General features: G+C 68.4%; 89 protein-coding genes, 1 tRNA gene and 8 pseudogenes (1 of these 98 only partly in view). 49 read left to right on the top strand and 49 right to left on the bottom strand.

Going from position 1 to position 115,343, the window contains the following annotated elements:
• Nucleotides 1–298 precede the first annotated feature (298 nt).
• From BS83_RS01530 to BS83_RS01520, 3 genes and pseudogenes are all read left to right on the top strand, one after another.
• Nucleotides 299–1,720: a COG1470 family protein gene (locus BS83_RS01530; RefSeq protein WP_037599842.1), complete on the top strand. Its 1,422-nt coding sequence runs from the start codon at nucleotides 299–301 to the stop codon at nucleotides 1,718–1,720.
• Nucleotides 1,721–2,014: 294 nt separating this feature from the next.
• Nucleotides 2,015–3,550 carry an Ig-like domain repeat protein gene (locus tag BS83_RS01525; RefSeq protein WP_157596726.1) on the top strand — a complete coding sequence of 512 codons (1,536 nt, stop codon included), beginning with the start codon at nucleotides 2,015–2,017 and terminating at the stop codon, nucleotides 3,548–3,550.
• 690 nt (nucleotides 3,551–4,240) lie between these two features.
• Nucleotides 4,241–4,717 (top strand): annotated as a pseudogene (locus BS83_RS01520) (transposase); the annotation flags it as partial.
• A 29-nt stretch (nucleotides 4,718–4,746) separates the two neighbouring features.
• Here the strand turns inward: BS83_RS01520 and BS83_RS01515 are convergent.
• Nucleotides 4,747–6,600 carry a recombinase family protein gene (locus BS83_RS01515; RefSeq protein WP_051942363.1) on the bottom strand — a complete coding sequence of 618 codons (1,854 nt, stop codon included), beginning with the start codon at nucleotides 6,598–6,600 and terminating at the stop codon, nucleotides 4,747–4,749.
• Between the two features lie 576 nt (nucleotides 6,601–7,176).
• On the opposite strand from BS83_RS01515, the gene BS83_RS01510 reads away from it, so the two are divergent.
• Nucleotides 7,177–8,640, top strand: a complete 1,464-nt coding sequence (locus BS83_RS01510) for an IS110 family RNA-guided transposase (protein ID WP_198035089.1) — start codon at nucleotides 7,177–7,179, stop codon at nucleotides 8,638–8,640.
• A gap of 533 nt (nucleotides 8,641–9,173) precedes the next feature.
• On the opposite strand, the gene BS83_RS44845 is transcribed toward BS83_RS01510, so the two are convergent.
• From BS83_RS44845 to BS83_RS01495, 4 genes are all read right to left on the bottom strand, one after another.
• Nucleotides 9,174–10,163: a hypothetical protein gene (locus tag BS83_RS44845; protein ID WP_157596724.1), complete on the bottom strand. Its 990-nt coding sequence runs from the start codon at nucleotides 10,161–10,163 to the stop codon at nucleotides 9,174–9,176.
• A 592-nt stretch (nucleotides 10,164–10,755) separates the two neighbouring features.
• On the bottom strand, nucleotides 10,756–11,001 hold the full coding sequence (locus tag BS83_RS01505) for a hypothetical protein (protein ID WP_037599841.1): 246 nt from the start codon (nucleotides 10,999–11,001) through the stop codon (nucleotides 10,756–10,758).
• Nucleotides 11,002–11,253: 252 nt separating this feature from the next.
• A complete protein-coding gene (locus BS83_RS01500; RefSeq protein WP_037599839.1) occupies nucleotides 11,254–12,663 on the bottom strand; it encodes a sensor histidine kinase in 1,410 nt (469 codons plus the stop codon).
• Entirely contained in the window at nucleotides 12,660–13,382 is a 723-nt protein-coding gene (locus BS83_RS01495) for a response regulator transcription factor (RefSeq protein ID WP_037599837.1), read from the bottom strand. The genes BS83_RS01500 and BS83_RS01495 overlap by 4 nt, the downstream gene beginning before the upstream one ends.
• 836 nt (nucleotides 13,383–14,218) lie before the next feature.
• Between BS83_RS01495 and BS83_RS44840 the strand changes: the two genes are divergently transcribed.
• Complete coding sequence (locus tag BS83_RS44840) at nucleotides 14,219–14,932, top strand: thioredoxin family protein (RefSeq protein WP_157596721.1); 714 nt, start codon at nucleotides 14,219–14,221, stop codon at nucleotides 14,930–14,932.
• Here BS83_RS44840 and BS83_RS41190 read toward each other — a convergent pair.
• Together BS83_RS41190 and BS83_RS01475 are read right to left on the bottom strand one after the other, a co-directional pair.
• On the bottom strand, nucleotides 14,886–15,770 hold the full coding sequence (locus BS83_RS41190) for an ATP-binding protein (protein ID WP_051942357.1): 885 nt from the start codon (nucleotides 15,768–15,770) through the stop codon (nucleotides 14,886–14,888). The two genes, BS83_RS44840 and BS83_RS41190, sit on opposite strands and share 47 nt — an antisense overlap.
• Before the next feature lie 168 nt (nucleotides 15,771–15,938).
• Nucleotides 15,939–16,400 carry a hypothetical protein gene (locus BS83_RS01475; protein WP_157596719.1) on the bottom strand — a complete coding sequence of 154 codons (462 nt, stop codon included), beginning with the start codon at nucleotides 16,398–16,400 and terminating at the stop codon, nucleotides 15,939–15,941.
• A gap of 237 nt (nucleotides 16,401–16,637) precedes the next feature.
• Between BS83_RS01475 and BS83_RS01470 the strand changes: the two genes are divergently transcribed.
• Both BS83_RS01470 and BS83_RS01465 read left to right on the top strand, forming a co-directional pair.
• The gene (locus BS83_RS01470; protein ID WP_063774064.1) at nucleotides 16,638–17,048 is read left to right on the top strand and encodes an SsgA family sporulation/cell division regulator; all 411 of its coding nucleotides are present in this window, start codon (nucleotides 16,638–16,640) and stop codon (nucleotides 17,046–17,048) included.
• A gap of 62 nt (nucleotides 17,049–17,110) precedes the next feature.
• A complete protein-coding gene (locus BS83_RS01465; RefSeq protein WP_037599832.1) occupies nucleotides 17,111–17,383 on the top strand; it encodes a hypothetical protein in 273 nt (90 codons plus the stop codon).
• Here the strand turns inward: BS83_RS01465 and BS83_RS01460 are convergent.
• The 16 genes and pseudogenes from BS83_RS01460 to BS83_RS01385 form a co-directional block, all read right to left on the bottom strand.
• Complete coding sequence (locus BS83_RS01460) at nucleotides 17,369–17,815, bottom strand: MarR family winged helix-turn-helix transcriptional regulator (protein WP_037599830.1); 447 nt, start codon at nucleotides 17,813–17,815, stop codon at nucleotides 17,369–17,371. The genes BS83_RS01465 and BS83_RS01460 overlap by 15 nt on opposite strands.
• A 74-nt stretch (nucleotides 17,816–17,889) precedes the next feature.
• Nucleotides 17,890–18,635, bottom strand: a pseudogene (locus BS83_RS01455) (transposase family protein).
• Nucleotides 18,636–18,759: 124 nt separating this feature from the next.
• Nucleotides 18,760–20,067, bottom strand: coding sequence for an NADase-type glycan-binding domain-containing protein (locus tag BS83_RS46160; RefSeq protein WP_198035088.1), 1,308 nt, complete (start codon nucleotides 20,065–20,067; stop codon nucleotides 18,760–18,762).
• Nucleotides 20,068–20,780: 713 nt separating this feature from the next.
• On the bottom strand, nucleotides 20,781–21,320 hold the full coding sequence (locus tag BS83_RS01440; protein ID WP_037599827.1) for a phage tail protein: 540 nt from the start codon (nucleotides 21,318–21,320) through the stop codon (nucleotides 20,781–20,783).
• Entirely contained in the window at nucleotides 21,317–23,275 is a 1,959-nt protein-coding gene (locus tag BS83_RS01435) for a putative baseplate assembly protein (RefSeq protein WP_037599825.1), read from the bottom strand. Before BS83_RS01435 ends, BS83_RS01440 begins: the two co-directional genes overlap by 4 nt.
• 2 nt (nucleotides 23,276–23,277) lie before the next feature.
• Nucleotides 23,278–23,694, bottom strand: a complete 417-nt coding sequence (locus BS83_RS01430) for a GPW/gp25 family protein (RefSeq protein WP_037599823.1) — start codon at nucleotides 23,692–23,694, stop codon at nucleotides 23,278–23,280.
• Nucleotides 23,695–23,727: 33 nt separating this feature from the next.
• Entirely contained in the window at nucleotides 23,728–25,746 is a 2,019-nt protein-coding gene (locus BS83_RS01425; RefSeq protein WP_037599821.1) for a phage baseplate assembly protein V, read from the bottom strand.
• Nucleotides 25,746–26,444 carry a LysM peptidoglycan-binding domain-containing protein gene (locus BS83_RS41180; RefSeq protein ID WP_051942347.1) on the bottom strand — a complete coding sequence of 233 codons (699 nt, stop codon included), beginning with the start codon at nucleotides 26,442–26,444 and terminating at the stop codon, nucleotides 25,746–25,748. The genes BS83_RS01425 and BS83_RS41180 overlap by 1 nt, the downstream gene beginning before the upstream one ends.
• Before the next feature lie 9 nt (nucleotides 26,445–26,453).
• Nucleotides 26,454–27,044 carry a phage tail protein gene (locus BS83_RS01415; protein WP_037599818.1) on the bottom strand — a complete coding sequence of 197 codons (591 nt, stop codon included), beginning with the start codon at nucleotides 27,042–27,044 and terminating at the stop codon, nucleotides 26,454–26,456.
• Between the two features lie 16 nt (nucleotides 27,045–27,060).
• A complete protein-coding gene (locus tag BS83_RS41175) occupies nucleotides 27,061–27,561 on the bottom strand; it encodes a phage tail protein (protein ID WP_051942345.1) in 501 nt (166 codons plus the stop codon).
• A 54-nt stretch (nucleotides 27,562–27,615) separates the two neighbouring features.
• On the bottom strand, nucleotides 27,616–28,236 hold the full coding sequence (locus BS83_RS01405) for a PASTA domain-containing protein (RefSeq protein ID WP_157596717.1): 621 nt from the start codon (nucleotides 28,234–28,236) through the stop codon (nucleotides 27,616–27,618).
• Nucleotides 28,237–28,295: 59 nt separating this feature from the next.
• Nucleotides 28,296–30,647 carry an eCIS core domain-containing protein gene (locus BS83_RS01400; protein WP_157596716.1) on the bottom strand — a complete coding sequence of 784 codons (2,352 nt, stop codon included), beginning with the start codon at nucleotides 30,645–30,647 and terminating at the stop codon, nucleotides 28,296–28,298.
• 599 nt (nucleotides 30,648–31,246) lie between these two features.
• Nucleotides 31,247–31,396 carry a DUF6760 family protein gene (locus BS83_RS46155; RefSeq protein WP_198035128.1) on the bottom strand — a complete coding sequence of 50 codons (150 nt, stop codon included), beginning with the start codon at nucleotides 31,394–31,396 and terminating at the stop codon, nucleotides 31,247–31,249.
• Nucleotides 31,396–31,785, bottom strand: a complete 390-nt coding sequence (locus tag BS83_RS01395; protein ID WP_037600332.1) for a hypothetical protein — start codon at nucleotides 31,783–31,785, stop codon at nucleotides 31,396–31,398. Before BS83_RS01395 ends, BS83_RS46155 begins: the two co-directional genes overlap by 1 nt.
• A gap of 2 nt (nucleotides 31,786–31,787) precedes the next feature.
• Nucleotides 31,788–32,186 carry a phage tail protein gene (locus tag BS83_RS01390; protein ID WP_051942343.1) on the bottom strand — a complete coding sequence of 133 codons (399 nt, stop codon included), beginning with the start codon at nucleotides 32,184–32,186 and terminating at the stop codon, nucleotides 31,788–31,790.
• 115 nt (nucleotides 32,187–32,301) lie between these two features.
• Nucleotides 32,302–33,837, bottom strand: coding sequence for a phage tail sheath family protein (locus BS83_RS01385; RefSeq protein ID WP_037599810.1), 1,536 nt, complete (start codon nucleotides 33,835–33,837; stop codon nucleotides 32,302–32,304).
• A gap of 188 nt (nucleotides 33,838–34,025) precedes the next feature.
• Here BS83_RS01385 and BS83_RS41170 point away from each other — a divergent pair, with 188 nt between their 5' ends.
• Both BS83_RS41170 and BS83_RS01375 read left to right on the top strand, forming a co-directional pair.
• Entirely contained in the window at nucleotides 34,026–34,745 is a 720-nt protein-coding gene (locus BS83_RS41170) for a Pvc16 family protein (RefSeq protein ID WP_198035087.1), read from the top strand.
• 83 nt (nucleotides 34,746–34,828) lie between these two features.
• Nucleotides 34,829–35,197 carry a DoxX family protein gene (locus tag BS83_RS01375; RefSeq protein ID WP_037599809.1) on the top strand — a complete coding sequence of 123 codons (369 nt, stop codon included), beginning with the start codon at nucleotides 34,829–34,831 and terminating at the stop codon, nucleotides 35,195–35,197.
• Between the two features lie 36 nt (nucleotides 35,198–35,233).
• Here BS83_RS01375 and BS83_RS01370 read toward each other — a convergent pair whose 3' ends face one another.
• Nucleotides 35,234–36,388 carry a DUF5925 domain-containing protein gene (locus BS83_RS01370; protein WP_198035086.1) on the bottom strand — a complete coding sequence of 385 codons (1,155 nt, stop codon included), beginning with the start codon at nucleotides 36,386–36,388 and terminating at the stop codon, nucleotides 35,234–35,236.
• A 481-nt stretch (nucleotides 36,389–36,869) separates the two neighbouring features.
• Between BS83_RS01370 and BS83_RS01365 the strand changes: the two genes are divergently transcribed.
• The 4 genes and pseudogenes from BS83_RS01365 to BS83_RS48690 all read left to right on the top strand — a co-directional run bounded on the left by BS83_RS01365 (nucleotide 36,870) and on the right by BS83_RS48690 (nucleotide 40,801).
• On the top strand, nucleotides 36,870–37,745 hold the full coding sequence (locus BS83_RS01365) for a hypothetical protein (protein ID WP_037599807.1): 876 nt from the start codon (nucleotides 36,870–36,872) through the stop codon (nucleotides 37,743–37,745).
• A 194-nt stretch (nucleotides 37,746–37,939) separates the two neighbouring features.
• Entirely contained in the window at nucleotides 37,940–38,623 is a 684-nt protein-coding gene (locus tag BS83_RS44830; protein ID WP_157596714.1) for a hypothetical protein, read from the top strand.
• Nucleotides 38,624–39,008: 385 nt separating this feature from the next.
• A pseudogene (locus BS83_RS48695) lies at nucleotides 39,009–39,365 on the top strand (hypothetical protein); the annotation flags it as partial.
• A gap of 1,043 nt (nucleotides 39,366–40,408) precedes the next feature.
• A complete protein-coding gene (locus BS83_RS48690; protein ID WP_408640954.1) occupies nucleotides 40,409–40,801 on the top strand; it encodes a transposase in 393 nt (130 codons plus the stop codon).
• 595 nt (nucleotides 40,802–41,396) lie between these two features.
• Here the strand turns inward: BS83_RS48690 and BS83_RS47035 are convergent.
• A pseudogene (locus BS83_RS47035) lies at nucleotides 41,397–41,597 on the bottom strand (cold-shock protein); the annotation flags it as partial.
• A gap of 290 nt (nucleotides 41,598–41,887) precedes the next feature.
• Here BS83_RS47035 and BS83_RS01355 point away from each other — a divergent pair.
• The 3 genes from BS83_RS01355 (at nucleotide 41,888) to BS83_RS01345 (ending at nucleotide 46,751) form a co-directional block, all read left to right on the top strand.
• A complete protein-coding gene (locus tag BS83_RS01355) occupies nucleotides 41,888–42,253 on the top strand; it encodes a hypothetical protein (RefSeq protein ID WP_037599805.1) in 366 nt (121 codons plus the stop codon).
• A gap of 550 nt (nucleotides 42,254–42,803) precedes the next feature.
• Nucleotides 42,804–45,587 carry a helix-turn-helix transcriptional regulator gene (locus tag BS83_RS01350; RefSeq protein WP_157596710.1) on the top strand — a complete coding sequence of 928 codons (2,784 nt, stop codon included), beginning with the start codon at nucleotides 42,804–42,806 and terminating at the stop codon, nucleotides 45,585–45,587.
• A gap of 333 nt (nucleotides 45,588–45,920) precedes the next feature.
• Nucleotides 45,921–46,751: an alpha/beta fold hydrolase gene (locus tag BS83_RS01345; RefSeq protein WP_037599801.1), complete on the top strand. Its 831-nt coding sequence runs from the start codon at nucleotides 45,921–45,923 to the stop codon at nucleotides 46,749–46,751.
• Nucleotides 46,752–46,930: 179 nt separating this feature from the next.
• Here BS83_RS01345 and BS83_RS44820 read toward each other — a convergent pair whose 3' ends face one another.
• Complete coding sequence (locus BS83_RS44820) at nucleotides 46,931–47,107, bottom strand: hypothetical protein (protein ID WP_157596707.1); 177 nt, start codon at nucleotides 47,105–47,107, stop codon at nucleotides 46,931–46,933.
• Nucleotides 47,108–47,246: 139 nt separating this feature from the next.
• Here BS83_RS44820 and BS83_RS01340 point away from each other — a divergent pair, with 139 nt between their 5' ends.
• The 4 genes from BS83_RS01340 (at nucleotide 47,247) to BS83_RS01325 (ending at nucleotide 51,535) form a co-directional block, all read left to right on the top strand.
• A complete protein-coding gene (locus BS83_RS01340; RefSeq protein ID WP_051942335.1) occupies nucleotides 47,247–48,383 on the top strand; it encodes an IS66 family transposase in 1,137 nt (378 codons plus the stop codon).
• Between the two features lie 184 nt (nucleotides 48,384–48,567).
• Complete coding sequence (gene istA / locus BS83_RS01335; protein WP_037599799.1) at nucleotides 48,568–50,226, top strand: IS21 family transposase; 1,659 nt, start codon at nucleotides 48,568–48,570, stop codon at nucleotides 50,224–50,226.
• A 92-nt stretch (nucleotides 50,227–50,318) separates the two neighbouring features.
• Nucleotides 50,319–51,065 carry an IS21-like element helper ATPase IstB gene (gene istB / locus BS83_RS01330; RefSeq protein ID WP_051942525.1) on the top strand — a complete coding sequence of 249 codons (747 nt, stop codon included), beginning with the start codon at nucleotides 50,319–50,321 and terminating at the stop codon, nucleotides 51,063–51,065.
• Nucleotides 51,062–51,535, top strand: coding sequence for a hypothetical protein (locus tag BS83_RS01325; protein ID WP_037599796.1), 474 nt, complete (start codon nucleotides 51,062–51,064; stop codon nucleotides 51,533–51,535). Before istB ends, BS83_RS01325 begins: the two co-directional genes overlap by 4 nt.
• Before the next feature lie 487 nt (nucleotides 51,536–52,022).
• On the opposite strand, the gene BS83_RS01320 is transcribed toward BS83_RS01325, so the two are convergent.
• On the bottom strand, nucleotides 52,023–52,277 hold the full coding sequence (locus BS83_RS01320) for a GntR family transcriptional regulator (RefSeq protein ID WP_037599794.1): 255 nt from the start codon (nucleotides 52,275–52,277) through the stop codon (nucleotides 52,023–52,025).
• 155 nt (nucleotides 52,278–52,432) lie between these two features.
• Here BS83_RS01320 and BS83_RS01315 point away from each other — a divergent pair, with 155 nt between their 5' ends.
• Nucleotides 52,433–52,627 carry a hypothetical protein gene (locus BS83_RS01315; RefSeq protein ID WP_157596705.1) on the top strand — a complete coding sequence of 65 codons (195 nt, stop codon included), beginning with the start codon at nucleotides 52,433–52,435 and terminating at the stop codon, nucleotides 52,625–52,627.
• A 326-nt stretch (nucleotides 52,628–52,953) separates the two neighbouring features.
• Here the strand turns inward: BS83_RS01315 and BS83_RS47030 are convergent.
• Nucleotides 52,954–53,274: pseudogene (locus BS83_RS47030) on the bottom strand (transposase); the annotation flags it as partial.
• Between BS83_RS47030 and BS83_RS01305 the strand changes: the two are divergent.
• A pseudogene (locus BS83_RS01305) lies at nucleotides 53,251–54,368 on the top strand (IS110 family RNA-guided transposase). The pseudogenes BS83_RS47030 and BS83_RS01305 sit on opposite strands and share 24 nt — an antisense overlap.
• A gap of 6 nt (nucleotides 54,369–54,374) precedes the next feature.
• Here BS83_RS01305 and BS83_RS43170 read toward each other — a convergent pair.
• Nucleotides 54,375–54,721: pseudogene (locus BS83_RS43170) on the bottom strand (transposase); the annotation flags it as partial.
• Nucleotides 54,722–55,114: 393 nt separating this feature from the next.
• Here BS83_RS43170 and BS83_RS44810 point away from each other — a divergent pair.
• Nucleotides 55,115–57,535: a hypothetical protein gene (locus BS83_RS44810; RefSeq protein WP_157596703.1), complete on the top strand. Its 2,421-nt coding sequence runs from the start codon at nucleotides 55,115–55,117 to the stop codon at nucleotides 57,533–57,535.
• A gap of 17 nt (nucleotides 57,536–57,552) precedes the next feature.
• Here BS83_RS44810 and BS83_RS01295 read toward each other — a convergent pair whose 3' ends face one another.
• Nucleotides 57,553–60,435, bottom strand: coding sequence for an ATP-binding protein (locus BS83_RS01295; RefSeq protein WP_037599790.1), 2,883 nt, complete (start codon nucleotides 60,433–60,435; stop codon nucleotides 57,553–57,555).
• A 65-nt stretch (nucleotides 60,436–60,500) separates the two neighbouring features.
• On the opposite strand from BS83_RS01295, the gene BS83_RS01290 reads away from it, so the two are divergent.
• From BS83_RS01290 to BS83_RS01280, 3 genes are read left to right on the top strand one after another with little or no spacing between them, the layout of a single operon-like run.
• The gene (locus BS83_RS01290) at nucleotides 60,501–63,377 is read left to right on the top strand and encodes a helix-turn-helix transcriptional regulator (protein ID WP_037599789.1); all 2,877 of its coding nucleotides are present in this window, start codon (nucleotides 60,501–60,503) and stop codon (nucleotides 63,375–63,377) included.
• 16 nt (nucleotides 63,378–63,393) lie between these two features.
• Entirely contained in the window at nucleotides 63,394–67,263 is a 3,870-nt protein-coding gene (locus tag BS83_RS41160) for a hybrid sensor histidine kinase/response regulator (RefSeq protein ID WP_084713006.1), read from the top strand.
• The gene (locus BS83_RS01280; protein ID WP_051942328.1) at nucleotides 67,250–67,810 is read left to right on the top strand and encodes a response regulator; all 561 of its coding nucleotides are present in this window, start codon (nucleotides 67,250–67,252) and stop codon (nucleotides 67,808–67,810) included. The genes BS83_RS41160 and BS83_RS01280 overlap by 14 nt, the downstream gene beginning before the upstream one ends.
• Before the next feature lie 41 nt (nucleotides 67,811–67,851).
• On the opposite strand, the gene BS83_RS01275 is transcribed toward BS83_RS01280, so the two are convergent.
• The 3 genes from BS83_RS01275 to BS83_RS48685 form a co-directional block, all read right to left on the bottom strand.
• Nucleotides 67,852–69,120: a sugar ABC transporter permease gene (locus tag BS83_RS01275; RefSeq protein WP_037599788.1), complete on the bottom strand. Its 1,269-nt coding sequence runs from the start codon at nucleotides 69,118–69,120 to the stop codon at nucleotides 67,852–67,854.
• Nucleotides 69,117–69,905 (bottom strand): ATP-binding cassette domain-containing protein, encoded by a 789-nt coding sequence (locus BS83_RS01270; RefSeq protein ID WP_198035084.1) that lies wholly within the window; start codon nucleotides 69,903–69,905, stop codon nucleotides 69,117–69,119. The genes BS83_RS01275 and BS83_RS01270 overlap by 4 nt, the downstream gene beginning before the upstream one ends.
• A gap of 225 nt (nucleotides 69,906–70,130) precedes the next feature.
• Complete coding sequence (locus tag BS83_RS48685) at nucleotides 70,131–70,481, bottom strand: helix-turn-helix domain-containing protein (RefSeq protein ID WP_037599786.1); 351 nt, start codon at nucleotides 70,479–70,481, stop codon at nucleotides 70,131–70,133.
• A 416-nt stretch (nucleotides 70,482–70,897) separates the two neighbouring features.
• Between BS83_RS48685 and BS83_RS01260 the strand changes: the two genes are divergently transcribed.
• Nucleotides 70,898–71,188 (top strand): hypothetical protein, encoded by a 291-nt coding sequence (locus tag BS83_RS01260; protein ID WP_037599784.1) that lies wholly within the window; start codon nucleotides 70,898–70,900, stop codon nucleotides 71,186–71,188.
• A gap of 55 nt (nucleotides 71,189–71,243) precedes the next feature.
• On the opposite strand, the gene BS83_RS01255 is transcribed toward BS83_RS01260, so the two are convergent.
• Nucleotides 71,244–71,317, bottom strand: a tRNA-Ile gene (locus BS83_RS01255).
• Between the two features lie 107 nt (nucleotides 71,318–71,424).
• Nucleotides 71,425–72,642: a YVTN family beta-propeller repeat protein gene (locus tag BS83_RS01250; RefSeq protein ID WP_408640947.1), complete on the bottom strand. Its 1,218-nt coding sequence runs from the start codon at nucleotides 72,640–72,642 to the stop codon at nucleotides 71,425–71,427.
• Between the two features lie 290 nt (nucleotides 72,643–72,932).
• On the opposite strand from BS83_RS01250, the gene BS83_RS01245 reads away from it, so the two are divergent.
• Nucleotides 72,933–73,616, top strand: coding sequence for a hypothetical protein (locus tag BS83_RS01245; protein WP_157596701.1), 684 nt, complete (start codon nucleotides 72,933–72,935; stop codon nucleotides 73,614–73,616).
• Between the two features lie 6 nt (nucleotides 73,617–73,622).
• Here the strand turns inward: BS83_RS01245 and BS83_RS01240 are convergent.
• Together BS83_RS01240 and BS83_RS41155 are read right to left on the bottom strand one after the other, a co-directional pair.
• Nucleotides 73,623–74,373 (bottom strand): annotated as a pseudogene (locus tag BS83_RS01240) (transposase family protein).
• A gap of 159 nt (nucleotides 74,374–74,532) precedes the next feature.
• The gene (locus BS83_RS41155; protein WP_051942326.1) at nucleotides 74,533–74,871 is read right to left on the bottom strand and encodes a hypothetical protein; all 339 of its coding nucleotides are present in this window, start codon (nucleotides 74,869–74,871) and stop codon (nucleotides 74,533–74,535) included.
• Nucleotides 74,872–75,237: 366 nt separating this feature from the next.
• On the opposite strand from BS83_RS41155, the gene BS83_RS01230 reads away from it, so the two are divergent.
• Complete coding sequence (locus tag BS83_RS01230) at nucleotides 75,238–77,847, top strand: ATP-binding protein (RefSeq protein ID WP_037599779.1); 2,610 nt, start codon at nucleotides 75,238–75,240, stop codon at nucleotides 77,845–77,847.
• Nucleotides 77,848–78,005: 158 nt separating this feature from the next.
• Here the strand turns inward: BS83_RS01230 and BS83_RS01225 are convergent, their stop codons facing one another.
• The gene (locus BS83_RS01225; protein WP_037599777.1) at nucleotides 78,006–78,482 is read right to left on the bottom strand and encodes a transglycosylase SLT domain-containing protein; all 477 of its coding nucleotides are present in this window, start codon (nucleotides 78,480–78,482) and stop codon (nucleotides 78,006–78,008) included.
• Nucleotides 78,483–78,996: 514 nt separating this feature from the next.
• Here BS83_RS01225 and prcB point away from each other — a divergent pair.
• On the top strand, nucleotides 78,997–79,842 hold the full coding sequence (prcB, locus tag BS83_RS01220; protein WP_037599775.1) for a proteasome subunit beta: 846 nt from the start codon (nucleotides 78,997–78,999) through the stop codon (nucleotides 79,840–79,842).
• Nucleotides 79,843–79,889: 47 nt separating this feature from the next.
• On the top strand, nucleotides 79,890–80,663 hold the full coding sequence (gene prcA / locus BS83_RS01215; protein WP_037599773.1) for a proteasome subunit alpha: 774 nt from the start codon (nucleotides 79,890–79,892) through the stop codon (nucleotides 80,661–80,663).
• A gap of 155 nt (nucleotides 80,664–80,818) precedes the next feature.
• Here prcA and pafA read toward each other — a convergent pair whose 3' ends face one another.
• From pafA to BS83_RS01190, 5 genes are all read right to left on the bottom strand, one after another.
• Nucleotides 80,819–82,180: a Pup--protein ligase gene (gene pafA, locus BS83_RS01210; protein WP_037599771.1), complete on the bottom strand. Its 1,362-nt coding sequence runs from the start codon at nucleotides 82,178–82,180 to the stop codon at nucleotides 80,819–80,821.
• Between the two features lie 183 nt (nucleotides 82,181–82,363).
• A complete protein-coding gene (locus BS83_RS01205) occupies nucleotides 82,364–82,807 on the bottom strand; it encodes an STAS domain-containing protein (RefSeq protein WP_198035083.1) in 444 nt (147 codons plus the stop codon).
• 94 nt (nucleotides 82,808–82,901) lie between these two features.
• On the bottom strand, nucleotides 82,902–83,357 hold the full coding sequence (locus BS83_RS01200) for a hypothetical protein (protein ID WP_037599770.1): 456 nt from the start codon (nucleotides 83,355–83,357) through the stop codon (nucleotides 82,902–82,904).
• 216 nt (nucleotides 83,358–83,573) lie between these two features.
• Nucleotides 83,574–84,680, bottom strand: coding sequence for a low temperature requirement protein A (locus BS83_RS01195; RefSeq protein WP_037599768.1), 1,107 nt, complete (start codon nucleotides 84,678–84,680; stop codon nucleotides 83,574–83,576).
• 135 nt (nucleotides 84,681–84,815) lie between these two features.
• Complete coding sequence (locus BS83_RS01190; RefSeq protein ID WP_037599766.1) at nucleotides 84,816–87,011, bottom strand: MMPL family transporter; 2,196 nt, start codon at nucleotides 87,009–87,011, stop codon at nucleotides 84,816–84,818.
• Between the two features lie 944 nt (nucleotides 87,012–87,955).
• Between BS83_RS01190 and BS83_RS01185 the strand changes: the two genes are divergently transcribed.
• Nucleotides 87,956–88,630 (top strand): nitroreductase, encoded by a 675-nt coding sequence (locus tag BS83_RS01185; protein WP_232247984.1) that lies wholly within the window; start codon nucleotides 87,956–87,958, stop codon nucleotides 88,628–88,630.
• Nucleotides 88,631–88,652: 22 nt separating this feature from the next.
• A complete protein-coding gene (locus BS83_RS01180; protein WP_037599763.1) occupies nucleotides 88,653–89,606 on the top strand; it encodes a GlxA family transcriptional regulator in 954 nt (317 codons plus the stop codon).
• Nucleotides 89,607–89,666: 60 nt separating this feature from the next.
• On the opposite strand, the gene BS83_RS01175 is transcribed toward BS83_RS01180, so the two are convergent.
• A complete protein-coding gene (locus BS83_RS01175) occupies nucleotides 89,667–90,143 on the bottom strand; it encodes a Dps family protein (protein ID WP_037599761.1) in 477 nt (158 codons plus the stop codon).
• A gap of 248 nt (nucleotides 90,144–90,391) precedes the next feature.
• The gene (locus BS83_RS48500) at nucleotides 90,392–91,570 is read right to left on the bottom strand and encodes an NUDIX hydrolase (RefSeq protein WP_332262298.1); all 1,179 of its coding nucleotides are present in this window, start codon (nucleotides 91,568–91,570) and stop codon (nucleotides 90,392–90,394) included.
• Between the two features lie 224 nt (nucleotides 91,571–91,794).
• On the opposite strand from BS83_RS48500, the gene BS83_RS01165 reads away from it, so the two are divergent.
• Entirely contained in the window at nucleotides 91,795–92,286 is a 492-nt protein-coding gene (locus tag BS83_RS01165; RefSeq protein WP_037599759.1) for a hypothetical protein, read from the top strand.
• A 26-nt stretch (nucleotides 92,287–92,312) separates the two neighbouring features.
• On the opposite strand, the gene BS83_RS01160 is transcribed toward BS83_RS01165, so the two are convergent.
• Together BS83_RS01160 and BS83_RS01155 are read right to left on the bottom strand one after the other, a co-directional pair.
• Complete coding sequence (locus BS83_RS01160) at nucleotides 92,313–92,762, bottom strand: hypothetical protein (RefSeq protein WP_037599757.1); 450 nt, start codon at nucleotides 92,760–92,762, stop codon at nucleotides 92,313–92,315.
• 97 nt (nucleotides 92,763–92,859) lie between these two features.
• Nucleotides 92,860–93,495 (bottom strand): TetR/AcrR family transcriptional regulator, encoded by a 636-nt coding sequence (locus BS83_RS01155; protein ID WP_051942322.1) that lies wholly within the window; start codon nucleotides 93,493–93,495, stop codon nucleotides 92,860–92,862.
• Between the two features lie 250 nt (nucleotides 93,496–93,745).
• Here BS83_RS01155 and BS83_RS01150 point away from each other — a divergent pair, with 250 nt between their 5' ends.
• The 13 genes from BS83_RS01150 (at nucleotide 93,746) to BS83_RS01095 (ending at nucleotide 109,582) form a co-directional block, all read left to right on the top strand.
• Nucleotides 93,746–95,062: a YhgE/Pip domain-containing protein gene (locus BS83_RS01150; RefSeq protein ID WP_037599756.1), complete on the top strand. Its 1,317-nt coding sequence runs from the start codon at nucleotides 93,746–93,748 to the stop codon at nucleotides 95,060–95,062.
• Nucleotides 95,063–95,112: 50 nt separating this feature from the next.
• On the top strand, nucleotides 95,113–96,039 hold the full coding sequence (locus BS83_RS01145; RefSeq protein WP_037599753.1) for an NADP-dependent oxidoreductase: 927 nt from the start codon (nucleotides 95,113–95,115) through the stop codon (nucleotides 96,037–96,039).
• Nucleotides 96,040–96,085: 46 nt separating this feature from the next.
• Nucleotides 96,086–98,173 (top strand): transketolase, encoded by a 2,088-nt coding sequence (gene tkt, locus BS83_RS01140; protein ID WP_037599749.1) that lies wholly within the window; start codon nucleotides 96,086–96,088, stop codon nucleotides 98,171–98,173.
• Nucleotides 98,173–99,291: a transaldolase gene (gene tal, locus BS83_RS01135; RefSeq protein ID WP_037599746.1), complete on the top strand. Its 1,119-nt coding sequence runs from the start codon at nucleotides 98,173–98,175 to the stop codon at nucleotides 99,289–99,291. Before tkt ends, tal begins: the two co-directional genes overlap by 1 nt.
• A complete protein-coding gene (gene zwf / locus BS83_RS01130) occupies nucleotides 99,288–100,838 on the top strand; it encodes a glucose-6-phosphate dehydrogenase (RefSeq protein WP_037599744.1) in 1,551 nt (516 codons plus the stop codon). Before tal ends, zwf begins: the two co-directional genes overlap by 4 nt.
• Nucleotides 100,835–101,860 (top strand): glucose-6-phosphate dehydrogenase assembly protein OpcA, encoded by a 1,026-nt coding sequence (gene opcA / locus BS83_RS01125; RefSeq protein ID WP_037599741.1) that lies wholly within the window; start codon nucleotides 100,835–100,837, stop codon nucleotides 101,858–101,860. Before zwf ends, opcA begins: the two co-directional genes overlap by 4 nt.
• Nucleotides 101,861–101,952: 92 nt before the next feature.
• Nucleotides 101,953–102,840: a phosphogluconate dehydrogenase (NAD(+)-dependent, decarboxylating) gene (gene gnd / locus BS83_RS01120; protein ID WP_037599738.1), complete on the top strand. Its 888-nt coding sequence runs from the start codon at nucleotides 101,953–101,955 to the stop codon at nucleotides 102,838–102,840.
• Between the two features lie 35 nt (nucleotides 102,841–102,875).
• Nucleotides 102,876–103,502 (top strand): histidine phosphatase family protein, encoded by a 627-nt coding sequence (locus tag BS83_RS01115; RefSeq protein ID WP_037599735.1) that lies wholly within the window; start codon nucleotides 102,876–102,878, stop codon nucleotides 103,500–103,502.
• Between the two features lie 396 nt (nucleotides 103,503–103,898).
• A complete protein-coding gene (locus BS83_RS44800) occupies nucleotides 103,899–104,147 on the top strand; it encodes a transposase family protein (protein WP_198035082.1) in 249 nt (82 codons plus the stop codon).
• A 639-nt stretch (nucleotides 104,148–104,786) separates the two neighbouring features.
• Complete coding sequence (locus BS83_RS48170) at nucleotides 104,787–104,915, top strand: hypothetical protein (RefSeq protein WP_269664824.1); 129 nt, start codon at nucleotides 104,787–104,789, stop codon at nucleotides 104,913–104,915.
• 335 nt (nucleotides 104,916–105,250) lie between these two features.
• Nucleotides 105,251–106,516: an ABC transporter substrate-binding protein gene (locus BS83_RS01105; RefSeq protein WP_037599732.1), complete on the top strand. Its 1,266-nt coding sequence runs from the start codon at nucleotides 105,251–105,253 to the stop codon at nucleotides 106,514–106,516.
• A 201-nt stretch (nucleotides 106,517–106,717) separates the two neighbouring features.
• On the top strand, nucleotides 106,718–108,310 hold the full coding sequence (locus BS83_RS01100) for an ABC transporter substrate-binding protein (protein WP_084713003.1): 1,593 nt from the start codon (nucleotides 106,718–106,720) through the stop codon (nucleotides 108,308–108,310).
• Nucleotides 108,311–108,700: 390 nt separating this feature from the next.
• Nucleotides 108,701–109,582: a hypothetical protein gene (locus BS83_RS01095; protein ID WP_037599729.1), complete on the top strand. Its 882-nt coding sequence runs from the start codon at nucleotides 108,701–108,703 to the stop codon at nucleotides 109,580–109,582.
• On the opposite strand, the gene BS83_RS01090 is transcribed toward BS83_RS01095, so the two are convergent.
• Nucleotides 109,560–110,740 (bottom strand): IS3 family transposase gene (locus BS83_RS01090; protein WP_157596645.1). Its coding sequence is split into 2 segments (ribosomal slippage): nucleotides 109,560–110,470 and nucleotides 110,470–110,740, totalling 1,182 coding nucleotides; the frame shifts between segments, so codons are not numbered across the junction. The genes BS83_RS01095 and BS83_RS01090 overlap by 23 nt on opposite strands.
• 113 nt (nucleotides 110,741–110,853) lie before the next feature.
• On the opposite strand from BS83_RS01090, the gene BS83_RS01080 reads away from it, so the two are divergent.
• On the top strand, nucleotides 110,854–113,772 hold the full coding sequence (locus BS83_RS01080; RefSeq protein WP_157596695.1) for a response regulator: 2,919 nt from the start codon (nucleotides 110,854–110,856) through the stop codon (nucleotides 113,770–113,772).
• Nucleotides 113,773–114,003: 231 nt separating this feature from the next.
• Here the strand turns inward: BS83_RS01080 and BS83_RS46150 are convergent, their stop codons facing one another.
• Nucleotides 114,004–114,276 carry a hypothetical protein gene (locus BS83_RS46150; protein WP_037599727.1) on the bottom strand — a complete coding sequence of 91 codons (273 nt, stop codon included), beginning with the start codon at nucleotides 114,274–114,276 and terminating at the stop codon, nucleotides 114,004–114,006.
• An 860-nt stretch (nucleotides 114,277–115,136) separates the two neighbouring features.
• Here BS83_RS46150 and BS83_RS47020 point away from each other — a divergent pair.
• A protein-coding gene (locus BS83_RS47020) for a transposase (RefSeq protein ID WP_232248003.1) crosses the window boundary here: on the top strand, nucleotides 115,137–115,343 show its 5' portion. It continues 579 nt past the right edge of the window; 207 of the gene's 786 nt are visible here — the first part of the coding sequence; its start codon is at nucleotides 115,137–115,139; the stop codon falls past the right edge of the window.

Below are 115,343 nucleotides of genomic sequence, written 5' to 3'. Positions count from 1 at the left end.
GTCGCGTCGAAGCGGCTGCCCTGCCCTGGCATGCCCGTCGGTGTGCGCCAGCAATGGGAGGGGTCGGCGCCATCGTGGCGGAAGCCGTATGCGACAGCCGGCCCGTCGTAGCCGCAGGCCCGCCACCTCCAAGGCCACCAAACCTGGTGCGGGGCTGCGGACCGGCAGGGGCTGCGACACCCCCTTGCGTGCCGAGTTCCTCACCGCCGCCGTTGGAACGTTGGGGCAGGCATCGCTGCCCTCAGAGGTTCCTCTCGCCCTCGTCCGGCACGGGGGCGGGAGGGCCAGCATTCGGCGCATGGGTGTTCTTCTGGTTCTGAATGAAGTCGAGCTCACCGCCGACCCCGGCGGTGAGGTGACGCTCGAGCTGCAGTTGCGCAACACCGGGGCCGTGGTCGACCAGTTCACGCTCGAACTGGTCGGCGACGCCACCGAATGGGCCGAGATCACGCCCAAGATCGTGAACCTCTTCCCGGACAGCGAGAGCACGGCGCAGCTCGTGTTCAAGCCGCCGAAGAGTTCCGACGTGCTCGCGGGCGAGGTCCCTTTCGCGGTGCGGGCCCTGTCCCGCGAGGATCCGGAGGGATCAGTCGTCGAGGAAGGAACCGTGACGGTCCAGCCGTTCACGGAGATCACCGCCGAGATCGTTCCGCACGGCTCGCGCGGCGCCTTCCGGGGACGCCACAAGCTCGCTGTCGACAACCGGAGCAACATCCCCGTCCCTGTCGATGTCCGGCTGCTGGATGCCAAGAACGAGCTGGATCTCAAGATCCGCCCCGCCTCCCAGGTGCTGGTGCCCGGCACGGCAACGCTCTTCCCGCTAAAGGCGATCCCCAAGAAGCGCTTCCTGCGTGGCACTCAGAAGACCCTGCCCTTCCAGGCCCTGGTCACCGGAGAAGGCTTCGAGCCCGTCACGGCGGACGCCGCGATGGTCCAGGAGCAGATCCTTCCCAAGTGGCTGCCCAAGACACTCGCAGCCCTGTTCGCCCTTGCGGTCACCTTGGGCATCCTGTGGGTGACGGTGCTGAAGCCCGTCCTGAAGACGGAGGCACAGAACGCGGCCCAGCAGCAAACCAGCAATCTCACCGCCGGTGTCAGCGCCGCCCAGAGCCAGGCCGCGGCCGCCAACTCACAGGCGGCCAAGGCCAACACCAGCGTGAACGACACCAACAAGCAGCTGGAGGCCAAGGGCCTCATCACTCCCCCTCCCGGAGCCCCCAAGCCGACCTCCGGCTCCGTCCCCACCCCGACGCCCACGAACGCGGGAACGGGTCCACAGCCGGGCGCGAATCCGCAGCCGAGCACGAATCCGCAAACGGGGCCAACACCGGCTCCGGGGGGCGGCCCAACGTCCAACCCCTCGCCGGCAACGAACCAGGCCAGCGTCGCGCTCCAGGGTGACGCGCCCCCGAACTCCTCCGGGCAGTACACGTACTTCACGACGGACCCCCAGAGCGCCCCCTGGGTGATCAGCGACGTGCTGATCAGCAACGCCGCCGGGGACCAGGGCTTCGTGCAGTTGCAGATCAACCACGGAGGCCAGGTCACCAATTTCACCCCGGTCCTGACCCTCAATCTCGCCGATTTCGTCACTCAGGACGAGCACTTCGTGCAGCCGATCGCCGTCCACCCCGGCGACACCGTCAGCTTCGGCGTCGACTGCACCAACACCGCGAAGTCCTGCCGGCCTCTGGCCTACCTCTCCACCGGCGTGCAATAGCCGCAGCCGCGCGGGGAGGGTTCCCGCTCGGCTTCCCCGGGCGACACGTCCCGCTTGCACCCAGGACTGCCTGAAGCGGCACCGATCCGGGGGCGGCATCCACCAGACTCGGAGCGACTCCCCTGCCAGATGCGGAACCTAGCGCTCCACTCTTGGAGGACCCGACCGATGCGCTTCAACCAGCAGCCGCTCCAACGCCAATCCCCGCCCCCCCGCGCCAAGCACAGGAGCGGGGTCCGGCGAGGGCGCACATCCAAGTCCTCCTGGCGCAAGGCCAGCGCCATTACTCTGGCCATGGGTGTCACCGGCGTGATCATGTGGCCACTGCTCTCGCTGTCCTCCGCAGCAGAACCCCCCAAGCCGACGGCATTGGGCGCTGACGGAGGCACGGTCCCCTCCTATCTGCCGCTTCCTCCCGGAAGCACCCCGCAGTCGTCGGCGGTCCAGCCGAACGGGTCCTCGACCGCCTATCCCTTCATCGGCGTCTCCGGGCCGTCCTTTCCCACCGGCGCGCTCGGCACGGCCGGCATACCGGGCGTCTCGACCCCGTCATCCACGTCGGCATCCGCGTCAGCGTCAGGCTCTCCCCAGCCAACGGGCGTCGTCGGTATCCCCTCGATCGTGCTGCAGGCCTACGAGCGCGCCGCGACCACGATCGCGGGCGCCGATCCGGCCTGCCACCTGACCTGGCAGGATCTGGCGGGTATCGGCAAGATCGAGTCCGACCACGCCGGCAACGGACAGGTGACCGCTGACGGCACCGCCAGCCCGCCGATCCTCGGCCCGGTCTTGGACGGCTCCAACGGCAACGCGGCGATCCCCGACACCGACCAGGGCCGCTGGGACGGCGACACCACATGGGACCGCGCCGTGGGTCCCATGCAGTTCATCCCCTCCACCTGGGTCACCTGGGCAGCCACCGACCGGCCAGGAGTCACCGCACCGGACCCGGAGAACGTCTTCGACGCCTCGCTGGCGTCCGGCCACTACCTCTGCTCCTCAGGCGGCGATCTGGGCACGCAACAGGGCCTGGACGCAGCCATCATGAGCTACAACCACTCCAGCGCCTACGTCTCGGCGGTCGAGGCTTGGATTACCAGCTACGGCTCCGCGGGATCCGCCCCCTCCTCGTCCAACTCGCCTGCCCCCGTGGCTTCCGCCCCCTCAGCGGGGCAGCAGCCCGTCGCACCCACGGCCAGCGCACCCGCAGCCACAAGTCCGGGCAGCCCGAACAGCACGCCGCAGCCGAAGAACCCCCCACCGACCTCGCACGCGCCGTCCCCCAGCGGATCCACCCCGGCATCCACCCCGGCGTCGGCCCCGAAGTCGACGCCCCCGGCTCCGCCGAGTACGACGGCCGGAAGCACCACCACGCCGCCGCCGTCGACGACGACCGCCCCGGTCACCACCGCGCCCGCCTCATCGACGCCCGCGTCACCGAGCCCCGCGAGCACGACCGTCACCCTCACTGTCTCCCCCACCGGCTCCGCCACCGCCGGCGCACCGGTCACGCTCACCGCGAACGTCACCCCAGCGGCTGGCGGGTCCGTCACCTTCACCGACACCACGACCGGCACCACCCTCGGGACCGCGACCGTAACGAGCGGCGCCGCCTCACTCACCGTCACCACCCTGGCCCAGGGCGCCCACAGCCTGACGGCCTCCTTCACGCCGACCGGCACCACCGCCTACACGGCCTCCCTCTCCGCGCCGGTACCCCTCACCATCACCGCCGACCCGTCCGCCAGCCCAGCCGGCAGCGGCACCGGCACAGCTCCGTCCGCCACGACGGCGACCACCACGCCAAGCACCGCACCCAGCACCCCGTAGACCGGAGCCGGACCGGCCCGTCCCCTGCGCCACCGGAGTAAGCTGCCGAGGGCCGGGGCCCACGTCGCCCCGGCTCTTCCTCTTTGGGCACTTCGGCCAGCCGGACCAGGCCATGGGGCCTGCTCGGCACGCGGGCCGGCGCAGAACAGAGCGAACAGGGTGCCGACGACGTCGTGCGCCCAGCCGGAGACGGGCCGACCGGTCAGAAGAGCCAGACGGCGCCGCTGACACCGGTCGCGACGTCGAACCGCATCGCGCTCATCGCTCCGGCGCCGGGGTTCGCGGGGGTCCGGCCCGAAGGACGCTGCCGAGGGTGCGCGTCATTGTGATCTCGATGACGACCCGGTCCGGATTGGGGCGTGGGGTGCGATACCGCAGGACGTAACGTGCTTCGGCGTCGGTGATCGACTCCGTGTCACAGCGCAGAGTCGCTACGCCCTCCAGTGTCATCCAGCGCCCGCCGTCCACCTCGCAGAGGGAGACTCGTGCGCCCTCTCCACCGGCGGCGGCGATTACTCCAGTGGCGGTTCGCTATCTTCGCTGGTCAGGCGGCTGTTGGTGAGTCTAGTGGGCTGGTGGTTGCTCGGCTGGGCATTCGCGTGGGCCACCAGCCAAACGAGCGGTTTGCCTCGTGCACCGTGGCGGTCGTGGGCAGGCTGCCCGAGCGATGGTTGATGTGTCGGTGCTGCCCCCGAAGAACGCGTCTTCGCCACCAAGAGCGAGCTGGCCCGACCGATGATCCTGCGAGCTGTGGCCTCCCAGCTGCCCGTCGCCTGGGTGACCGCGGACAGCGCCTACGGGCAGGAGTGGCGGTTCCGGCGCTTCCTGGAGGAGACCGGGCGCGGCTACGTCCTGGCGGTGCCCAAGTCCCAGCACGTCCACCTGGCCGGACGCATCGACTACCTCTTCACTCAGGCACCTGACCAGGCCTGGGAGACGTTCTCGTGCGGTGGCGGAGCGAAGGGACCGCGCGAGTACGACTGGGCAGCCCTCCAACTCGCGGCCATCCCGGACTTCGACGGAGAGCAACCCACCCACCCGCGCTGGGCGCTGGCCCGGCGAAGCCTGTCACGGCCGGAGGAGATCGCCTACGACCTGGCCTACGCGCCCACCGGCTCCACCGTCGCCAAGCTCGTCCAGGTAGCCGGACGCCGGTGGGCTATCGAGGTGAGTCAACCTCAATGCACACATGAGCGTCAGTCAGTGGTCGGCGTGTCGTCGGCCGGTGGGTTCTGCGAGTAACGGCGGGTGTGCCAGCCGGGCGGCCTGGCCCGGCGTTCGCGCAGTGCGGCCAGTTCGCCGGGGCCGGCGTGGAGGATCCATCGGCGGGGCGGCCTGGACTCGCGGCGACCGCGGACCCAGCCTCTGGCGGCCCAGCTTCGCAAGGTGATCGCGGGCATGTCGAGCTCGGCGGCGAGGTCGTCCAGCCACCACTCGTCCTGCCCCGGGGCTTCCCCGGGCGGGGAGACGGGGCGGCGGCGCCGCTTGGCTGGGAAGCCGAGCTGGTCCAGGAGCCGGTCGACGGCACGAGTGCTGATCTTGTCGTGTCCCTTGGCGGCGCGGAAGCCCTCGGAGGCCAGGCGCTTGGTGATGGCTCCGGCGCGGTGTCCCTGCTGGGCCAGCTCCCGGGTGCGGTGCAGGAGTTGAGGGTAGTAGCTGAGCTGTTCCAGGCGGGCGACCGCACGGGTGGCGGTGCCGGTGGTGGTCTGTCCTCCGGCCCAGGTGATGGTGCAGGTCACCTGCTCGCTGTCGCCGATGATGGCGAGGTGGACCTTCTCCACGACGGCGCGGATGATCTCCTTGCGGTCGGCGATGGTGGTGGTGTCGCCGTGCCACAGTGCCGGGAGGTCGGCGGCGCGGGCGGTGATCTGCGCGCGCTCGGCGGGGGTGAGCGTGGGCGGCCGGGTGGCGGTGAAGCGGGCGTAGTCCTCGCTCAGCTGCTGCTGGGCGGCGAGGGCTTGCTCCCAGTCGTGTTCGAGTTGGCGCACGACCAGGCGGTTCTCGGGTTCGGCCAGGCGGTAGCGGCGGGCGGCGCGGTCGACGTCGATGTCTGCCCGCTCCAGGCGCTGGCGCCAGATGCGGTCCACGCGGTCGCGGTCGGCTTCGATCTGCTCGGCGGCGTGCAGGGAGACCTCGGTGGCGGTGGGCTCGAGCGCGGCCAGGACCTGTTCGGTGACGTGGGCGTCGATGCCGGTGCCGGCCATGGCCTGGCACAGTCGTCCGCCGTAGTCGGTCAGTTCGCGGGCGCAGGCGTAGTCGGCTTGACGCTGTCCTTCGCGGACGTGGTAGCGCACGTTCATGCGTCTGCTGCAGCGGCCGCAGTAGACCAGCCCGGACAGCAGTGCGGTGCCTTGGCGGGCGGTGCCGGTGGTGTTGGCCCTGCTCGCGTTGGCGGCCAGGCGTGCCAGGTTGTCCCGCCAGGTCTGCTCGCTGATGTAGGCGGGGAGTGCGCCGGGGATCATGACGATCCACTGGTCGGGGTCCACGACGACTTTGCCGGTGCCCGGGTGGCCCGGGACTTTGCGGCGCGGGTCGACCCGGCGTCGTCCGTAGGCGTAGATCCCCGCGTAGATCGGGCTGTGGAGCATCCACTGCAAGGTGGTCCGGTTGGGGCGCCAGTGGACCACTTCGCCCCTGTCCGGACCGGACCGGGACCGCATCGGCAGGTCGATTCCGCCCGCCACGAGGTAGCGCAGGACGCCGTTGAGGGTGCCCAGCTCGGCGAAGGTGTCGAAGATCAGCCGCACGGTGGAGCGGATCTGCTCGTCGGGGTCCAGCGCCGGCTCGCCGGAGGGGCGCCGGACGTGTCCCATGGGTAGCGCGAAGCCGATCTCGCCGCGGCGGGCCTTGCTGACCTTCCCGGCCTGCATGCGCTGCTTGATCAGGTGGAGTTCGGCCTCGCTCATCGTGCCCTTGAGTCCCAGCAGCATCCGGTCGTTGACGTCGCCGGGGTCGTAGACGCCGTCGGTGTCCGCCAGCAGGGCACCCGAGAGCGCACACAGCTCCAGCAGTTGGTAGAAGTTGCTCGGCTGGGCATTCGCGTGGGCCATCAGCCAAACGAGCGTTGGTGGCGCGTTCCTTCCGGGCGGTCGGGCAGTGGGCCGCCGCAGCCCCGCAGCACGCCCTGTCCCGGCTCGGCGCGGGCCGTCGGCGTTCTCGGCGTGTGCCTCGCGTCCAGTACCTCGACGATCCGCCGGGTCATCGGCACCGTCTGCCCAGGTGGCCCGGCAGACCTCACCCGGCGGCGACCCGCTCGCGGCGGACACCCTCGCGGTCGACGGCAACAGCAGCCGCGGCTCGCGGCACGGTGATCCGCCCGCCGCCCACCTGCTCGCCGCGATGACCGGCGCCGGGCGAACCGTGACGCGGTTACGGGTGCCGGACAAGACGAATGAGTCCTTGCATCCGGCTTCCGGACGTTGGCGTCGCCGTGAAAATGGAGTGGGGTGGCCGCTTGCCCGACGCTGCTGATCTTTGGGCTGGTGGCCCGTAATGAGTCTGGTGCCGGGAGTCGCTTCCGAGGGGCTGGGCACTGGTGCTTCGAGCACGCGGGTTAGATTCTCGTCTTCCCTCCATGGCTCCCCGGGCGGTCATCACCGCGTCAGCGGCGATGAGGGGAACAGGTGATGGCTGCAGAGGAGTTGGAGCTCGAATCCGAGCTGGTGGAACGGGTCGCGGCAATCGACATAGCCAAGGCGAGCGGCATGGTCTGCACGCGGGTGCCCCACGCGACGCGTCCTGAGCGCCGGGTGCAGGAGGCCTGGAACGTCGCCTCGACGACCGAGGCGATCATGGAGCTGGGCCAGGCACTTGTCGCGCTGGGCGTCACCCGGGTCGTCATGGAGGCGACCGGCGTGTATTGGCGGCCGTTCTTCTTCCTCCTGGAGTCCTGCGGGCTGGAGTGCCGGCTTGTCAACGCCCGCGACGTGAAGAACGTCCCGGGACGCCCGAAGACGGACAAGCTCGACGCGATCTGGCTGGCGAAGCTCGCCGAGTGGGGCATGCTCCGTGCATCCTTCGTCCCCGAGCGACCCATCCGCCGACTGCGGGACCTCACCCGGCTGCGTGCCGCACTCTCCCAGGAACGCACCCGACACAAGCACCGGGTGGAGAAGCTGCTCGAGGACGCGCACATCAAGCTCTCCTCGGTCGCCACCAACCTGTTCGGACTCTCGGCACGGAACATGCTGGACGCCATGGTCGCCGGCGAGCGGTCCCCTGAGCGCCTGGCCGACCTGGCCCAGGGCAAGCTCAAAGCCAAGCACGCTGCGCTGGTCGCAGCGTTCAACGGCCGGTTCGACGAACACCACGCCTATGTATTGGGCACCCTGCTTGGGGCGATCGACCACGTGCAGAGCCAGATCGACGACCTGACACGGCACATCGAGACGTCTCTAACACAGCTGTCAGGGCCACAGGCGGACCTCGACGCCAAGAGGCCAGCTTCGGTCGGTGGCGCTCTCACTCCGGCGGAGCGGCTGGACGAGATCCCGGGCATCGGCGCGATCACCGCGCAGATCATCCTCGCGGAGATCGGACTCGACATGAGCGTCTTCCCCACTCCGGGCCACCTGGTCTCGTGGGCGAAGCTCTCACCGCGCACCATCCAGTCGGCAGGAAAGACCTTCCCGGGCGGCACCGGTCAGGGCAACCCCTGGCTCAAGGCCGTTCTCGGTGAAGCGGCAATGGCAGCCGCACGCACCGACACCTTCCTCGGGGCCCGCTACAAACGACCCGTCAGACGCCGAGGGCACGGCAAGGCCCTGGTTGCGGTGGCACGATCCATGCTCGTCATCGTCTGGCACCTCCTCGGGCGATCCCCAAGCCCGCTTCCACGACCTCGGGGCCGACTACCACCAGCGCCTGACGGACAAGGCCACCCGCACCCGCGGGCTCATCCGCCAGTTGGAAGCCCTCGGGCACGACGTCACCATCAGTCCGCGCACGGCGGCCGACTGAGACCCACTGCCACACGGGGCCCCGGCGAAGCCAGCAGGGCCGCCGCGCGATGGCATGGCCCTACTTTCGGGTTAGATCACCCGCTTCGCGACTCTCCTCGCGCCGTTCGACCTGGAAGGGGGCCGTCGTGACCGCGGATACGCTGCACACCCAGCGCGCGCACACCCGGTTCCTGGTCGAGGAGAAAAAGGCCCATCACGTGCCCGTGGCCAAGGCCAACCAGCCCGCTGTGCACCGCACGCTGCGGCAACCACCCTGGAGAGAGGTCACCGCCCGGCACCACCCGCGCGGCACCGGGCACGATCGCCGCGCGACCTGGGTGACCCGCATACTCACCGTCACCGACCTCGGCCCGGACCTCCCCACGCCGCCCAGACCGCGAAGATCACCCGCCACCGCGCCGACCTCAAGACCGGGAAACGAACCCGGCAGACCCCGGTCACATCACCACCGCATTCGAACGCCTTCAGACCCTGCCGAACCCCGGCTGACCAGCAATGACACACCACCCCGACGAGCCATCCACACCCGGACCCGTGGAACCCGGGCGCCCACCCGACGCGACAGCCGGGCCGCGACCACGCCCACCGCTGGCTTGAACAACCGAAACGGCCCGCCGAACGAACCGACGGACCGTCACGAAAGATCGAGGCCAAACGGGGCATCAGTCGCAATCCGAATCGTCCCCCTGGGGAATGGAGCTGTCCTCGCTGTCGGTGTCCTCCGGATACCATATGCTATTCCACAAGCTCACCAACCGGGGATGTTTATCCATGGCCCGCTGTCGGACACTTGGTTCACATTGCATCCCGCCCGTGCCCCGCACATAGAACTCGGTTGTTACGGATTGGCGGCTCTGGGGCTGATTATCCAGTTCCCACTCTATCGCCTTTCCAACACCTTCATTGTCAGTGCAAAACTCAAAGAAACGCATCTCATCTTTATTGCTATCTTCATATAGTGCTTCGGCCTCATAGAGCCGCTGGGACACTTGGAACTCCTTGTACGATTGAAGAAGAAGCCGTGTCTTCTCTGGCATTTCCCAGAATTGCCCATTAAAGAAATCAACTTTCGAGGGCGTACCCCTCACATACTCCACCATCTGATCGAGGTATTGGACTGTCACCTCACTCAGCTCCACGTTCGTTATTTTATTCGGGTCATCCGTGACTATACGCTGATCGAGAGGAGAGTCCCCACTGGTTCCCCTGCAGCAGATCAACCGCAATTCACCCGGTTTATTCTGCAGATAGTGAAACACTCCGCCGCAGCTGTGCCACGGCGCCTTGCATCCGTCCGGGCCAGGGTTTAGACAGAGCCTCACCCCTGCAGCTCCGCCAAGCGGAACCCAGTCACCGCCCATGGTCTGAATTTCCGTGCCAGATCCGGCAGATCCCGCAAGACGCCTGAACTCTGGTTCACTCAAGGGCTTCAGGGTGCGGTTCTCAATCTCCCCACCGGAAGGTATCGTCTCCCGCTGACATTCCGCCAACTGCCCTTTGAGCGTGAGCCTGGTCAGCGACATCATGGCTGCCGTCTGGTCCACTTTCATACCAAAGTCGGTGAAGCAGGTAATAGAGAGGCCAGCCGGAACGAATGTTTTTTCACCATCAACCGGGTATGCCGAGCTATGTGCTGCGAAATAATAGACCATTTCTCTCGCCTTAGCTGAATAAAATAAGGAGACATGAATATTTGCGTCGCCCAGTTTTCTTAAAACCCATTTCGAACTCTAGCACCTGAAATGCATTTGCATGACATGCTCAGGGAAGTCTTCAGGGCAATGGTTTTAGTGCGCAAGGACATGTGACGCCTGACATTTGTCTCGTCCGGATGCAGGGCTGATTCATAGTCAATGTTGGGACATAGGGCTGCGGGCAGCCTGTCAGGATCGACGCGCTATTTGTGACCATCTCGTGAGTGTTCGAAGGCCTGTCGCCCGGGCGCGCTGCATGCGGCGCCGTGACCGCCCGCGCAGTAGCCCGTGGCGCCAGACGGCGGCAGAACCCCGTTCCCCTTCCCTGAGCTGCCCCTGCGCAAGAGCCTGCTCGGCCACTTCGGCGGAGAAGGTGTTGGAGGCGCTGGGCACGTGACCCCTGCCCGGATGAGAGACCGGCACAGGGCGTGCCGGTCTGTGGATGAGCGCGGAAGCAGAGCAGCCGCGCGCCGGGGTGTGACCCGTCCGTCCCGCCCGGCCGCAGGACTCGGGGGCGAGCTCTTGGCGGCGGGGTGGTCACGTCACGGGCTTACGCGGTCTTCGCGGCATGCTCCCTGATCGCCCCGTCCGCTTCCTCCAGGCCGATGTCGAGGTTGAAGTCGGCCCAGGCGCGCAGTTGGACGTCCTCCGGGGTGAGGGTGTGGCCGGGGCCGTAGAGGTGGCGGGAGTAGGCGGTGGCCCAGTCCACGGCGTTGGCGAGGGCCTGCTCGCGCGTGGCACGCACGCGCGCCGCGGCGTTGCGGCCGGAGCGTCCGCGGGACAGGCGGGCAACCATGCCAAGCCCGGAGAGGATCCGTGGCCGTCGGACTTCAGCAGCCGTGGCGACAGGGTGCTCGAGCATGGGCGCTCCCGGGTGCTGGGGTGACGCCGACCGGTACGTCCGGCGGCGGAGGGCCGGGCTGCGGGGCCGCGGCCCTGCGACGAGGGTCACGCCGGCGTGCGGGGGGACGGCTGCCCTATGGGGAAGCGAGTCGGGCAGGTACCAAGGGCCGGGCGACGCCGCGGTGCAACGGGTGCCGCTGTCCCGCTACCGCTCGGAGCGGCCGCGGCGCAGGCGCCGGGCCCCGGCGGCGGCGCGTGCGCGGCGTCGGCCCGGGGCGGGTGTGGCCAGGCCCAGGGAGAGGGCGATCCTGGCGCCGCCCAGTTCGCTCCGGGTGATGTGCAGGTCGCCGCCGGTGGCGGCCGCGGCTCGCAGTGCGATGTCCAGGCCGAGTCCGGTGGATCCCCGGCTGGTCCCGCGGGCGAGCGCGGCCTCCGCGTCGGCGATGCCCGGGCCGGCGTCGTCGACGGTCAGCAGCACGGTGTGCGCGGTGCGGGCGACCTCGATCAGGAACGCGGTTCCGTGGGGCGTATGCCGGAAGACATTGCCGATCATCGCGTCGACCACGGCGGCGAGGTCGTCCTCGGGGAGAGCCACGGGGGTGGGTTCGCAGGTGATGAGGACCTGGCAGGGCCGGTCCTGGTGGCCGGCGAGGGTCGACCAGAAGCCGGCCCGGTGCCGGATGACCTCGGCGGCCTGACTGACCGGGGCTTGCGGGGTCGTCGCTGCGGCAGCGACGGGCGCGTTCCTGACGTCCTGGAAGGCGCGTCCCATGGCGCTGGTGGCCAGGGGGGTGCGGGCTGCGGCGATGATCGCGTTGAGTTCGGTCTCGAGCTGGCGGACGGCGGTGGTGACCCGCTGGGCGTCGGTGCTGGAGCCCATGCGTTCGGCCGTCAGGTGCAGCGCGGTCATGGGTGTGCGCAGTCGGTGGGAGAGGTCCGCGACCAGTTCGCGCTCGATCGCGAGCAGTTCGACGATGCGGTCCGCCATGGCGTTGAACGCGAGTGCGGCGCGCCTGAGTTCGGGGGGTCCGATGGGTTCGACGCGGGTGGCCAGGTCGCCGGTGCCCAGGTGGTCGGCAGCGGTGGAGAGGCGGCGGGTGGAGCGGACGACCTGGGCGCCGAGGCGGTCGGCGACGAGCATCGAGCCGGCGATGAGGCCGAGGGCGAGGAGCGCCATGATGCCCCAGGATTCGGTGACTCCGCTGCTCAGCTGTGCCGAGGAGATGTACTCCTCGATGACGGCGACGCGGTCCTGGGGCAGCACGACGGGCTGGAGGTAGACCCATCCGCCGGGGATGTTCTGGGTGATGGACTCGCGCTCCTGTGCTGCGCGGGTCAGGAGCGTGTCGGGGGCGTGGCTGGGCCCGAGTTGCCTGCCGTCGGGGAGACGGACGCCGAGGGTGCCGTCGGAGTCGAGTCCGTCCATGGCGGTGGTCAGCTGGCCGCTGTCGGTGGTCAGGGCGAGTACGGGTGCCAGGGCCGCTGCCCGTTGTTCCGCCGCGGTGATGCGCTGGCTACGTGCCTGGGTGTCGATCAGCACGCCGAGCGGCAGCAGGAAGGAGAGGGTGATCATCAAGGTGACGGCGAGGGCGACCCAGGCGAGGGTGAGTCTCAATGCGGCGCCACCATCTTGATGCCGACGCCGCGCACGGTCTGCAGGTAGCGTGGCCGGGCACCCTGCTCCCCCAGTTTGCGGCGCAGCGCGGACAGGTGGACGTCGATGGTCTGGTCGTCCACGTAGGAGTCGCGCCAGACCTCGGCGAGGATCCGGCGCTTGGACACGACCTGGTTGGTGTGCTGCGCCAGGAACGCGAGGAGGTCGAACTCGCGGCGTGTCAGTCTTATTTCCGCGCCGTCGAGGTGGACGCTGCGTGCCTGGGGGTCGATGCGAAGGCCCGCGATGACGAGGGGTTCGGAGCGGGCGAGGGGCGCCTCGTGCAGGCCAGAGGCTTGCGGCTCGGCTGCGAGTGCGCCCCCGAAACGCCGCAGGACCGCGTTGAGGCGGGCGGCGAGTTGCCCGCCGGAGAAGGGCTTGACCAGGTAGTCGTCCGCGCCCGCGTCGAGGAGCCGGATGATCTCACCGTCGTCGTCGCGCGCGGTGGCGACGATGACGGGCACCCGGGAGATTCCGCGGATCATTCGCAGCGCGTCGCTGCCGTCGAGGTCGGGCAGCCCGAGATCGAGCACGACGGCGTCGATGGTGTGCTGGGTGATCTCGCGCAGGGCCCCGAACCCCTCGCCGACGCTGCGTACGGCGTGGCCATGCTCGGTGAGCACGTCGATCAGGGAGGCGCGTATCGCGGGGTCGTCTTCGACGACGAGGACGCTTGCCATGGGGAACACCGTAACGGATGGGGGATGATGCCCCGGTGCCTCGTCTTCTTCGCTACAGCCTGCTTTGGCTGGTGTGTACCGCTCTCGCCGTGACGGTCGGTTTCATGGCCGTCGGTTTCGTCGTGCAGAGCACCACGCATGTGCCTCCCACCGCCCAGGCGGGGGATGCGGTCGCCGCTTCTGCCTCCGCGCCGCCCCCGGCCAGTGCTTCGGCCTCCCCCACGGCCGCCAGGACCGCCCGTTCCTCTGCCTCGCTCGCGGGGTCGGGTCACGGTCATGCGACCACGTCAGGCGCGGCGCAGATGCCGCAGGCACCCCGGTCGGGCGGGTCCGGGTGCCAGGGCGGCGTTGGTGCGCACACCATCAACTCGCAGGGCGGGCAGGCATCGGTGCGCTTTGGAACCAGCGCCGTGTGCCTGATCTCCGCGGTGCCGGCGCCGGGTTTCACCGCGCGGACCCAGCAGTCCGACCCGGGAACCTTGGTGATCACGTTCTGCGGGAGTGGCCATCGCTCTCAGATCACGGCCCATCTGTCTCCGGATCCGGGGTCCATGACGCGGGAGACTACGTGGAGTAACACTGCTGCGTCCCTGTGCTGATGTCATCTGGGCTGCGCCGCAAGGGAACCCGTGGCGCGGCTGAGTGCTCTCTTAGGCATGTCTAAAGACGCGTCAGCAGGCGTTTTCTGAGGCGCTGGCTCGCCTATGCTCGCTGCTGCCCGCCCGGTCCGCGCCTGGCTGACCAGCCAAGTCGCTGCGCTCGTCGCCGTTCGAGCGCCCGGGGGACGCATCTTGGGCAGCGCGCCCTACCGAACGATTCATCGAGGTGACATGAGCATGCGCACTTCCACGCCGGCCCGCCGTCTGGCGCTCGCGGCGTTCGCCGCCGTGACGGCGGCGAGCCTGGCAGCTTGCGGCCCCACGGGCACGAAGGCGGCCGGTCAGCCGACCGTTCCCGCCGTCCCCGCCGGCAACGTCGCCTCCCCCACGACGGGCGACCTTTCGACGGCGACCAACACCTCGCAGGCCTCCGCGCCGGCGTCCGCCAAGCCCGCCGCTCCCTCCTCGAAGCCGAAGAAGCCCAGCGGGGGTTCGCACACGGGCAGCGGCGGAGGTTCCGGCTCGGGCGGCTCGGGCGGCTCCAGCACGGGTGGCGGCTCCGGCTCAGGCGGTTCCGGTTCCCAGGTGAACGTGCCGTCGGGCAGCGCCTCCCAGGCGGTCCAGGACGCCTTCCGTCAGGCGAAGGCCGACGGGAAGAGCGTGCTGCTGGACTTCGGCACCGCCAGCTGCTTCAACTGCCGCACGATCGACGCCCTGTACAAGAAATCCTCGATCAAGTCGGAGATCAGCGGGCACTACCACCTCGTGGTGATGGACATCAACGCCAACATGTCGTTGCTGCAGAAGTACGACAACAGCGGCAGCTACGGACTGCCGGTCATGCTCGTGGTCACCCCCCAGGGCACCGTCCGGGTCAACACCAACAAGTCCAGCCTTCCGAAGCTCAGCGAGAGCGGTTTCCTAAGCTGGCTCCAGCAGTGGGCCGACTGACAGCCGACCGACGGTCAACTTTCTTCCTTTGGACGGTACTTGGATCGCCGTGGCGCCGGTTCGGGCCTGCGCGGCTCCGGGTCGGTCCCCTCGGGCCGCCGAGTGTCGCGTTGAGCCCGCCGCCCTGGCAGGGCCAGCCGTCGGTGCGCGTCAGCACCTGAGTGCGCCGGCGGCGCCTGTGCAGGCGGGCGGCCACCGAAGCCGGGCCGGCGCTGCTGCCTAGGGAGAGGCACAGCCCGGTCGGCGTGACGTCGCTCCCCGCGCATGTGGGGCGGCGTCGCGTCGCCGTTCCCGCCTCGTATCCCGTGCCGGCGCCGCGGGACGCGGCTGGGGCGAGACCCGCGGTGGACGACTGCGTGGCATCGTCGGAGCGACCACGCGCCGGGGCGACGACCTCGAAGACGGCGACGTAGGCATGGCCGCTGCCGTCGGGCAACGGCCACAGGTCCAGTTCGTCGGCGAGCGCCTGCGCGGCTTCCAGGCCACGCGCGCCGGCGCCGGCAGGGTCGGCCCACTCGGCGGTGCCGGCCGCGCGAACCGCGACGGCAACGCCGTCGCCGGTGCCGTTGATCTCCAGAAAGAGCGGGCCCGCGCCGTGACGCACCGCGCTGGCGATCAGCTCGTCCAGGACGAGGCCGACGGTGTGCACGAGTGCGTCCGCGCCCAGACCCCAGATCACCAGCTGCCGCCCGATCGTGTCCCGGGCCGCGTCGCGCCCTGCGTCCGGATCGGGCAGGTACCAGGTGAGCGCCACGCCCAGCACTCCGCACATCGGTGGCAGCGGCCACAGCAACTCCTGTGCTGAGCGCGGTGCGCCGGTCGCGTACTCACTGGTCATGGGGATCCTTGTCGGGTGCTTCGGGGATCTGCTCTTGTTCCCAGTTGACGTCATAGGGGGTGGGCTCCGGATCGGGGAGAGGCCCTAGGCGTGTCCCCAGTACTGGGGAGGAGCCGACCCCAGGGTTCCTGTGGGGCCCGCCGTTCCAGGCATCGCGGGCGTTCGGGTTCAACTTGCTGTTATCCGGAACGGCATCGTGGGCAGAAGCTCCCAATCTTTCTCATCCGGGGCACGCTCGAGCCAGATCCGGTAGGTCACGCTCACGGGGTACGGCACGCGGAAGGTCACCCAGGTGAGGGCGTCGTCGTTCTCTTTGATGCGGATCGCGACAGCAGCGGGTTGCCCGGGCGGGTCGTCGCGGCGGCTGGCCTGGAGGTTGCCGCCTACTTCAGAAGAGACAAAGACAGGCTGGCCATTTGCCCACAGCTGGATGCAGCACACGGCTTCGTTCCGGAGAACCCCGGGGTGGAAGTGGAAGGTGATGGCCTCGGGCACGTACTCCCCGTCGCCGTCGACGAGTGGATAGGGGATGGTTCCGCTCAAGTCATTGGCGTTGAGAGGGACGATCTCCCAACCCGAGATTCCCGCGTAGCTGCTGTCGTCCTTCAATGCTGTGACGTTCACGCTCATGCGCCGATGGTCGGGGAGCATCACCCCCCGACGCTCTCACCTCTGGCCGCACAGGCAGGCAGCGGGGCGGGGCCAAAAGGGCAATAAAGATCAACTCCACGCCCAGCACCCCGTAACCATGGTCACATCAACTCTTGCCTTGACAATTATTGGTGGGCCCTGGATATTGCTTGTAAATCGCAGGCAAATCCGAGCAAGCAGGACCGCCGCGTAAGCCAAGCACGAGAGGGCAGACCCTTGGCGCAAGCACTTTCCCTGACACTCACGGCCAACGTGGTCCTCTCCTCCTCGTGGGAGCTCCCGATCCGCACCGTGCTGACCTACCGCGCTGACGACCCCTACGCGGTCTCCCTCGCCTTCGAGGACTGGGACGGCCAGGAGATCGTCTGGGTGATCTCGCGGGAACTCCTCTCCGAAGGCGTGCTCGTGGCGAGCGGCATCGGGGACGTCCGGATCTGGCCCGCGAAGCGGGGCAGGGTCACCAAGCTCTGCCTCAGCCTGAAGTCGCCCGAAGCAGACGTGGTGCTCGCCACTTCACGGACGAAGGTCCTGAACTGGCTCCGCGAGACCGAGAAACTGGTCCCGACAGGAACGGAGTCCGAGCACCTGGATCTCGACGCGGGGCTGATGGCCCTCATGAGCGAGTGAACGCCGCGACAGGAACGCGCCCCCAGCCCCGATATCCGACACCCCCCAAGATTGCGAGACCCGTGAACCCCGATATCCCCTCCCCGGAGAGCAGCGAGCAGCCCTACGGCGCCGATCCGCTCGCCGACTACGCCGCGGAGAATCCCGTCCCTGACGTTGAGGCCTACGCCGCCGCCTACTACGTGGGCGCAGAGCGGGCGCGGCACTCCGCACCGTTCGCGCGGCTCCTGCTCGACGGCTGCAGCCGCGAAGTCGCCGACCTGTTCGTCGACGACTTCGCGGCCCGGTATGCCGCCATCTACGTGATGGCTTTTCCCGCCTCAGGCGCCGGCTGACTCCGTCCCGGCGAGCACCGTGCGGATGCAGTCGACGAGCAGAGTGCGCTGCTCCTCAGCGAGCGAGTCGAAGAAGTAGGCCTCGTTCTCCTCGGCAATCTGCGCCAGACGCGGGACGAGCTTGCTGCCCGTCCCGGTGAGCGCGAGGAGCATGCTGCGGCGGGAGGCCGGGTCCGGGTTGCGGACCATGAGCCCCTTCAGGACCAGCCGGTCGACCAGCCGGGACACCGCGCTGGCATCGATCCCGAGGAAGCGTGCGACGTCACCCGTGGTGACGGCATCCCCTCGGTCGATGGTGGACATCACCTTCCACTGGGCGACGGTCACACCCTGCTTCGCGAGCTCGCGCTCGAACCGCCCGTCCACCTCGTCCGACAGCCGTCGCAGCCAGTAGCCGAGGTGAGCCCGCAGGCCGTTCGATGTCTCAAGCATTCCCCCACTATAGGTTGTCGTTGTTAACTGTTGTCAAAGCACCTCCGATCGCCAATCGCGCTGAGTCACTGTTTTCAGCGTTGCCTCTCGAGGGTGAGCACTGCCTTCGCGGCTGACGTGAGTCGGCTGGGGCTGCAACGGGCGTGTCGGAAGATCCGCCAGCGCTTGACGGTGCCGACGCCGTTCCACTGGGCAGCGCAGTCGAGCGTGGGCCTTGTTCAGCGACCTCTCCTTGGCGGTGAGCTCCTGCTTGGGTCGGCGATGGATCGGCACGGCGAGGCCTGGACCGGCTCCGGTTTAGGCGAGGTCGGTGAGCGCGGGGGTCTTCAGCCGGGTACAGGTCGTGATGATGCGGTGCCTGCGGGCGGCGGTGAGGTCGTGGGCGCGACCGGGCAGGGGTCGGGATACCCAGAGCAGGTTGCCTTCGGGACCGGTGACAACCCGTAGGTTCACGGTGGCGGCGGTGCTTGCCGCTGTAGTCGACGCGGCCGTCGCCAACCCGGTCGCACGGCGCGAGGGTGCCGTCAACCAGGACGTACTCGCTGTCCGCCTCGCGCAGGGCCTGGGTCAGGCCTGGTGCGCGGCGGGCGAGCAGAGCGATCACTTGGTGGACGTAGGCGTGGGCGGTGCCGACGCTGATGCCGAAGCCGGCCGCGAGCTGGGAAAGGGTGTCGTGCTTGCGCAGGTACACCAGAGCGACGATCGCGCGCTGCGCCGGCCGAAGCTTGCACCGGCGGTCACCTTCACGGGTGACTATCAGCATGGTGACCCACTCCACCAGGGCATGGGGCACGTCGAGTGCGGCAGGATGAACGACCAACGAGGCTCTCCAGCGATCGAGTTGAGACGTCAGACATCTCACTCAACGCCGGGGAGCCTCGCTCGTTTCGCTGCCGGTCGGCTCAGTGCCACCGCCACCCGTTTGGTGGCCGCTCTGAAAAGCCTCACTGCTTGGTGAAGGGCTCCACTTCGGTGAGGCCCAGGTCGTGTCCAGTCAGGGACGGGTAGAACCCGGTCACGTGGATCTCGACACGATGAATGTGTTCACCGTTGTGGACCATGATCTGCTGCGGCGTGTCCTGGTCCTTCAGCGTCACGTCGTCCGCCTTCCCGGTGTCGAAGACCAGGCGAAAACTCTTCGGAAGGTCGTAGCCCGCGAAGTTGGCCTTCACTCCGTTGGTGACCAGGATCGCGTTGAGGTTCACCGGATCCTTGAAGGTCAAAGTCAGGGTCGGGTCAGGGGTCTTGTCCGCGACGGACCAGAACGTCGCCGGGTCCAAGTCGACAGCGGACAAGGCCGGATGACCGGGTAGCGACGCGTTGGCGACAGCGCCGTCCGGATGGATCTCGGTGAACTGCGGGTGGAGCATCTCGTTCACCCGATGCTCTATACCGCCCACCTTGTGATTCACCCAGTTCTGGAACGGGGCGTAGGCACCGTAGGCCAGACTGCTGAGCAACAGCACCACGCCCACGGTCCAGCGGATCGGCCGAAGGATCTTCGACAGCTCCGGAAGGTGCTTGCCGGTCTTCACACCGGGCTGCCCCGGACGGCCGCCGGCCTTGATGGTCTTGGCCTTCCGCTCGAAAAGGCGGCGCCACCATTTCGCCGTGACGAGCTCCGCGCCGGCGAGGGAGTTGCCGCACCGGCTACAGAACTTCCGTACGGGCGGGTTGCCCTCACCGCACTCACCACATATGTGGTCACCGGGATTGAGGCGCCGGCTGGACTGCGTCTTGGCTTCCGCCTTGTACTTCTTCTTACGCGCCTGCGGTACGACGGCTTTCGGCTGCTCGCCCTCGTCGTCAGGCGTATCGGCGACAGGCTCGTCGAGCCGCCGCACGTTTTCGACGGGGGGCAGAGTGAGACCCGGCCGGGTCGCTTGAACCGGGACTACGAGTGCCGAGGCGGCGGATGCAACCGGCCGGTCTTTAGCATCCTGCTTCTCGTCGTCATCCTCATCCTCGTCATCATCCCAGTCATCGTCATCATCCCAGTCATCGTCATCGTCCTCCTCATCGTCGTCCTCATCGTCGTCCTCGTCGTCCTCGTCGTCGTCGTCCTCGTCCTCGTCCTCGTCCTCGTCCTCGTCCTCGTCCTCGTCGTCGTCCTCGTCGTCCCAGTCGTCATCCCAGTCGTCGTCCTCATCCTCTTCCTCATCAGCAAGAGGATCAGATGGAGCCGATGTGGCCGCATCCTTACTAGGAAGCGCCAGAGCAGGCGGAGGCGGCGGCGGAGGAGGCGGAGCCATCCCAGGCGGAGGCGGCGGCGGAGGAGGCGGAGCCATCCCAGGCGGAGGCGGCGGCGGAGGAGGCGGAGCCATCCCAGGCGGAGGCGGCGGCGGAGCCATCCCAGGCGGAGGCGGCGGCGGAGCCATCCCAGGCGGAGGCGGCGGCGGAGGAGGCGGAGCCATCCCAGGCGGAGGCGGCGGCGGAGCCATCCCAGGCGGAGGAGGCGGAGCCATCCCAGGCGGAGGCGGCGGCGGAGCCATCCCAGGCGGAGGCGGCGGCGGAGCCATCCCAGGCGGAGGCGGCGGCGGAGCCATCCCAGGCGGGCGCGGCGGCCCACCAGGACCACCCATCCCAGGCGGGCCACCCATCCCAGGGCGCGGCGGCCCACCAGGACCACCCATCCCAGGCGGGCCACCCATCCCAGGGCGCGGCGGCCCACCAGGACCACCCATCCCAGGTGGCCCACCCATCCCAGGCGGGCCACCCATCCCAGGACCACCTGATCCAGCGGGCCGGTCCAGGGGCTTGGCCTTGCCCACGTCCGCATACAGTAGGGACGACGCCCTGGACAGCAGTCCCTTGCGCGGAGCGGCTGCAGCCTGCTCGGCCTCCTCGATGATCTCCTGCTTGATCTCGGGGACGACCTGCTCGCCGGTCCATTCCAGGAAACTCGCGCAGGAGCCGCAGAAGGCGTCCTTGTCCTCGTTGTGGAATCCGCACTTCTTGCAGACAATCATGAGCCTACGACCTCCAGTCGATGCACAACATGGGCGGGCTTCGCCGCGATGACCAACTCGTTGAGAGCGGGGATGCTCACGCCGTCCGGGTTGTCGAGGGTGACCCGGATCGCCAGTCGTGGGGTGTCCTCACCCGGAAGCTCCGCGCCGGGGGCGCTGGACCAGGAGGCTCCGCCGTTGTCGAGCACCTCGACCCGGCCGCCGGTCAGTACCTCGACGTAGTCACGCAGTCCGTCGGGCGTGCCGCGAGTGCGGTAGAGCGCGACGGCGCGGCTCACGGCGATGCGGACGCGGTCAATGGGCCAGTTCCGGTCGACTATGATTCCCACCCAACTGGCCAGCCATTCCAGAAAGTCCATGGGGGCGAGCCGCGGGTCGATGTAGGCCTCGAGGCAGTCCAGGGAGGAGATGGCCGGTGCCAGGACGTCGTCGAGCCCGGCGAGCCATTGCATCGCGAAGGGGTCCTCCTGGTAGACCGCCGGCATCAGGGAACCCAGCGGGTAGGGGGTGCCGAGGCCGGGGACGGTTCCTCTCATGGCGCCTCCTCGATGCGGACCTGGTGTTCGAAGGAGAAGATCAGGCTGTTGGGCTCCAAGGTGAGGCGGTTGGTCTGGGCGCCGCGGTCGCCGGTCACGGGATTGGCACCGAAGAGGCGGACGTCCTCGATGAAGTCGACTCCGCGGATTCGCTGGAGGATCGCGAAGATCTCCCCGCTTTGAACGTCGCGTCCGAAGGGCCAGCCGGTGCCCTCGTGACCGCCGGTCAGGGGGTTGAGGAAGTTGTACAGGCCGTCGAGGGCATCCTCGCGCAGCTGTGCGATGTCCGCGTTGCGGCGCGCGACGATCCGGGCGACGACGGTGATGCCCTGGTAGCGCGGGGGTTCGACCAGGACCCGGGCGCCGACGAGGCGCACCTGGTTCAGCCGGTTGGTGATGCGCTCCAGGGTGTCGGGGGCGGGGACGAGGTCCTCGAAGCGGATGCGGTGGTTCTCGCTTGCCGCGGCAGGGACGATCAGGACCTTTACCGAGCCCGCGTCGACATCGTGTTCGCCTGCGGTCAGACAGCGGACCCGGGCTGTCTCGGGGGCCGCCTCGCGGGAGATGGCCTCGTAGTCCTCGGCGGTGACGGCGCGGCTGCGTGCGCGCAGTGTGAGGGGGCCGCGGGCCTTGGCCTCCTCGAGAGTCTCGCCGTCGACGCCACCCTGGGCGGGTTGGCGGTTCTCGACGTTGCTCACGAACGGGATGGAGGTCTTGAGGGTGCGGATGGAGTTGCGGGCGATGTTGCCCTGTCGCCCGCCACCAGTGGAGTACCGGCGCATGACGACGGTGGAGCCCACCAGTGGGACGGCGCCGTACTGATGCAAGGTGCCGTCAGGTTGCCGCAGCGCGGGGCCGAACAGCACGGTGCCGGTGACGGAGTCGAGCACGAAGTGCCGGTCGTCGGGGCTGCTGGTGGCGAAGCTGTCGACTTCCTGCCATTCCTGCCATCCGTCGTCGGAGCTGACGTTGAGGACGGGGGCGCCTGCTCCGGCGAGGACGGGAGCGTGTTGGAGCTTGAACTGCTGCCCGGGTACGCCTTCGGTTTCGCCGAGCACTTCGTCCTTGATCAGGGCGGCTTGGATCGCCTCCACCGTTCCGCCGACGGTGGTGACGTAGAGTCCCCGGATCACGGGAGAGGCGCTGTATCGGGGAACGTCCTCGTCGTCCGGGTAGATGATCTGGGCGCGGAGCCATCCCGCCCGCTGTGAGTCGATGACGCTGACCTCGTGGCTGTCCGGGACGCTCAGCAGGACCTTGCCCTTGCGGTTGAGCCCGCCGGTCTCGTCCTCCCAGACCTCGCAGTCGACCCAGTCCTGCCCGTCCCAGGCCTGCCAGCGCAGCGGTGGGTGGGTCGGGTCCACGCCCACGCCGTCGATGGTGCAGTCGATGTCGAAGCGCAGGGTGCATTGGGGCATGGCTTCGGCGAACCCGAGGTAGAGGGCGTCCTCGTGCTGGGGCACTTCGGAGAATGCGGCGTAGGGGGTGAACTTGTCCCGGCCGGAGGTGGGGTCGGTGAATTCGTCGGCGTCGGAGAATCGGGCCCGGGTGTGCCGGAGTCTGGCCGGCACGATCTGGAGTTCGTCGACGGTGGCGAAGACGATGGGATCGTGGGAGACGGTGCGGACGGTCCCGGCCCGGGTGCCGACGCCGATCGGCATGGTGGTGCGTGCCGGGGCACTGAGCCAGAAGGTTAGCGGCACCCTGGCGGGGGTCGGCGGGAGCATCTGTACGCCGATGAGATCAAGGAACTTGATGTACAGGCGATCGGGCACGCGGTTGAGCCGGTAGAGCAACTGATCGGTCATGAAGGCGAACGTCTCGATCAGGGTCACGCCTGGGTCGGAGACGTTGTGGTCGGTCCATTCCGGGCAGCGCTTTTGAACCATGCGCTTGGCGTCGTCGACGAGGTCCTGGAAGCGGCGGTCGTCGAGGTTGGGGGCCGGCAGTGCCATCGCTAGTAGTCACATCCTTCTTCAGGGATCGTGTAGAAGGGGAACACCAGGCTGCGAGCGTCGGCGGTGGCCTTCATCGTGTACTGGATGTCGATGTAGAGCAGGGTCGGGTCGTCCTTGGCGGGGTGGACGTTGACGCTGTTGACGTCCACTCGTGGTTCCCATTGCTTCAGGGAGCTGCGGACTTCTTGGGCGATCAGGGCAGCGGTTGAGGGTGTGGCGCCGGCGAAGACGTAGTCGCGTAGTCGGCATCCGAATCCGGGGCGCATGGGACGTTCGCCGGGGTAGGTCGTCAGGATCAGGCGCATGGCCTTCACCAGGGCGTCGTGTCCGCGGACCATGGCGATCCCGCCGCTGGGGTTGACTCCCATGGGGAACGCCCAGCCGATACCGGCGAAGTCGGGGGCTTTCGATGTCATGGTGGGGGTGGTTCCTTTCGGCGGCCGGCACTGTCACAGTCCGAGACTGATCGCTGCCGCTTCGACGCTGACGGTGGGCGCCATCATGCTGATCTCTTCGTCGGCCACGAGATTGATCGCACCCGCCATCAGGTTGAGGGCGCTCCCGCCGTTCACGGTCACGGTCCCGACCTCACCGGCGTTGATGACGATCTCTCCGCCGCCCAGGACCTCGAGCACGATGCTGCCGCCGGGTACCTCCTCCAGCGACCCGGCCGTGATGAGCATGGTGCCGACCGGTTCATCGCTGTCGGGGGCGATCGGGAGGCAGGAGAGCTCCATCGTGCCGGTGGTCGGTGAAACCACCATGCCCATGCTGTCGAACGCGTTGGTCAGACCGAAGTTGGATTCGATGACCGGGCTCATCCCTGCCGGGATCGGGTCCGGTCCTACCGGAACCATGTCGTCGAAGAAGGCGAGCTTGTTCCCTGCCGGCGATACGTAGCCGCGCTGCATGATCTGCCCGCCGGGCTCGGCGGGGATCTCCGGCCCCAGGCCGAGCCTGTGATAGTTGATCCTGGCGTTGATCAGGCCGCCCAGGACGTACGGGCGCCGGATGTCACCGTGCTCGAAGCCGACAAGGACCTCGTCGCACACAGCGGGCAGGAACAGGGCTCCGCCGGCGTTGCCGGCTCCGAACTGCACGACACGTGCCCAGTCGGAGACGAAGTCGTCCGACAACCACGGCAGGCAGACCCGGACGCGTCGCATCTGTTCGAGGTCCTGGTTGTCGGCGACGATGCCGGGGACCAGTCCGTTGATCCTGGGGGGTTCGGGGGGCGGGGGCGCCGAGAGTTCGTGCCGGCCGACCCAGAACTTGGTGCGATAGCCCTTGGTCTCGTTGTCGAAGATGTGCTCGGACCGGCTGACCACCCACGCGCCGGTGAACTGCTCGGGAACACCGGCGATGTCCAATGTGCTGCCAGGCACGATGTTGGGATTTCCGATGGTGTATCCCTCGGCTTCGGCAAACGAGCTGCCCAGGCGGTTTGCCGCTGCCAGGGCCATCTGCTCGACGTTCACCAGGCCGCCTATGCCCTGGGCCATCGGACGGTCCGCCACGAGATAGGCGCCGGGCACGGGCGGCTCGCCCATGGACTCAGCCAACTCGGGGTTGACGAGGTCAGGGTCAATGGAGACGTCCGCCTCCGTCGACCCGCTGGGATTCGACACCTCCGCCAGTTCTGCGGGCTGGGCGGTGATGTCGGCCTGCTCGCTGTTGGTGGGCACGGGCACGGCGAGCGGTTCGCCGGAGATGGGGTCCCACATGCGCACCTCGACCTCGGGGGTCAGGCCGGCGGAACTGATGCGCGGATAGAAGGCCTCCAGGTAACCCACCCCGGGGACATCACCGGGAGGGAACAGCAGCGGTATCGAGGTGGCGGCGGAGACCACCGTGGTGGCGTTCGCTCCACCGGCGGCCGGCCGGAAGAAGAACACTCCGTCCTTCATCCCGAACTCGTAGCCGATCTCGGCAGCGCGGTAGGCGATGAACTCGTAATCGGTCTGGTTGAACTGGACGAGGCAGTCGTGCACGATCGGCATGAGCGGCGGAGTCGGCGGGACGACCTCACCTACCAACCCGGTCTCGAGGATGATCTCCTCGATGGCGGTCATGTCGGTTTCTTCCCTGAAGATCCTCGTGTGCTTCCCTCGGTGCAGACGGTGAAGGCGGTCATATCCGCGGACCACCACGAACGTCTGCAGGCCTTCGCAACGCGCCTCGATCGCGGTGACGTCACCGACGATCAGCGGCTCGGGGATCGGACTGAAAGGAGCGGTGGCCGAGATTCTGATGCTGCTGCCGATGTAGATCAAGGCTTCGTCGGCGCCAACACCGTCATTGAAGGTGATCTCGAAACTGCTCATCTGGTGGGCGTCGTTGCGCACCACCGTGCGCAGCACCTTGTCCTGGGCCAGCGGGAGCAAAGGCCCGAACACCACGGGGACACCGATCGCGGGGGGGCCTACTTCGATGGTCGCCTGGACCGTCACGTGTGGATCGAGGGCCATCAGACCTCCTCCTCGGTGAACTCGCTTGTGTTCGGCAGGTAGACGTACTGACCGGGCTTCGTGCGCAGCGGGTCCTCGATCTCATTGGCCCGCGCCAGGGCACGCCAGTTCCGGGGGTGCCCGTAGGCCTTCTTGGTGATCGCCGGCAGGCTCTCTCCTTGGCGCACCAGGTGAGCCCCGCGTCCGGGAAGGCCGCCGGAGGTGGGGTTGGTCGGGAGATCGAGGATGGAGATTTCCGTGAGCGTCATACTGATCTTGGCGCGGATGGGGATGCCGATGGCTGTGAAGCGGGTGAACTTGATCGAGCAGTCGGTGAGGTTGACGAATTTGACGAAACCCTCCACCGGCGGCCCCCAGATGAACATCAGGGGCGGCAGTTCGGTGCCCAGGCTCATGACCTCCGCCAAGATGGAGCTCGATGCCGGGATGGTCCACCCGATCAGCGCTTCGCACCGCAGTTTGGTGTCCAGGCCTTCAAGGGTCACGTCGCTGAGGGTGATCTTCGCCGGTGAGGTCTTGCAGTAGACCGGGTGAGGCTTTCCGCTCGTGGCCTGGGTCTTGGTCTGTGCGTTGCGGGAGTAGCCGATCTCCAGGGGGTTGTAATTGAAAACCAGCGGAGCCAGGTCGGTGAGGTCCAGGCCGATGAGCATCGCCTTGTCACCGCTGTCCCAATTTTCGTACTCACTCAGATCGATCATGCCATCCGCCTACATCAGGAATCCCTTGTGGACCAGCTCCAACGTCTCCAGGGCGACGGCCCCGCTTCCCATCGCGTCCATCTCGGGGCCCGACCACTTCGAGGGGTAGACACCGTTCAGATTCCACGTGGCCACGGCGTGCATGGACGAATCGCCCAGCGTGATCGCCATGGTGTCTCCCGGCCACACCTGGTCGTTGATGTCCCACCACTGGTGCATCCAGCTCCTGGCCCGGTCCTTGAGCCATTTCTGGACCGCGGCCGAATCGACCGGATGCATCGCGCGCTGCAGAGTGATCGTGTTGTATTTGAGCTGCTTGGCGAGCATGGCCGCCGGCGACTCGTAATTGCCGCCCTCGTAGAGCGGTTCACTCTCGAAGGTGACACTGAGTCCTTTACAGCTCTTCCACGCGCCGAGGGAAAGATTCCCGACCGACACGAAGAAACGCGCGTTGATGCCGAGCGCGACCTCCTTCCGGCCCGCATAGGCGTCCCGCTCCGCATGATCGCGCTCGACCTGGCTCAGCCCCGCATGGGTCTTCTGGCTGGCGACCTCAGCGGTGATCTCATCACTGAAGGTGGGTGTCGAAATATCGCTCACGGTGCATCATCACCAATTAGCCTTGGAGGCCGCCGTTCCCGGCCGGACTGTACTGCGTGAGGTCGAATGTGGCGGAATCGTCGAGGAATCCCTCGTGGGTGAGGGTGAGAGTCTCGATGGCGACTTTGCTCGCGCTCGCGTCGAACTTGTCGACCGCCCACTTGAGCGGCATCACGGCCATCAGCTTCCACGACATGACCATCTGCCCTTCACTGTTGGCCAGGTAGATCTCCCCGGTGGACTTCGCAATCGAGTTCTTGATCGATTTGTCGGAGAGCCAAGCCCTGACCTTCTGGCTGTCCAGGCACGCGGCGCGAGTGAGCACGATGTCGGAATACTTGGTGAACCCCGGGTAGTAGGTGCGCCCGTTGCCCGTGTCACCGGCGCGGTACTGGCACAGTTCCCAGCTCACGTCGAGGCCGCCCGCCGTCGACCAGTAGCCGAGGTCGATCTTCCCGTCGTCCAGGACCACCTTGAAGCGGTTGGCAAGTGCCAGACCATCGAAATTCGTTGACATGATGTCCTTCCTCTGATCTTCCCGGCCGGTTTCTGCTGCCTCGTGGGGGCAGGGCTAACGGCCGTTTGCTTCGTTGTTCATCTTGCTGTCGTGCGTGATCAGTCTGCTGATGTGCGGATGCAATTGACGGCTCAGGTCTATGAGGTCGTCGTCGTCGAGTTCGAGCAGCGGATTGTTCTCCAGGGCCGAGCCTTCGGCTGCTGCCTTTTGGGCAGCCGGGGCCGAATACGTCCTGGTTTCGGTCTCGACGTCGAAGACCGGCTCGTCCTTGTTGTAGGAGCGTTCCGGCTCGTCCTGCATCCTGAAGCCCTGGTTGAATACCCCGAACTTGCCACGGACGTTCTGCAGCTCGTGTGCCTCAACGGGAAGCCCAAGGGGCCGATGAGCCATCGAGTAGGCGGCCGCGCCCAGGTTGGCGGCAAGTCCGCGGAACCTGTCCCCGACACCGTGGAACTTCTCCGACACGACGAGCATGACCGGGACCAGGTCGAGCTTGGGCTCCGTCTCGCCCGGGAGGGTCAGCGTGTAGCCCACGAGCTCGCCCGCGACCGGAAGGCTCTCCAGCACCGTGTCCGGCTTGTGGGCGCTCATCTGCGTGCGGATTTCGGGCTTGATGTGCAGCGCCTTCAGCTGGCGCACGGCCTCGTTCTTGCTCAGTCCGACCAGATCCGGCATGCGGACCGGTTTGGGCTCGGGCTTCTTCGTAGCTACGGCGCTCTTCTTGGACGCGGCCTTCACCGCCGCGGTGGCGACAGCCTCCTCGACGTCCCCGGCCTCCTCCGGCTCCTCCCCCTCAGCCCCCGGAACAGCCGCCAGCTCAGGGCCGAGCAAGCCCCGCCCGCGGCCACGGCCGCGGGTCCCGGAACCGCCCCGGACGTACCACCCCCACCAGGCGCAGAGGAGCCTCCCCCCGAACCGGCGCCGCCGACTTCGCCGCCTTCTCCGGCCTTGGCCGACCAGGACTGCCGTGCGCCGCCGAGGACGAACCCCTTGGCCTTTTCAGCGGGGCCTTGCGGCTCGGAACCGGCGGCGTCATCCGTGTCCTCGGGCGCAGTCCCGGTGAGGCCGACCGCACCTCCTGAGTCGCCCCCGGGGGCTTTCTTGCCGGCGATCTCCGACGAGCCGACGAAGTACTCCCGAAGTTCACGACTCTTGTCGGCGCTGAGGCGCTTGCCCAGCATGCCCTGCACCATGTTCATGGCTCCGAGGGCCAACTCACCCGCCAGAGCCTTCCCGCGCTGCTCGGCGCCCTCGAGCCCCGCGGACACCACCACGAGCAGCAGGGGTCCCGTGTTGTGGGAGTCGTCCTCCGGCAGCTCGATGAAGGCTCCCTCGCCGGGGCTGACATGGATGACCAACCCCTTCTTGACGCGACTGGGCTGTGACTTCCACAGAACCCGGTCCTTCCCCAGTTTTGCCGTCAGCTTCTCAAGTACGCGCCTGGCTTCTGTGTCCTTCAGACCGATCACCGGCGGAACGCGGTTCTCTGAGAACTGGTCACCGCTGCCACCGGCAGCCACCCAGTCCTTCAGGCGCGAATACTCCTCGTCGACCTCCTTCTCGAACTTTTTCTTGTCCGAATCGGACATGTTGTTCTCATCGATGGTCCGACCGATATTGTGGTAAGCCGCCAACTTCGCCCTGCGCAGCCATTCCTTGTCCTGCAGCTGCTCGGTGGTGGCGCCCCCCCACAGCTCCACTTCGGCTTGAACCGCCTCAACCTGCTCAGGATGCTTCCGCAGCAGTGCGTCCAAGCTTTCGTAGGGATCCTCCCCGTGGTAGGCCGCAGCGCCCCTCAGCTTGAAGTCCAGGAACTTCGCCGCCTGCTCCTCGGCACCGCCCGCGGTGCCTTCCTCCTTGTCATCAAGTCGCTGGGCAGCAGGCGCGCTGCTGTCGACGTGGTCGAGAGCCTCGGCGCCGTAGACGATGTTGCCGCTGCCGTCGCGGTGGGCCAGGCCCATCTGGATCAGCGCTTCGGCGACCTGGCCGGCGTAGCGGCCCGCATCCAGCGTCGGCGCCTGGACCGTGGGGGCGTGCGTGAGCGGCGCTGGGGAAGCGGCGGAGCCGCTGCCGAACAGGGCCTGTGCTCCTCTTGCTTGCTGCTCGAGCGCGCGCCCGTGAGCAGTGTGCTCGGGCGGCAGGGCATGGCCCAGGGAGCGCTGCTGGACGACGTGCATCAGTTCGTGACCGAGCAGTCCGCGAGCGTGCGGCGCGTTGAGGGGGCCCGCCTCGGCCGGCAGGAACACCGCGCCGCCGCGCGCGAAGGCGTGGGCCTTGAGGCGGCGGGCCTCCGAGGACGCCTCAGGGCCCCGGTAGATCGGCACGCGGGAGACCTCCGCGCCGAATGAGGACTTGAAGGCGGCCGCCATGGACTGGGGAACCCGCTCGACGTCGGGCGGGTCGGTGGGCAGACGGACCGGCACAGACGGCAGCGGGGCCTGCGCGGAGGGCCCGGGGGCGGAGACGTAGACGGGGGTGGCCGACTGCGCACTGGCCGCGACCGGCGTCGGGAGGCTCGCAGGCAGCGATTCGGAGACAGGAAAGGGCAGCTGCACAACCACCGGCTCGGGGGCGGGCGGAGGTGGAGGCGCGGCAGGATGCACGAGCGGAGGGTGGACCGGCGCCGAGGGGACCGGCCTGTCCGAGGGCTCGCGGTGCGGCACTGTCGGGGGCGGTGACGGTGTGAGCGGCGGAGGTGGCGGCGGCAGCGCCTGGGGGATGTGGCCCTCGCCGGGCTCGTCGTCCTCCTCCTGCGCCTGCGCCTCGTGCACCAGCGGCGGAGCGGCCTCCGTCGGCGTCTGCGCGGTGGCGGGCTGGGAGGTGAGGCTGGTGGGGGAACCCAGTCCGACCCTGCGGCTGTCCGCGAGGTTGCGGCGCCGGACGGACTGCGGCGCGGTGGGCAGCGCCGGAAGATCACGGCCTGCGGCCTGGGTTGCCGCGGAGGGCGGCGTGGGACCGTTGGGCGTCGCCCAGGTGGTGAGCGGCAGCGGGAGATCGGGAAGCGTGTCGGTGGGACTGTCCGTGTCCGCGACGCTGTCCAAGATGGGTGCGGCCCATGGCATCGTGGCGGCCGCGCGCAGCCACACGGGGGCACGGTAGGGCTCGGCCGGGGCCTGGGCGGGACCGACGTAGGCGTCCGTGGCCTGGGTCAGCGGCGCGGGTGCGGAGGGGGGCGACACCGCTGCGGGCCGTGGAAGCGGGGCGAGCGTCAGCGGCTGGGACTCGTGCGGTGTGGCCGCGGACGGCTCCGCGGCCAGCTGTGTGGGGGACGGCGCGAAGGTCGCGGGTGTGTCCGGCTCCGGTGCCAGGGGCCGCGCCAGGCCGGTCACCAGGCCGTTCGGAGTCTCTGCCACCAGTGCAGGCGCAGCAGGGCGCAGGTGCAGCAGGCTGCGCGTCCCGCTGACCTCGGGCAGGGCGAAAGCGCGCGCACCCACCAGTGGTGGCTCGGGCGCGACGGTGGGGCGCAGCACCGGAGTCCCACGCCAGGACCGCCGCGGGCCTGGGGCAGGGGCGGATGGGCCCCCCGATGGCCCCTGGCCGGCCGGCGCCGGGCCCGGCGCGGCGACTTCGGTCGCCGCCCCCTCGGTGTCGGCGTCCGCTCGACTGGAATTGCGGCGCAGGGACCAGCGCATCGAAGGTGACCTTCCTCAACGGGAACAACGGCCGCACTCGGTGGTGGTTGGCGTCAGCCACCGAGGCGGGTGTGGATGTGTCCGATCTCGTCGATGACGCGCTCGCGGACCGGGTGCTCGAGGTCGAGGATCGAATCCAGCGACCAGTGCAGGTAATAGGCGATGTACGCGGCCTCTTCCCAGAGCCGGTCAGCCGCGTACATCAAGATCCCCCCGAGGCATCACCGGCGATGTCCACCGCAAAGTCATGACCGCACGAGGGACACGTGACGGCGGCCTCGGTGTGGCCCTCCTGGTTGACCCTGCGGTACAGGTCCTGCAGGAAGGCCAGGTCGGAGGCGAAGAGGTTCTCCACGACGAAGGTGTCGACCGCCGGCAGGGTGCCCAGCTTCGTCACGGTCCGCTCCAGGAGCAGGACTGTGAGGTAGGCCGGGTTCTGCCGGACCCGCTGGTCGGTCTGGGGGGCCAGCTCGTCCCTGGCCGTGGCCAGCCGCATGACGCCTTCACGGTGGACAGTGCCGTGCTCGTCCACGAAGCCGCGGGGAAGCACGAAGGGGTACTCGGTGCGCAGGGTGGTCTCTGGCGCGATCATGGTCACGGCGCCACCCGCTGCAGGTTCTCACACACGATGGTCACGGTCTCCATAAGGACCTCACTGACACCGGCCTTCAGCGCGCTGACCTCGAGCTTGCACGGCCAGGCGTGCTCCAGGTAGTAGCGCGCGACGGGCTGGCCGTCGAAGTTGTACATCACCAGGGACGCGCTCTTACGAGCGGCGACGATGTCCCCTGCCAGCACGCTCTGGTGCCAGGACCACAGCTCCACCCCCGAGGTCTTGCCTCGCTTGAGGATGATGGTCGGCGGCTTGCGCTTACCGGGGAGCTTCTTGAAGATGACCTCCTTGTCGGAGGAGGACAGGTAGTCGACCGGCTCGACCTCGGTGGTGATGCCGGACAGCTCCTGGAACGAGGCGATCTCGTACCCGTCGATCACGACGGAGAACCTTGCAGCGGTAAGGGCATCCTCGGGCTGCCCGGGACCCAGGCCTGGGGGCATGGTTCACTTCCTTCCAAACAACTGGCGTACGGTGGCGGTGGGCTGGGCGCCGCTACTCCTCGAGTCCGGAGCCGTCGGCGAACTGGGAGATCCTGAAGACCACGAACTCGGCGGGCTTGACCGGGGCGATGCCGATCTCGACGTTGAGGATTCCCTGGTCCCGGCTGGATCCGGGGTTGTTCTCCTCGTCGCACTTGACGAAGAACGCCTGGTCCGGCGAGCGGCCGAACAGGGCGCCGGCGCGCCACTGCGTGCGCAGGAACATGGTGATGGTGCGCTTGACCGAGTCCCACAACTTGGGGTCGTTGGGCTCGAACACCACCCAGTTGGTGCCCTGGAGGATGGACTCCTCCACGAAGTTGAACAGCCGTCGGACGTTGAGGTAGCGCCACTCGGGGTCACTGGAGAGCGTCCGCGCGCCCCAGACCCGGATGCCCTGACCGGGGAAGGCCCGGATGCAGTTGATGCCGAGCGGGTTGAGCTGGTCGTGCTCCCCCTTGGTGATGTTCAGCTCCACCGAGATCGCGCCACGCACGATCTCGTTCGCTGGTGCCTTGTGAACACCCCGGCTGGCGTCGTTGCGCGCCCAGATGCCGGCCATGTGGCCCGAGGGCGGCACGTGCACGGCCTTGCCGGACTGCGGATCCATGACCTTGACCCAGGGCCAGTACAGGGCCGCGTACTTGGAGTCGTAACCGGCCGTCTCCTGCCGCCAGGTCTTGACCTGCTGGGCGTTCATGCCGGGCGGGGCGTCCAGGACGGCCACCCGGTCGGCCATCAGCTCGCAGTGGGCGATCATGCCCAGCTGCACCGCCTTGAGGCCCTCCAGGTCGATCCCGCCGTTCTGGTAGGCGGCCATGAGGTCGGGCACGCACAGCATGGTGACCTCGTCGATGGCCTCCAGACCTGCGAAGCCGGTGCGGTCGGAGGAGTTGCCGACATAGGCGTCGGGCGAGACCTGCGGCACGGCGGCGGGAGCGGGCGCCGGTGCGCCGGCCAGGTCCACCTTGCCTTTTGCGGGTGCCACCAGCGGCGCGCCCTTGACCTCCTCGATCGTGATCAGCTTGGAGGCGCCTCGCACGGCCGTCATGACACTGTGCGGGCCCTTGCGGACCGACACGTTGTCGAAGGTCTCCTTGACCTGCCCGTCCTGAGTGACGATCAGCTTGAAGTTGTCCTCACCCGGCTCGGTGGCGTCGGCGACCTCCACCGCCAGACCGGCAGTGGCCGGTCCGGCCGTCAGGGCACGCACGGCGAACGCCGGCCGCGTCGGGCTGGTACCGGAAGGCAGCTGCGCCCGGGCCGGCTTGGCCTCGGGTTCCGCCGCACTGCCGACGCGCACGACGTACGCGACGCCGCCGCCGTTCTGGAAGTAGCCGTAGACGGCCTGGGCGAGATACGTGCCCTCGACGAAACCGCCGAAGGTCTGAGTGAACTGGGTCCAGTTGGTGACGAGCTGCGGTTCGTTGAAGGGGCCCTTCTCGGTGAAGCCGACGAACGCGGCAACCGCCGTGCCCACTCCTTCGATGGGTCGGGACCCGGAGGACACTTCCTCCATATAGACGCCAGGTGACAGATAGCTGGGCACGCGTTCTCCCCGCGGGTAGATCGGAACGACTGGTGCCGCCGAGAGTCGCAGTGCCACCGGAGGAGACCCATGGGCCGACGGACGGTCCGATGGACCTCGAAAGCTGCCCCATCGGGCAGCCGGTCACGACCCCGTGGGCACCCGATCACGCCTACCGGGCCGCGCTCGAACGGTGGAAGTCTTGCCGCATGCTGCACGAGGTGGACCAAGCCCTGCGCGCGTTCCTGGCGCCACACCTGCCCCAGGACGCGACGCTCACTTTCCAGAGCCCCGCTGACGGAGACCCCCGACCGCCGGGGGGCGCCGGACAAGCCCCGGTGGTGCACCTCTTCATGTACCAGGTGTGCGAGGACCCCACCCGACGCAATGCGAGCTGGACCGACGTCCGTGACGGGTCCCGCACGGTCATCGGGCGTCGCGACTCGTCGCGCCGCTACCAGTTGTCGTATCTGGTGACCTGCCGCGCGGCAACCGCGGCGGTGGAGCACGAGACGCTCGGCCAGATCCTGGCCGCGTTCGCCGGCGCCGACGTGCTGCCCGCGACCTGCCTGTCGGGCTCGTTGGCCGAATGCCGTCTGCCCGTCGAACTGGTCGCCGGGTCCCCCGCCGGCACGGAAAGCGCGCGCGGCGCGTGGGCGTCGCTCGGCGCTGCACAGGGAGCATTCCTGGATCTGACGGTCTCCGCCCCGCTGGTACCCGCCACCTTGGACGTGGCCTCTCCTGCCGCGGGTCTCCACTTCGACTTCAACACCGACGCGACCCCTCCGCCGGCCCCCGGCCCCGCCGAGACGGCCACAGAACGCCGGTTCACCACCGTTCGTGTGCGGGAGAACCGCAGCCCGCTGCCGCCCCGTCCCGTCAAGGGAGCCGGCATCGAAGAGCCGCACGACGGCGGCACTGCTCGGTAGCAGCCTGTGGGCGCACCGTTCCGCGAGGCACTCACCGTGGGCTACCGTTGGGTAGCTTTCCTCTTCGGTGCACAAGGAGTCCGATGTCCACGCCGAACCGTTCCGCCCGGCTGCTCAGCGGCCTGCTCCTGGGAATGGGCATAGCGCACTTCGCGATGCCGCGTCCGTTCGACACGATGGTGCCGGACGCCCTGCCCGGGTCCGCGCGGTCGTGGACCTATCTCAGCGGTGTCGCCGAACTGGCCGTGGGGGCAGCCGTCGCCTCCCCGCGCACGCGCCGCGCCGGTGCCCTGGCCGCCGCAGGTCTGTTCGTGGCGGTGTTCCCCGCGAACGTGCAGATGGCGTACGACTGGCGGCACCACCCCAAACCGCTGCGGGCGGCGGCGCTGGCCAGGCTTCCGCTGCAGGTTCCACTGGTGGCGTGGGCGCTGCGGGTGAGTCGGGACGCCTGACGGGGGATATCGACGCGTGGCCCCCTTGCGGCCGCGCTACATGTACATCCCGAAGCTGGGCGCGGGTTCGAGCGACGGCAGGTGACCGCTGCGCAGTGCGAAGAGTTCCGCCAGGCTCGCGCCTCCGGTGAGGTCGGCGGTGACGCCGGTGTCCGCAAGCCAGTTGGTGGCCTCGGCCGCTGAAAGCTTGCCCACCTCGATCCGCGACAGGCACCGTCCGGGCCGGGTGACGGCCGGGTGCAGTCGGGAGAGTTCCTCGTTGGTGGTGATCGCAACGATGATGTTGCGGCCCTGGCCGATCAGGCCGTCGGTGAGGCTGAGCAACCGGGCCAGGCTCTGGCCGGCGGCGCGGCGGGAGTCGTCGCGCACCAGCGAGTCGCAGTCCTCGATCAGCAGCAGCCGCCACTTGTCCGGGGAACCCCCGGTGGGGCCGCCGTGGTTGTACAGGGTGAGGTCCATCAGGTAACCGGTGTTGTTGAACAGTGCGTCCGGGTCCAGGACGCAGTCGACGTGGCACCAGTCCTTCCAGGCTCGGGCGAGGCTGCGCATGGCGGTGGTCTTACCGGTGCCGGGAGGCCCGTACATCAGCACGAGCCGGCCCTTTCCGGCCATGGTGGCCGGGGTCAGCCGGGTGAGTTCCCCGAAAGACCGGTCGACGGTTCCCGCGTAGTTGTCGTGGATGTCGTCCCAGCTGGGGGCATGGATGTCGCGGTAGGAGACGCGGGCGCTGCCATGCGAGGACAGGTGCCAGAAGCCCATGGGCACGTCTGTCTCGCTGCCGGCCTGGGTCTCGTCGAGCAGACCGGCGTCCTTCAGGACGCGGTGGGCAAGGTCCTTGTCGACCGCGGTGATCATTACGTCGCAGGAGCTGGAGAAGACCGCCGACTTCGCGTAGACGAGCTTCATCGTCCAGCCCGGGCCGCCCACCAGGTAGACACTCTCCGCCTCGGACTTGTGGCAGCGCAGCAGGCGGCCCCCCGGTGGCAGCGCCTCCTCCACCGCGGCACTGCTGCCCCGGAGTTTCTCCGCGTAGGGCTGGCTGCCGTTGATGTAGGCCACCAGAAAGGCCGCGTCCAGGACCGAGCGGGGGTGGCCGCGTTCGATCGGCGGAGCGCACATCGACAGGATGTCGAGTCCTGGATCGGTGCGCGTCTGGTCGAGCCCGGGCATGCAGTCGGTCACATCAGTCATGCGGCAAGTGTTGACGGGCGGGCAGGACAGGAGCCAGGCCCTGGAGCCCACCTTGCCCGCGGGAACACGCACGTCTCCCCATCGGGCAATCGCATCCTCGTAAGCCACGGGCATCTTTGCTGACTCAGAATCAGATCCGGCCGGCCGCTGAATATCCAGGGTCAACCGGATCCACAAGTCCCGCCAGACCCGCCGCCTCGTAGGTCAGCTCACACAGCTGGGCCACGACGTCTCGCTCCCGCCACAGCAAATCACGTGACCTGGAGCGGGACGCTGTTTCATAGCAGATCAAGACTAACGCGACGGTGTTGTAGTACCTGTCCTGTCTGCCCCGAAGGGCGCACGATCAGCCAGGACAACAGAGGCATCAGAGCCGAGCATGATGTGGAGCCAGCCGCGGCTCCCACGGGTAGAGGGTCTCTCTTGTAGAGAGCACATGGACCGTGACGCTGGGCTGACAGAACTCGCTAGGGAGAAACCTATGGCACTTGGCGCCAGCCATGCGATCTTGCTAAAGCAGTGGCTCAGTCCCGTCACGGCTGACGAGACAGAACTGGACGCAGAGACAAATAGAGCGAAGAATCAGTGCAGGGAGGATCTTGCTCGGCTCTGGTTCGACGATGACACCACCTGGACGACCAACTGGACCGACGTGGAGGTCCTCGCCGCACTTCAGCAATGGTTTGGCGATGAGTCCTCCGTATTCGAAATGTGGATGAGCGGAAGCCTCGCTGACTTTCTCGTCTTTCTCGAGCCGGCGATCACGGTCTGGTTTCGGCAGGAGGCTGACGCTACCAAAGAAACCAGTCTGAGCAACGATGCTGGGTTCGCGCGCGACCCGATCCCTGGCACCCAATACTATCGGATGGTCGGACGCGAGTACCTGTACTCCGATGCCCCTTCTGGCGGCGAGTGGCTGACCATTAAGGCACGAATTGCGGCGCAAGACCAGACCGGGCCGCACTACGTCGAAGCAGACGACAACTGGCAGCGAACCGCGACCGACGGAGTGCGTGAGTACCAAAACCGGGAAACCGGCCTGTGGGAGCGTGACCACGAGACCGAGCGCCGACTCCCCTACGACGTGGCTTCCAATCGCTGGTTTTACAAGGGTGATTGGCTCCCCTACGACGAGGCCTCCAAGGCCTGGTTTTACAACGGCGAATGGCAGTACGTGATCGGCAGCAAAGGCGAGCAGGTCGTCAGTAGTGAACTCGGGGAAAAAGACAATCAGGAGGTTCCTCTTGATGTCGCCATCAACCTTCTTCAGAGCGGGCTGGGTATCAGCGTGGACAGTATGCTCGCCGATATCGACGCCATGCTCGGTTCCCTTGAGAATTCAGAAGGAGAAAAATAATGGAAGCTATGCAAGCCTACGACTCTGACTCTGAGGGAAATTCCGAAAGTGAGGACAATGGTCCGCCGCCTCCGCGCATGAAGCCTCCCGTTGCACCCCCGCCTCATGGGGCGTGGCGGTATGCCTCACTGTTTTGGGCGCCACCCCGATGCCCCCCCGAACTTGTGAACAAACTCCGATATGCACGCGTTAATATGGTGAGCAGTATTGTTTCCGCCGGCACCTTGATCGGAACCAATATACCGCTCGGACAGGCCCAGCAAATACAGGCTCCTCTTGATGCCGCGCCAATGAATGTGAGCGATCTTTCCGGGGTCGATACCGGCTATGCCATACAAGCCTGGGGTGCGGTTGCCACCGGCATAGGTGCGGCCTTGACTAATATATATACTGGAGCCTGTCAAATATCCGACATTTACGATGAGTATCTGAAGTGGCTCGCCAGCGAGGAAGATGCAGCGCAAAAGAACCTGGAGCTGACGCGAGAGCTCAAGCAACAGGTGACAGAGATGCAAAACCAGTTCGGAGGGAATAGTGCGCTCCTGAGGGAGAATGCGGAGCTGCGCAGGCAACTTGCGGAGCGGGATGAAAGAATAAAGCAACTTCTAAAGAGGCTAAGGAAGAATAAGCGCTCCAATACGGAAGCGGTGATTGAGATCGAGGAGCGAATTGTCGACCACGAGAATGCACTCGATGTCTTGTCGGAAATAATTGTAGACGTGGAGCCTCTGCGTGGCATTATTCCGATTCTGGATCAGAGCATCACCGATGCCAGCAAGACTCAAAAATCCCTTGAGCTCATTAGCAATTCAGTGAAGCGCTCGAAGGAGAATTTGAATTTGGAAGCACTCGAGGAAAAAGCCAATGTTAATATATAGCGAATCAATCTCGATTGACGACTTCCATCATTTGCGTAGGTCGGAGGCTGGGTCCGTGACAGGTGACTTCGCTTGCAATTTAACCTCGCAGGCCTGCCCGGACGGCTCTTCGACCTCGATTCGTCAGCGGTAAGTGGTCGCTGATCGGCTCGGCTGGTTCCCCGTAATGTCCCTTCGCCGCTCGGGACGGGTCGTCAAGGTCGTTTCGGGGACGCCGGGTTCCACTTGCCCGAACCTGCGGTTTCCCCCTGATCGTCGGGGTTCGGGACCGGCTGTCAGGTGACGGCGGGGAGTGTGGTGAGCCGTTCCCTGGCCAGGACGAAGGCGTCGGCCCAGCAGGGCGACTCTGCTGCGTAATTGGCCGCATGGTCATGGTGGTTGAGGGATGATCGCTTCTGCGGCCGTGTTCTGTCGTGGGGCCGTAGGGGGTGGTGCGATGTCGCTGCAGGTCAAGGGCTTACCGGAGATTCCGGAGGAGACGGTCCGGGTCGCGCGGTCGGCGTTCCCGAAGGGCTCGCTGGCGATGAGCGTGCGGGACCGGCTCGGGGAGGTCTTCGCGGACGCGCCGTTCACGGGGGCGTTCGGGGTCCGCGGTGCCCTGGGGCTGTCGCCGGCGTTGTTGTCGCTGGTCACGGTGCTGCAGTTCGCCGAGGACCTGACCGATCGGCAGGCCGCAGTGATGGCGGTGCGCGCGATCGACTGGAAGTACGCGATGGGGATGGAACTGGGCGCGACCGGCTTCGACGACAGCGTCCTGGCCCGGTTCCGGGCCCGGCTGGTCGAGCACGGCATGGAGCGCCTGGTCTTCGACCGGCTGCTGGACTGGTGCCGTGTGCAGGGACTGGTCGGGTCCGGGGGCAAGCAGCGCACGGACTCCACCCATGTGATCAGCGCGGTGCGGGACCTCAACCGCCTGGAGCTGGCCGGAGAGTCGGTGCGCGCCGCGTTGGAGGCGTTGGCGGTCGTCGCCCCGACCTGGCTGGCCCAGGTGGTGAACGTGCCCGAGTTCGCGTTGCGTTACGGCGAGCGGGTGGACGGCTGGAAGCTGCCGGCCTCGGAGACCAAGCGGGACCGGCTGGCCACGGTGTTCGGGCAGGACGCTCTCGCTGTGCTGCGGGCGGTGTGGGCACCGACGGCCCCGCCGGTGCTGCGGACCCTGGAGCCGGTCGCGCTGTTTGCGGCGGATCACGGTGCAGACCTACATGGTCACCACCGATGCCCGGGGCCGGGAGGTGATCCGCAAGCGGGAGGCCGAGCAGGAGGGCGTCCCGCCCGGCCATCTGCGCCTCGCCTCTCCGTACGACCCGGACCCGCGCTGGGCGGCGAAGGGCGAGGACCTCTTCTGGTGCGGATACAAGATCCATCTGACGGAAAGCTGCGACGCCCCTCCCGAAGCCGAAGCCGAAGCCGAAGCCGAAGCCGGTGGCGGGCCGTCGCCGGTGGGCTTGCCACGGCTGATCACGGACGTGCACACCACCGACGCGACCGTGCCGGACGTGAACGCCACCACGCCGATCCAGGAGAACCTGTTCGCCCGGGGCCTGGCCCCGGGCGAACACTACCTGGACGCCGGCTACCCCTCGGCCGCGCTGGTCCAAGCGGCCGCCGGGCAGGAGATCACCATGGTCACGCCGATGCGGACCGACCACTCCCCACAGGCCAAGGCCGCCGCGGGCTTCGACAAGAACGCCTTCCGCATCGACTGGAAAGCCCGGCAGGCGAGGTGCCCCGAAGGCCGGACCAGTACCGGATGGTTCCCCTGTCACCCAACACGGCACCGCGGCGATCGTCGTCGAGTTCTCCCGCTACGACAGCCGCCCCTGCCCAGCCCGGTCCAGGTGCACCAGTGCACGACGCGGCTTCCGGACCCTCACCGTCAAGCCCCAGGAGCTGCACGAACGACTCGACACCGCCCGCAAGGAGCAAACGGAACCGACCTGGCTGGCCAAGTACGCCCTGCGCGCGGGAGTCGAGGGCACCATCAACCAGGCTCTGGACGTCACCGGAATCCGCCGGGCCCGCTACCGCGGCCTGCCCAAGGTCCGCCTCCAGCACGCCTTCTCCGCCACCGCACTCAACATCATCCGCCTCGACGCCCACTGGAGCACCGAAAACACCCCACCCGCCCTGTCACGCACCAGCCGTCTCACCCGCCTCAGCCACCGACTCACGGCCTGACCGAATAAAGCAGCAGAGTCGCCCTGGTCGGCCCAGGGCCAGGTGCGGGCGGTCGATCCGCAGCAGCCACTGGCGCCTGGCGAAACGGGCGGGCAGGTGGTAGAGCCGGTAGCGCATGGTGTCCGGCTCGGCCCGCTCCAATTCGCGTTCAGTCCAGGTCGTGGGCGAGGTTCACGGTGAGCATCCAGTCGGGGCGAACACGACCGCCGACCACCTCGAAACCTTGAACACGGCCCGGCGCACGGTGCGCTATACGGTGGGTTGGAACTCTTGAACGTGGCCGCCGTGCCGGAGCTGGCCGGTCAGAGCGTCGCTGCGGAGACGCGAGAGCCGGGGACCTGCCCGGTCCCAAGCCAACCGGCTGGTGCCGCACGTCGGCGGCGAGTGGGATGCAGCGGTCCGATGCAAATCAGCGCAAAGCGGTGTCCGGACCCCGCAGAACAACGGGGTCCGGACACCGATGCGAGAAGGCGGGCGTCCCTGACGCTCGCTCCAGCTCCTCTCAGGACTTGTGATCCACGTCGAAGAGGACCCGAGCCGGTTCCTTCCGGGTCTGCTGGGGACGGGCGTGCTGCAGCCGGTTAGGGACGCCCTCCGCGATCACCTGAACGTTCTTGGCAGCCGGACCCTTCTTGCCCTGCTCGACCTCGAACTCGACGACGTTGCCCTCGTAGAGCGTTCGATGGCCACGGCCGATGATGGCACTGAAGTGCACGAATACATCAACGCCATCTCCGTCCCGTGAGATGAAGCCGTATCCCTTGGTGTCATTGAACCACTTGACGTTTCCGCGCACTGGTACCGCCTTGATCTTTCCGTGGCGCCTGCGTTTTCTAGTCGGACAGGGGCTGTCCGGTCCCGCCATTCCACTGCCACGGAGGTACCGCGTCACTCCCCGCATGAGCAGCCGAACGGGCATCGCGGTGTGCCCGAGCGCGTACGCCGCCGGACCCGCCGTCACGCTGGGCGGCGCTCGCATACTGGGGCCTCCCCGGGCGCAAGAACCTGGCGCTCCGAGATCCCGTACGAAGGAGCCATCATGATCGCAGGAGTCCCGGAGCTCCGGGCACCCCACGGGAAGGCATCATGACGATGGAACTGGAACGCGTCATCGGCGCCGCCCGGGCGACACAGCTCGTACGTGACTACCAGGCGCGACTGAAGGCCCAGGATCTTCTGGAGGACACTGCGGCGCTACGGGTCGCGGTGCAAGCGTTCGCCAGCGGCAACGTGTACGTGCTCGCGGCTCCCGGCCAGGTGTGGACGTCGACGACCGAGAACACCCGGCCCCAGGAGATCACGATCAAGGAGATCGACACCAGCTCGAACGAGGGCCCGGTGGCCATCTACCTCCAGGCGTCCGGAGCCTTCCGGACGATCACACTCAATGCCCTCGACACCCTGTACCGCCTTGAGGATTGGCCCTCGACCCAGGCCGCCGAACCGGAGTGACGCCAGGGTTCGGGGCGAACGCCCCGGCGCTCTGACCCGCTTCGCAGACCACGACCGAGATGTGCCAAGCCCCCAGCGCGCCCCGCCTGGGGGCGCTTTGACGTGTCCGGCGGCATGCTGGGCAGCGGCGCCGAGGGGCTCCGGAAAGTGGCCCGGCCCGGTTCGGGCAGCTCATCGGGCAGCTCGGCCCGCACGGGCGCGCGATATCGCTCCGTGCCGGGCTCCCGTAGAGGCATCGCCGCCGCCCGGCGATCGGGCAGGACGGTTCCCCTTGGTGAGGCCCGGGATGAGTCCGTACGTCGTGACGTCGCCGCCTGCCGCGTGCTCCGGCGTCCAGACGCACGCCGCGCACGTGCCTCATGAGCTGCGGAATTGGCAGTAGCGGGGCTTCCGCACCCCGGCTATCCGCCCGCCCGGGACCCGAGGCACACCGCTGCCCGTGCGCGCAAGAACCCGGCGTCGTTGACCGACAGTCAGACCTGGGGTGCGTGCGGGCCGGTGGCCGTGCTCGGAGCTCGACCGCGTGCGACCGGCGGTTATCGTCGCCGGCATGACTTCGCTGTACTCCGCCTCCGACCCGTGGGCCTTCGTGGGCCGGGCAGCGGAACTCTCGGCCTTGGCCGAGTCCGCCGACGAGGCGGCGCAGGGAACGCCCTGCCTGGTGATCGTCGAAGGCGAGACCGGCATCGGCAAGACCGCGCTGGTCCGCGAGGCAGTTGCCGCTCTGGACGGCTTCACCGTCTGGTGGGCCAGCTGCGACGCCGACGAGCAGGACCTGCCCTTCGGCGTCGTCGACCAGTGGCTGCGCCAGGTCGGCCCCGCGCTCACCGTGCCGGACCGGGGCCTGCCCCGGACGCCGGCCCGGGACGCCTCTCCCCTCGAGGTCGGCACCGATCTGATCGAACTGATAGGGGCAGCGGAGGCGCAGGGGCCACTGGCCTTGGTGGTCGACGACATCCTTTCAGCCGATGCGGAGTCGCTGCGCGTACTCGGCTTCGTCCTGCGCCGCCTCTGGGCGGACCGGGTCCTGGTCCTGGTCACGGCCGGCACCGACAGCCGGGCCAAGGCGCTCAACCCTGCCGCCGCCGAGGCTCTCGACCGCCTCCCTTCGGCCGCGCGCAAAGCCACCGTCCTTCGGCTGCCGGAACTCACGATCGCGGACGTGAACCTTCTGGCCGACGTGCGGGGCGTACCGTCGACCGCCGATACCGCTCGGCGCCTGTGGGAGCACACCGGCGGCCACCCGCTCTACCTGCGTTCGGTTCTGACGGGTGGCGGGGCGCGCGATCTCGCCGACCCCACCTTCCCCCTGCCTCTGCCGGACTCACTCTCGGCCGCGGTGCGCCAGGTTCTCCTACGACTGCCGCCGGACAGCAGGCTCCTCGTGGACGCGTTGGCGGTTCTGGACGCCGAGGCGCCCCTGGCCTTCGTCGGGCAGCTGGCCGAACTGGGTGACGCGTCGGCCGCCCTGGGACCCGCGATAGATTCCGGCCTGGTCGGCTGGCGGCCATCCGACCCTTCCAGCCCGATCCGGATCCAGCATCGGCTGCAGCGTGATGCCGTCTACTCGGCGATCGAGCCGTCCCGGCGCCGGGCGCTGCATCTCGCGGTCATCCCTCTGGTCGATCGCGAGAGCAGTTGGCGTCACCGGGTATCCGCCGCCGACAACGTCGACCCGGGCCTCGCCGCCGAGTTGGAGGACGAAGCCGCCCGCGTCACCGCATCCGGCCGGATCGCGCACGCCGCCGTCCTGCTGCAGTGGGCGGCCGAGCTGTCGGACTCGCGAGCGGAGTACGAGCGCCGCCTGTTGGAGACGGTCGCCCGCTACCAGTACCGGCTCGCCTACGACACGCGTCGCTCCGCCGCGCTGCGGGCCGAGGTCGAGCAGTGTGCACCGAGCCCCCTGCGCTCCTACGTCCAGGCGCGCTACTGTCACTTCGCGGCCAAGTTCGGCCAAGCCGAAGAACACTACCTCCAGGCACTGGAAGCGGTCGGCCCGGACGGCGATCCGGCGCTCGCGGACCGGATCCGCCTCGGCCTGGGCCAGATGTACGCGTGGCAGATGCGCCGCGCTCCGGCCCGTGACCTGCTCAATGAAGTCCTGGACCGGGCTCTGCTGGACTCCCGTGCCCTGCAGGAGGCCCGCTTCTACCTCGCGTGCATCGTCATGGAGATCGACGGTCCCGCGCGAACCCTGGAGTCCATGCCCGCGCTCATGCGGCTACCGGCCGACCCCCGTCTGGTAGGGACTGGCGACGGCCCGCAGCTGCTCGCCCGGGGCCTGCTGCGCGGGTTGGCCGGCCGGCTCCGTGCCGGGATCGACGACATGAGCCGCCAGCTGGAGAGCTCCCCGGTCTCCGAGCTTCGGCTCAACAGCGCCTGCATGACCCTGCCCTTCCTGCTCTACCTGGTCGGCGATTGGGAGCGGGCGGCCGTGCTGACCGAGCAGCTCCTCGCCCAGGCCGTCGTGGACGATTACGTCCTCGGGCTGACCCCGTGCCATGCGGTCGCCGCCGCGGTGGCCGCAGGACACGGCCACTGGGACGAGGCCGAGCAGCATGCCCAGACCGCCACGGCGCTGGCGGCGAGCATCAGCCCCGACTTCGACCTGCTTTTCGCCTGTCTGGCCACCGCCGTCTGCGCCCAGGCCCGAGCGGACGGCCCGGGCATGCTCAATGCTCTGCGTCCGGTCCTGCATCAGCTGGACTCGGACATCCGGCCGGCCTGGCGGATCGCCTGGCTCCCCCTCCTCGCGGAAGCGCACGTGTACGCGGGTACGCTCGCCCAGGCCCGGCAGAGCTGCGCGGCGCTGCGCGAACTGGCCGAGAGCATGCCGTGCCTGGGCCCGATCTCCGCCTGGGCCTGCGGCCAGCTGGCCGAGCGAGAGGGTGACCCGGTGGCAGCCCTGGAGGCGTACCGCCTCGGGATCGCCCTCGGTGACACCCCCGACGACATTCCCCTGCACCGGGCGCGGCTCGAGCACGCCTACGGCGCGCTGCTGCTCGCCCGGGGTGACCACCGCCGTGCCTTCGAGGCTTTGCGCGTGGCGCACCAGCGCTACAGCGCGCTGGGCGCCGCACCCTTCGCCGCCCGGACCGCCGCCGGCCTCGCCTCCTGCAACGGGTCCAGGGCATCGGAACCGACCGCGGCAACCGGGTTCACCGGCCTGACCGAGCGCGAGCAGCTGGTGGCCCGGCTCGCCGCCCAGGGTTTGACCAACCATGAGATCGCCAAGAAGCTGTTCCTGAGCGTCAAGACGGTCGAGTACCACCTGGGCCACGTCTACCAGAAGCTGGGGCTGGCTTCCCGCCGACAGTTGCGCACGGTCTCTTGAACGCACCCGGAGGTCCACGGCACCAACGGACGCCCGAACGGGTATCCGCCGGGCGCCAGGTGAGACGCACAGTGTGACCACGGCCGCCGAGCCGCAGTCGAACAACCTTGGGCCGCCCCCTCGCGAGGGCAGCGCACCACCGACTGCGGGCATCGGCGGCCCTTTGCTGTGCCTGCGGCGCTTCCGCCCCGCGACCGCGGGCCGTGATGCACATCACCCATTCCTAGGCAAGCATTGCTTTGACAACTATTGCCTTGTGATCAATGCTCTCCCAAGCGGCAGGGCGTCCCAACGGACGGCCCAGCCACTTCCACCTTTCACTTGGGAGCACACATGAAGCAGAGCCGTCGACCGTTGACCGTCAGCCTGGCTCTACTCCTCGCGGCAGGAGGACTCGTCGGCGCAGAGCAGGCCATGGCCGCGCCCACGCTCGCACCCGCCCACACGGCCGCGAAGCCCACGATCGTCCTGGTCCACGGGGCCTTCGCCGACGCCTCCAGCTGGACCGGCGTCATCCAGCGCCTGCAGCGCGACGGCTACCCCGTGATCGCGCCGGCGAACCCGCTGCGCGGCCTGCCGAGCGACTCGGCCTACCTCGCCAGCGTCCTGCACAGCATCCAGGGCCCGATCGTGCTGGTCGGCCACTCCTACGGCGGCGAGGTGATCACGGACGCCGCCGCCGGCGACCCCCAGGTCAAGGCGCTCGTCTACATCGCCGCCATCGCCCCGGACAAGGGCGAGAGCGCCAACGACATCCTCGGCAAGTTCCCCGGCAGCGAACTCGGCAGCGCCCTCAACCAGGTGTCCTACCCGCTCCCGGACGGCAAGACGGCCACCGACCTCTATATCAAGCCCGACAAGTTCCGAGCCGCCTTCGCGGCCGACGTCCCGGCCGCCACCGCCGCCGTCATGGCCGCCACGCAGCGCCCCATCGACGCCACCAGCCTTGGCGCGCCCAGCACCACCCCCGCCTGGGGGACGATCCCGTCCTGGTACCTGGTCGCCAATCAGGACAAGACGATCCCCCCGGCGGCGGAGCGTTTCATGGCCGAGCGGGCCCACGCGCACACCAGCGCGGTCAACTCCTCGCACGCCGTCGCCGTCTCCCACCCGGACGCCGTCACCGACATCATCCTCGACGCCGTCCACGCCACCTCCCACTGACCGCCGGTGCCCTGCGGCTCTGGGCAGGGTCGGCGTAATGGACGCACGCGGCTTGGTGCAGCGCCAGGGTGGCCGTGACGCGGACCGCATAGCGCATCGGACAGGGGGCGGAATGGGACCGATTCCGCCCCCTGTCCGAGCCTGACCGGTCCGCCGCGGCGGCGTCGCCCGCCTGCGTCTCAGGCGGGCCGGGTGGGCGCGCGACGCCGCCGAAGTGCGGCCATCGTCGCGGCGGTGAGGATCAGTGCGACGGCGCTGAGCCCGACGCCATAGCCGGAGACGGTGGGCAGGTATCCGCCGAGGAAGCAGGGCAGAGCGGCCAGGGCGATCCCCGCGATCCGCTCCGGGCGCCACATCCCCAGGCAGTGACGAGTGCGGCGAGCGCGAGTCCGAGGACAGGCAGCGGAAGGCTCGGCCATCGGCCCGAGTGACTGGATAGGTGCCCGACCGGGTCTGAGTTGATCTTCTGGTGCTTGACCGCGAAGATCACGGGCTGTGCCTGCCGAATCCACGCTGCCGACCTACGAGGAGATGTCCTCGCTGGTCGTCGAGCTCAGCGGCAGGTTGGAAAGGGCCCTCGACGAGCTGGCTGGTGTCCGCACGGAGCTGGTGGAGGCGAAGGCCCGGATCTTGGACCTGGAGGTCCGGCTGGGGCAGAACTCCACGAACTCGTCCAAACCGCCGTCAGCGGACGGGCTGGCGAAACCGGCGCCGAAGTCGCTGCGTGAGAAGTCGGGCCGAGGTCCGGGCCGCCCCAAGGGCCAGCCGGGCATCACGCTGCGGCAGGTCTGCGACCCGGATCACGAGGTCGAGTACCGCCCCCAGGGCCCTTGCGCCGGCTGTGGCAGCGACCTGGCCGAAGCCGGCGTGGCCCACGTCGAGCGCCGGCAGGTCTTCGACCTGCCCGAACGCATCGGGCTGGAGGTGACCGAGCACCGGATCCTCACCTGCCGATGCGCCTGCGGACGGGCCGAGAAGGCCCTGGTGCCCGAAGAGGTACCGGTCGCCCCGGTGCAGTACGGACCCCGCCTGGCGGCCGCCGGCATCTATCTGATGCACGGGCAGTTCCTGTCCAAGGACCGCACCGCCCGGGCACTGGCCGATCTGTTCGACGCGCCGGTCGCCGCGGGCACGGTGGCCTCCTGGATACGCACGTGCGCCACCCGGCTGGATGCCTTCGGCCGCCTGGTCGCCGACAAGGTCGTCACCGCGCCGTTGGCGTTCTTCGACGAGACCGGGTTCCGCACGGCCGGGCGTCTGCACTGGCTGCACTCCGCCTCCACCGGCATGTTCGTGCACCTGAGCGTGCACCGACGGCGTGGAACCGAAGGGACGGACGCCGCCGGGATCCTGCCCGGCTTCACCGGGGTCGCGATGCATGACGCCTGGGCCCCATACGACACCTACACCCAGGCCACCCACGCCCTGTGTGCCGCGCACGCCCTGCGCGAACTGATCGCGGTCACCGAACGCGGCAGCCAGGCGGCGCGCTGCGCGGCCTACCGGGCCATCGACTCGATACTGGCCTTGAAGAAGGCCGCCGACACGGCCCGCGCCACTGGCGCCGACCGGATCGAGGACCGGCTCAAGACCGGAGAATTGAAGGCCCTGCGCACCACGGTCCGAGACTGATTTCTACGGGGTTGTTGGGAGCCACGACTCCGCCCTGATCGGGAGCCGGTGTTTCTCCGGCGAGATCGGGAGCCACCCGGTGTGATGGTGTGTGACATGCCGCTTTCGGCGTAATCGGGAGTGGTGGGCCGTTTGGCCGTCACGCTGTGCTTGTTGATCACGGTCCGGGTCAGGGAGACCGCTGGTGGGCACGTCGCGTGAAGTGCTGTTCGAGAGGATCCGCCGGGCCGAGCGTGAGCAGGGGCTGTCCGGGCGGGAGCTGGCTGCGCAGTTCAAGGTGTCGCGGAACACCGTGAAGCGGGCGCTGGACTGTCCGGTGCCGCCGAAGCGGAAGCCGCCCGCACCGCGGCCGAGCGTGCTGGAGCCGGTGAAGAGCTTCATCGACGCGATGCTGCGCGAGGACCTGGACGCGCCCGCGAAGCAGAAGCACACGATCCCGCGGATCATGGAGCGTCTGGCCGCCGAGCACGACTTCGAGCACGCCCGCACCACGACCGTCTACGACTACGTCGCCAAGCGCCGCCCGCAGATCAAGGCCGAGGCCCTGGAGGGCCGGCGGCACCTGGACGGCATGGTCCCGCAGGCGAAGCGGCCCGGTGAGGAGGCCGAGGTCGACTTCGCGGACTTCTGGCTGGACCTGGCCGGGCAGCGCCGCAAGTGCGTGCTGTTCACGCTGCGGCTGTCCTACTCCGGCAAGGCCGTCCACCGCGTCTACGCGACCGCTTCGCAGGAGGCCTTCCTCGAAGGCCACCTGGACGCGTTCACCGTGCTGGGCGGTGTCCCCTCGGTGCACATTCGCTATGACAACCTGCGGCCGGCGGTGAAGCAGGTCCTGTTCGGCCGGTCCCGGCTGGAGTCGAACCGGTGGGCGTCGTTCAGGTCGTGGTATCAGTTCTCGGCCTTCTACTGCGCCCCTGGCGAGGACGGCGCCCATGAGAAGGGCGGCGTCGAGCACGAGGGCGGAAGGTTCCGCAGGAAGCACCTGGTCCCGCCGCCGGTGGTCGACTCGCTGGCGGAGCTGAACGAGCGCCTCGCCGCGATCGACGTCGCGGAGGACGCCCGCCACATCCACGGCCGGCCGACCTCGATCGGATTCGACTTCGAGCAGGAGCGCGAACGGCTGCGGCCGCTGCCGGCGGACGACTACGACTGCGGCATCGACCTGACCCCGACGGTCGCCAGGAACTCGCGGATCACGGTCCGCCAGGGCTACTACTCGGTCCCGGCGAAGTTCATCGGGAGCAAGGTCCGCGTCAAGCTCAAGGCGAACGAGCTCTGGGTGTTCGACGGTCGCCAGGTCGTCGCCCGCCACCCGCGCCTGACCCGCCGTTACACCTACCACGACTTCCTGGACCACTACCTGGAGATCCTGCTGGTCAAGCCGGGTGCGTTCGCCGGCGCCTCCGCGCTCGCGCAGGCCCGCGCGGAGGGCGGCTTCACGAAGGTCCACGAGGCATTCTGGGCCGCCGCGAAGCAGAAGGCGGGTGACCGGGAAGGCACGCGGATGCTGATCGAGGTCCTGCTGCTGCACCGTCAGCTCCCGGCCGACGCGCTGGTCGCGGCGATGATGACCTGCCTGCGGATCGGCTCGGTCTCCACCGACATGGTCGCGATCGAGGCCCGCAAGGCGATGGAGGGCACCGACGCCGAGGACGCCGAACTCCTGACCGACGACCTGGACGAGGTCCCGGCCGGCGAGGACGGCACCGGGGCCCGGGTGATCTCCCTGCACACGCGCCGGCTGCCGCCCGACCCGCGCCCGACGCTCCCGGACATGAGCAAGTACGACCGGCTCCTGAACCCGGTCACGACCAGCCAGACCCAGAAAGGCCACGGCGCATGAGCCCCACCATCACCGTCACCGACCACGACGACGAGGTCGACACCGACCGGATCCCGCCGCGGCGCCAGTCCCTGCCCGGGGACCCGGAGGACATGCTGATCGACGAGGCCTGCCGGGACCTTCGCCTGCCCGCGTTCCGCGAGCGGTTCATCGACCTGGCCCAGGCCGCGCGGCGCGAGCAGGCCACCTACAAGCAGTTCCTGCTGGACCTGCTCCAGGTCGAGCTCGCCGACCGTGACGTCCGCCGCCAGCAGAGGCTCCTGCGGCTGGCGCGGTTCCCGCGGCCGAAGCGCCTGGAGGATTTCGACTTCGCCAAGAACCCGAACGTCACCCCGGAGGTCGTGGCTGACCTGAAGTCCCCGACCTGGGTCCGCGAGGGCCGCCCGCTGGTCCTGATCGGCGACAGCGGCACAGGCAAGTCCCATCTCCTGATCGGGATCGGCACCGCGATCGCCGAGGCCGGCCTGTCGGTCCGCTACACCACGACCTCGGCGTTGGTGAACGAGCTCGCCGAGGCCGACGCGTCGCGCAAGCTCTCCTCCGTGATCGCCCGCTACAGCAAGATCGATCTCCTGTGTTTGGACGAATTCGGGTATTTGAACCTGGACCGCAAGGGCGCGAAGCTGCTGTTCCAGATCTTCACCGAGCGCGAGGAACGCAAGGCCACCGCGGTCGCGACGAACTCGCCCTTCACCGAGTGGGACAAGACCTTCGGTGACGCCCGCCTCTGCGCGGCGATCGCCGACCGGATCACGTTCCGCTGCACGCTGATCCAGACCGGCACCGAGTCCTACCGCGATCAGGCCACCCAGGAATCCCTCTTCCCGGCGCCGAAATGACCGACTCCGACAACCCCGGGCGCCGCCACCACGCGACCGACGCCGCCCTGGCCGAACTGGTCAAGGACAGCCGCCGCGCGGGCGTCAACCGGTTCCAGGTCCTGGCCCTGGTCCACCGCAGCGACGACCGCGACCACGTCCTCCTGCTCAAGCCCGCCGACGGCCAGTGGTCGCCTCCGCTCGCCTGGGTCCAGCGCGGCGAGACCGTCCCGGACACCCTGGACTGGCTCTGCACCGTCAACCTGGGCCTGGCGGGCTGGGACTACGCGTTCGCCGCGTCGAGCGTCTGGGACATCCCGGACGACGGCCAGGTCCTGCAGATCGCTTTCGACGTCACGATCCCCGCGGCCGGCCAGTTCACCTGGCCCGGGGACTTCCGCTGGTGGCACACCTTCGCCGAGCCCCCGCCGCTTCACTCCAGCGCGCGACCCGTCCTGGAACGGCTCTTCGGCGTCCCGCCCGAGGCATAACTGGGCGCGGGCCCCTGACCGCATCTTGTCAGGGAGGCGGCCCCCGGGGCCCGCAGCCACAAGCTATCGGCCCCCCGGCCCCCCGCCCCACGGACACTCCCGTGACATCGGGCAGGTCACCCGATCAGTGGCTCCCAATCTCAGCGGAGTGGCTCCCGTTCACACCGGAGATCACCGACCACGGGCGAGTACATCCCCGCCACGAACGGCCCAACCCTGGCTCCCAATGCCAGCGGAATCGTGGTCCTCATATGGCCCGACGAAATCACATTCCTAGCAGCGCTTCCATCAGCTCCCCGTGCTTGGCCTGCAGGCGTCCGTGGGCCAGATCGGCCAGGACCCGCGCGCTGCGGCGGACACGACGTTGCCGAGCAGGATTGCCAGGTCGTTCGAGAGAGAAACGCACCCGTCAAGTCTGTCGCTTCGCTCATGGTTCGACGCAAACCAGGCCCACAGCGTAGGCGCATCACGTAGGCGGTCGGACGGCCTACTGCTCCGGCGGTGTGGCCACGAACGTGCCGCGTCCGTGCACGGTGACGATCAGCCCCCGCTCGCGGAGCACTTCGGCAGCGCGCCGGACCGTCAGGTAGGCGACACCGTATTCCGCAGCCAGGTCCCGCTCGGAGGGAAGGCGGGCGCCGGGGCGCAGCTCGCCGGCTGCGATCCGCGCAGCCACGTGGTCGGCCAATGCGACGTATCGCAGCTGCTCGGGCGGCGGGTCGAAGGCGGGGACAGTGCTCACAGTTGCACCGTACGTCTCCCTTGACCTGCGCGAACGTCCGGAAAGCACCTAAGAGCTATACAGAGCCATGCATAGCTCTTTACGATTGAAGTAAATGCGCCCCGCGACCGCGCTAACGGTCCGGGGCTGTGGCCGACGCCGGAAGGGGCGACGACATGGACAACGTGCAGAAGCCGGGACAGGCGCACGACTGCGCCGTCTGCGAGCACTTCCGCCGCGGTATCGCCGCGGCAGACGCCATGGGCAACGGATCGTTGGCCAGCGACGGCCGCGTCCTGCTGGCGCGCCACCAGAAGGCCGCGACGGGCGACGGCCCCTGGGCGCCGGTTGAGCCCGCATACAGCTTCTGAGGACGGGAACGTCGAAGCCCGCTCCATCCTTGGAGGCCGAAACGGGGTGAAGCGGCTTCGTGCTGCCGCGGAGGCGCTGTGTGATCGCGCGGCAGCGTCCGGCGGGGATCAGCCGCCGGAGTCTCAGCCCGAATCCACCGAGGTGACGGGGAGTGATCGTTTCGGGTGCTCGGGGCTGATTCCCGGGTGGAGGGTGTGGAGTGCCGGCTGGTCTGCCCAGCTTTTCCACGTCTGTTCTGGTATGGCCCTCGCGGGCGGTGGTCGGGTGGTTAGCGCGCCGGTGGTGGATAGGTGGCGTCGAACAGGTCGGTGAAGTTGTGCTGTTAGGGCCAGCGTGTGGGCAGGTGGAGCGTCAACCGCCGTGCCGAGCGGGCGATTCGGGCCGGGACGTGGACGAGGTGGGCGCGGATCGTGGCGGTTCCGGCGAGTGCTCCCGCGGCCCGCAGCAGGTTGTGGGTGATTGCCCACAGGGTCAGCCATGCGGCGTTGGCCTGGAACGATCCCGAGGGTAGGTTCGCGAGCGCGGAGCCCTTGCCGTCCGCGATGACCTGCTCGATCGTGGCGTGTTGCCGGTGCTGGTGCTCGGCCTGGAGCATCTCAAACGGGCTGTCGGTGAATACCGGGTGGTAGCGCCAGGTGGCGAACAACTGGACGTCGGCAAGGGCGAGCACCAGGCCACGGCCTTGACTCCGGCCGGAAAGACCGTCTTCGACAAGCCACTGCCCAACACCGAACCGAAGCTGCGCGAGCTGTTCACCAAGCTCCAGGCCAGGCACGGCACCGTCCTGGTCGTCGTCGACCAGCCCGCCTCGATCGGGGCCCTACCACTGGCCGTGGCCCGGGACACCGGCTGCCGCATCGCCTACTTACCCGGTCTGACGATGCGCCGGATCGCGGACCTCTACCCCGGCGAGGCGAAGACCGATGCCAGGGACGCCCATGTCATCGCAGACGCCGCCCGCATGATGCCGCACACCCTCCGAACTGTTGAGGCGGCCGACGAGACCCTGGCTGAACTGCAGATGCGCTCGAGCAGGTCCTGGGCCCGCGTCTGGACCACCCTGCTGTCCTCGCCCTGCTGGAGCGCTTCGGCTCACCCGGACAGATCCGCAAGGCCGGACGCCGCCGCTTGGTCACGCTGCTGCGGCCGAATGCCCCGCGGATGGCCGAACGGCTGGTGGAGGACATCTTCACCACACTCGACGAGCAGACCGTGGTCGTTCCTGGCACCGAGGCCGCGGCACTGATCGTCCCCAGCCTCGCCGCCTCCCTCGCCGCAGTCCTCGACCAGCGCAGGGCACTGGCCGCGCGGATCGAGGAACTGCTGGAGGCCCACCCTCTTTCCCAGGTCCTGACCTCCATGCCCGGCATCGGGGTCAGGACCGGCGCCCGCATCCTCATCGACGTCGGCGACGGAAGCACGTTCCCCACCGCCGGACACCTGGCCGCCTACGCCGGCCTGGCTCCAGTCACCCGGCGATCCGGCTCCTCGATCCGCAGTGAACACCCCGCCCGACGCGGCAACAAGCAGCTCAAACGCGCGCTCTACCTCGCCGCGTTCGCCTCCCTGTCGCAGCCGGAGTCGCGCGCCTACTACGACAAGAAACGCGGGGAAGGGAAACACCACGTCGCAGCCCTCGTCGCACTCGCCCGACGACGCGTCGACGTCCTGTTCGCCATGCTCCGCGACGGCACCTTCTACCAAGCCCCCGCCATCGCATCAGCTTGCCGAAGGAGATAGGGGCACTTTTTTAACCCGGACGTGGGCGGAGTCGAGCACGACGCGCGAGACGTCGACCAGACCGGCGTCGTCCAGCAAGTGCAACACGGCCTCGTGCAGCCGGCCCCAGACCCCGCCCTGGACCAGATCAGGAACCGGCGGTGAACCGTGGACTTCGAGACCCCGAAGCACGGCGGTAGCGACCGCCAGGCGCAACCGCTGACCAGCACGTAGATGATCGCCGCGAACAGCGTCTCATCAGGCGCGTTGGCCGTCCCGCTGCCCTGCGGCCGCACCCGATCCGGCGGCATCAACGGCTCCGCCAGCTCCCACAACCCGTCCGGAACAATCCAACTCCACGTACCCCGCCCCATGACCAGCCCAACGAGCCATCACCACATAGGACGCGGTCTTAAGAGATGCCTTGCTGATCGTGCGTGATGGAGCGTAGAGAACTCACATCGCAGGCCACAAGGCATCTCTTCGTTGGGGCAACCCTCCACTGTGCAGATCACCCGGTGGATTCGGGTTCAGGCGCGAGGCTGAGGCGAATCCCCTCCATGAGGAGGGAGAGGAAGTCAACATCCAGGAATGCCTGAAAGGACGCCCTACTGACCTGCCATGCAGGTCGCCTACTGGGCGAGACTGCCACCCAAGCAAACGTTCCTGCCCCGGCCGGGCTTTCCAGCGGCACCGGCCTCGCTGCCCTCCGGGCAAGGACGACGGAGCGAGCTTTTTCTACGGATGGGATAGAAGCCGAGAAGCCAATGGTCAATGATCAGGATTACCTTGAAGCGTTCAAGTATCTACTGCATCCGATCGTTGATGGGGACCCCGATGATCCCCGCTTGGCATACAAGGACGAGCGCCCTGACGTAAATCGGAGGTTCGCCAATCTCTTGTTCTATGGGGACGAGAACTGGATGTACCTCAGTGACGCTGCCCTTCTGCCCACCCTCAAGAGTTGGTTTGAAGAAGGCGGGCAAACCGGATGGTACTGGGGTGAAGTCCTTCGGTGCTTTCTGGCGACCGATGCCAAGGAAGGTTTCTCGGCGCTGGGCCTGCTGGTCAGCATCTGGGAACGGCAACAAAGTATTGAATTTGCTGATCTCAAAGCCAAGGTGAATCCTGAGTTCGACAGGAAGAAGGATCATCCGCAGCTTGAATGGTACAAATGGGATCCGGGAAAGAAGCAGTACGTATACGCCGACAAGGAGGGATCGGAGACATGGTGGACGTGGGAAGAGATATCCAATCGCCTTGAACGCCAGCTTGGCGAAGAATCCAAGCTACAAGGTTACGAATACGACGGAGCCGTGCTGCGTGGCACGAGGTACTATGCACTGAACAGCAAAGGCGTCTATGTCTACAGCGATGACAAGGACGGTAAAGGCGAGGAAGGCTGGAAGGAGTACGAGTACTGGAGAAAAAAGTCAGAGAGCCATGCCGCAAAGTTCACGCTCGACCTAGGTGGCGCGGGTAAGCACGATGTCGATCTACGAACTTTGGGAGCAGCCGCCCGATTGTTGCAAAAATGCAAAGTAGAGGATCTTTGGCACCTTCTGTCCGGATGGAATCCGGGGCCGAACCAGGGATTCTCGGTCAAATACGGCGAGATTCAGACGGAAATAACCTACACGTTCAACGAAAGCGACGCGGGCTCTGCCTTCAGAAGGCGAACTGAAACGACCGAGGTTGTCATACTCGGCGAAAAAATGCCGCTGGCTCTCACTACAAAGAGCGCACGGATAGCGTTCGAGCTGGCAAAGAAAACAAATATACAGCGCCGCCCGGCCAAAGAAGAAGACCGGGAAATTTTTAAGCCCTACGCTACAGGTTGGACGGCCCGGCGGGCTTCCCAGGGCGCGGCGCAGCCTCCCAAGGGCACCGTCGAGCAGGCGGACGTGAGACAGAAACAACCTCTGTCCGCAGGACTAAAGCAGTCTACTTCGGCTCCTTCGACACTGGCTCTCCCTGCGAGGAGTCCGATCGTGGCGGGCCAAAAACCCAAACAGACTCCCGTCGCCCCGGCACAGCCGAAGATCCCGGCCTCGACTCCTTCTGCGGCCAAGGAGAAGGCGGAGCGGGTCGGCACGGCTGCCCCTCCGGGGGAGGACGATGTGGTCGTCAGCCTGGCGGACGCGGGCGGGGTGCGTCTTCGTAGGGCAAATGTCCCGCTGGACAGATTTCCGCGCAAGGTGCGGGACATGCGGCCCGGAGATTCCCAGAGGGTCAACTGCCGCCCCTTCCACGGGACCGTGAAGCTCAGCACGGGGCTCGAGAGCCGCAGTGCCCGATTCAAAATCGACGCAGAGGAAATGCGCGAAATCAACCGGCAGTACTGGAGGAACCTGAGGTACGATCAGTCCGTCGGATACTACTTGCTCAATGATTACATCCTCTTCGAGGGCGCATCGGGGACGGCCGACCAACTGCTGGCCATCACAGGAGTGCGGCCCCATGGATATTTGCGGAAGCACAAGGAGCCTCCTCCTCGGGGCAGTAATTCGCCAGTGAAGTGCGCCTATCTGACGAACATAGGTGACAGGCAGCCCGTCCTGGATACGCTGGCGCGCATCGGGGGGCGGCAATACGCGGTAAAGGCGGACACTGCCAGGAATTCCTCCCGGCGCTCCCCCGGAGCCGGAGCGGTGCATGTGAAGATCGAGACCGGGGCCGGCTCGATGGTCATCCACCGCGGGGGCTTTGTCGCCATTGCCGACGCCCTCAATTTCATTGAATCCGACACCGGCCAATTGGACCGAGATTCTCTGCCACAAGAATTCATCCGATGCCTGAGCACCGGTGGCTCTGTATGGCTCAAGGATCAGGCCGTCGAACTCAGGAAGGATGGCGAAAACGGGTTCATCATAAGCCTCCCGAAGGCTTTTACCGACAATCAGAAGCAGAGTCTCAGGTCCGGCTCCGAGTACTGGGTGTTCGACGGGAAGCTCCAGCTCGTCCCCGACGGTGCAGCGGCCCGTCCCGAATACGCTTTCCTCGGGCGGCTGCTGACCAAGGGGACCGTCAAGAAGGGCCGCTTCGGCAAGACCGTGGAGGTCACCTATCCGTCCGCGATCCCCGATGTCGTGCAGATGGGGGTGGACCGGGACGCGGTGGTGAGCGCGTGGACGGTCTTCAACGAGAACCAGGGCAAGAAGTACAAGATCCTTTTCGGGGTCGGGTGACCGCCCGCGCGGGGGTGTCACTCCTGGCCTTCGTCGGGTTTGCGCACGGCGGCCCGCAGCTGGCGGCGGGAGGTGAGGTCGAGTTTCGTGTAGACGTGGCCCAGGTGGTACTCCACCGTCTTCGCGCTGACGTGGAGGCTCGCTGCGACCTCCTTGTTGGTCAGCCCTTCGGCGACCAGGCGGGCCACAGCCAGTTCCCGGTCGGTGAGCTGAGCCTCCAGGCGGGCGGGCAGCGCGGCGGCCGGTGGCGGCGAGGGAGGTTCGGCGGGCGCCGAGGCGGCGTGATCGGCCGGCGGAGTGGCCGGTGCGGCCTCGTCCAGTTGTTGTTCGATCTGCAGGGCGAAGCAGTGAGCTCCCATCGCCTGGTAGCGGTCAAGGGCCCGTTCGAGGTGGAGTCTGCGCGCGTCGGGTTCGGAGTCGGGCAGTAGATTTCCGTACGCGTGTTCCAGTCGGGCGCGGTGCAGCGGGATCTCGTCGGAGTCGGTCGGCAGGGCGGCCCCCTCCCGGTAGGCGGTTTCGGCCCGCCCGGGATCGCGGCGCGCCTCGTACAGCGCGCCGGCCAGCCAGCAGGTCGTCAGCCGTAGGCAGGGGACGTCCTCGGCGAGTGTCTTAAGCTGGGCCAGGGCGTTGGCGGCTTCCTCCAGTCGGCCGGTGCCGACGCCGGCCTCCACCTGCAGGGGGAGCCACCAGACCTGCCATCCGAGGCTTTGGATGTCGTCGCCCGGCGCAGGGAGCCGCTGCAGTGCGGCCGCCATGGCGGCCGCTTCGCCGTGCGCTTGATGGAGCACGACGGCCGCGAGGATCGGATACACGGCGTCGAGGGCGAGGTGCCGCTGGTCGGCGGCGCGTTCGGCAGCCCGCAGGCTGGCCTGGGCGGCGTCCCACCGGCCTTCGACCGCGGCCGACATCGAGGCCACCGCGTGGCCGGCCGAGAATCCGAACAGCTGCCCTCCGGCTGCGGCCACGGTCAGTGCGTTCCGCGCGGTGGTGCGGGCGTCGTCCCACGCCCCGGCCAGGTACTGGAAGGCGGCAAGCACGAAGTACTCGGCTCCTTGCACCTGGGCGGCCGCCTCGCCGGCTCGTTGGCGGCGGACCAGCGTCGGCAGGTCGGCCATGCCAGCGTGTAGTTCGTTCGACATCTCTCGCAGGATCCCGCGTGGGTTGAGCAGGAGGCTGGCCGCGAGCGCCGCCTGCGCATGGATCTCGGGGTCGTTGTCGATGCGGGCGAGCGCCGACCGGTGAGTGCGGGGGCCACCGATGTCCGCCGATGCGACCGCCAGTACGTGCCGCGCGTAGTTGACGGCCCGGGGGGCGGGCAGTTCCAGCTCGGCGGCACGCAGCAACAAGGGCAGGGCCTGGCTGCCGCGCCGTTGCCTGGTGTAGGTGGCGCCGAGCCAGACGCGCGCGAGCGCCGCGGCCCGCGCCCCCTCGCCCTCCGCCTCGGAACTGTTCAACGCGTCCGTGAAGAGGCGTTCTGCGGTCCTGAGGTCTCCCTCCGCGTAGGCGAGCCCGCCGAGTACACAGGTCCGCACGGCGGAGTCGGTGCAGGCCTCGACGTCCTTTCGTCTGGTGGCGGCGCGGGTGTAGTCCTTGGCCAGAAGCAGGCGGAGCACGGCACGCAGCAACCGCGTCTCATGCTGCGGCCGTGCCTCGGACAGGCTCGCCGCCCACAGGAGCAGCGTCGCCGACCGGGCGAGGTGTCCGGTGGTGGCGACCCGGTCGGCTTCGGTTTCCAGTTCGGCGGCCAGAGTGGAGTCTGCTGTGCTGGTGGCCGCTACCCGATGCGCCCAGGACGCGTTGACGTCCACCAGGGACGCGGCCGCGGCATGCAGCGCCTGGCGGTGCGAGGGGGAGATGGTCTGGTAGATCGCTTCCTGCTGGACGTGGTGCTTGATCCTGAGGGGACTGGAGGGGTCGCTCGGCCACCACTGCACCAGGCCGGCGTCCAGCGCCTGTTCGAGTGCCGTCGTCGAGTCCTGCACACCGGCGACCTGGGCGGCCAGCGGAAGCGGGACCGTCGTGCCGAGGACGGCCAGCGACTCCACCAGGGACCGGCTGTCGGCGGGGAGCCGGTCGAGGGTGTACCTGATCGCCGCGGCAAGGGACTGCGGGGCCGCGAGGAGGCTCTGCTCGTCGTTGAGCTGTTCGACCGGGGTCTCGGTGATCACCGAGCGGAGGTAGAGCGGCTGCCCGCCGGTGTGTTCCCGCAGGCGCCGGGCGGCCCACAGGCTGAGTGCGGGGGCGCCGAGGCGTCGGGCCAGTTCGAGGATCTGGGTCTCGTCGAGCCCTGGAACGTTGATGCGAAGGCCGTGTTCAGCTCCGCTGATCATCCGTTGCCAGTGGCTTTCCGTACCGATCAGCGAACCGCTGGCGTGCTCGGACTCGGTCCGGGCCGTCAGCAGGATCAGCGCCCGTTCGGCCCATAGCCGCCGGGTGACGAAGCCCAGCGCCGCCATCGAGCCGGGGTCGGCCCACTGCACGTCGTCGACGACGAGCGCGACCGGACGGGTCTTCGCGGCGGCGGTGAGCAGCCGCACGAGTTCCGCCCCGACCTGCGCGGGCGATGTGCCGGCCAGTGCACCCGCCTTGACCAGGGCGGTGTCGGCGAGCAGCGGGGCAGGAAGGCGCCTGACGATCTGCTCCACGACGCCGAGGGGGTAGTCCTGCTCGAACGGGTCGCACGAGGCCCAGAGCACGTCGTAGTCCTCCAGTTGGCCCATCGCCGCGTGGACCAGGGCTGTCTTGCCGATCCCGGCCTCGCCCTCAACGGCGACGATCCAAGGCACCCCGTCGCGCGCTCCGGCGGCGCACACCCGCAGTTGCTCCAGCTGGGTTTGCCGACCGACGAATCCGATGTCGCCGCCCGTCGGTGTCGGGAGCAACTCCCTTGACTCGGTCATGTGTCCGTTCTGCCCTAAAAACTTATGAATTTCCAGTCCAGGGGGAAACCTCGCATACTTGATCCATGGTTCCCGCAGCGGAGCTCTGCGACCGAGGTGCAGAGCTCGGTGCACTGCAAGCGGGCCTCGCCAGCGCCCAGGAGAGCCGCGGCAGGGCCCTCATCTTCACAGGCCCAGTCGGCATCGGCACGACCAGCCTGTTGAACCGGGCAGAGGGCGTGGCCTCGCCCGTCTTCCAGATCGCCGCCGCGCGAGCGTCACGGCTGGAACGGGACCTCCCCTACGGAGTCGTGCGCCAGCTGTTCACCCCGATCGTTGCGCAGCTGGGCGCGCACGAACGGCGGGAGCTGCTGTCCGGGGCGACCGCGCAGGCCAGGCGGGCTCTGGACGACACCGCGCCCGCGGACTCGGTCGGGGGTGAGTTCTCCGTCCTGCACAGTCTGTTCTGGTTGACCTCGGACCTGTGCGACGACCGGCCGCTGCTACTGCTGATCGACGAGGCGCAATGGGCGGACACCGCGTCCTTGCGCTACCTCGCTTATCTCGTGCCCCGGCTTCCTCACCTCGGCTGCTTCGTGGTCGCAGCGGTGAGCGAGCCGGCCGGGCAACAGCAGCCCGCCGCGCTGCTGGAACAGGTCATGAGCGACCCGGCCTGCTCCGTGCTGCGCCCGGAACCGCTCGGCCTGGAGGCGACCGCCGCGGTGGTCGGCCGGCAACTCCTGCCACCGGACTCCTCGCAGCCCGTCGACGGGGAGTTCGCCCGAGCCTGTCATGCGGCCACGGGCGGGAACCCACTGCTGGTCACCGAGCTGGCACGGTCGTTGGCTCGGCAGGGCGTTCTGCCTGCCGCCCCGCAGGCCGCCACCACGGCGGAAGCCGGTGCCCGCACCGTCGCGGACCGGGTGACGCAGGAGCTGGCCGGGTTGCCGGCCGAATGCGGACGTCTGGCCCGGGCAGCGGCGGTCCTTGGCGAGCGCTCCCCCCTGGAGAAGGCCGCACAGCTGGGCGGGATGCCGCTCAAGACCGCACGGCAGGCGCTGACCGCGCTGGAGGCGACCGGCCGCGTCACGGGAGACCCTCCGGGCGAGGAGACCGCGGACATCGTCTTCGTCCATCCCGTCGTGCACGCAGCCGTCCACGACCTCGTCCCGGTGGACGAGCGCGGAGCCGCCCACCTCCAGGCGGCGGAGCTCCTGGACGCCGCCGGAACTCCGCCCGAGCGGTCGGCGCTCCACCTCCTGCACACCGCGCCAGGCCAGCGGGCCGAGACCGTTCAGCTGCTGCTGGACGCCGCGGATTCGGCCATGGCTCGCGGGTCACCGGAGACGGCTGTGACGCTCATGCGGCGGTGCGTGGGCGAGCCCCCGCCGGAGGACAGGCGAGCGGGCATCCTGTACGAACTCGGCCTGGCGTCGCTGCTGATCGACCCCCAGGCCGCGGTCGGAGACCTGGCCGAAGCCCACAAGCTGGCCCACCGCCCGAAGCGCCGGGCCGAGATCGCGCTCGCCCTCGGAAGCAGCCTGCTGCTGCTTCACTGCCACGAGGAGGCGCTGGAGGTCTGGCAGGGCGCGCTGGCGGAGGTTCCCGAGGACGAGACCGAACTGCTGCACCAGCTCCAGGCGTGCATCCTGTCGATCCCGTTCTACGAGCCCGGCCGCTCCGAGACGCGGCGCGACATCCTACGGCGGGTCTCCGAACTGCGTTCCCGTGACACGTATCCGACCGCAGGGGGTCGCGTACTCGACTGCGTGATCGCAGGCCACGACACCGTGCTCGGCGATCCCAGGGCGGTCCCCCGGGCGCTGCGCGCCCTGCACAACCCTGCGGATCTCCTGCAGCTGACCGCCGGCGACGTCGGTCTGTCCCTCGGCTGGCTGGCGCTGATCAGCGCCGACCGGGACGAAGTGATGACAAGCTTGGACGAGGCGGTCGCCCACGCCCATCACGCCGGATCCATGAACAGCCTGGCCGTGGCCTTGACCTATCGCGCCATGGCCTGGCTGGCCCGAGGCAACCTCGCCGAGGCCGAGACCGACGCGCGCCAGGCCGTCTCGGCAGCGGACGCGGCCTCGGTCCGGCTCCCACGGCTCGTCCTTGGGCCCTTGCTGGCGGACCTGCTGCTGGAGCAGGGACGCCTGGCGGAGGCGGAAGCGGCCCTGGTCTGGGTGGGCGCTCCGGACCCTGTCCCCTCCACAGGCCTGATGTACCACCTGCTGCTCAGCCGATGCAGGTTGCTGCGTCGCGCCGGCAAGCCGGAGCAGGCGCTGGACTCCGCGCTGGCCGCAGGGCGCTCCTTCGTCTCCGCCGGCGGTGAGAACCCCGCTCTGGTGCCCTGGCAGTCCGAGGCTGCCCTGTGTCTGCACGTGCTGCAGCGCAACGACGAGGCACGTGTCCTGGCCGACGAGGGGCTGCGCCTGGCCCGCAACTGGAGCGCACCGCGCGCCTGGGGCCGGGCGCTGCGGGTGCTGGGCCGGCTGGAGCCCTCCCCCGAGGAGGCCCTCATCAGGTTCCGCGAAGCAGCGACCCGGCTGCGCCCCTCCAACGCCCGCCTCGAGTACGCCAAGGCGCTGGGCGACTACGGCTCCGTGCTGCGCGATACGGGCCAAGTGCAGGAGGCCGCTCCCGTGCTGCAGGAGGCGCTCAGCGCCGCACTGCAGTGCGGCGCATCGCCGCTGGCCGAAAGGATCCGGGCCGAACTCGCGGCGGCCGGCATCGCCCCCGCCCATGCTCTGGAAAGCACCGGTGTGGCGGCTCTGACGCCGACGCAACGCCGCGTCTGCGAGCTGGCGGCGGCCGGCCGTACCAACCGCGAGATCGCCAAGGAAGTCTTCACCACGACGAAAGCCACGGAGGCACACTTGCAGGACGCCTACCGCAAACTCGGGATCAACGGTCGTCAGCAGCTCGCCGAGAAGCTCGCGGCCTTCGCGCAGCCACGCTGAGTAAAGTGGCCGAGCCATGATGACGGCATCCGGCGCCGGGGCCGGGCACGTCCCTGGTGAGGTGGGGCCGCACCGCAAGCCGGGGCGCAGGTTCCGGCTTCGCCTACGGCACAAGCTCATGGCGATCTGCCTCGCGTTCGTCGTCCCCGTGGGCCTGGCCGCGGCAGCACTGGCCAACCAGCAGAACGTCCGAATCGACTTCGCGGCGAGCGAGCTGCAGGGGATCGACTACCTGCGCCCGCTCAGCGCGCTGGTCGAGGAGGCTTCAGTCCACCGCACCCTGGACCACGGGCAACTCGCCGGAAGCTCCGTGGCAGCAAGCCAACTGCAGGCGAACACCGCCGCCCTCGATTCCGGGTTCAACCAACTGCTGACCGTCGACGCGCGTCTGCAGCAGCCGCTGCGCACAACGGCCGACGTACTGGACGCCAAGGGGCAAGGCGCCCTCGTACCGTCAAGGCTGGCCGCGCAGTGGGCCCAGCTGAAGGCCACGCCGCCGGGAACCGCTGGCGCGAGCGACACACAGAACGGACAGCTGGTCACCAACCTTCTCGGGCTCTACTCCTACGTCGGGGACTCCTCCAAGCTCATCCTCGACCCCGATCTCGACACGTACTACACGATGACCGGGCTGCTGCTGTGGGAACCGGCGCTGGTCAACCAGCTCCACGCGATCGGCGACTCGGCCGCCCCGATCCTCGCCCGGCACCGCGCCTCGACCTCCGACCGGATCGAGGTCTCCCAGGCCAGCAGCGTGCTCGCCCAGAACGTCGCACAGCTCGACGACTCCTTGCACCGGGCCTTCTCCGACACCGCGGCGTTCAACCACAACACCGCCCTGCAGCCAACCCTCGCCCCGCTCCTGACCGCCGCGACCCAGACCGTTCGCACCGTGGTCGCAACTTCCGACCAGCAGATCGTCGCCGCCGGCACGATCGCCCTTCCGCCAGGGGTCTACACCACGCAGACCACCGCCGCGCTGACAGCGAACAACGCGCTGTGGCGCTCGTTGTTCGACCAGGAGAGCACCATGCTCCACGCCCGCCAGCACGGCCTGGAGCAACGCAACCTCCTGGTGCTGGCCAGCCTCGCGTTCGTCTTCGCCATGATCATCGGCCTTACTCTGGCCCTTGCCCGGCGGATCTCGCGCAACGTCGCCACCGTGGCCGGCGCCAGCCACGCGCTGGCGACCGGCGACCTCAGCCGGCGCGCGGCAGTCCGGAGCCAGGACGAGATCGGCGAACTCGCCGTGGGCTTCAACACCATGGCCGACCGTTTGCAGGACAGCTACGCGGCCGTGGAACAACAGGTTCAGGACCGGACCGCCGAGCTGCACGAACGCAACGCCTCCCTCAGCCTGCTCCAGCGGGTCTCCGCCACCGCGAACGAGGCGGCGGACTGGGACGAGGCCCTCGGCATGGTCCTGTCCCTCATCGCCGGCAGCATGGACTGGCCGGTCGGGCAGGCCTGGCAGGTGCCGTCGGCACTGCGCCACAGCCGTGACGACGGTCACGTCCTGACCCACTCCCCCATCCGTTATCTCGACGACGCCGGAGCCACCACGAAGGTGCGGGCCGTCGCCGCCCTTGTCCGCCGGACGCCGAACGGCCTTCCCACCACCGTACGGACGACCGGCCGCCCGGCATGGCTGGCCGACGCGGCAGACGATTCCGACGGCACCAGCGCCCTGGCCCACCACGCCGGCGTCACCGGGCGGCTTGCCCTCCCGGTGGCGGTCGGCGTGGAGATCCCCGTCGTCCTCGACTTCCTGACCCTGAAGGCCCCCGCTCCGGACGAGGCCACCTTGACTCTGCTGCTCAATCTCGGGGCGCAGCTGGGACGCGTGCTGGAGCGCGAGCGTGCCGCCTCAGCGCTCAGGCTGGCCAAGGATGCGGCCGAGAGCGCCAGCCAGGCGAAGAGCATCTTCCTTGCCACGATGAGCCATGAGATCCGCACCCCGATGAACGCCGTCATCGGGATGACCGAGTTCCTGCTGGAAACCGACCTGACGAGCGAGCAGCGGAACTTCGCGAAGATCGTGCAGAACAGCGGCGAGAACCTGCTGGCCATCATCAACGACATCCTGGACTTCTCGAAATTCGAGGCCGACAAGCTCGTTCTGGAGAGCAAGCCGATCGATCTGCGCGAATGCATCGAATCGGCCTTCGATGTGATCATGCCCAGGGCGACCGAGAAGGGAACCCTGGACCTCGCGTACTTCATCGGCCCCCAGATGCCCGACGAAATCATGAGCGACCCCGTCCGCCTGTCCCAGATCATCATCAACCTCCTGGGCAACGCGGTGAAGTTCACCGAGAGCGGGGAAATCGTGCTGACGGTGAACCGGGAGCCGTCCAGCGACGACGAGGGCCTCCTCCTCCTGCACTTCACGGTGCGCGACACCGGTATCGGCATCCCCGCCGACCGCATCGGTGCACTCTTCCAGCCGTTCGAGCAGGCGGACAGTTCCACGACGCGCCGCTTCGGCGGCACCGGCCTCGGTCTCGCGATCAGCCATCGGCTCGCCGGGGCCATGGGGGGAGACATGCGGGTGGAGAGCGAGGTCGGGGTCGGCTCGACCTTCCACTTCACGATCCGGGTCCCGGAGGTTCCCCAGAACTTGAGGATACGTCAGGTCACCTCGCTCATCGAACTCAGCGGCAAGCGGATGCTCGCGGTCGACGACAACCCGACCAACCGGATGATCCTCACCCACCAGGGCACCGCTTGGGGCATGGTGGTCCGCGCGACGGGCTCCCAGCAGGAGGCCCTGGAATGGATCCGTCGGGGCGACCCCTTCGACGTGGGCGTGCTCGACATGCAGATGCCAGGAATGGACGGGATCATGCTGTCCCAGGAGATCCGGCGCTACCGTGACCGGGGCAAGCTCCCACTCATCCTGCTCACGTCCCTCGGCCGCCCGGACGCACCCTCAGAACAACTGGCGGAGTTCGTGACATATCAGGTCAAGCCGGTCAGATTCTCCCAGCTTTACAACGACCTGTGCCACACCCTGCGCGCCGGCGAGCTGGAGCACGAGATGGAGCAGGAACTGGAGAGCCGGCCGCAGCACGGGCACACCGCCCCAGAGCGGACACCCCTCGTACCGCTGCGCATCCTGTTGGCCGAAGACAACGACGTCAACCGCCAACTGGCCGTCCGGATGCTCGCCAAGATCGGCTACACGGCCGACGTAGTCGCGGACGGGGAACAGGCACTGGCGGCGTTGGCCGGGCAAAGCTACGACGTGGTCCTGATGGACGTGCAGATGCCGCTGATGGACGGCCTGGAGGCATCCCGGCGCATCCACCAGAACTGGCCGGCAGGCCAGCGCCCGCGCATCATCGCGTTGACGGCCAACGCCATGCCCGAGGACCGGGACCAGTGCATGGCCGCCGGCATGGACGACTACCTCAGCAAACCCCTGCACGTCGGGGAACTGGCGGCCGCGCTCAGTCGATGCGTGCAGCTCGCACCACGGGATGTCAGGCACCACGACGCGTCCGACAGGCGCGAAGCCGCGGGGGAAGGCCCGCTCGACCAGGAGGCCGTCCGGCAGTTGGTCGAATCACTCGACAGAGGTTTCGTGGTCGACCTCATCGAAGCCTTTCGCGAGGACTCCCCCACCCTCATGACCGACCTCCACGACAGTCTCACCGACCACGACGCAGCCACGTTCCGGCGGGCGGCGCACACACTCAAATCGCACGGCAACACCTTCGGTTTCCGCAGACTGGTCCCCCTGTGCCAGGCCGCGGAAGACCTCGGCGCCTCCGGCTCGGTGGACTCGGCCGGGCCACTGGTGGCCCAGTTGGAATCGGAGTACCTCAAGGCCCGCCAGGCGCTGGAGACACTGCAGACGGAGCTGAGAAATGACCACAAGTGAGGGCCGCATCCTCGTCATCGACGACGACCGCACCAACCGGATGATGCTCACTTACCGACTGGAGGTCGGCGGTCTGGAGACGGACTCCGCGGAGAACGGGCTGATCGGCCTAGAAAAGCTGCGCGAGGGGCACTTCGACGTGGTGCTCCTCGACATCATCATGCCGGAGCTCGACGGGTACGCCACGCTGGAGCGGCTTCGGGACGACCCGGCCCTCAGGGACACCCCCGTCATCATGATGTCCTCGCTCGGCGAGATGGACAGTGTCATCCGCTGCCTGGAGCTGGGGGCCGAGGACTACCTCCCCAAGCCCCTGGACTCGCTCCTGCTCGTTTCCCGCGTCAACGCGGTTCTCCTCAAAGGCCAGCTGCAGCAGCTCCAGGCACGGTACGAGGAGCAGATCAGCCTGATCGCGGACGTGGTGGCAGCCGTCCACGACGCCGAACCCGCTCCCCCCGCACTCGGTTCCCTCCTCGAAGCCGGCGGCGCGGTGGGACGTCTGGCACGTGAGGTCCAGCGCCTGCGCCGGGCCGACGACGGACGGTAGCGGCCCCGGAACCGCGCCCGCCCCCGCAGAACTCCCCGCCGTCAGCCCCGCCCGGAGGACTTCTGGGTGCGCCGGGCCAGCGAGTCGACGACCACGGCGGCCAGCAGCACACCACCGGTGATCATGTACTGGATGTCGAGGGTCAGGCCGAGCATGTAGAGGCCGGCGTTGATCGACTCGATGACCAGGACTCCCAGGAACGCGGACCAGACCCGGCCGCGGCCGCCGAAGAGCGAGGTGCCGCCGATAACGGCCGCGGCGATGGAGAGAATGAGGTTGTTCGGGTCGGCGCCCGCCTGACCGGCGGCGTTGGTGGTGGCCGCGATGGCCAGGCCGCCCAGCGCGGCGAAGGTGCCCGATATCGCGTAGACCGAGATCCGGATCGCCGGAACAGAGATACCGGCGCGACGGCTGGCCTCGATATTGCCGCCGACCGCGAAGATCTTGCGGCCGAAGCGGGTACGGCGCAGCACGAAGTCACAAGTGATCAGCAGCGCCACGAAGACCACCAGCGCGTTCGGCACGCCGCTGGCCCGGTTCAGCACGTAGGCCGCACCGAAGGCGCCGATCGCCAGCAGCCCCGCGCGCAGCACGATCTCGCCCGTCGGACGGAACGGGACGCCGGCCTTACGGCGCCGCGCCTGCTCGACGAAGCTGCCGGCCAGCAGCGACAGCACTCCCAGCAGGGCCAGCAGGTAGCCACCGGAGATGTCCCCGCCGAGGAAGTAGGAGTTCCCGGACAGGAAGTGGTTCAGGCCCTTGTCGTCCAGGTTGATGGTGCCGGAGTTGCCCAGCAGCCACAGCATCACGCCCTGCCAGGCCAGGAAACCCGCCAGGGTGACCACGAAGGCGGGCACGCCGATCTTGGCGAAGACCCAGCCGTGCAGCGAGCCGATCGCGGCACCGGTGAGCAGCGTGAGCAGCACCGACAACCACGGGTTGACGTGGTGGTTGACCGACAGCACGGCGTAGACGGCCGCGGCCAGACCACTGACCGAGCCGACCGACAGGTCGATCTCGCCGAGCAGCAGGACGAAGACCAGACCCATCGACAACAGGCCGATACCGACCATGTAGTAGGCGATGAACTCGGCCGTCGAAGCGGTGAAGTACTTGCCGTCGTCGAGGCTGAACACCAGCCAGATGATGGCCAGGCCGACGATGACCGGCAGCGAGCCGATGTCGCCGCCGCGGACCTTGCGGACGAATTCGTCGACGTAGCCGCTCAGACCGGACCCGCGCTGCAGCAGGCGGGGGTCGACGGCCGGGGGCGGCGTGGTCACGGTGGTGGTCTTGGTGTCGTTGCTCACTTCACTGCCTCCGCGGTACGCGCCGCGCGCCGGGTCACCGCATTGTCGGTGGCCCCGGTGATAGCGGCGACGATGGTCTCCTGCGTGGTCTCCCGCACCGGGAAGGTTCCGTTGTTCTTCCCCAGCCGCAGCACCGCCACGGTGTCCGCCACCGCGCGCACGTCGACCATGTTGTGGCTGATCAGGATGACGCCGAGGTTGCGCTGACGCAGCCGCTCGACCAGGTCCAGGACCTGGGCGGTCTGCTCGACGCCAAGGGCCGCGGTGGGCTCGTCCAAGATGACGACCTTCGGCTCACCGATCAGCGAGCGGGCGATCGCGACAACCTGGCGCTGACCGCCGGACAGGCTCGCGACCGGGATGCGCACCGAGGGGATGCGAATGGAGAGCGTGTCCAGCAGCTCCTGGGCGCGCTTCTCCATCGCGACCTCGTCCAGGGTGCCCCTCTTGATCAGTTCACGGCCCAGGAAAAGGTTGGCAACCACATCGAGGTTGTCGGCGAGGGCGAGGTCCTGGTAGACAGTCGCGATCCCGAGATGCTGGGCGTCCTGCGGGCGGTTGACAGTGACCGGACGCCCCTCCCACTCGATCTGCCCCTCGTCGATGGGGTGCACCCCGGCGATGGTTTTGACCAGGGTGGACTTACCGGCTCCGTTGTCACCGACGAGCGCCGTCACCTCTCCGGCGTGGACCTCCAGCTCGACGTCGGTCAGCGCCTGGACGGCGCCGAACCGCTTGGAGACTCCGCGCAACGCCAGTACGGGCGCGCTTGTCACATGAACCAACTCCTTCTCCCGCTGCATGGGCAACCGCCAGCGGCACCGGTACGGCGACGGGCGGACGGCCCATGATATGCATAGGCAAGTATTGCCGTCGCAATACTTTCGGGCAGCATTCGGGCGACGAGATGAACCGGCGGCAGTGCCTTCAGGCAGCCGACCGCGGGCGGCTCGAGAACCTCGACACGCCCCACACACTGCCCATACCGGGCAAAATGGCCCTGGGCCCGCCTACCCCCAGGGGGACTCCACCGAGCCACCCGTCCGCTCGACACCGGACCGAACGGCGCCGGTCCGCCTGCTCGGGAGAACCCCAGCCTCAGCAAGCAGCGTGTACGTCGCCCCATAACTGCGGCCGATCAGGCTCGCCACCTCCCTGATGGTGGCGCCATCCTGATAGGCGGCCCGGGCACGCGCCTGCAGCGCCACCCGGGCAACCCCCCTGACCGGCTTGTGCTTCGGCGTCACCGAGTCCGTGTCCTGCCGGTCCGGTGTGCTCAGCAGGTCCGCATAGGGCGCGACGACGTCCGCGAAGGCAGTGAGCGCAGGGGGCAGCTTCGGTGCCGGACGCCCAGGGTTCATCCGATGTCCTTCGTGGGTACCCCCGAGCTTCAGCCGGGGAAGGATGCGAAGCGCCTGCGGGGCAGGGCAGGGTGCGGTGATTCGCCTTCTCGGCGGACCGCCGTGCAGTGGCCAGCAGGTTGAGCTTCACAGACTGTCGGAGGAAGTCAAGGATCTGAGCGTACGTCTCAGCAAGGTGGGAAGCCAGCGTCGCCACGGCATGAACTGCAGCCGCGAACATGAGCCGGAAGCCAGTCGGCGAGCGACGCGACGAAGATGGCGAAGTTATCCGGAGCCGCATCCGGGCGTCCGTCCGACTCCGACACGCCCGTTTTGGCCGCTCAAGGTCGCATGCGAGCGGCCCCGGGGCCAGGATAGAACCGGGCTGTGCGCCCTGCCGCGTCGAACGCGACTGCGACTGGCGAAGGAGCCGACCGATGAACCACGAGCGATCCCATGTCGACGCCTGCGCTGCGGACAGTGAGACCGAGCCCAGCTGTCTGCTCTACCTCTTGCCCGCGGGCCGGGACCGGGAGGTGATCCTGACGCTGCACGGACCCGTACCCGGCCCGCAGGACCTGGCCTCCTGGTTGCAGCGCCGCTCAGTGGTGACTCTCACCGCGTCCCGTGAGGGCGTGGAGGGCACGTTCGCGGTGACCGTGGATTTTGGCCACGTCCTGCTGGTACGCACCACCGCCCCGACACTGACCCGGCACGCGACGTTCTGATGCGGCCGTGCCGTGGTGCAGCCGAGCATGGCGGAACTTGCGCGAGAGGACCCGGTGGGGCGAGCGGGACTTGAACCCGCGACCGGAGGATTATGAGTCCCCTGCTCTGACCGGCTGAGCTACCGCCCCTCGTGGGGAACCGACCACACGGTGCCTCCCACTATCAGCGGGGGCGTCGCACGCGGCAACCGCAGCCGACAGGACAGGCGCCGGCGCGAAGAGCTGGTCAGCGGGGGTCAGCGCAAGATGCCGGTGTGCCCGAGCGAGTAGCGGCCGGGCTGCGGGTAGACGCAGAGACCGTGCGGGCCGTCGCCGACCGGGATCTTGGCGAGCAGCTTGCCGTCGGCCGTCGACATCGCGTAGACGACGCTGTTGTAGCGGCCGGTGAGCCAGAGCACCTTGCCGTCCGCGGAGACGCCGCCCATGTCCGGGCTGCCGCCGCCGGGGATCCACCACTTGTGGACGAGCTGCCCGGTCGCGAAGTCCAGGACCGAGACGGAGCCCTCGCCGCGGTTGGAGATGTACAGGTCCTTCGAGTCACGGCTGACGTAGAGGCCGTGCGCGCCGGCGCCGGTCGGCAGCAGCTGCGGCTTGGAGAAGGTGTCGCCGTTCAGTTCCCAGACGCCGTTGGCCACCATGTCGGCGACGTACCAGACCTTGCCGTTCGGGGAGATCTTGACGTCCTGCGGCATCGAGCCGTTCATCGGGATCTTCTGCTTCGCGACGATCTCCATCTTCGCGGTGTCGACCTTGAGCAGGTCGCCGGAGAACTCGCAGGAGACGATGAAGTACTTGCCGTCGGGCGAGAAGTCCGCGTGGTTGACGCCGGCGCACTGGGACGGGATCGCCTTCACGACCTTCATGGTGTGCGCGTCGCGGAAGACCAGCTGGTGGTCGGCGGAGGCCATCACCACGGCGTACTTGCCGTCCGGCGTGAAGTAGAGGTTGTACGGGTCGTGCACGTCGACCGTCGCGCCCGCCTTGCCGGTGGCCGGGTCGATCGGGGTGAGGGTGTTGCCGAGGTCGTTGTTGACCCAGAGCGTCTTCAGGTCCCAGGAGGGCACCACGTGCTGCGGCTGGTCGCCGACCGGAATGGTGTCGATCACCTTGTAGGTGGCGGGGTCGATGACGGTGACCGTGTTGCTGAGCGTGTTCGGCACGTAGACCCGGGAGGGGAAGCTCTTCACCACCGGGGAGAACGCGTTCGGCCGGTCGGCGGCGTAGACGTCCTTTGGATCCAGCAGCCGCGGCATGCCCGGCAGCGTGGCGTCGCCGCTCTTGGCCTCGGCCACCGTCTTCACCGCGGCTCCGGCCTTCGGGGCGGCGATCAGGTCCGCCGGCGGCAGGGATCCGGTCCCGTCGGCCGTCACGACCGCCGCCACCGCCCCGGGCAGGACGGTGGACATCAGCACGACGGAGCAGAAGGCGGCCGAGGTCAGGGGACGGCGACGCATCAGCTCAGTACCTTGGCGTTCATGCGATCATCGTCGCTTCTGGTATCGCCGCTGCCCACCCGGGCGCGCGGCGGGTACTCCACATGGAGCAGGCTGAAGTGAGGCCGGAGCCGGTGGCGGACGGGCGTCGCCCGAATGGTGAGCGGCTGATCGACCCAGGCGGGTCACGCCCGGGCTTTCCCGGGCGCCGCCCGCTCCATGTCACCGCTTCCCCTGGCAAGGCTCAGCCGCGACTCGCTGCCCCAACGTGCAGGCCCCAAGGACCACAGGGCACCGGCGACGGCGATCCCTTGCACGCCCCCTGGCCGCATGGCACGAATGGAGAACACCCTCAGTTCAACTCGGATCGGAACCGCATGCCCTGGTACCAACAACACCGCGCCTGTCTGGATCAGGCAGACCTCGCCGAGCTGAGCATCGGGGACAACCTGAGCGCCGAGCGGATCGCGGCCTTTGACGCCTGGGCACACGCGTGCGGACGCGGTTCGGATCCGGCCCGCGTCGTCGCCCTGCTGGAGGAGCGGGAGATGCTGCTGTGGTCTGCCACCGAGGACCCGCCCGAGGATTTCGTGGACATGCTGCAGAGCTCCTGGGGCGGCGCGGACCTCACCCCGCCGTGGCCGGTCCTTGACGGGGCTTCCTCACTCGACCTCGGCTTCTGCCGTACGGTCCGCCGAAACGCCGGCGACGCCGAGGCCGTGGCCCGGGCCATGCGGACCTTTACGATCGACCCGCTGGCATGGGCCAGGGCGATCATCGACAGGAGCCAGGTCTACTTGTATCCCGTGCTCGCCGCCTTCGCTGCCGCCGTGCACCAGCGCCGCTCTCCGGACGACGTCGCCCGAAGCGGCGTCAGGACGGATACGGTCATGCCTGGTTGGAGCAGCGCGCCAGCGATCGGGGCGGCGGCCGCAGCGGCGGCGGCCGGCGCCTACATGAACTGGGGCGCACGCAGCCGCGCCTCCGGCAACTGAGCGTTTTCAGCGTTGCCTCTCCAGGGTGAGCACCGCCTTGGCTGCTGACGCGAGTCGGCTGGGGCTGCAGCGGGCATGGCGGAAGATCCGCCAGCGCTTGAGGGTCGCGACGCCTCGTTCGACCGGGCAGCGGAGCCGGGCGTGGCCCTTGTTCAGCGACCTCTCCTTCGCGGTGAGCTCCCGCTTCGGTCGGCGGCGGACCGGGACGGCGACACCCGGGCCCGCTCCGGTGTAGGCCAGGTCGGCGAGGGCAGGGATCCGCAGCCGTGCGCAGGTGGCGATGACGCGGTGACGCCTGGCGGCGGTGAGGTCGTGGGTGCGGCCCGGCAGCGGGCGGGAGACCCAGAGCAGGTTGCCGCCGGGACCGGTGATGACCTGCAGGTTCACGCCGTGGCGGCGGTGTTTTCCGCTGTAGTCGGCGCGGCCGTCGCCGACCCGGTCGCGCGGTGCGAGGGTGCCGTCGACCAGCACGTACTCCTCATTGGCCTCGCGTAGTGCCCGGGTCAGACCCGGCGCCCGGTGGGCGAGGAGGTCGGTGACCTGATGCACGTAGGCGTGGGCGGTGCCGACGCTGATCCCGAAGCCGGCCGCGAGCTGGGCCAGGGTGTCGTGTTTGCGCAGGTACACCAGAGCGATCAGGGCGCGCTGGGACGGGCGGAGCTTGCACCGGCGGTGACCCTCACGGGTGACAATCAGCATGGGTGACCCACTCGACGATCGCATGGGGCAGGTCGAGTGCGGCAGGATATGTGACCAACGAGGCCCTCTGGGTGATGAGTTGAGACTTCAAGCACCTCTCTCAACACCCCGAGGGCCTCGGGCGTGGCGTTCTCCTGCGGTCAGCGGTGCCGGGAGACATCACCCGATCGGTGCCCACTCTGAAAAGGCTCACTGATCCGGCCCTTCCGACCGCTCCTCAATCCTCACGCTCCGGATCCGGAAAAGCTCCCATGATCGAGGCCACTACGACGCTCCGGTCGGTGTGCAGCATGCTCGCCAGCTGGTCCAGGAATCCGGCCGACAGGGCGGAGAGCCAAAAGATGAGTTCCGCGACCGAACGCTGGGGATCGGCGTCGTCGACCACCTCCTGCAGGACCCGCTGGAAGGCCTCCTCGTACAGCTCGGGGTCGTCCTGAACCTGAGTGGCGGCAGTCGTCAGCTCCAGGGCGGGCAGAAGCCCGGACGGGTGGTGCACAAAGTCGCCCGTCCCCGCGCGGCGGGCGGGTTCGGGCGCAGCGGCAGTGACCGGCGGCACGCTGTGCGGTGCACAGGCCTCGGGCTCCGGCGGCGACTGGTCCTGGGCAGGGCGGCGGTATCGCCGCAACCCCCACCTCAACAGCAGCGCCGCAAGCCTCGCGGGAGGCAGTCTCCTGCTCCGGCGCCGACACGGCCGACCCCCGCAGCCCGGCCTCGCGGGGAGTGGCCGCCACACATTTGCGGGTTCTGGCATCGCGGCCTCCTCGACGGCTGATGGGAGGCCCATGATGCCCGTGGGTCCACCCGGCAGCGCGGCCCGCCAGGGAAGCCCTCCGGGTAGCGAAGTGCGCTGCTGAGGATTCTCACGCTGCTCGGGCCGGGTCCGGACTACCTCAGGCCCCCGTCCGAGGGTTACCGTCGAGGTATGCAGGAGCTCGGTCAGAAAGCTCGCAGCGCCGCGAGAACCGACGAGATGTTCGTCGGCCGCGGTCATGAGCTTGAACAGCTGGCCGGCAGCGCCGAGCGGGCACGGGACCGGCACTCGGTGGCCTTCTGCATCGACGGCGAGGCCGGTATCGGCAAGACGGCGCTGCTCAACCAATTTCTCACCGGGCTCAGTGGCTTCACGGTGCTGCGCGCCACCTGTGACCCGTCCGAGAGCGACATGCCATTCGGCCTGGTCGGGCAATTGACAACGCGAGTTCCCAAAGGACGGCTCGATCGCTATCCGGCGATCATGAAGCTCGCGACGGCACCGGGGGCCCCTCCCACGCCGTCGTTGACCGCGGTCGGCGTGCAGCTGCGCCTGCTCGTCGACGAGCTGCTGGATTCGGGTCCGGTCGCGCTGGCGGTCGACGACCTGCAGTGGGCGGACTGGCCCTCGGGCCAGGCGCTGCGGATGGCGTTGCGAGAGCGCCGCAGCGATCCCTTGCTGGTGCTGGCGACAGTGCAGACCGTCTCCGGCACGCCGACGGGCGGCCCCGGCCCCCGACTCCTGGATACCGTCGGCGACTTCGTGCGGATGTCGCTGCCCGGGCTCGATGTGAGCAGCGTGGCGGCGCTCACCGCCTTGCGCACCGCGGTTCCCTGGAGCAGGCGCGCGGTGGAGGAGCTGTGCCTGCGCACCGAAGGCCATCCTCTGTACCTGCAGATGGTGCTCGCCGACGCCGAGGGCCCCAAAGGCGCGTCCCGGGTTCCCGGCTCGCTGGTGGCAACGATGCGGGCGCGCCTAGACGGCCTGGACCCGGAAAGCCGCAGCCTGGTCGACGCACTCGCGGTACTGAATGCTTTCGTCCCCCCTACCTTGGCGGCGGCCGTCGCGAATCTCGCCGACCCGTGGCGTGCCCTGCAGCGCCCGCTTCAGCTCGGTCTCGTGCAGTGGCAGGGCGTTGGATCGACGCTCATCGGTATGGCACACGAGCTGCAGCGCGAAGCGGTGTACTCGGCCCTGGCCCCCACGCGCCGCCGCGAGCTTCACCTTGCGGCTGTCCCTGTGGTGGAGGGGCCCTCGAAGTGGGCACACCGGGTCGCTGCGGCCCAGCAGGCCGACACCCAGTCGATCGCCGCCGAGCTTGAGACGGCGGCGTGGGAACAGATCGCCGCCGGCGACACCGACCGGGCGGCCACCTGGCTGCTGTGGGCCGCCGACCTGTCCGACAAGCGGGAGGACCGGGAGCGTCGCCTGCTTACCGCGGTCATCCAGTTGCTGTCCGGTCGGCGGATGGACCGGGCGCAGCCGGCGCTCGAAGCCGTTCAAGCGTGTTCACCGTCGCCGCTGAAGGACTGCGCGCTGGGTGTGGCCGCCGGCTACCAGGGCGCGTACCCGGTAGCGCGCGAGCGGCTCACCGCGGCCATGCGGGCGGCTGCCCGGCAACCCGGGCTGGAATGGGTCGTGGCCGAGGCGGGCAACCTCATCGCCGCGCTGTCGTGCTGGCACGGCCTTGGTGATGTGGGCCTCCAGTACGCCCAGGAGGTGCTGGCGACCAGTGGCACGGTGCCGCATCTCGCCGCCCCGGCGCGCACCGCGATGCTGATCGGCCACCTGCTCGTCGAGGGACCCGAGGCGGCGCTGGCGCATGTGGGTGCCGCGGTGGAGCCGTGGACCAGTCAGGCCGGCGGCCCGGCGGTCCCGGCCAACGCCTACTGGCACGCGTGTTTGGCACTGGCGCACGTCGCGCTGGTGCAGCCGACAGCGGGTGAGCGGCACGCCCGGCTCGCCCTCAGTGAACCCTCGACGACCTCTGCCGAGGCATGGTCGGGGGATCTCGCCTACTTCTGCCTGTCGATGGGCCAGTACCAGCGCGGCGTCTGGGACGAGTCGGCCGGCAACGCCGAGCACTGCCTGTCGATCGCCGAGGGGCTGGACCACCCCTGGGCTTGCGCGCGTGCCCACATGGTGGCGTCCTTGACCGCGTCGGGCCGGGGGGCGTTCGAGTCGGCACGCGAGCACGTTCGGGCCTCGCGATACTGGGTTCAGCGCGTCGGACCGCAACAGTTCGAGGTGTACCCGGCGATGGCCGGTGCGGTCCTGGCCCAGGCTCAAGGTGACCTGCACGCGATGGCGGCGGCGCTGCGACCCATCCGGGACCATTCCGGCGGCTGGATCCGGGCCTACCGTTACTGGTGGCTGCCGTTGCTGGCCGAGGCCCTGTTGGGGACCGGTCGCATCGGCAGGGCCACGGCCGCGGTCCAGGAACTGCGGGAGCTCACCCGGCACGCCCCCTGCCTCGGCCCGATCGAGGCATGGCTGTCCGGGCAGTTGCTGGAGTACCGCGGCGACATCGACGCCGCGACCGCCGCCTATGAGGCCGGACTCGCGCTCCCTAAGTCGCCGCAGGACATCCCCCTTCACCGGGCCCGGCTGGAGCAGGCCCTGGGCCACCTGCAGGCGGCCCGCGGCGCGGAACAGCTCGCCATCACCCACCTGCGCAACGCCCACAGCCGTTACCAGGCGCTCGGGGCCGCACCCTTCCAGAGTCGCTGCCACGACGAACTGATCGCGCTGATCCGCTCGTCCGAGCACCCGGACGTCTAGCCTGCGGCATTGAAGCGGGGGCGTCCACGGTCGGTGTGGGGACAACCCTGCTCACCCTGGCGGTTGCGCTCCAAGCGTGAGCTGGCCGCCCCGGCCTCCGAGGCCGGGGCGGCCAGACCCTCGCAAGGTCAACCAGCAGTGGCGGCGTCTTCGGCCGGTCAGTAGCCCCCGGACGAGTAGGCGATGCTCTCGAAGGACCCGTAGGTCGCATTCGCGTAGCGGACGCCGGCGATGATCGAGTCGACCGGGTTCATGATGTCCTGGTGCCCCGGCAGTGCGTACTCGTCGAAGGTGGGCTGGATCAGCTGCAGCAGCCCGTAGGTGCCACCGTAAAGGGCCTGGTTCGAGTCCCAGTGGTTCTCCGCGAGCGGGTTGCCCGAGGACTCCGTCATCGCCCGCGCCGTGATCGCGTCGGCGGAGGGGACCTGATCCCCGTCCTGCGCGAGGATGGCTTGGGCCTGGGCTATCCAGCCGTCGAGATTGTCGGGATACGCCGTGGTGGTGTACTGCGTCATCGGGGCAGCCTCGGCGGTGGAAGCGACGGCGACCGAGGCCCCACCGACGCTGAGCACGACGGCGAGAAGGGCACTGACACGACGAGTGCGGCTGGTGTGACGGAGGTTCTTGAACGACATAGGGACTCCTCTCCCACGCCGGCCGGATCGGGACGCTGTCCAGATCCAGCCCCTGCCGGGGGATGTGTCGGTTTCACTTCCTGCGCGCTGGCGGCAGGGGCTTGGCGTGCCAGCGGCAGATTTCGTTCTTGCGATGCCTGGACCGTACGCAGGGCCCACCCGCCCGCCCAAGACGCGATCCGCGCCGACACCGTCACGGAAAGTAGCAGTTCCCCTGTGCTACCCGAGCGGGCAAGTACCACCAATCCGGTCTGTTTGAATGACAATTGGTTCATCGTCAGTTCTTGTCGGGCACTCGACGGCCGTACGGGAAGGCAACACGGTCGCTCCCTCGGTCCTGCCCGATCGCGCACCTGGGTGCGGCCGTTTAGTCTGCCCCCATACGCTTCGCACATGCCCCGCCGTCGGCCCCGGAGAACCGGGAGCCGCCCGGGCTCGTCCGGCAGCATCGGCGGCACCGTCCAAAGCATCGACCGACGCACCCCGTGTCCGACACGGAGGAGAAAGAGGGCACGTGGAAACCTCTCTCAACAGCACCGGGCGTCTGCCGGCTGCCTTCTTGACCCCGGGGTCGTCCTCGTTCATCGAGTTCCTCGCCGACCACCAGCCGGAGCTGCTCCCCGGGCGGCGCACCCTGCCCGTGGGCATGGCGCCGATCGAGGCGCCGCACGGCACCACGATCGTCTCCGCCACCTTCGACGGCGGCGTGGTGATCGCAGGTGACCGCCGGGCGACCATGGGCAACATCATCGCCCAGCGCGACATCGAGAAGGTCTTCCCCGCCGACGAGTACTCCGCGGTCGGCATCGCCGGCACCGCCGGTCTCGCGGTCGAGATGGTGCGCCTGTTCCAGCTGGAGCTGGAGCACTACGAGAAGATCGAGGGCACCTCGCTCTCCCTGGAGGGCAAGGCCAACCGCCTCACCACGATGATCCGGGGCAACCTGGGCATGGCGATGCAGGGCCTGGCCGTGGTGCCGCTCTTCGCCGGCTACGACCTGGACCAGGGCAAGGGCCGGATCTTCACCTACGACGTCACCGGCGGCCGTTCCGAGGAGACCGGCTTCGCGGCGACCGGCTCGGGCTCGCTCTTCGCCAAGGGCTCGATGAAGAAGCTCTACCGGCACGACCTCTCCGCCGAGCAGGCGGCCATCGTGGTCGTCCAGGCGCTCTACGACGCCGCCGACGACGACTCCGCCACCGGTGGGCCCGACCTGACGCGCCGGATCTTCCCGATCGTCTCCGTGATCACCGACGAGGGCTTCAGGCGCCTGGCCGACGACGAGGTCGGCGAGGTGGCCAAGACGGTCCTCGGCCACCGGCTCGAGCAGCCGGACGGGCCGCAGGCCCCGCTGCTCTGACCCCCACTCACCTCACCGAACGACAAGCAGAAAAGGGGCGACCGCCGGTGTCGACGCCGTTCTACGTCTCACCCCAGCAGGCCATGGCCGACCGTGCCGAGTACGCCCGCAAGGGCATCGCGCGCGGGCGCAGCGTGGTCGTGCTCACCTACACCGACGGCATCGTCTTCGTCGCGGAGAACACCTCCCGCGCGCTGCACAAGGTCTCGGAGATCTACGACCGGATCGCCTTCGCCGCCGTCGGCCGCTACAACGAGTTCGAGAACCTCCGCATCGGCGGCGTCCGTTACGCCGACCTGCGCGGGTACTCCTACGACCGGGCCGACGTCAACGCGCGCGGCCTGGCCAACGTCTACGCGCAGACGCTGGGCACCATCTTCTCCTCCACCGGGGAGAAGCCCTACGAGGTCGAGCTGGTGGTGGCCGAGGTCGGTCGGACCCCGGGGGACGACCAGATCTACCGGCTCACCCCGGACGGCTCGGTGGTCGACGAGCACGGCACCGTCGCCGTCGGCGGCAGCTCCGAGTCCATCGCCACCTACCTGGAGCAGCGCCACCAGGAGGGCATGACGCTGCCCGAGGCGCTCAAGCTGGCCGTCGACGGCCTGGCCAGGGATCCGAACGGCGGCGCCGCGCGCACGCTGACCCCGGATCAGCTGGAGGTCGCGGTGCTCGACCGCGGCCGCTGGCAGCAGCGCAAGTTCAAGCGGCTGCTGGGCACCCAGCTCGGCCGGCTGCTGGAGGGCGACGCCAGCGCCGCCATCGACAACGACGAGACCGAACCGCCCCCGTCCGGCGCCCCCTCGGCGGGCAAGAGTTGAGGCCGGCCAACCGATTCGGGCACAGGGCTGGTCCTTCAGGGCCCAGAGCGCGGGTTCGGCCCTGAGGCGCGTGGCGGACTTGGCTCTGCCGTGGGCGGCGCGCCGCTGCTCGCGGGTCTCTTGGCCGCCTGTGCCAGCGGGCCGGTTCGCCGCCCTCACATGGCGGCGATGAGGTCTGCCACGCGCTCGTCGGCGGAGAGGAACGGGTCGCCGCAGGCGATGGCGCCCTTCGCGTCGCCGACGATCCGAAGGTTGACCCAGTCCACGGTGACGGCCCGCCGCTGCTCCTGCGCGCGCCGGATGAAGTCACCGCGCAGCCGCGCCCTGGTGGTCTGCGGAGGCACCGACTTGGCCTCGAAGATCTTCAGGTCGTCGCTGACCCGCTCGGCCTGCCCGCGGTTCTGCAGCAGGTAGTACAGGCCGCGGCGGCGGTGGATGTCGTGGTACGCGAGGTCGATCTGCGCGACCCGCGGGTGCGACATGCTCATGCCGTTCTTGGCCCGGTAGCGCTCGATCAGCCGGTACTTCATGACCCAGTCGATCTCGCGGTCCACCTTGGAGTAGTCCTCGGTGCGGATCGCCTCCAGGGTGCGGCCCCACAGGTCGAGCACCCGGGCGACGGTACCGGAGCGGATGCCGCGGTCGTCGGCGAAGTCGCTCGCCTTCTGGAAGTACTCCTGCTGGATCTCCAGCGCGCTGGCCTCGCGGCCGTTCGCCAGCCGGACCAGCCGGGAGCCGGTCAGGTCGTGGGAGACCTCGCGGATGGCCCGGCTCGGCGCGTCCAGGGTGAAGTCCGGCAGCGGCACCCCGTCCTCGATCATGCGCAGCACCAGGTCGGTCGCGCCGACCTTGAGCAGGGTGGTGGTCTCCGACATGTTGGAGTCGCCGACGATGACGTGCAGCCTGCGGTAGCGCTCGCTGTCCGCGTGCGGCTCGTCACGGGTGTTGATGATCGGGCGGGACCGGGTGCTGGAGGAGCTCAGCCCTTCCCAGATGTGCTCGGCCCGCTGGCTGACGCAGTAGACCGCGCCGCGGGGAGTCTGCAGCACCTTGCCGGCGCCGCAGATCAGCTGCCGGGTGACCAGGAAGGGGATCAACTGGTTGGTGAGCCGGACGTAGTCGAGGTCCCGCGAGACCAGGTAGTTCTCGTGGCAGCCGTAGGAGTTGCCGGCGGAGTCGGTGTTGTTCTTGAAGACGTAGACGTCCTCCTCGATCCCTTGCCCGCGCAGCTTCTGCTCGGCCTCCTCCGTCATGCCTTCGAGGATCCGCTCGCCTGCCTTGTCGTGGGTGACCAGTTCAACCACGTCGTCACACTCGGGGGTGGCGTATTCCGGGTGCGAGCCGACATCGAGGTAGAGGCGGGCACCGTTGTGCAGGAACACGTTGCTGCTACGTTTCCCCGTCACGAAGCCGTGGAAGAGGTGGCGGACCACCTCTTCCGGGGGCAGGCGGCGCGCCCCCCGGAACGTGCAGGTGACGCCGTACTCGTTCTCGAGCCCGATAATGCGACGGTCCATGCGTGATCTCTCGCCTTCCCGGCCCGGCGAGGCGAATCTCTGCGCAGCTGAGCCGACGGGTCCTTGGCCCGCCGCCCCGGGGAGGCCCGGCGGCGGCATTGCCTCACGTATAGCCCGGCGCCGGAACGGCCTGTCTGCACGATGGGGCAGACGACCGTGCAGCTTCGTCGACGAGGTGGGGCTCTAATGCTTCGCCGAGATCCGGACGAGCCAGGTTCTCAGGCGGACCCAGCAGCAGCCTGTGGGGCGAAGTCTTGCCACGCACCCGCACCGAGCCGTGGGTTCCAGCAGATGGCCCGTGTCCGTCATCGCCAGCAGACGTTGAAGCGACGGTCGCGCACCGGCCAGGTACAGGCGGACCCCCCGAGCGGCCGCAAGGCGTCTGGCCTGCAGAAGAGCACCGAGACCCGAACTTTCGCAGAATGCGACCAGCGCCGCGTCCACCCTGATGGTGATGACGGCTCGGTCTTCGAGGGCCGTCTTGACCGCCGACACGACCCCGGCCGACATCGAGATGTCGAGTTCGCCTGCCAGCAGCACGTGGGCGGTCTTCCCCAGGACCACGGTCACGACGCTCAGGGCCGGAGACGGGCGGGCTTTTTCTTGATCGTACTCACTGGTAGCCATGCCGCCAGCATATGCGAGTACACGCCAACTCCGAGCCCGGGGCCCGGCATTTCCCCTCGTGGACACAGACACGTCGAGCATCGTTCTCGCCGATTCACGCCGGCCCCCGCCCGCCGTCGCGCCACTGCCTCGGCAGCGGGCCTGCGCCAAGGAAGCGACGCAGTTGGTCGAGGCGGGTCGGGCACAGGGCGGCACGGAGTCGGCGAACCTCCCTCAGGAACCGCGCGAAGGTCCGCTCCAGGCCGACCAACGCCTCGGTGTACACCTCAGGGCCGGGAAACCGCGCGAGCGCCGGGGTCAGTGCGGGGTCGGTGTGGTAGCTGTGCACGATCCGGTACTGGGCCTGGCGCCGTTCCGCGTCGACCCAGTCCTCGAACATCCGGATCCACAGTCCGTGCCCGCTCCCCACAAGGCCCTCGACGCTGTGAGGAAACGGAGATCGCAAGACGCCGCGCAAGGCGTCAGTGGTGAACTCACCATCCAGGCGCAGCCAGGGGTGCAGCGCAAGGAGCTGCGTGCGCTCGTCCTCCTGGAGCTGCGCATCGTGCATGTAGGGCACCTGTCCACCCCTCGCCGTCGGACACCTCGAGATCACAGCAGTGCCGGTGCGATCCCGGCCTCGAGACTCAGCCTCACCGCGACGAGTGGCACACACCAGGGCGGCCCGGGCCGCCTATCGGGCACCGCGTCAGGACGGTGTGCCGTCGAGCGCCGCCTTGAAAGGCCCCCGGTTGTCCGGCACCGGCACGGTCGGGCCGGCGACGGCTCATCCCCGTCGTTGCGACAGACCCTGCGACACGAGATCCATGACACCCACGACCAACGCCGCACCTGCGACGGAAACCCAGGCCGGGACGACGGCACCCAGTGGGATCAGCACCAGCGGCAGCACCACGCCAGGTGCGGCGCGCCGCAGGACCACCGGCACAGGCTCCCCGTGCCGCAGGGAGGTCCCCGAACGGGCCAGGTAGAAACCGGAAATCCCGGCCCCGACCGCCCAGCGGGCCCCCGACGCCAGGGGATGACCAGGCGCCGTGACCGCCGTTCCCAGTCCCGCGGCCATCATGGTGATCGCGCTGATCAGCAGGAAGGGCAGGTACACCACCGTGTCCCGCACGGCACGGGAGTTCCCCGCCTGCTGCGCCTGGGTCAGACGCAGCAGGGCGCGGGAGGTGCCCCAGACGAAGAACGCGAAGGCGAGCAGGGTGACGGTCGCAAGCGCGAGCAGCGCGGCCAGCGCGGACGACCAGGTGAAGTGCCGTTGTAGCGCCCCGACCACGGTCAGCACGCTCTCGCCGAGCACGATGACGACCAGCCCGCCGAACCGCTCCACCAGGTGCTCGACAGCCAGGCTTTCGTACAGTCTCTCGGAGACGGGGGTGCGCACGTGCAGCAGGACCACCTCCAGCAGCATCGCCGCTCCCCACAGCGCGAAGCGGGCGGCGCCGGGGACGGCGGCGGACAGTGCCCACAGTCCCGCCGTCACCAGTCCCTGCAGAACCGGCCGCGACCGCCGGAGCGGTGATCCCTCTCGCGTCGCCGCATGCCACCACAGGGCGAACAGGACGAGTCGCACGCCTGCTGCTCCGAAGGCGTAGGCCCAGGCGTTCGCGCCCAGGCCCTTGGGTTCGGCCGCGGCCATCAGGGCCAGTGGTGGCATGGCGGCCAGCAGGACGAGCTGGACCCACGGGCGCTCCGGGCCGCCGAGGAGGTTGACAGTGACGGTCAGATGGACCCAGGCCCACCAGGCCGGGAAGGAGAGCACGAGGAAGGCGCCGAAGGCACCGGGTCCGGGATCACCGCGAAGACCGCTGGCCAGTGAACCGACGACTGCGGCGAAGCCGAGGTCGAAGAAGAGTTCGAACCAGTCCACGCGGCGGTGCTGTGCCTCCGGTTGCTCGCCCGGGCCGAGCCAGGCGCGACCGGTGGGGGCCTCTGAGGTCGCCGCTTCCGCCCTGCGGGCAGGACACGCACGCGCCCACCGCCCGGTTCCCGATCCGGTCACCGTCTAGCCCGCCGGGTCGTGGTCCTGGTCGGCGCCGTCGAAGCGGGCCTGGAGACGTTCACCCTCGATGTCCGGGTCCGGCACATATCTGGCGAACCACTGCGGGTGGTACCAGATCTTCGAATTGACCAGGGCCATGACCGCCGGCACCAGTGTCAGCCGCACCACGAAGGCGTCGAGCAGCACGCCCGCTGCGAAGGTGAACGCGATGGCCTTGATGATCGGATCGTCTGTGACCATGAAGGCCACAAAGATCGAGAACATGATCAACGCAGCCGCGGTCACCACGCGGGCCGCATGCCCGGTGCCGTTGGCCGCCGCCAGTCGGGCGTCGCCCGTTCTCCCGAACTCCTCCTTGATCCGTGAGACAACGAACACCTCGTAGTCGCTGGACAGTCCGAAGACAACCGCGAGTACCAGGATGGGAAGAAAACTGACGGTCTGTCCGGGAGTGATGCCCAACAGCTTCGCGCCCCACCCCCATTGGAACACCGCGACCGACAGCCCGAAGGCGCTGCCCACCGACAGCAGGAACCCGACGACCGACTTGAGCGGGACCAGCACGGTGCGGAACGCGAAGGTCAGCGCGAGCAGCGCGAGGCCGATCACGGTGACCAGGAAGACCGGCAGGGCGGCCGACAGTTTCGCGGACACGTCGATGTCGGACGCGGTGGTCCCACCCACAAGGATGCGCGACCCGTAGAACCGCGCGGTGACGGCGCTGCCGGCCCGGATGCGGTGCACCACGTCCGAGGTCGCCGGGTCCTCCGGTCCGGTCTTCGGGATCACGCGAATCACCGACACCCCGTTCGCCTGGGCCACCGGCGTGACCGACGCGGTGCCGGGAATCCCCGCCAGCCACGAGGTGATGCCCCGCACCGCCGTGCCACCGGCCGGATCCGCGACCACGAGCAACGGTCCGTTGTAGCCCGCCCCGAAACCGGCAGTCGTCAGGTCGTAGGCCCGGCGCTGAGTGTCGGACACCGGCTTGGTGGCTCCGCTGGGCAGTCCGAGATCCATCCGGGCCGCCGGTAGCGCCAAGGCCCCGAGGATCGCGATCCCGGCGACGACGACCGGGATCCGCCTTCGGACGACGAAGCGTCCCCATGCGGATCCGCACGTCCGCCCCGGCTCCACAGCCGCGATCCGGGCCACCCGCTCGTGGTGGCCCGGACGCAGCGGCGTGCTGATGAACCTCGCCACCCGGTCCCCGGCGAAGCCCAGGCCTGCCGGGAGCAGGGTGAGCGCGACCAGCAACGCGACGAACACGCCCGCGGCCGCCGCGACACCCATCACGGTCAGGAACGGAATGCCCACCACGGCCAACCCGCACAGCGCGATGATCACCGTCAGCGCCGCAAAGACCACGGAACTGCCCGCAGTGCCGAGCGCAAGGGCCACGGCGTCCTCCGGCTCCATTCCGGCGATCAGGTTGTTTCGATGTCGGGAGAAGATGAACAGGCCGTAGTCGATACCGCACGACAGTCCCAGCATGAGCGCGACGGTTGTCGACGCGGAGGCGATGTCCGTCACGGCCGCCACGGCGGTGACACCCATCAGCGTGGTCACGACCCCGACCACAGCGGTGATGATCGGCAGGCCGGCTGCGACGAACGCGCCGAAAGTCACCAGGAGGATCACGAAGGCGACGACGAGGCCGACCAGTTCGGGCCCCTCGCTGACTTTCAGACGCCAGCCCGGATACACGCTACCGGAGTAGTCGACCTGCACCCCGGCGTCCCTGGCCGGGACCACCGCCTCCTGGACCGCGGTCAGCGTCGCCTCACGCACCCCGCCAGGCTGCGCGGTGTACTGCACCGTCCCCAGAGCCGTGTGCCCGTCGCGGGAGACCCCTCCGGTCTGGAACGGATCGAACACCACGGCAACCTGCGGCGCTTTGCGCAGCCCGGCGACCGCCGACTCGATACCGGTCCGGTACGGCGCATCGGTGACCTTCGCCGAGCCGTGCGTGGCGAACACCACCTGGCTCTGTCCGCCCCCCAGTTCGGGGACCTTCGCCATCAGCAGGTTGGCTGCCTTCTGGGAGTCCGTCCCGGGGATCGTGAAGGTGTCGTTGGTCTTGCCCCCACTGGCAACGGCGAGCACAACCGCCCCCACAGCCACCAGCAACCACACACAGAGCACCATCCGGCGACGCCGGAACATCCAGCGGGCGACCTGGCTCAGCAGGACCGACATGACCAGCCTCCTCTCCGGACCGGGCTCGCAGCACCTTCCGAAGCCGCGCACCCGTCACTCGACCAGCCGGAAGAAGTCCGTGAAGGCGGGGCGTCCGGCATGTCTGTCACTCCTCAGCTGTTCCTGGATCGCCCTATCGTCGTCCAGGGGACAGAAGAGGCCTCAGGGCTGAGCGGGCAAACAATGGGGAACACCAGTGACGGACAGGCCGTCCGCTTCTCTGCGCCGAGCACGCGCGCCGGCCATCCCGCGAGCGGCTGCGACGGCCTGACCACACCCGTAGGGCACCGGCACTGCGACGGCCGCGGAATCGGCAAGAGGCCGGTCCCCGGCGAGTAATCCAGGCACGAATTGTGTCGGCGCCGGGGACCTACCGGTCACGCCATATCGGACCGATGCCCACAGGGTATCGACCCGGGCGGCGATCTGGTCCCACTTCTCCGGAGTGACCCCTTGATGGCCGCATGGGCACAGGGGGCGCGGTTGCCGAAGGACGAATAGGCGCCGCCCTCGCGACCACAGCCGGGCGCGAGAGGCTGGCACCCCTGGAAACCGGTTCCGGACCACATGTGCGACACCGGTGGTGATCTTCACTCGCTCAAGCGGTCCTCGGTGGCCGTCACAAGCAGAAGCCCTGCCACCAGTACAACCTCGGGGGAAAATTTTGCACCCCGGGGCGACCTCATGAGGCAGTGCGATTCCCGCCCTGCTTGACAATAAAAATCCGTCGAGGGAACCTCAGCCATGGTTACGGCCCGGGCCGACGCGCCGGACGCTGCGCCGCCGACGGGCCCAGCCAGCCGCTGTACTGGCAGCTTCCCATCGATAAATGTCTGCCCGACACCTTTCCGATGCCGATTCGGATATCGGATGCTTGCTGGTCCGACTACAGAGTTCAACCCCGAGGCCCGCTTCGCCTCATGTGACTGGATCAAGGAATTACCGTGACACCGACCATGTCGTTCGACGAAACCCTCCGCACCCGCCGTGCGATTCGCTCGTTCCTCGACAGGACCGTTCCAGACGAGGTCCTGCGAGGCGTACTCGACGATGCGCAGTCCACGCCGTCAAACTCCAACACCCAGCCGTGGATCGCGCACGTCGTCACCGGAACGGCTCGCGAAAAGCTGAGCGGAGATCTGATCCGCGCACACGACGAGGCCCGGCTCACGCTGGATTTCCCGTTCGACGGGAAAGTCTATGACGGTGCCTACGGTCAACGTATGCGGGACCAGGCAAAGGCGCGATTCGAAGCCCTCGGCGTGGCCAGGGACGACATTGAGGGACGCAACGCGGTCACGCGCCGCAACCTCGAATTCTACGGAGCGCCACACGTCATCCTCCTGTTCATGCCCGCCTTCGGCGGCGCCCGTGTCGCGGCCGACGTCGGAATGTACGCCCAGACTCTTCTGCTCGCGCTCGCCGCTCGTGGGATCGGAAGTATCGCGCAGACTACACTGGGCTTCTACGCCGATACGGTTCGCGAATCGCTTGGCATCTCCGACGACCAGAAGCTGCTGTTCGGCATATCACTCGGGTATGCAGACAAGGACTGGGCGAACCAGAACCCCCGGATCGGACGGGCGCCGATCGAGGAGTCGGTGACCTTCCACGGCTGACGGCAGACAGCGGGGCGCGGCCTTGGGCACAGTTGGCCTGATCATCTTCGACGCAGTCCGAACATTCGACTACGCGGTGGTCAACGAAGTCTGGGGACGTCATCAGACGCTCCCCCAGTCACCACTGGCCGAACTGATCGTGTGCGCCCCGAGCAAGCGTCCAGTGCGGCTCGGCTCGGGCCTGTTGCACAGGCCCGAGCACGGCCTGGACGCGCTCGCGCGATGTGACCTCGTCATCGTGCCCGGCCTGGAGGACCACACGATGCAGGCGCCGGACCCGGTACTCCATGCCCTCCAGAGGGTGTATGAGCGCGGTACTCCAGTGGCGTCCCTGTGTGCGGGGGCGTTCGTGCTCGCATCCGCCGGCCTCCTGGACGGGCGGATCGCCACCACCCATTGGGCCTTCGCCGACGACCTCGCGCAACGCCATCCGGCTGTGACCGTCGACCCGAACGTGTTGTTCACCGGCGACGGCCAGGTCTGGACATCAGCAGGCGTTGCCGCCGGCATCGACCTCTGCCTCCACCTGATCGGTCAGAGCCACGGCGACATGACCGCCACCGCAGTGGCCCGCGCCATGGTCACCGCACCCTTCCGCGCGGGCGGCCAAGCCCAGTTCATCGCCGCCCCGATACCCGCCATCCGCGCGGGCGACGCCATCGCCCGCGTGCGGGAAGAGGTCCTGGCCACGCTGGAGCGCCCCTGGACGGTCGCGGACATGGCGAAGATCGTGTCACTCACCGAGCGCACCTTCGCCCGCCGTTTCCACGACTCCACGGGAACCAGCCCGGCGCGCTGGCTGCTGCATCAACGCCTCTACTCGGCCCGGCGCCTGCTGGAAACGAGCGATACACCGATCGAGGAGGTCTCCCGGCGCTGCGGATTCGGCACCGGCACCTCGCTGCGCCAGCACTTCCAACAGCAGTTCGGAACATCACCGCGGCAGTATCGACGCGTATTCCGGACCAGTCGCTGACCCCGGATCATTTGTTGTTCCACCGCGTACGTCTCCAGACCGGAGCACCAAGCAGCCTCATCAGCCGGACGAGTGCTCGGCCTGGAACATCCAGGACTGCTTCTCCAGGTCGGCGGTGATGCCGATGAGGAGGTCCTGGCTCACCGGGTCGTGGTCGCCTGCGCGTGGGATCCGCTCACGCAACCGTGTGATGACGGAGCGCAGCGCAGCCACCAGGGTCGCGACCGCCTCGTCGTCCTTGACCCAGCCGCCCGCCGGGGATGCGATCCCGCTGGTCGCCGCGATGGTCCCGGCCCTGCCGTCAGGCGGGGACCCGATGGTGGCGGCACGTTCGGCGACCGCGTCCGCGTGCAGACGTGCCAGCTCGACGAGCTCGTCGAGCTGCAGATGGACCGACCGGAAACGCGGGCCGTAGACGTTCCAGTGCATCTGCTTGCCGACCAGGGCGAGATCCAGCAGGTCTACGAGGGTGCCCTGCAGCACCTCGGAAGTGACGACTCGCTCGTCCTGCGTGAGGGGACTGTCGACCGTCGGCATGCTGACTCCTCGTCGCGTGGGTGTGCGGTTCCGTACGGACTCATATCCATCTCACCAGGAGACCGCGGCGCTGTCGCGCGGTGAGGGTCGTGAACTGTTACACCCTGCGTAGTCAATCGTAGTCACTTGCAGTCACGGATGATGATCATGTGAAGCTCGCGGAGTGGGCACGTACCTGACCACGGAATCAGCAACGGTATTCGGGTGGGCGGGCCGGTCCGGTCCCGACCTCCCCGCAGTGCCTCGGGTCACTCCCCCGCCGAGCCGGCCGGCAGGCGGTCGGCGCGTCCGCGTTCGAGGTAGGCGGTGCGGCGCGCTCTGCGTGCGTCAAGGGCCCGGGTCACGCGTCCTGCCAGGGCGGGGACGAGCACGTTGTCCAACTCTGGGACAGCGAACCAGCTGAAGGCCAGGACCTCCATGCCGTCGGGTCTGGCGGACTGCCGGTGCGCGGCACTGAGCGTTCCACCGTCGAAGACGACGAGGAAGTGCCCCTGGCGGTCCGTCCCCTCGACCCACTCGACCACGAGCGCCGACCCGATGAACGGCCGGATCGACAGTTCCTCGAACACCTCCCGCACGCATGCGTCCAGCGGGGACTCCCCCTCTTCCACGCACCCGCCCGGGATCTCCCACAGCGGCTTGTAGGAGGGTTTGACCAGGAGAACTCTGTCACGGTCATCGGTGAACAGCGCCCCGGCCGCGGACCGGTACCTCGCCGGAGCGCCCTCCTGGAACTGGGGGACGGCGGTGGGCCCGCCGGTGGGCCCGATGTTCAGGCGGTAGGGCCGATAGTCGTCGGACGGCTGCGGGTAGGGGTACGGAAGGATGTGTGTGACGGTCCCCAGCCGCCCGCAGTCCTCGATCGCCACGTACGACGTGTGTTCGGCGTCTGCCCAGCCCGCGAACAGCACGACGTGACCCGGTCCGACGAGCGCGTCTCCCGGCAGTAGGTCGTCCTTGCCGATCGGGCGTGAAACGGCGGGATCGACCAGAGTGCGGGTCGTCAGTCCCGGGCTCGGCAGGCCCCAGGCGCAGGAGACGAGCCCTGAGCAGTCGACCCGGTAGCCGTTGGTCTCCGCTCCCTGGCTGTAGCCCAGTCGACGGTCGGATCGCTCAAGTGCCCGTTCCACGACGGCGCGTCGTTCCGGGGGGAGGCCGGTCAACCGGGGACGGACGAGCGTGCCTTGCCCTTCCCCGTTGCGCCGGTGCGGGTAGGTGCATCCGTCCCAGTCGTCCCAGTCCAGGGCTCCGTTGATCAGATGGGTGCTCCAGTCACCGCGGCTGAGATCCTTGACCAGCGGCCCGTCGTGGCGACCGGCAGAGGGCCGGGCCACGCGTTGCACGGCCATCCGGGGAGACAGGGCCAGGCGACCGTCCCGTTGGCGACCATCGGCATGGTTGCGGTGACCCGATCCCTCGACGCTCATGCATGTGCTCCCTGCTCCCCCTTTCCCGAACCGGTGGTCAGGGTGGGCAGGGGCAGCAAAGGGTCGCAGCCGTGTCGGATGTCGCAAGCAGTGCCGTGATCCGTGCCCCCGACGCCGTCCGGACGGCTGCCTGGGCACCTGCTCGATCGGGCAGCAACGGCACGGTCCGCGGAACCTATATTTCGCTGAACCCGCGCACCCAAGGGCTAGGAACGGGAGCAGTCATGCAGCACGCCTACATCGTCGGGCACAGGGCACGACGGGCCCAGACCACGACATTCGTCCCGGGAGGCCTGCAGGTGCTGCTCTATGCGCAGCCCGGTGCGGACCTGTCCCTGTCCGTCGCTCGGTCGCTGCTGGCCGCCAGCAGTTCGCCGCAGCGCGTGGTGGCCGTCAAGCGGGCCGGGGACGTGCTCTGCAATGCCCCGCTCACTGGTGTCAACGGCACGGAGTTGGCTCAGGTCCGTGCCGTGATGGCGTGCGAGGACAGCCTGTGGACCGTCGGCGACAGGCTCCCTTCACCTTCCCGGCCCTGCACCGCGGATGATCCGCATGCGTGCGGTCGCGGCGGCGGGATGTTCCACACCTGTGACGGGTTCCTGGCGAGGCTGCCCAGGGAGAACGTCCGTACCCTGCATCTGCTCACGTGTGTGATCGATCCCGGGAGCGTGCACCCGGCCCGGTCCGACGTCGTACTGGACGAGTCCCTCACCTAGGGTGAGGCGCTTCGGCGAGGTCGCCGTTACGGCAGGGTCTGGTCGGACGGCCAGGCCACGAGTTGATAGAGCGTGTCGAGGGCGTTGAGCGGAATGCTCGCATCCGTGGCCGCGCCGTGGTCGTAAATGGCCACCGGACCCCTGGCGGGACAGTTGTCGATCTCCCGGACGGTGATGCGCTCGGGGGAGACGTTCTCCGAAACCGTTTCCCAGACCTGCCCTGGCGCGGCGACGACGTAGACGTTCCCCGTGCCGTAGGCGTAGGCAGCCAGGCGGTCGGCCGCGTCGGGGTGCAGCAGGTCGAGGCATGTGAGCCGGTTTCGGTAGCCGCGGACCAGGCGGGCCAGTTGGCGGGGCCCAATGACGCGTTCGAGGTCGGCCATGATGCTGGTGGTGCGGGCCACATGGGGTCGCATGACCTCGGCCACCCGGCAGGGACGATTTTTCCGGTTGGTGATCAGGCACAGCAGGCTCATGTTGGTTCCTTGGTTCCTTGGCCGCCGTAGGCTCTCGGCGTGGCCGGGCAGACGCTCAGGGGTGGCTGGCGGGGCGACCTCGAGGGCTGGTGCGGTCTTATGCGGCAGCCCAGGCGTCAAGCGCGGGTGGTGCCAGGTATGCGGTGATCATGCGGCGCAGTTCGGCGTCGAGCCTGTCCATTTCCGGGTCGTCGAGGTCGGCAGCACCGACGAAGACCTGGCCGGTGAGGATGAAGGACCGGATGACGAGCAGTACCGAACGCGCGAGGAGTTGCGGGTCCGCGCGGCGCACGACCCCGGCCGCCATGCCGTGGTCGAGTGCGGCTTCCAGCGTGGCCAGTTGATAGTCCGCGCTCGCGCTGCGTTCCCTGACGAGGTAGGGGGTCAAGTAGTCGGGGTCGATCTCGATGATCGATCGCAGGAGGGGGTCGCGACGGAAGCCGCGGACGAGGCCGACGATGCCGTCGACCAGGCGCGCGGTGGACCGGGCTCCACGGCCCTCATCGGGAAGGGCCTCTTCGACCACCCGCGCACACGCGCGGACGAGCAGGGCGGCCAGCACCTCGTCCACCGATCCCCAGCGCCGGTAGAGAGTGGTGCGGGAGACCCCGGAACGGCGGGCGAGGTCGGCCATGGTCAGCCGGAGCGGGCCGTGGGCGAGCAGGAGCTGGTAGGCCGAGTCGAGGATCTGCTGCTCGGGGATTGCGTTTGCCGCTTTGGCGTCGGATGACATGAATCCGCTCAACTGACTGGAAGTGTGCTGTGACAATACTTGTCTCAGCGTAACACCGCGAAAACCTATGCAGACCGCGGCACTCCCATGCCTGTCATGAATGCAACACTCATCCTGGCTGCGGGGTACTTCCAGGTGTGCCCGAAGGCTCGCCTGTTCATGCTTCGACAATGCTTGTCATGACATGCTTAGATCGCTTTCCCGCGGCACTCCACCTGAGGCCGCCGGCCCGGGAAAGCGAGGACCGACCATGACGACACCGCAACCGCAGCCACGGCTCAAGGCCGGTCAGGTCCTGCGCGTCCGCAGAGTCTGGGTCTTCCCCGCCGTGATCCTTAGCGTGGTGTCCGTCCTCCTCACGGTCGCCTACATGGGCGGCATCCTCAACCCGCGCGGGGACATGCACCACATGCCCATCGGCCTGGTCAACGCCGACGCCGGGGCCGAACTGGGCGGGCGTCAGGTGAACCTGGGCGCGCAGGCCGTCGGCCAGATCACCCAAACACCGCAGAACCAGATCTCCTGGCAGCTGCTCGGCCACGACAAGGCGATGCAGGAACTGGGCGACGGACACCTCTACTCCGTACTGGAGGTTCCGCAGAACTTCAGCGCCACGGTCGCAGACCTGACCGAACCGACGGCACCGGGCACGCCGGTGCGTCCCTCCATGACCATCTACACGAACCCCGCCGCGGGCAGCCTCGCGTCCTCCCTCGCGTCCAGCACGGCTCAGGCGACGGTCCAGGCGGTCTCCACCAACCTGGGCAAGCAGCTCACCGCACAGATCGCGCCGAGCAAAGTGCCGGGCGCGACGTGGCTACTGCTCCAGGATCCAGTCAAACCGACCGTCACCGTGGGCCACCCTCTCGGATCCCACAGCGGACTTGGCCTTACGGCCTTCTACTACACCCTGCTGCTCGTCCTGGCCGGCTTCCTCGGCGCCAACATCATCAGCAACAGCGTGGACGTCGCGCTGGGCTACGCCGCAGCCGACATCGGTCCGTTGCGCCAGCAAGCCCCCCTGCAGTGGATCAGCCGACGGAACCACTTCCTGGTCACCGCCGCCATGTCCGCCGCCCTGTCCGCGGTGGCGGCCACGCTCGTGCTGGTGGCGGCGGTGTACCTCGTCGGCATGGACGCCTCCCATGTGCCACTGCTCTGGGCCTACTCCGTCTGCGCGGCGGCAACGATCTCCGTCGGCGTCCAGGCGCTGCTCGCCACATTCGGCGGCCTCGGGCAGCCCATCGCCATGCTGATCTTCATCGCCTACTCGCTGCCCTCCTCCGGCGCCACGATCCCCCTGCAGACCCTGCCGTCCTTCTACCGGTTCCTCGCCCAGTTCGAGCCGATGCGACAGCTGACCGACGGGGCGCGCGCAATCCTCTACTTCGACGCCCAGGCAGGCGCCGGACTCACCCGCGCCTGGATCGCGATCGCGCTCTCGGCTGTCGCAGCCACCGCCTTCGGTCTCGCGGTGACCTCCTACTACGACCACAAGGGACTGCACAGGGCAGCCCCCGGCGCACCTCGACCAGGCCTGGAGAGCGAGGCGCCGACCAGCGCCTGAGCCCCGTCCGGCCGACCGCCGACGTCCAGCATCCCAGCAAGGAGCACGACTTGAAAGCCATCACCTACGCGTCGTACGGGGGACCCGACTCCTTGGAATACGGGGAGGTCTCCGATCCCAAGGTCGGCCCCGACACCGCCCTCATCCGGGTCAAGGCCGCCGCCGTGAACCCGGTCGACTGGAAGATCCAGGCCGGCTATCTGGACTCGTTCCTCGACGCGGTCTTCCCCGTCATCCCCGGTTGGGACGTCGCCGGCATCGTGGAGCGCGTCGGCGTGGGGGCCACCGAATTCGAACCGGGCGACGAGGTCATCGGCTACGTTCGCGAGGACATGGTCGGCCGCGGCACCTTCGCCGAATTCGTCGCGGCGCCCGTGCGGACGTTGGCACACAAGCCGACCAACCTCACCTTCGAGGAATCCGCAGGCATCCCGCTGGCAGGGCTGACCGCGTACCAGTCACTGGTCAGGCATTTGCGCCTGCAGGCCGGGGAGACGGTCCTGGTCCATGCCGCCGCCGGCGGCGTCGGACAGTTCGCCGTCCAGATCGCGCGCAGCCTCGGAGTACGCGTCATCGGGACCGCCAGCGAGGCGAACCACGGTTTCCTGCGCGAACTCGGGGCCGAACCAGTGTCCTACGGACCCGAGTTGGCCGATCAGGTGCGCGCCTTGTCCCCCGAGGGGGTGGACGCGACCCTGGACCTCTTCGGAGGCGCGGGCCTCCAGGCCTCCCCGGCCCTGACCAAGGATCACCAACGGATTGTCTCCATCGCCGATGCCGCAGTACTCGGCCTGGGGGGAAGCTACCTGTTCGTGCGGCCCGACGCCGCCGACCTGACCGCACTTTCGGCCCTCGCCGAGCGGGGGGTGCTCCGCGTTGAGGTAGCAGCCGAATTCCCCCTGGAGCAGGCCGCGCAGGCCTTGCGCCTCAGCATGGGTGGACACACCCGAGGAAAGATCATCATCACGGTGCCGTGAGACGCCGGCCGACACCGAGAACCGACGGAAGGAGCCCTGATTCAGGGTGAGCACGACGCCGAGCAACACCTTCGAGTGGACCGAGCTTGACCAGAGGGCGGTCGACACCGTCCGCGTCCTGGCGGCGGACGCAGTGCAGAAGGTCGGAAACGGCCACCCCGGTACGGCGATGAGCCTGGCTCCGGCCGCGTACCTGATCTACCAGCGCTTCCTGCGCCACGACCCCTCCGACGCGCAGTGGGTCGGCCGCGACCGCTTCGTGCTGTCGCCGGGCCACACCTCGCTGACCCTCTACATCCAGCTCTACCTCTCGGGCTACGGCCTGACCCTGGAGGACCTGGAGTCCTTCCGCACCTGGGGCTCGCTGACCCCGGGCCACCCCGAGCACGGCCACACCGTGGGCGTCGAGACCACGACCGGTCCGCTGGGGCAGGGCGTCGGCAACGCCGTCGGCATGGCGATGGCCAGCCGCTACGAGCGCGGCCTGTTCGACCCGGAGGCTCCCCAGGGAGCCTCCCCCTTCGACCAGACCATCTGGGCGATCGTCTCCGACGGCGACCTGGAGGAGGGCATCTCCTCCGAGGCGTCCTCGCTGGCCGGCCACCAGAAGCTGGGCAACCTGGTCTTCCTGTACGACGACAACCACATCTCGATCGAGGGCGACACCGAGACCGCCTTCTCCGAGGACGTGCTGAAGCGCTACGAGGCCTACGGCTGGCACATCCAGCGCATCGAGCCCGCCGCCTCCGGCGACGTGGACGTGCACGCGCTGAACGCCGCGCTGACCGCCGCCAGGAACGAGACGGGCAGGCCGTCCATCATCGCGATGCGCACGATCATCGCCTGGCCCGCGCCGAACGCGCAGAACACCGAGGCCGCGCACGGCTCCGCGCTCGGCGCGGACGAGGTCGCGGCCACCAAGCGCGTGCTCGGCTTCGATCCGGAGAAGTCCTTCGTCGTCGCGCCCGAGGTGCTGGCGCACGCCCGCAAGGTCGGCGAGCGCGGCGCGCAGGCCAAGGCCGAGTGGGAGAAGCAGCTCGCGGACTGGCGCACCGCCAACCCGCAGCGAGCCGCCTCCTTCGACCGGATCACCGCGGGCGAGCTGCCCGAGGGCTGGGAGCAGAGCATCCCCTCCTTCGAGACCGGCTCCTCGATCGCGACCCGCGCCGCCTCCGGCAAGGTCCTGGTCGGTCTGGGCGGCGTGCTGCCGGAGCTGTGGGGCGGCTCGGCCGACCTGGCCGGCTCCAACAACACCACCATCGACGCCTCCTCGTCCTTCCTCCCGGTGGGCAACCCGCTGCCCGAGGCCAGCCCGTACGGCCGCACGGTGCACTGGGGCATCCGCGAGCACGCCATGGGCTCGACCATGAACGGCATCGCGCTGCACGGGAACACCCGGATCTACGGCGGCACCTTCCTGGTCTTCTCCGACTACATGCGCCCGGCGGTCCGCCTGGCCGCGCTGATGAAGCTGCCAGTCACCTACGTGTGGACGCACGACTCCATCGGCCTGGGCGAGGACGGCCCGACCCACCAGCCGGTCGAGCACCTCGCCGTGCTGCGCGCCATCCCCGGCCTCAACATCGTCCGTCCGGCCGACGCCAACGAGACGGCCGTGGCCTGGGCCGAGATCACCCGCCGCCACACCGCCAACCCGGCCCCGCACGGTCTGGCGCTGACCCGCCAGGGCGTGCCGACCTACGCCCGCAACGAGGACGCGGCCAAGGGCGGCTACGTGCACACCGAGGCCGAGGGCGGCGAGGCGAAGGTCGTCCTCATCGGCACCGGCTCCGAGCTGCAGCTCGCCGTCGCGGCCCGCGAGGCGCTGCAGGCCGAGGGCGTCCCGACCCGCGTCGTGTCGATGCCGTCGATCGAGTGGTTCGAGGAGCAGACCAAGGAGTACCGCGACAGCGTGCTGCCGCCCTCGGTCAAGGCGCGCGTCGCGGTCGAGGCCGGCATCGCGCTGACCTGGTACCGCTTCGTCGGCGAGGCCGGACGCATCGTCAGCCTGGAGCACTTCGGCGCGAGCGCCGACGCCAAGGTGCTGTTCCGCGAGTTCGGGTTCACCGCGGATGGGGTTGCTCAAGCAGCCAGGGACAGCCTCAACAACCTTGCAGCAAGGAAGAACAAATGATGAAGTCGATTGTCGAGCAGTTGAGTGACCAGGGTGTGGCGATCTGGCTGGACGACCTGTCCCGCAAGCGGCTGACCTCGGGCAACCTGGCCGAGCTGGTCCGCGACAAGCACGTGGTGGGCGTGACCACCAACCCGTCGATCTTCCAGAAGGCGATCGGCTCCGGCGACGGCTACGAGGCCCAGCTGGCCGACCTGGCCGTGCGCGGCGTCACCGTCGACGAGGCCCTGCGGATGATGACCTCCGCCGACGTCCGCGACGCGGCCGACGTGCTGCGCCCGGTGTACGACGCGAGCAACGGCCGCGACGGCCGGGTCTCCATCGAGGTCGACCCGCGCCTGGCGCACGAGACGGCGCCGACCATCGCCGAGGCCAAGCAGCTGTGGTGGCTGGTCGACCGCCCCAACACCTTCATCAAGATCCCGGCCACCCTCGCGGGCCTGCCGGCGATCAGCGCGGTGCTCGCCGAGGGCATCAGCGTCAACGTGACGCTGATCTTCTCGCTCGACCGCTACAAGGCCGTCATGGACGCCTTCCTGACCGGTCTGGAGCAGGCGAAGGCCAACGGCCACGACCTCTCCACGATCGAGTCGGTCGCCTCCTTCTTCGTGTCCCGCGTGGACACGGAGATCGACAAGCGGCTGACGAAGATCGGCACCGAGGAGGCGCTCGCCCTCAAGGGCCGGGCGGCCGTCGCCAACGCGCGGCTCGCCTACGAGGCCTACGAGGAGGTCTTCGGCAGCGAGCGCTGGAACGCCCTGGCCGCCGCCGGCGCCAAGCCGCAGCGTCCGCTGTGGGCCTCGACCGGCGTCAAGGACCCGAACTACGACGACACCATGTACGTCGTGGACCTGGTCGCCCCCGGCACCGTCAACACCATGCCCGAGGCCACCCTGGACGCCGTCGCCGACCACGGCGTCGTCCGCGGTGACACCGTCACGGGCGAGTACGCGGACGCGAAGGGCGTGCTCGACAAGCTCGAAGCGCTCGGCGTCTCCTACGACGACGTCGTCCAGCTGCTCGAGGACGAGGGCGTCGACAAGTTCGAGGCCTCCTGGGACGAACTTCTGCAGGCCGTACACACAGCACTCGAAAGCCACGGAGAGGGCACGGTATGACGGTGAACCCCCTGCGTGACCCGGCGGACCGACGGCTCCCGCGTATCGCGGGGCCGTCCGGCCTCGTCATCTTCGGTGTCACCGGCGACCTGTCGCGCAAGAAACTGATGCCGGCCATCTACGACCTCGCCAACCGCGGCCTGCTGCCACCGGGCTTCTCGCTCGTCGGCTTCGCCCGCCGCGAGTGGGAGCACGAGGACTTCGCCCAAGAGGTCCACGACTCCGTCAGAGAACACTCGCGCACACCCTTCCGCGAGGAGGTCTGGCAGCAGCTGGCCAAGGGCATGCGCTTCGTCCAGGGCACTTTCGACGACGAAGAGGCGTTCCAGCTCCTCAAGAAGACGCTGGAGGAGCTGGACAAGGCGCAGGGCACCGGCGGCAACTTCGCCTTCTACCTGTCCGTGCCGCCCAAGTTCTTCCCGCAGGTGGTGCAGCAGCTCAAGGCGCACGGCCTGGCCGACCCGCCCTCCTTGCCCGCCAACGGGCAGGAGGGGCCCAGGGCCTCCTGGCGCCGGGCCGTCATCGAGAAGCCGTTCGGGCACGACCTCGCCTCCGCGCAGGAGCTGAACAAGGTCGTCCACGAGGTCTTCCCGCGGGACGAGGTCTTCCGGATCGACCACTACCTCGGCAAGGAGACGGTCCAGAACATCCTGGCGCTGCGCTTCGCCAACTCGATGTTCGAGCCGATCTGGAACCGCGGCTACGTCGACCACGTGCAGATCACCATGGCCGAGGACATCGGCATCGGCGGTCGCGCGGGCTACTACGACGGCATCGGCGCGGCGCGCGACGTCATCCAGAACCACCTGCTGCAGCTGATGGCGCTGACCGCGATGGAGGAGCCCGCCTCCTTCCACCCGAAGGCGCTGGTCGGCGAGAAGCTCAAGGTGCTCTCCGCGGTCAGGATCCCCGAGGACCTGGGCAAGCACACCGTGCGCGGCCAGTACGCGCACGGCTGGCAGGGCGGCGAGGAGGTGCTCGGCTACCTGGAGGAGGAGGGGATCGACCCCAAGTCCAAGACCGACACCTTCGCCGCGGTGAAGCTGGAGATCAACAACCGGCGCTGGGCCGGCGTCCCGTTCTACCTGCGCACCGGCAAGCGTCTGGGCCGCCGCGTCACGGAGATCGCGGTCGTCTTCCAGCGCGCCCCCTACCTGCCCTTCGACGCCGCGGCGACGGAGGAGCTGGGCCAGAACGCGCTGGTCATCCGGGTGCAGCCGGACGAGGGCGTCACCGTCCGCTTCGGCTCCAAGGTGCCGGGCACCTCGATGGAGGTGCGGGACGTGACGATGGACTTCGCCTACGGCGAGTCCTTCACCGAGTCCAGCCCCGAGGCCTACGAGCGACTGATCCTGGACGTGCTGCTCGGGGACGCGAACCTGTTCCCGCGCCACCAGGAGGTCGAGGAGTCCTGGCGGATCCTGGACCCCATCGAGCAGTTCTGGGACAAGCACGGGCGCCCCGCGCAGTACCAGGCGGGCACCTGGGGCCCCGAGGAAGCGGACGAGATGCTCGCACGAGACGGCAGGAGCTGGCGTCGGCCATGAAGATCGATCTGACGGACACCAACTCCAGCAAGATCAACGCGGCGCTGATCGACGCGCGCCGGGCCATCGGCACGGCGACCGTCGGCATGGTGCTGACCCTGGTCATCGTCACCGACGAGGGCAGCGCCTACGACGCGCTCAAGGCCGCCTCCGACGCCTCGCGCGAGCACCCCTCGCGCATCCTGGCCGTCATCAAGCGTCCGGGGCGCTCGCCCCGGGCCCGGGCCGAGGCCCGGCTGGACGCCGAGGTGCGGGTCGGCTCGGACTCGGGCACCGGCGAGACGGTCGTGCTGCGGCTGCACGGCGAACTGGCCGCGCACGCCCAGTCGGTCGTGCTGCCGCTGCTGCTGCCGGACGCCCCCGTCGTCGTCTGGTGGCCGGAGAACGCGCCGAAGAGCCCGTCCGAGGACCCGCTCGGCGCGCTGGCCCAGCGTCGGATCACCGACGCCGTCACGGCGGAGAACCCGGTCACCCAGCTCGCCGCCCGGGCCGACTCCTACGCCCCCGGCGACACCGACCTGGCCTGGACCCGGATCACCCCGTGGCGCTCGATGCTGGCGGCGGCGCTGGACCAGCGCCACGTGGCGGTCGAGTCCGCCTCGGTCGAGGGCGAGTCGTACAACCCGAGCACCGAACTGCTGGCGCTCTGGCTGGCCGAGCGGCTGAAGATCAAGGTGGAGCGGACGGTCAGCGAGGGCCCCGGCATCACCGCGGTCCGGATGCACACCGCCGACGGCGACGTCTGCCTGGACCGTCCGGACGGCCTGCTGGCCAAGCTGTCCATGCCGGGCCAGCCGGACCGGATGGTGGCGCTCAAGCGACGCGAGACCTCGGAGCTGATCGCCGAGGAGCTGCGCCGCCTGGACCCGGACCTGATCTACGCCTCGGCGGTCCGCTACGGCGTGGACAACCTGCACTCGCAGTCCTCCACCAGCGAGGTCGTCGACCCGCCGGCGAACAAACCGGCCGCGAAGCCGGCCGCCAAGAAGGCGACGGCGTCCTCCTCCCGGACCCAGAAGTGACCGCGCCGCAACTGGTCGTGCACCGCGACAAGAAGCCGACACCGCCCGGTCACTGACACACATTCATCCCCACTACGAACGGAAACGCTTCTATGCAGCTCGGACTCATCGGTCTCGGCAAGATGGGCGGCAACATGCGCGAGCGCATCCGCCGCGCGGGCCACACCGTTGTCGGCTACGACCGCGACCCCGCCCTGTCCGACGTCACGAGCCTGAAGGAGCTGGTCGGCTCGCTGGCCGCGCCGCGCGTGGTGTGGGTCATGGTCCCCGCCGGCGGTCCGACCCAGTCCACCGTGGACGAGCTGGCCGAGCTGCTGGAGCCGGGCGACATCGTCGTCGACGGCGGCAACTCGCGTTGGGCCGACGACGAGAAGCACGCGGCCGACCTCGCGCAGAAGGGCATCGGCTTCGTCGACTGCGGCGTCTCCGGCGGCGTCTGGGGCCTGCAGAACGGCTACGCCCTGATGTACGGCGGCTCCGTCGAGGACGTCGCGAAGGTCAAGCCGATCTTCGACGCGCTCAAGCCCGAGGGCGACTTCGGCTCGGTCCACGCGGGCAAGGTCGGCGCCGGCCACTTCGCGAAGATGGTCCACAACGGCATCGAGTACGCCATGATGCAGGCCTACGCCGAGGGCTGGGAGCTGCTGGAGGCCGTGGACAGCGTCACTGACGTCCGCGAGATCTTCCGCTCCTGGAAGGAGGGCACGGTCATCCGCTCCTGGCTGCTGGACCTGGCCGTGGACGCCCTCGACAAGGACGAGCACCTGGGCAAGCTGAAGGGCTTCGCCGCGGACTCGGGCGAGGGCCGCTGGACGGTGGAGGCCGCGATCGACCACGCGGTGCCGCTGCCCGCGATCACCGCCTCGCTCTTCGCGCGGTTCGCCTCGCGTCAGGACGACTCCCCGCAGATGAAGATGATCGCCGCGCTCCGCAACGAGTTCGGCGGCCACGCCACGACCGCGGCCGCCAAGCCGGACTGAGCACGACACAGGCAAGCACGAGACAGGCACAACGCATGAACGCACTCATCCTGCTCCGCCACGGCGAAACCGCGTGGAGCCGCAACGGACGCCACACCAGCCGCACGGACATCGACCTCACCCCCCTCGGCGAGCAACAGGCGCGCGCCGTCGGTCCCCTTCTGACCACACGACCTGTAGCATCGGTGCTCATCAGCCCGCTGTCCCGGGCACGACGGACCGCGGAACTCGCCGGGCTTCCCAACCCGATCGTCGAGCCCGATCTGCACGAATGGGACTACGGCAGCTATGAGGGGCTGACCACAGCGCAGATCCAGCAGACGCACGCGAACTGGAACCTGTTCACCCACGGCGCACCGGACGGCGAGAACGCCGACCAGGTTGCCGCCCGAGTGGATCGTGTGCTGGCGCGGATCGACGCCCTACCTCCCGCCACGCTGGGGGGCGACGTCGTGCTGGTCGCCCACGGGCACGTACTTCGGGTGCTGACGGCGCGACGCCTGGGCCTTGCGCCCCAGGCCGGTGCCGGCTTCCGGCTGGAGACTGCGGCCGTCTGCAGTTTCGGCACCGAACACGGCCTGCCCGTGCTGACCGGATGGAACAGCCGGCCGCCGTTCCAGGACGGGGCCCAGCCTCGCCCCGTTCTGGAACGTCAGGGTTGAGCGCACGGAGTCCCGGCGTGACCGTTGGAACTCCCTGACCGGCTGATTCGGGCCCAAGCCCGGTCCGTCATGACTCCACGGGAGCCAGAGCACTTCATGCCTCCAACGAGCCGGGCAGCGGGCAGCGACGAGAGGTCCACCGGACGGGTGAGCACGCGGGGCACTGGCGTGCATCGGGTGGAGGACCCCGGCCGACAGGCGGCAGGGGCTGATTCAAAGTCCTCTGCAGGTCGGTGGGGTGGGTCCTGGGCCGGCGGGAGCCGTGTCGGAAGCAACGAAACTCCGGTTGGGCAGGTGACCGCCAAGTCGCCTGTGCCAACCGGAGTTTCGATGTGCCGCCAGTCTGCCGCCCCCTGCTCTGCACCCGTGCGTCGACTCGCATAGGGCACTCGTCTGGTGGATCGACTCTCATCGCTGCCGGATCCGCGTGACCGGCGCGGCCGGCGTCACCCGCTGGTGAGCGTGCTGCTGGTCGCGGCCTCGGCGGTGCTCGCCGGGGCGCGTTCCTTCCGGGCGATCGGACAGTGGGCCACCGCAGCCCCGCAGCACACCCTGTCCCGGCTCGGTGCCCGGGCCGTCGGCGTTCTCGGCGTGTGCCCCGCCGGGTCATCGGCACCGTCTGCCCAGGTGGCCCGGCAGACCTGACCGGCAGCGACCCGCTCGGGGCGGACACGCTCGCGGTCGACGGCAACAGCAGCCGCGGCTCGCGGCACGGTGCCGCGCCCGCCGCCCACCTGCTCGCCGCGATGACCGGCGCGAGATCACCCGCTTCGCGGCTCTCCTCGTGCCGTTCGACCTGGAAGGGGGTCGTCGTGACCGCGGATACGCTGCACACCCAGCGCACGCACGCCCGGTTCCTGGTCGAGGAGAAAAAGGCCCATCACGTGCTCGTGGTCAAGGCCCACCAGCCCGCTGTGCACCGCACGCTGCGGCAACCACCCTGGAGGGACGTCACCGCCCGGCACCACCGGCGCGGCACCGGGCACGATCGCCGCGAGACCCGGGTGACCCGCATGCTCACCGTCACCGACCTCGGCCTGGACCTCCCCCACGCCGCCCAGGCCGCGAAGATCACCCGCCACCGCGCCGACCTCAAAGACCGGGAAACGAACCCGGCAGACCCTCTACGCGCTCACCGACCTGCCCCACCAGCAGGCCTCACCGCAGCGGATCGGAGAGCTGGCCCGTTCGCAACGGACCACCGAGAACCGACTCCACTTCGTCCGCGACACCGCCTTCGGCGAGGACGCCTCCAAGATCCGCACCGGCCACGGCCCCGAGAACATGGCCACCCTGCACAACCTCGCGATCCACACCCCCCGCGACCACGACCACACCAGCATCGCCGCCGGCCCCCACCACGTCTCCCACGAGCCCTTCACCCGCCCGCTCGACCTCCTCAACATCCCGTGACCAGCCCAGACGCAAGATCACCAGCACTTTGAATCAGCCCTGCGACAGGCGGTTTGAGGAGCCGCCTCCTTGAGACGTTCGGCCCCATCTTCACCAGCGGTGGAACCAAGGCTGGCACGACGCCGCTCACCTGCACCGAGAGATCACTGTCCTCGGCTTCCCCTGGAGCACCCAGAGCAGTCGCCCCAGTTGCCGTCGTGACTGGGGTGGACGACGGTGGTCTAGGAACTGCTATGAGGCGACATTGCCCGGATATCTGGGCACGACCAATGCTGACGGTCAAGCGCCGAGGACGGGACTCATCGGCGTAGGGAAGCTGTTCTCCTGGAGAGCCTATGGACCACCGCTCGACCGTCGTGACACTGGCCGCGCTGGTTCTGGCTGGAGCAGGCTGCAGCAGCCCAGGGAGCGGTGCATCCACGCCCGGGGTCACGGCCACCACGGTCACCATTGGCAGTCATCAACCCCTGTCCGGGCCATTTGCCGCTGGATTCGGTGAGATCGCGCCAGCGGCCAAGGCCTACTTCGACTACGTCAACGACAAGGGCGGCGTCAACGGACGCAAGATCATATACGATTATCAAGATGACGCCTCCGATCCTGCCAACACTGTGACCGTCGTCCACAAACTGGTTGAGAAGGACAAGGTTTTCGCCATCTTCAACGGCTTCGGCACAGCACCACACCGGGCCGTCGTCGATTATCTCAACGACCAGAAGGTTCCCGATCTCTTCCCTGCCAGCGGTTGCACATGCTGGAACAATCCGGTCCTGCTCCCATACACGTTCGGCTGGCAGACGGATTCCCTTCGCGAGGGGAAGATCCTCGGCGCCTACGTTGCGCAATCCTTCAAAGGAAAGAGAGTCGCCTACCTGTACACGGACGACATCGACGGGAACCTTGGCGTGCGGGGGCTCGACAAGGAAATCCCCGCCTCATCTGTAGTCATACGACAGATCCACCCATCCGGCTCCCCGATCACCGCTCAGAGCGAAGCCATAGCCCAGGCCAGAGCCGACGTGATCGTCGCCTTCATCAGCCCCTCCGACACTGTGCTGCTGCGCTCCGCTCAGCAAAAGCTCGGCGATACCGCACGGTTGGTGGTCAGCTCAAGCGGTATCGACCTGACGACGCCTTCCGGTCTGCCGTCGTCCACGCAGGGCAACCCGCTCATCCAGGGCGTCGTCACAGACACTTTCGTGACGCCCTTCAGCGACAATTCCAGCGGTTGGACAGCCTTGGCGAAACGGGTTCACGCTCGGTACGAGCCGTCCGAGCCGTTCGACCAGTGGTTCCAGTACGGGATGGCCGCCGCGTACACCTTCGTCCAGACCCTCCAGCGTGCCGGGAAGAACCCAACCCGCTCCTCGCTCACCGCCGGTCTCCAGGAAGACGGGCTGGATCCCGGCCCCGGCCTGGCGCCACTTGACTACAGCCACACTTCGCACGGCGGATACACCGGCGCCCAGATCGCGTCGGTCAGGGGCGACACGCTCGTCCGGCAGGGATTGCCGGTCACCACCGACGATGGCACTGGCCCTGTGATTCCCTACACCCCGCCGCTCCCTGAGCCGCCGACCGGCGGCATCCCCACCCCGTAGGCAGGAGGCCAGGTGTCTCCTCCCGCGACGTCACTTGGCGGTCCTGAATCAACCCGCACTTTCTCACATCCGAGAAGCGTCGACTGCATCCGTCGCAGTCACCGCACGTCTGCGTCGCCCCCTGAGGCTGAAGCCAATAAGCTGCATGCGTAGGCATCGGGCTGCTCTGGTAGTAGCTCGGTCACCGCGCCGGAGGAATCCATGGCAGCTGTGTCGCCCCCAGGCCGCGACAGCGCACGCCGTACGGTCCGCCTCAGAGCCGGGGTCGCCGCCGCGGTGATCGCCGCCCTAACGGGCGGTCTCGGCGCATGCACAAGCGGAAGTCCGTCGAAGGCGCCGTCCTCACCTGCCGCCCAGACGCCGTTCGTGGTCGCCCGGACCGGGGACATCGACAGGCTCGACCCGGAACTGGCGACTGCGTTCCAAACGCAGCAGACCCTCAGCCTGGTTTACTCGACCTTGGTCACCACCAGTCCCAACGGGCTGATCGAACCCGGTCTAGCGGCCTCTTGGACCACGTCAGACAATGGTTTGACCATCTCGTTCTCCCTGCGGAACGGGGTGGTTTGGCATGACGGCTCCCCCTTCACCTCGGCCGATGTCCAGGCATCGATCCAGCGGATCCTGGACCCGTCCACCGGCGCTGTCTCCCGATCCAACCTGCTCGCGATCACGGCTGTGGACACTCCGTCCCCGTCGAAGGTGGTCCTGCACCTGTCCAAGCCCTCGGGGGCGCTGCTGTACTCGCTGGCTTCGATCAACTCATCGATCGAATCCAAGTCGAACATCGCCGCCGGCACTGTCGGCAAGAGCCCCGACGGCACCGGTCCGTTCGTTTGGAAGCAATGGGACCAGGGTCGACAGGTGGTGCTCACCGCCAATCCGGGGTACTACGGCGGCAAACCAAGGATCGGCACACTGGAGTTCAAGGTCATTTCGGACGAGTCCTCGATCCTTTCGGGCATGCGCACCGGAGCGTTCCAGCTGGGCCAGCTCACTGACCCCGGCGTTGCCCGGCAGGCCAGCCTCTCCGGGGAGGCGTTCCAGCTGGTGAAGGAGCCAGCACTGGCCTACCACGTCCTGATGCTTAACGGGCGCCGCGGGCCGCTGCGGAAGCAGCAGGTGCGGCAGGCCCTTGCCTGCGCCATCAACAAGAGCGAAGTCCTGCAGGTCGCCACGTTCGGCGACGGCACGGTCACTGGCCCGATCACCAGCCCGGCCTTCACCTACTCACCAACCGACGGCTTGCCCTGTACGCCTGGCGACACCGCAAAGGCCAAGTCGATGCTGTCCGCAGCTGGGTATCCCCACGGGTTCGCGCTCGCCACGATTGTCGAGACGGGCGAGTACGCGACGGGCGTCGCCGAGGCACAGGACCTCCAGGCGCAGCTGTTGAAGATCGGTGTGTCGATGGAGCTCAAGCAGCTGCCCACCGCTCCCTATGTCACCGCGTGGCTGGCGGGTGACTTCGACGCGGCGGTGGCGCTCAACGGCGGTTCGTTCGATCCCTACCTGATGTACGGGCGCTATTTCGGGACCGGCGGAAGTCTCGCCACGCCGGGGGGCTTGGATTCGCCGACTCTGGCCGGCCTGCTCGCCCAGGGCAACGCCAGCAACAGCGCAGGGCAGCGGCAGGCTGTCTACGGCAGGCTTCAGATGGAGTTGCTCAGCGAATCGCCATGGGTGTGGCTGTTCCGGTCGGATGACTACTATCTGGTCGGCCCGAAAGTCCAGGGTTTCGCCCCTCGCCCGGACGCATATCTCTCCTCGCTGGCTGAGGTCCAGTCCTACTGATCTTTGGTCCGCCCCGCAGAACGGGGCTGGGCTTCGCGCTTTCCTTGACGGTCTTCGCACGGATTCTGTCGGCTGTGGCCTGATCGCCGGAGCCGTCGCGGCGGCAGAGCCGTGAGGGTGTCGGCCAGGTCGGCGTGCGGGCAGGAGGATGATGCCCGGATCGGGGTCGGGACGTTTGAGCCGCCTGCCCTCCACATGCAGGTTGGGCGACGATACGGCAGACTTGGGCTCACAGTGCCAGGCGGCTGACCACGTCGTTCTGCGCCCCGCTGAAGAACGCGACGATCCATGAGGCGCAACCCGTTCCCTTCGGCCCCGGCGTACCGTTCTTCGCCGTCTGAAGCTAGGACGCGCTTCGGGCGCTTCAGGTTGCGGATATGGCACAAGCTCGTGGTCATCGCGATGGCGTTCCTGGTACCGCTTCTGGTGGCTGTGGCGTATCTGGTCAATCAGCAGAACGGCAGCATCAACGTCGCACAGCAGGAGCTGGCAGGCACCGCGTATCTGCGCTCCCTCAGCGCGTTGACGCTGGACCTGATCCAGTACCGCTCGGTGTCCACCGAGATTGCTCACGGCGCTCAGGTGGCGCCACAGCAGATAGCGGCCCTCCAAAGCGCCGTGGACGGTGACTTCACCCAGTTGAAGGGCACAGACCCCTCACTGCAGCGGCGCCTGGACGAGGCCTTGACCACTGCGGGCAAGGGCCAGCTCGTGTTCGCGGGCCTGATCGGCCAGTGGCAGGAGGTGAAGGCCGTCGGCCCGGATGATGCGCTCGCCACGGGCTTCACTCAGCAGTTGGTCGGCAACCAGCTGTCGCTGTACTCCTACGTGGGCGATGTATCCAAGATCAACCTGGATCCGCAGCCCGACACCTTCTACATCGGCTCCGCGCTGTCGGCACTGGAGCCTCCGCTGGTGAATCAGATCAGCTCCCTGGGCGATACGGTCGGCATCGCCGCCCAGACCAGGCACCCGGCTGACACGGACGGTCTCATCCAGGCGAGCGGCCTGCTCAGCCAGCAGCTCGGCCAGCTCAACGACGCCCTCAACCGGGCGTTCGACGCCACCCCGGCCCACAATAACGACACCGACCTAAGCCCCGCCTTGGCTCCCTTGCTGGACCAAGTGAGCACAACGGCCAACGGCCTCATCGGCATCGCTGACCAGCAGATCTCTGGCGGCTCTGCCCTGACCTTGGCAGGCGTCCAGGGTGGGACGGGCGTTTCCCCGGGTTCGTGGACACCGGTTGTCATGCGGCAACGACCAGCGTAGTTGATCGTTGTTCGTAGGTGACCGGGCTGATCTGGCCGAGGCTGGAGTGCCGCCGCCGGGTGTTGTAGCGGGTCACCCACCGGAAGACGGCGAGTCGGGCTTCGCGGGCCCCGTTCCACCGTTTCCGTCCCTGGAGCGTCTCGCGTTTCATGGTCGCGTTGAAGCTCTCCGCGGCGGCGTTGTCCGCGCTGGTGCCCACTGCGCCGCGCGATCTGGTCACGCCGAGCTCCGCGCAGACGTGCGCGAAGTCCCTGGACCCGTACTGGGCCCCGTTGTCGCTGTGGAAAATCGCCCCGCGCAGTCCGGCTGCGCCGCGGGCGGCCGCGGCGGCCCGCAGGGCGTCGGTCACCAGGGACGTGCGCATGTGGTCGGCGATCGACCAGCCCGCCAGCCGTTTCGAGCACAGGTCCAACACCGTGGCCAGGTAAAGGAACTGGCCGCCACCGATGGGCAGGTAGGTTATGTCGCCCACGTACCTGGTGTTCGGCCTGGCCGCGGTGAAGTCACGGTCCAGCAGGTCCGGCACCGGTGTCGCCGACGGCTCGGGGATCGTGGTGCGGACCTTCTTGCGCAGGTGCAGCCCGACGATGCCGAACGTGCGCATCACGCGTTCCACGCGCTTGTGGTTAATCCGGTCCCCGGCATCCCGCAGCTCGGCGGTGACGCGCGGAACCCCGTAGGTCCCGTCCGAGTCGGTGTGGATCCGGGCGATCCGCTCGGCAAGCTCCGCGTCCGCCCTCGCCCGTTCCATGCGCGCGTCCGCGCCGGCCAGCCACCGGTAGAACCCGGACCGCGAGACCTGCATCATCCGGCACAGCCGCTTCACGCCGTAGGCGTCCCGGTGATCCTCGACGAACTGAAAGCGGCTGCTCACCAGCTGGTCTCCCGGGCGAAATACTTCGCGGCCCTGCGCAGGATCTCCCGCTCGAGCTCGAGCTCCTTCACCCGCGCCCGCAGCTGCCGGTTCTCCTTCTCCATCGCGCTCGCCTCACCGGCCCCCGGCCGGGCAGCCGCCTCCGCATCACGCACCCAGATCCGCAGCGTCTCGTGGTTGACGCCCACGTCCTGGGCCACCGACGCGTACGTACCGCCCGGCGTGGCGTGGTACAGCGCGACGGCATCGGCCCTGAACTCAGGGCTGTACTTCGACGTCCCCAACGGGAACTCCTGTTCTACGGATCCTCGCGATCCAATGATCAGGGTGTCCACGACCTGGGGGAAGCGCCCGGACCGCGGACGCCTTGCGGACCGATACGCAGCTGTGGAACTCCTTGTTCGATCAGGAGGACCGCATGCTGCATTCGCGGATCAGCACGGTCCAAGGACACAACACGATCCTGCTGGTGACGATCGGCTCGGGACTGGCACTGATCATCGCTCTGACCACCTTGATGTCGCACCGTATCGCCCAGAACATCTCTCACGTGGCCGACGCCGCGAGAGCACTCGCCGCTGGAAAGCTCGAACGCCGAGCCCGCGTGACCAGCCGGGACGAGATCGCGTCGCTGGCCGACACCTTCAACACGATGGCCGACAACCTGCAGGAGAGCTACTCCACCGTCGAAGAGAAGGTACGTCTACGGACTGAGCAGCTGCACCAGCGCACCCGCTCCTTGCAGCTGCTGCAGGGCGTCGCGGCTGCCGGGAACAAAGCCAGCACCTGGGACGAGGTCCTCGCCGACGGGCTGCCCCTGATCTGCGCGTACATGGGCTGGCCCGCCGCCTGCGCTTACACAGCCGTGCCCGCACCTGAGCCTGCCCTCGCCACAACAGCGGACGCCTTCACGTCTGCCGCGGTCTGGGTCATGGCCGATCAGTGGCCGGAGTCTGTACGGGAGCGGCTGCGGGCCGCGCTCGACCGCGGGCCGTCTGCACTGACTGTGCGGACCCAGACGAGCGGCCGCCCACAGGGTCCGGAACGGCTGGGACCGGAGAGCGGCCTGACGCCGACGCTCTCAGAACAGACGGGGATCGCCGGAGCTGTGGGCTTCCCTGTGCTCCTTCATCAGGGGACCGGGGGGGTGGTGGAGTTCTTCACCACTACCCTCCAGCCGCTCGACGAATCGGCCATCAGCCTCATCGCCGGCCTGGTCAGTCAGCTGGGCCGGGTACGGGAACGGGAGATCGCCGCACAGGCACTGGAGTCGACGGCGCGCGAAGCCAACGCCGCCAACCGCGCCAAGGGCACGTTCCTTGCCACCATGAGCCATGAGATCCGCACCCCGATGAACGCGGTCATGGGGATGTCAGAGCTGCTGATGGGCACCTCGCTGAGCGACGAGCAGCGCAACTACGCTGAGATCGTCCAGAGCAGCGCCGACAGCCTGCTGACGATCATCAATGACATTTTGGACTTCTCCAAGTTCGAGGCCGGCAAGTTCGAGATCGAGGAAGTCTCGACCGACCTGCGTCAGTGCATCGAGTCCGCGTTCGACCTGATCACCCCCAGGGCCGACGAGAAGCACGAGCTCGACCTGGCCTTCGCGATCGACCCCGAACTGCCCGACGAAATCATGTGCGACGGCCTGCGGCTTCGCCAGGTCATCGTCAATCTGCTCAGTAACGCCATGAAGTTCACCGAGGCCGGTGAGGTCGTGCTGACCGCCGCACGTGTCGAGTCATCGGACGCCGGGACGCCGCTGCAGAGCCGCGCGCCCAGCGAGCAGGGAGTTTTCACCGTCCAGTTCTCGGTGCGCGACACGGGGATCGGCATCCCGTCGGAACTGATCGACCGGCTCTTCCAACCGTTCGATCAGCTGGATTCCTCCACTACTCGCCGCTTCGGCGGCACCGGCCTGGGCCTGGCAATCAGCCAACGCCTGGTGGAACTGATGGGCGGAACCATCTGGGCGGAGTCCGAGGTCGGACGGGGTTCCACGTTTCACTTCACGATCGTCACTCGTGAGACCCCAGCACAGCTCCGACAGTCGCGGGCCGCATCACGTACCGAACTCCAGGGCATGCGCATGCTGGTGGTCGACGACAACGCGACCAACCGCATGCTGCTGGCTCGGCAAGCGAACGCCTGGGGCATGCACGTACGTGCCACCAGCTCGCCCCAGGAGGCCCTGCGGTGGATCCGCGACGGCGACCCCTTCGACGTAGCCGTATTTGACCTGTGGATGCCTGAACAGGACGGCATCGAGTTGGCCCGCGAGATCAGTCGCCACCGCGCGAACCTGCCGATGATCCTCTTGACGTCCGTCGGCAAGCCCGATGCCAGCCCCGAGGATCTGGCGCTGTTCTCTGCCTGCCACACCAAGCCGATCAGGGCCGCCCTCCTCTACGCGAGCCTGCTCGCTGCGCTCCTGCCCGAGCGGAGCGCGCTGACCGAGCGCCGCGCGGTCGCAGACGAGCCCCCTGGGGAGGAGCTGAAACCACTTCGGATCCTGCTGGCCGAGGACAATAACGTCAACCAGCAGCTCGCCCTGCGCATGCTCTCCAAAATCGGTTACACGGCTGATGCGGTGGGCGACGGTGCCCAAGCGCTGGAAGCGCTGCGCGCAAAGCCGTACGACGTCGTCTTGATGGATGTCCACATGCCAGTCATGAACGGATTGACCGCTTCCCGGGCCATCCACCAGGAGTGGCCCAGCCACCAGCGCCCCCGCATCATCGCCCTCACCGCCAGCGCCATGCGCGGGGACCGCGAGGCGTGCATAGCCGCCGGCATGGACGATTACCTCACCAAACCCCTGAGCCTGAAAACCCTCGCTCACGCCCTGGCCCAGTACACGCCCGTGACTCCCATCTCTGCTGACACAACCGTCACAACCGGCTCCGAGGCCGCTTCCCCGCCGCAGCCGGAGCAGCAACCGGAGGCCGTCATGGCCGACAAACCCATCCTCAATTCCGCCACTCTTGGGCCACTGATCAGTTCGCTGGATGTCGAGTTCACGGCGCAGCTGATGGACGCGTTTCTCGAGGACTCGCCCCACCTGGTCGAGGAGATCCGGCAGGGTGTGCACAGCGGCGACGCGGAACTGGTGCACCGGGCTGCCCACACCCTCAAGTCCAACTGCAAGACCTTCGGGCTGGACCAGCTCACCCCCCTGTGCCAACGCCTGGAGAACCTCACCGCCGACGGCGGCCTTGACGGAGTCACGGACGTCGCCCGCGACATCGCGGCCTCCTATGCACTCGCTCGCGAGGCCGTGAGTCGCGCTCGCCAAGAGCTCAGCCAGGACTGAGCGCAGCAGCGTGAGCTTCTCGTGCCGGAACGGCCCTGCACAGGCGTCGATGCCCCTTGACTTGTTGAATCGGGTCCAGGCGCTCGGCCGCAGCCGTAGCACGCACAAGTCCCACCGCTGGCGTGCTCCAAGTTCCCCGGAAGCGGAAGGAACGAGCACGACTTGAGCCGGGCCCGCAGATCGTCCAGGAAACCCGGGGACGCCGGTGCTCTGCTCGACGTCGGCGGCCGTTCAGACCGTCCACGCCAGCGGTGCGGGCCCCCGGTTCCCCGCGACCCGGTCGAACGCCACGATCAGCGTCGCCGGGTCATGCACGAAGTTGAACAAGTCATCGAGCCGGCGGCTGGGATCGGCCGCCGCCCAACGGTGAAGTTTGGCCTGCATCTCCGATACCCGCTGGCGGGACCCCATCGGGATCCCCTCCGGCAGAGCAACGCTGTTCAGCGGCGTCTTGCGGCATTGCAGCATCCGTCCCTTCTCGAACCCGCTGCCGTCCTTCCCCATGCGCCGGGCTCTCCCCGGGCTCGGTACTACGACGGCTCCGCCCCACCCAGCCCGTTCAGCGGTCGATGCACCTATCCCGGTCCACGTGCTGGCAGCACGCACACCGGGAGCCGGTTCCGGATGGTTCCCGTGTTCACTGTGATCCGCTCGGTGGAGGAGGAGCCCGTCTATATCCCTGCGGCCTCGCCATGAGTACGCCGTGGGCCTTCCTCATGGCCTCCCGGACGGCAGAGACAGACCGCCCAAGGAGTTCCTCGCCGCCGATGGCGACGAGTACGCACCGCTCCCGGCCCATATCCGCCAGGTTCGAGCCGGTCTCGCGTTGAGGGACGTGACAACGACGGTTCCTCGCGTACTCCTTTCCACCTCGCTCGCCGGACCCGCACCATCTGGCAGTGCTGACACGTCCCGGCTTTGTCAGGGCCGCTTGCCACCCTCCCCGGCATCACCCAGGTCCGGCTGCCCCCAGCTTCACCACCCTGCCACGACAGGGCAGTCGACGAAGGTCTCACACCTCCATACGGATCATCAGCACCTCACGGCGCACGTCTCGCCGGCGAAATACTTGGCCGCCTTGCGCAGGATGTCCCGTTCGGTGGCCAGCTTCTGCTCGCTCGCCTCAAGCTCGGCCACCCGGGCCTCCAGCTGCCGGATCCGCTCGTCCGGATCGGCAGACGCAGTCGAGCTGCCTGCCCCGACCGCAGGCGTGGCGCCTGCCCGGGGCCCGGTGAGGGCGACGCCACGGCGTCCCCGGTGACCCTGATGGTTAATTCGTGTGGCTGAGGATGCTGGTGGGGGTGGGTGGGCAGGTTCGTCGTGTGCCGGTAGGGTCCGGCTGGGAGGGGCAGCCTGTCGTGTCGATGTCGCCGCGGTCGTGGCCGGAACCGTCGCCGGAGATCGCGGCGGCGGTGCGGAAGATCTACGCGCGCAAGACGCCCCCGCTCGCGATGGCGGTCAGGGACCAGTTGCCCGAGGTGTTCCCGGACGCGGAATTCTCCCACGCCTACGGGACCCGAGGCCGTCCGGCGTTCTCACCGGGCCTGCTGGCGCTGGTCACGGTGCTGCAG

It is taken from the genome of Streptacidiphilus rugosus AM-16 (assembly GCF_000744655.1).
In the GTDB taxonomy this organism is placed as follows: Bacteria; Actinomycetota; Actinomycetes; order Streptomycetales; family Streptomycetaceae; genus Streptacidiphilus; species Streptacidiphilus rugosus.
Note: the sequence above shows the minus strand (reverse complement) of the source record. Positions and strands in the feature narration are given on the sequence as shown.

Excerpts from the sequence above, each read along its gene's own strand:
- BS83_RS01280 (WP_051942328.1), top strand. The coding sequence starts at position 67,250 with ATGACCACAAGTGAGGGCCGCATCCTCGTCATCGACGACGACCGCACC.
- BS83_RS44830 (WP_157596714.1), top strand. The coding sequence starts at position 37,940 with ATGGTGAGCAGTATTGTTTCCGCCGGCACCTTGATCGGAACCAATATA.
- BS83_RS46155 (WP_198035128.1), bottom strand. The coding sequence starts at position 31,396 with ATGTACGCGGCTGACCGGCTCTGGGAAGAGGCCGCGTACATCGCCTAT.
- BS83_RS01325 (WP_037599796.1), top strand. The coding sequence starts at position 51,062 with ATGACCGACTCCGACAACCCCGGGCGCCGCCACCACGCGACCGACGCC.
- BS83_RS41170 (WP_198035087.1), top strand. The coding sequence starts at position 34,026 with ATGCTGCACGAGGTGGACCAAGCCCTGCGCGCGTTCCTGGCGCCACAC.
- BS83_RS48685 (WP_037599786.1), bottom strand. The coding sequence starts at position 70,481 with ATGAACCCTGGGCGTCCGGCACCGAAGCTGCCCCCTGCGCTCACTGCC.
- BS83_RS01510 (WP_198035089.1), top strand. The coding sequence starts at position 7,177 with ATGGCTGCAGAGGAGTTGGAGCTCGAATCCGAGCTGGTGGAACGGGTC.
- BS83_RS01200 (WP_037599770.1), bottom strand. The coding sequence starts at position 83,357 with ATGCACGATGCGCAGCTCCAGGAGGACGAGCGCACGCAGCTCCTTGCG.
- BS83_RS01430 (WP_037599823.1), bottom strand. The coding sequence starts at position 23,694 with ATGACATCGAAAGCCCCCGACTTCGCCGGTATCGGCTGGGCGTTCCCC.
- BS83_RS01525 (WP_157596726.1), top strand. The coding sequence starts at position 2,015 with ATGGGTGTCACCGGCGTGATCATGTGGCCACTGCTCTCGCTGTCCTCC.
- BS83_RS01425 (WP_037599821.1), bottom strand. The coding sequence starts at position 25,746 with ATGGCCCTCGATCCACACGTGACGGTCCAGGCGACCATCGAAGTAGGC.
- BS83_RS01460 (WP_037599830.1), bottom strand. The coding sequence starts at position 17,815 with ATGCTTGAGACATCGAACGGCCTGCGGGCTCACCTCGGCTACTGGCTG.
- BS83_RS44845 (WP_157596724.1), bottom strand. The coding sequence starts at position 10,163 with ATGGTCTATTATTTCGCAGCACATAGCTCGGCATACCCGGTTGATGGT.
- BS83_RS41160 (WP_084713006.1), top strand. The coding sequence starts at position 63,394 with ATGATGACGGCATCCGGCGCCGGGGCCGGGCACGTCCCTGGTGAGGTG.
- BS83_RS01150 (WP_037599756.1), top strand. The coding sequence starts at position 93,746 with ATGACGACACCGCAACCGCAGCCACGGCTCAAGGCCGGTCAGGTCCTG.
- BS83_RS01530 (WP_037599842.1), top strand. The coding sequence starts at position 299 with ATGGGTGTTCTTCTGGTTCTGAATGAAGTCGAGCTCACCGCCGACCCC.
- BS83_RS01155 (WP_051942322.1), bottom strand. The coding sequence starts at position 93,495 with ATGTCATCCGACGCCAAAGCGGCAAACGCAATCCCCGAGCAGCAGATC.
- BS83_RS48500 (WP_332262298.1), bottom strand. The coding sequence starts at position 91,570 with ATGAGCGTCGAGGGATCGGGTCACCGCAACCATGCCGATGGTCGCCAA.
- BS83_RS01395 (WP_037600332.1), bottom strand. The coding sequence starts at position 31,785 with ATGATCGCGCCAGAGACCACCCTGCGCACCGAGTACCCCTTCGTGCTT.
- BS83_RS01365 (WP_037599807.1), top strand. The coding sequence starts at position 36,870 with ATGGCACTTGGCGCCAGCCATGCGATCTTGCTAAAGCAGTGGCTCAGT.
- gnd (WP_037599738.1), top strand. The coding sequence starts at position 101,953 with ATGCAGCTCGGACTCATCGGTCTCGGCAAGATGGGCGGCAACATGCGC.
- BS83_RS41180 (WP_051942347.1), bottom strand. The coding sequence starts at position 26,444 with ATGATCGATCTGAGTGAGTACGAAAATTGGGACAGCGGTGACAAGGCG.
- BS83_RS01355 (WP_037599805.1), top strand. The coding sequence starts at position 41,888 with ATGACGATGGAACTGGAACGCGTCATCGGCGCCGCCCGGGCGACACAG.
- BS83_RS01160 (WP_037599757.1), bottom strand. The coding sequence starts at position 92,762 with ATGAGCCTGCTGTGCCTGATCACCAACCGGAAAAATCGTCCCTGCCGG.
- BS83_RS41175 (WP_051942345.1), bottom strand. The coding sequence starts at position 27,561 with ATGTCAACGAATTTCGATGGTCTGGCACTTGCCAACCGCTTCAAGGTG.
- BS83_RS46160 (WP_198035088.1), bottom strand. The coding sequence starts at position 20,067 with ATGGCTCCGCCTCCTCCGCCGCCGCCTCCGCCTGCTCTGGCGCTTCCT.
- BS83_RS01505 (WP_037599841.1), bottom strand. The coding sequence starts at position 11,001 with ATGGTTGCCCGCCTGTCCCGCGGACGCTCCGGCCGCAACGCCGCGGCG.
- zwf (WP_037599744.1), top strand. The coding sequence starts at position 99,288 with ATGACGGTGAACCCCCTGCGTGACCCGGCGGACCGACGGCTCCCGCGT.
- BS83_RS41190 (WP_051942357.1), bottom strand. The coding sequence starts at position 15,770 with ATGACCAGTGAGTACGCGACCGGCGCACCGCGCTCAGCACAGGAGTTG.
- BS83_RS44820 (WP_157596707.1), bottom strand. The coding sequence starts at position 47,107 with ATGTGGCGCCCGGAGCGGATCGCGGGGATCGCCCTGGCCGCTCTGCCC.
- BS83_RS01230 (WP_037599779.1), top strand. The coding sequence starts at position 75,238 with ATGCAGGAGCTCGGTCAGAAAGCTCGCAGCGCCGCGAGAACCGACGAG.
- BS83_RS01435 (WP_037599825.1), bottom strand. The coding sequence starts at position 23,275 with ATGGCACTGCCGGCCCCCAACCTCGACGACCGCCGCTTCCAGGACCTC.
- BS83_RS01375 (WP_037599809.1), top strand. The coding sequence starts at position 34,829 with ATGTCCACGCCGAACCGTTCCGCCCGGCTGCTCAGCGGCCTGCTCCTG.
- BS83_RS01165 (WP_037599759.1), top strand. The coding sequence starts at position 91,795 with ATGCAGCACGCCTACATCGTCGGGCACAGGGCACGACGGGCCCAGACC.
- BS83_RS44840 (WP_157596721.1), top strand. The coding sequence starts at position 14,219 with ATGCGCACTTCCACGCCGGCCCGCCGTCTGGCGCTCGCGGCGTTCGCC.
- BS83_RS01175 (WP_037599761.1), bottom strand. The coding sequence starts at position 90,143 with ATGCCGACGGTCGACAGTCCCCTCACGCAGGACGAGCGAGTCGTCACT.
- BS83_RS46150 (WP_037599727.1), bottom strand. The coding sequence starts at position 114,276 with ATGGGGAAGGACGGCAGCGGGTTCGAGAAGGGACGGATGCTGCAATGC.
- BS83_RS44810 (WP_157596703.1), top strand. The coding sequence starts at position 55,115 with ATGGTCAATGATCAGGATTACCTTGAAGCGTTCAAGTATCTACTGCAT.
- BS83_RS01345 (WP_037599801.1), top strand. The coding sequence starts at position 45,921 with ATGAAGCAGAGCCGTCGACCGTTGACCGTCAGCCTGGCTCTACTCCTC.
- BS83_RS01100 (WP_084713003.1), top strand. The coding sequence starts at position 106,718 with ATGGCAGCTGTGTCGCCCCCAGGCCGCGACAGCGCACGCCGTACGGTC.
- BS83_RS01495 (WP_037599837.1), bottom strand. The coding sequence starts at position 13,382 with ATGGCAAGCGTCCTCGTCGTCGAAGACGACCCCGCGATACGCGCCTCC.
- pafA (WP_037599771.1), bottom strand. The coding sequence starts at position 82,180 with ATGGACCGTCGCATTATCGGGCTCGAGAACGAGTACGGCGTCACCTGC.
- BS83_RS01295 (WP_037599790.1), bottom strand. The coding sequence starts at position 60,435 with ATGACCGAGTCAAGGGAGTTGCTCCCGACACCGACGGGCGGCGACATC.
- BS83_RS01250 (WP_408640947.1), bottom strand. The coding sequence starts at position 72,642 with ATGCGTCGCCGTCCCCTGACCTCGGCCGCCTTCTGCTCCGTCGTGCTG.
- BS83_RS01190 (WP_037599766.1), bottom strand. The coding sequence starts at position 87,011 with ATGTCGGTCCTGCTGAGCCAGGTCGCCCGCTGGATGTTCCGGCGTCGC.
- BS83_RS01105 (WP_037599732.1), top strand. The coding sequence starts at position 105,251 with ATGGACCACCGCTCGACCGTCGTGACACTGGCCGCGCTGGTTCTGGCT.
- BS83_RS01260 (WP_037599784.1), top strand. The coding sequence starts at position 70,898 with ATGAACCACGAGCGATCCCATGTCGACGCCTGCGCTGCGGACAGTGAG.
- BS83_RS01205 (WP_198035083.1), bottom strand. The coding sequence starts at position 82,807 with ATGGCTACCAGTGAGTACGATCAAGAAAAAGCCCGCCCGTCTCCGGCC.
- BS83_RS01440 (WP_037599827.1), bottom strand. The coding sequence starts at position 21,320 with ATGAGAGGAACCGTCCCCGGCCTCGGCACCCCCTACCCGCTGGGTTCC.
- BS83_RS01515 (WP_051942363.1), bottom strand. The coding sequence starts at position 6,600 with ATGGCCCACGCGAATGCCCAGCCGAGCAACTTCTACCAACTGCTGGAG.
- istB (WP_051942525.1), top strand. The coding sequence starts at position 50,319 with ATGCTGATCGACGAGGCCTGCCGGGACCTTCGCCTGCCCGCGTTCCGC.
- BS83_RS01315 (WP_157596705.1), top strand. The coding sequence starts at position 52,433 with ATGGACAACGTGCAGAAGCCGGGACAGGCGCACGACTGCGCCGTCTGC.
- BS83_RS48170 (WP_269664824.1), top strand. The coding sequence starts at position 104,787 with ATGGCCACCCTGCACAACCTCGCGATCCACACCCCCCGCGACCACGAC.
- BS83_RS01225 (WP_037599777.1), bottom strand. The coding sequence starts at position 78,482 with ATGTCGTTCAAGAACCTCCGTCACACCAGCCGCACTCGTCGTGTCAGT.
- BS83_RS01350 (WP_157596710.1), top strand. The coding sequence starts at position 42,804 with ATGACTTCGCTGTACTCCGCCTCCGACCCGTGGGCCTTCGTGGGCCGG.
- BS83_RS01115 (WP_037599735.1), top strand. The coding sequence starts at position 102,876 with ATGAACGCACTCATCCTGCTCCGCCACGGCGAAACCGCGTGGAGCCGC.
- BS83_RS01405 (WP_157596717.1), bottom strand. The coding sequence starts at position 28,236 with ATGCCGGATCTGGTCGGACTGAGCAAGAACGAGGCCGTGCGCCAGCTG.
- opcA (WP_037599741.1), top strand. The coding sequence starts at position 100,835 with ATGAAGATCGATCTGACGGACACCAACTCCAGCAAGATCAACGCGGCG.
- BS83_RS01370 (WP_198035086.1), bottom strand. The coding sequence starts at position 36,388 with ATGACTGATGTGACCGACTGCATGCCCGGGCTCGACCAGACGCGCACC.
- tal (WP_037599746.1), top strand. The coding sequence starts at position 98,173 with ATGAAGTCGATTGTCGAGCAGTTGAGTGACCAGGGTGTGGCGATCTGG.
- BS83_RS01290 (WP_037599789.1), top strand. The coding sequence starts at position 60,501 with ATGGTTCCCGCAGCGGAGCTCTGCGACCGAGGTGCAGAGCTCGGTGCA.
- BS83_RS01475 (WP_157596719.1), bottom strand. The coding sequence starts at position 16,400 with ATGAGCGTGAACGTCACAGCATTGAAGGACGACAGCAGCTACGCGGGA.